The 112,980-nt window shown below is 61.6% G+C and carries 106 protein-coding genes and 1 riboswitch (1 of these 107 only partly in view); of the genes, 52 read left to right on the top strand and 54 right to left on the bottom strand.

All coding sequences use genetic code 11. The features are described from left to right. A protein-coding gene (gene tkt / locus LIS66_RS24990; protein WP_083353740.1) for a transketolase crosses the window boundary here: on the bottom strand, positions 1-818 show its 5' end (the start). 1,180 nt of this gene lie to the left of the window's left edge; 818 of the gene's 1,998 nt are visible here — the first part of the coding sequence; it begins with the start codon at positions 816-818; its stop codon lies off the left edge, out of view. A 259-nt stretch (positions 819-1,077) separates the two neighbouring features. On the opposite strand from tkt, the gene LIS66_RS24995 reads away from it, so the two are divergent. The 4 genes from LIS66_RS24995 (at position 1,078) to LIS66_RS25010 (ending at position 5,672) form a co-directional block, all read left to right on the top strand. After that, on the top strand, positions 1,078-2,073 hold the full coding sequence (locus LIS66_RS24995; RefSeq protein ID WP_042606603.1) for an ArsR/SmtB family transcription factor: 996 nt from the start codon (positions 1,078-1,080) through the stop codon (positions 2,071-2,073). 18 nt (positions 2,074-2,091) lie between these two features. Beyond that, on the top strand, positions 2,092-3,282 hold the full coding sequence (gene metK, locus LIS66_RS25000; protein ID WP_024014624.1) for a methionine adenosyltransferase: 1,191 nt from the start codon (positions 2,092-2,094) through the stop codon (positions 3,280-3,282). Between the two features lie 220 nt (positions 3,283-3,502). Next, positions 3,503-5,179 carry an NAD-dependent DNA ligase LigB gene (gene ligB / locus LIS66_RS25005; RefSeq protein ID WP_227973232.1) on the top strand — a complete coding sequence of 559 codons (1,677 nt, stop codon included), beginning with the start codon at positions 3,503-3,505 and terminating at the stop codon, positions 5,177-5,179. Positions 5,180-5,276: 97 nt separating this feature from the next. Further along, a complete protein-coding gene (locus tag LIS66_RS25010; RefSeq protein ID WP_065616490.1) occupies positions 5,277-5,672 on the top strand; it encodes a DUF1090 domain-containing protein in 396 nt (131 codons plus the stop codon). A gap of 57 nt (positions 5,673-5,729) precedes the next feature. Here the strand turns inward: LIS66_RS25010 and LIS66_RS25015 are convergent, their stop codons facing one another. After that, positions 5,730-6,179: a c-type cytochrome gene (locus LIS66_RS25015; protein WP_083353743.1), complete on the bottom strand. Its 450-nt coding sequence runs from the start codon at positions 6,177-6,179 to the stop codon at positions 5,730-5,732. A 128-nt stretch (positions 6,180-6,307) separates the two neighbouring features. Here LIS66_RS25015 and LIS66_RS25020 point away from each other — a divergent pair, with 128 nt between their 5' ends. Beyond that, positions 6,308-7,492: a murein transglycosylase A gene (locus tag LIS66_RS25020; RefSeq protein ID WP_042606599.1), complete on the top strand. Its 1,185-nt coding sequence runs from the start codon at positions 6,308-6,310 to the stop codon at positions 7,490-7,492. Positions 7,493-7,606: 114 nt separating this feature from the next. Here the strand turns inward: LIS66_RS25020 and LIS66_RS25025 are convergent, their stop codons facing one another. Then, on the bottom strand, positions 7,607-7,990 hold the full coding sequence (locus tag LIS66_RS25025; protein WP_042606598.1) for an MAPEG family protein: 384 nt from the start codon (positions 7,988-7,990) through the stop codon (positions 7,607-7,609). 347 nt (positions 7,991-8,337) lie between these two features. Between LIS66_RS25025 and LIS66_RS25030 the strand changes: the two genes are divergently transcribed. Together LIS66_RS25030 and LIS66_RS25035 are read left to right on the top strand one after the other, a co-directional pair. Next, complete coding sequence (locus LIS66_RS25030) at positions 8,338-9,507, top strand: MFS transporter (protein WP_042606597.1); 1,170 nt, start codon at positions 8,338-8,340, stop codon at positions 9,505-9,507. A 308-nt stretch (positions 9,508-9,815) separates the two neighbouring features. Then, positions 9,816-11,081, top strand: a complete 1,266-nt coding sequence (locus LIS66_RS25035) for a cation:proton antiporter (RefSeq protein WP_116658427.1) — start codon at positions 9,816-9,818, stop codon at positions 11,079-11,081. Here LIS66_RS25035 and LIS66_RS25040 read toward each other — a convergent pair whose 3' ends face one another. Then, positions 11,082-11,969 (bottom strand): formate/nitrite transporter family protein, encoded by an 888-nt coding sequence (locus LIS66_RS25040; RefSeq protein WP_042606595.1) that lies wholly within the window; start codon positions 11,967-11,969, stop codon positions 11,082-11,084. Positions 11,970-12,214: 245 nt separating this feature from the next. Continuing rightward, positions 12,215-12,619, bottom strand: a complete 405-nt coding sequence (locus LIS66_RS25045) for an acyl-CoA thioesterase (protein WP_016772772.1) — start codon at positions 12,617-12,619, stop codon at positions 12,215-12,217. A gap of 197 nt (positions 12,620-12,816) precedes the next feature. Then, positions 12,817-12,915, top strand: a riboswitch (S-adenosyl-L-homocysteine riboswitch). A 23-nt stretch (positions 12,916-12,938) separates the two neighbouring features. On the opposite strand from LIS66_RS25045, the gene ahcY reads away from it, so the two are divergent. The 4 genes from ahcY (at position 12,939) to LIS66_RS25065 (ending at position 18,498) form a co-directional block, all read left to right on the top strand. After that, positions 12,939-14,348, top strand: a complete 1,410-nt coding sequence (gene ahcY, locus LIS66_RS25050) for an adenosylhomocysteinase (RefSeq protein ID WP_039757587.1) — start codon at positions 12,939-12,941, stop codon at positions 14,346-14,348. 189 nt (positions 14,349-14,537) lie between these two features. Continuing rightward, a complete protein-coding gene (gene metF, locus LIS66_RS25055; protein WP_042606692.1) occupies positions 14,538-15,383 on the top strand; it encodes a methylenetetrahydrofolate reductase [NAD(P)H] in 846 nt (281 codons plus the stop codon). Between the two features lie 212 nt (positions 15,384-15,595). Next, positions 15,596-16,408, top strand: coding sequence for a substrate-binding periplasmic protein (locus LIS66_RS25060; protein WP_065616487.1), 813 nt, complete (start codon positions 15,596-15,598; stop codon positions 16,406-16,408). A 221-nt stretch (positions 16,409-16,629) separates the two neighbouring features. Beyond that, on the top strand, positions 16,630-18,498 hold the full coding sequence (locus LIS66_RS25065) for a DEAD/DEAH box helicase (RefSeq protein WP_065616486.1): 1,869 nt from the start codon (positions 16,630-16,632) through the stop codon (positions 18,496-18,498). 238 nt (positions 18,499-18,736) lie between these two features. Here LIS66_RS25065 and LIS66_RS25070 read toward each other — a convergent pair whose 3' ends face one another. The 3 genes from LIS66_RS25070 to LIS66_RS25080 all read right to left on the bottom strand — a co-directional run bounded on the left by LIS66_RS25070 (position 18,737) and on the right by LIS66_RS25080 (position 22,047). Next, positions 18,737-19,315 (bottom strand): YceI family protein, encoded by a 579-nt coding sequence (locus LIS66_RS25070; protein ID WP_042606592.1) that lies wholly within the window; start codon positions 19,313-19,315, stop codon positions 18,737-18,739. Between the two features lie 31 nt (positions 19,316-19,346). Next, entirely contained in the window at positions 19,347-19,898 is a 552-nt protein-coding gene (locus LIS66_RS25075; RefSeq protein WP_110644415.1) for a cytochrome b, read from the bottom strand. Between the two features lie 379 nt (positions 19,899-20,277). Continuing rightward, positions 20,278-22,047 (bottom strand): flavin monoamine oxidase family protein, encoded by a 1,770-nt coding sequence (locus LIS66_RS25080; RefSeq protein WP_042606590.1) that lies wholly within the window; start codon positions 22,045-22,047, stop codon positions 20,278-20,280. 223 nt (positions 22,048-22,270) lie between these two features. Between LIS66_RS25080 and LIS66_RS25085 the strand changes: the two genes are divergently transcribed. Beyond that, positions 22,271-23,677, top strand: a complete 1,407-nt coding sequence (locus LIS66_RS25085) for an adenosylmethionine--8-amino-7-oxononanoate transaminase (RefSeq protein WP_042606589.1) — start codon at positions 22,271-22,273, stop codon at positions 23,675-23,677. A 151-nt stretch (positions 23,678-23,828) separates the two neighbouring features. After that, the gene (locus tag LIS66_RS25090; RefSeq protein WP_042606588.1) at positions 23,829-24,548 is read left to right on the top strand and encodes a 16S rRNA (uracil(1498)-N(3))-methyltransferase; all 720 of its coding nucleotides are present in this window, start codon (positions 23,829-23,831) and stop codon (positions 24,546-24,548) included. Between the two features lie 125 nt (positions 24,549-24,673). On the opposite strand, the gene trhA is transcribed toward LIS66_RS25090, so the two are convergent. Further along, a complete protein-coding gene (gene trhA / locus LIS66_RS25095) occupies positions 24,674-25,291 on the bottom strand; it encodes a PAQR family membrane homeostasis protein TrhA (protein ID WP_042606587.1) in 618 nt (205 codons plus the stop codon). Between the two features lie 161 nt (positions 25,292-25,452). On the opposite strand from trhA, the gene LIS66_RS25100 reads away from it, so the two are divergent. Next, positions 25,453-26,373, top strand: a complete 921-nt coding sequence (locus LIS66_RS25100; protein WP_227973233.1) for a LysR substrate-binding domain-containing protein — start codon at positions 25,453-25,455, stop codon at positions 26,371-26,373. Between the two features lie 201 nt (positions 26,374-26,574). Here the strand turns inward: LIS66_RS25100 and madM are convergent, their stop codons facing one another. From madM to pilG, 16 genes are all read right to left on the bottom strand, one after another. After that, the gene (gene madM / locus LIS66_RS25105) at positions 26,575-27,339 is read right to left on the bottom strand and encodes a malonate transporter subunit MadM (protein ID WP_042606585.1); all 765 of its coding nucleotides are present in this window, start codon (positions 27,337-27,339) and stop codon (positions 26,575-26,577) included. 1 nt (position 27,340) lies between these two features. After that, on the bottom strand, positions 27,341-27,757 hold the full coding sequence (gene madL / locus LIS66_RS25110) for a malonate transporter subunit MadL (protein WP_227973234.1): 417 nt from the start codon (positions 27,755-27,757) through the stop codon (positions 27,341-27,343). Between the two features lie 64 nt (positions 27,758-27,821). Next, positions 27,822-28,742, bottom strand: a complete 921-nt coding sequence (gene mdcH / locus LIS66_RS25115) for a malonate decarboxylase subunit epsilon (protein ID WP_042606583.1) — start codon at positions 28,740-28,742, stop codon at positions 27,822-27,824. Beyond that, positions 28,739-29,359, bottom strand: coding sequence for a malonate decarboxylase holo-ACP synthase (locus LIS66_RS25120; protein ID WP_227973235.1), 621 nt, complete (start codon positions 29,357-29,359; stop codon positions 28,739-28,741). Before LIS66_RS25120 ends, mdcH begins: the two co-directional genes overlap by 4 nt. After that, positions 29,353-30,138, bottom strand: coding sequence for a biotin-independent malonate decarboxylase subunit gamma (gene mdcE / locus LIS66_RS25125; protein ID WP_227973236.1), 786 nt, complete (start codon positions 30,136-30,138; stop codon positions 29,353-29,355). Before mdcE ends, LIS66_RS25120 begins: the two co-directional genes overlap by 7 nt. Further along, positions 30,135-30,986, bottom strand: a complete 852-nt coding sequence (locus LIS66_RS25130) for a biotin-independent malonate decarboxylase subunit beta (protein ID WP_227973237.1) — start codon at positions 30,984-30,986, stop codon at positions 30,135-30,137. Before LIS66_RS25130 ends, mdcE begins: the two co-directional genes overlap by 4 nt. Further along, entirely contained in the window at positions 30,979-31,278 is a 300-nt protein-coding gene (locus LIS66_RS25135; RefSeq protein WP_227973238.1) for a malonate decarboxylase subunit delta, read from the bottom strand. The genes LIS66_RS25130 and LIS66_RS25135 overlap by 8 nt, the downstream gene beginning before the upstream one ends. Then, positions 31,278-32,135 carry a triphosphoribosyl-dephospho-CoA synthase gene (locus tag LIS66_RS25140; RefSeq protein ID WP_227973239.1) on the bottom strand — a complete coding sequence of 286 codons (858 nt, stop codon included), beginning with the start codon at positions 32,133-32,135 and terminating at the stop codon, positions 31,278-31,280. Before LIS66_RS25140 ends, LIS66_RS25135 begins: the two co-directional genes overlap by 1 nt. Continuing rightward, complete coding sequence (gene mdcA / locus LIS66_RS25145) at positions 32,135-33,805, bottom strand: malonate decarboxylase subunit alpha (RefSeq protein WP_065616478.1); 1,671 nt, start codon at positions 33,803-33,805, stop codon at positions 32,135-32,137. Before mdcA ends, LIS66_RS25140 begins: the two co-directional genes overlap by 1 nt. A gap of 613 nt (positions 33,806-34,418) precedes the next feature. Then, complete coding sequence (locus LIS66_RS25150) at positions 34,419-34,784, bottom strand: DUF6124 family protein (RefSeq protein WP_042606576.1); 366 nt, start codon at positions 34,782-34,784, stop codon at positions 34,419-34,421. Between the two features lie 530 nt (positions 34,785-35,314). Continuing rightward, positions 35,315-35,785 (bottom strand): chemotaxis protein CheW, encoded by a 471-nt coding sequence (locus LIS66_RS25155; RefSeq protein ID WP_042606575.1) that lies wholly within the window; start codon positions 35,783-35,785, stop codon positions 35,315-35,317. Further along, entirely contained in the window at positions 35,778-41,693 is a 5,916-nt protein-coding gene (locus tag LIS66_RS25160) for an Hpt domain-containing protein (protein WP_227973240.1), read from the bottom strand. The genes LIS66_RS25155 and LIS66_RS25160 overlap by 8 nt, the downstream gene beginning before the upstream one ends. Positions 41,694-41,704: 11 nt before the next feature. Continuing rightward, a complete protein-coding gene (locus LIS66_RS25165) occupies positions 41,705-43,753 on the bottom strand; it encodes a methyl-accepting chemotaxis protein (protein ID WP_064364165.1) in 2,049 nt (682 codons plus the stop codon). A 144-nt stretch (positions 43,754-43,897) separates the two neighbouring features. After that, positions 43,898-44,437, bottom strand: coding sequence for a chemotaxis protein CheW (locus tag LIS66_RS25170; RefSeq protein WP_042606572.1), 540 nt, complete (start codon positions 44,435-44,437; stop codon positions 43,898-43,900). 10 nt (positions 44,438-44,447) lie between these two features. After that, entirely contained in the window at positions 44,448-44,813 is a 366-nt protein-coding gene (pilH, locus tag LIS66_RS25175; RefSeq protein ID WP_039757553.1) for a twitching motility response regulator PilH, read from the bottom strand. Between the two features lie 60 nt (positions 44,814-44,873). Beyond that, positions 44,874-45,278, bottom strand: coding sequence for a twitching motility response regulator PilG (gene pilG, locus LIS66_RS25180; RefSeq protein WP_016772743.1), 405 nt, complete (start codon positions 45,276-45,278; stop codon positions 44,874-44,876). A gap of 225 nt (positions 45,279-45,503) precedes the next feature. Between pilG and gshB the strand changes: the two genes are divergently transcribed. The 7 genes from gshB (at position 45,504) to LIS66_RS25215 (ending at position 51,598) form a co-directional block, all read left to right on the top strand. Next, positions 45,504-46,475 carry a glutathione synthase gene (gene gshB / locus LIS66_RS25185; protein ID WP_042606571.1) on the top strand — a complete coding sequence of 324 codons (972 nt, stop codon included), beginning with the start codon at positions 45,504-45,506 and terminating at the stop codon, positions 46,473-46,475. Between the two features lie 153 nt (positions 46,476-46,628). Further along, the gene (locus LIS66_RS25190; RefSeq protein WP_227973241.1) at positions 46,629-47,528 is read left to right on the top strand and encodes an energy transducer TonB; all 900 of its coding nucleotides are present in this window, start codon (positions 46,629-46,631) and stop codon (positions 47,526-47,528) included. 172 nt (positions 47,529-47,700) lie between these two features. Then, positions 47,701-48,273, top strand: coding sequence for a YqgE/AlgH family protein (locus tag LIS66_RS25195; RefSeq protein WP_065615068.1), 573 nt, complete (start codon positions 47,701-47,703; stop codon positions 48,271-48,273). Further along, complete coding sequence (ruvX, locus tag LIS66_RS25200) at positions 48,273-48,710, top strand: Holliday junction resolvase RuvX (RefSeq protein ID WP_016772738.1); 438 nt, start codon at positions 48,273-48,275, stop codon at positions 48,708-48,710. Before LIS66_RS25195 ends, ruvX begins: the two co-directional genes overlap by 1 nt. A gap of 81 nt (positions 48,711-48,791) precedes the next feature. Further along, entirely contained in the window at positions 48,792-49,298 is a 507-nt protein-coding gene (gene pyrR / locus LIS66_RS25205; protein ID WP_042606568.1) for a bifunctional pyr operon transcriptional regulator/uracil phosphoribosyltransferase PyrR, read from the top strand. Between the two features lie 27 nt (positions 49,299-49,325). Then, positions 49,326-50,330, top strand: coding sequence for an aspartate carbamoyltransferase catalytic subunit (locus LIS66_RS25210; protein ID WP_016772736.1), 1,005 nt, complete (start codon positions 49,326-49,328; stop codon positions 50,328-50,330). Then, complete coding sequence (locus tag LIS66_RS25215; RefSeq protein WP_227973242.1) at positions 50,327-51,598, top strand: dihydroorotase; 1,272 nt, start codon at positions 50,327-50,329, stop codon at positions 51,596-51,598. The genes LIS66_RS25210 and LIS66_RS25215 overlap by 4 nt, the downstream gene beginning before the upstream one ends. A gap of 83 nt (positions 51,599-51,681) precedes the next feature. On the opposite strand, the gene LIS66_RS25220 is transcribed toward LIS66_RS25215, so the two are convergent. Then, positions 51,682-52,116 carry an NINE protein gene (locus tag LIS66_RS25220; protein WP_039757549.1) on the bottom strand — a complete coding sequence of 145 codons (435 nt, stop codon included), beginning with the start codon at positions 52,114-52,116 and terminating at the stop codon, positions 51,682-51,684. Between the two features lie 248 nt (positions 52,117-52,364). Here LIS66_RS25220 and LIS66_RS25225 point away from each other — a divergent pair, with 248 nt between their 5' ends. Then, on the top strand, positions 52,365-52,982 hold the full coding sequence (locus tag LIS66_RS25225; protein WP_042606566.1) for a C40 family peptidase: 618 nt from the start codon (positions 52,365-52,367) through the stop codon (positions 52,980-52,982). 102 nt (positions 52,983-53,084) lie between these two features. Here LIS66_RS25225 and LIS66_RS25230 read toward each other — a convergent pair whose 3' ends face one another. Next, entirely contained in the window at positions 53,085-54,119 is a 1,035-nt protein-coding gene (locus LIS66_RS25230; protein WP_016772732.1) for a type IV pilus twitching motility protein PilT, read from the bottom strand. A 56-nt stretch (positions 54,120-54,175) separates the two neighbouring features. Between LIS66_RS25230 and LIS66_RS25235 the strand changes: the two genes are divergently transcribed. From LIS66_RS25235 to LIS66_RS25275, 9 genes are all read left to right on the top strand, one after another. Next, the gene (locus tag LIS66_RS25235) at positions 54,176-54,862 is read left to right on the top strand and encodes a YggS family pyridoxal phosphate-dependent enzyme (RefSeq protein ID WP_227973243.1); all 687 of its coding nucleotides are present in this window, start codon (positions 54,176-54,178) and stop codon (positions 54,860-54,862) included. Between the two features lie 23 nt (positions 54,863-54,885). Further along, positions 54,886-55,704 (top strand): pyrroline-5-carboxylate reductase, encoded by an 819-nt coding sequence (gene proC, locus LIS66_RS25240; RefSeq protein WP_227973244.1) that lies wholly within the window; start codon positions 54,886-54,888, stop codon positions 55,702-55,704. A gap of 11 nt (positions 55,705-55,715) precedes the next feature. Beyond that, on the top strand, positions 55,716-56,306 hold the full coding sequence (locus LIS66_RS25245) for a YggT family protein (RefSeq protein WP_039757546.1): 591 nt from the start codon (positions 55,716-55,718) through the stop codon (positions 56,304-56,306). A 253-nt stretch (positions 56,307-56,559) separates the two neighbouring features. Continuing rightward, on the top strand, positions 56,560-57,699 hold the full coding sequence (metX, locus tag LIS66_RS25250) for a homoserine O-succinyltransferase MetX (RefSeq protein WP_083353760.1): 1,140 nt from the start codon (positions 56,560-56,562) through the stop codon (positions 57,697-57,699). Between the two features lie 7 nt (positions 57,700-57,706). Continuing rightward, positions 57,707-58,327 carry a methionine biosynthesis protein MetW gene (gene metW / locus LIS66_RS25255; protein ID WP_024014659.1) on the top strand — a complete coding sequence of 207 codons (621 nt, stop codon included), beginning with the start codon at positions 57,707-57,709 and terminating at the stop codon, positions 58,325-58,327. A gap of 26 nt (positions 58,328-58,353) precedes the next feature. After that, the gene (locus LIS66_RS25260; RefSeq protein WP_227973245.1) at positions 58,354-58,788 is read left to right on the top strand and encodes a DUF4426 domain-containing protein; all 435 of its coding nucleotides are present in this window, start codon (positions 58,354-58,356) and stop codon (positions 58,786-58,788) included. Next, positions 58,785-59,381, top strand: a complete 597-nt coding sequence (rdgB, locus tag LIS66_RS25265; protein ID WP_024014661.1) for an RdgB/HAM1 family non-canonical purine NTP pyrophosphatase — start codon at positions 58,785-58,787, stop codon at positions 59,379-59,381. Before LIS66_RS25260 ends, rdgB begins: the two co-directional genes overlap by 4 nt. After that, positions 59,378-60,583: a radical SAM family heme chaperone HemW gene (gene hemW, locus LIS66_RS25270; RefSeq protein ID WP_227973246.1), complete on the top strand. Its 1,206-nt coding sequence runs from the start codon at positions 59,378-59,380 to the stop codon at positions 60,581-60,583. The genes rdgB and hemW overlap by 4 nt, the downstream gene beginning before the upstream one ends. Before the next feature lie 22 nt (positions 60,584-60,605). Beyond that, positions 60,606-60,929: a DUF3392 domain-containing protein gene (locus tag LIS66_RS25275; RefSeq protein WP_008083808.1), complete on the top strand. Its 324-nt coding sequence runs from the start codon at positions 60,606-60,608 to the stop codon at positions 60,927-60,929. Positions 60,930-61,059: 130 nt separating this feature from the next. Here the strand turns inward: LIS66_RS25275 and trmB are convergent, their stop codons facing one another. The 4 genes from trmB to LIS66_RS25295 all read right to left on the bottom strand — a co-directional run bounded on the left by trmB (position 61,060) and on the right by LIS66_RS25295 (position 63,303). Further along, on the bottom strand, positions 61,060-61,785 hold the full coding sequence (trmB, locus tag LIS66_RS25280) for a tRNA (guanosine(46)-N7)-methyltransferase TrmB (protein WP_042606558.1): 726 nt from the start codon (positions 61,783-61,785) through the stop codon (positions 61,060-61,062). Positions 61,786-61,794: 9 nt separating this feature from the next. Then, entirely contained in the window at positions 61,795-62,589 is a 795-nt protein-coding gene (locus tag LIS66_RS25285; RefSeq protein WP_007964131.1) for a thiazole synthase, read from the bottom strand. 61 nt (positions 62,590-62,650) lie between these two features. After that, positions 62,651-62,851 carry a sulfur carrier protein ThiS gene (gene thiS, locus LIS66_RS25290; RefSeq protein ID WP_042606691.1) on the bottom strand — a complete coding sequence of 67 codons (201 nt, stop codon included), beginning with the start codon at positions 62,849-62,851 and terminating at the stop codon, positions 62,651-62,653. A 71-nt stretch (positions 62,852-62,922) separates the two neighbouring features. Next, a complete protein-coding gene (locus LIS66_RS25295; RefSeq protein ID WP_123417803.1) occupies positions 62,923-63,303 on the bottom strand; it encodes a DUF423 domain-containing protein in 381 nt (126 codons plus the stop codon). A 74-nt stretch (positions 63,304-63,377) separates the two neighbouring features. Between LIS66_RS25295 and mtgA the strand changes: the two genes are divergently transcribed. Next, the gene (gene mtgA / locus LIS66_RS25300; RefSeq protein ID WP_227973247.1) at positions 63,378-64,100 is read left to right on the top strand and encodes a monofunctional biosynthetic peptidoglycan transglycosylase; all 723 of its coding nucleotides are present in this window, start codon (positions 63,378-63,380) and stop codon (positions 64,098-64,100) included. Between the two features lie 180 nt (positions 64,101-64,280). Here mtgA and rpoH read toward each other — a convergent pair whose 3' ends face one another. The 4 genes from rpoH to ftsY form a co-directional block, all read right to left on the bottom strand. Beyond that, positions 64,281-65,135: an RNA polymerase sigma factor RpoH gene (rpoH, locus tag LIS66_RS25305; protein ID WP_016772717.1), complete on the bottom strand. Its 855-nt coding sequence runs from the start codon at positions 65,133-65,135 to the stop codon at positions 64,281-64,283. Between the two features lie 115 nt (positions 65,136-65,250). After that, complete coding sequence (gene ftsX, locus LIS66_RS25310) at positions 65,251-66,276, bottom strand: permease-like cell division protein FtsX (RefSeq protein WP_227973248.1); 1,026 nt, start codon at positions 66,274-66,276, stop codon at positions 65,251-65,253. Continuing rightward, positions 66,273-66,944 (bottom strand): cell division ATP-binding protein FtsE, encoded by a 672-nt coding sequence (gene ftsE, locus LIS66_RS25315; RefSeq protein WP_003229148.1) that lies wholly within the window; start codon positions 66,942-66,944, stop codon positions 66,273-66,275. The genes ftsX and ftsE overlap by 4 nt, the downstream gene beginning before the upstream one ends. Beyond that, positions 66,941-68,425, bottom strand: a complete 1,485-nt coding sequence (gene ftsY, locus LIS66_RS25320) for a signal recognition particle-docking protein FtsY (protein ID WP_227973249.1) — start codon at positions 68,423-68,425, stop codon at positions 66,941-66,943. Before ftsY ends, ftsE begins: the two co-directional genes overlap by 4 nt. 608 nt (positions 68,426-69,033) lie before the next feature. Between ftsY and LIS66_RS25325 the strand changes: the two genes are divergently transcribed. The 4 genes from LIS66_RS25325 (at position 69,034) to LIS66_RS25340 (ending at position 73,547) form a co-directional block, all read left to right on the top strand. Continuing rightward, entirely contained in the window at positions 69,034-70,389 is a 1,356-nt protein-coding gene (locus tag LIS66_RS25325; RefSeq protein ID WP_064364743.1) for a M16 family metallopeptidase, read from the top strand. Further along, positions 70,382-71,872 (top strand): M16 family metallopeptidase, encoded by a 1,491-nt coding sequence (locus LIS66_RS25330; protein WP_227973250.1) that lies wholly within the window; start codon positions 70,382-70,384, stop codon positions 71,870-71,872. Before LIS66_RS25325 ends, LIS66_RS25330 begins: the two co-directional genes overlap by 8 nt. Then, on the top strand, positions 71,872-72,486 hold the full coding sequence (gene rsmD / locus LIS66_RS25335) for a 16S rRNA (guanine(966)-N(2))-methyltransferase RsmD (protein ID WP_101161286.1): 615 nt from the start codon (positions 71,872-71,874) through the stop codon (positions 72,484-72,486). The genes LIS66_RS25330 and rsmD overlap by 1 nt, the downstream gene beginning before the upstream one ends. A gap of 65 nt (positions 72,487-72,551) precedes the next feature. After that, positions 72,552-73,547, top strand: coding sequence for a hydrolase (locus LIS66_RS25340; RefSeq protein ID WP_083353764.1), 996 nt, complete (start codon positions 72,552-72,554; stop codon positions 73,545-73,547). 117 nt (positions 73,548-73,664) lie between these two features. On the opposite strand, the gene LIS66_RS25345 is transcribed toward LIS66_RS25340, so the two are convergent. Both LIS66_RS25345 and LIS66_RS25350 read right to left on the bottom strand, forming a co-directional pair. Further along, a complete protein-coding gene (locus LIS66_RS25345) occupies positions 73,665-74,519 on the bottom strand; it encodes a sulfurtransferase (RefSeq protein ID WP_227973251.1) in 855 nt (284 codons plus the stop codon). 31 nt (positions 74,520-74,550) lie between these two features. Next, positions 74,551-75,222 carry a TetR/AcrR family transcriptional regulator gene (locus tag LIS66_RS25350; protein ID WP_016772708.1) on the bottom strand — a complete coding sequence of 224 codons (672 nt, stop codon included), beginning with the start codon at positions 75,220-75,222 and terminating at the stop codon, positions 74,551-74,553. Between the two features lie 147 nt (positions 75,223-75,369). On the opposite strand from LIS66_RS25350, the gene LIS66_RS25355 reads away from it, so the two are divergent. The 5 genes from LIS66_RS25355 to LIS66_RS25375 all read left to right on the top strand — a co-directional run bounded on the left by LIS66_RS25355 (position 75,370) and on the right by LIS66_RS25375 (position 80,111). Further along, complete coding sequence (locus tag LIS66_RS25355) at positions 75,370-76,800, top strand: coniferyl aldehyde dehydrogenase (RefSeq protein ID WP_227973252.1); 1,431 nt, start codon at positions 75,370-75,372, stop codon at positions 76,798-76,800. 27 nt (positions 76,801-76,827) lie between these two features. Continuing rightward, the gene (locus LIS66_RS25360) at positions 76,828-77,373 is read left to right on the top strand and encodes a hypothetical protein (protein WP_042606547.1); all 546 of its coding nucleotides are present in this window, start codon (positions 76,828-76,830) and stop codon (positions 77,371-77,373) included. A gap of 133 nt (positions 77,374-77,506) precedes the next feature. Then, positions 77,507-79,102 (top strand): GMC family oxidoreductase, encoded by a 1,596-nt coding sequence (locus LIS66_RS25365; protein ID WP_064364737.1) that lies wholly within the window; start codon positions 77,507-77,509, stop codon positions 79,100-79,102. A 115-nt stretch (positions 79,103-79,217) separates the two neighbouring features. Further along, the gene (gene coaD, locus LIS66_RS25370; protein ID WP_042606545.1) at positions 79,218-79,697 is read left to right on the top strand and encodes a pantetheine-phosphate adenylyltransferase; all 480 of its coding nucleotides are present in this window, start codon (positions 79,218-79,220) and stop codon (positions 79,695-79,697) included. A gap of 162 nt (positions 79,698-79,859) precedes the next feature. After that, positions 79,860-80,111 carry a YfhL family 4Fe-4S dicluster ferredoxin gene (locus LIS66_RS25375; RefSeq protein WP_003195146.1) on the top strand — a complete coding sequence of 84 codons (252 nt, stop codon included), beginning with the start codon at positions 79,860-79,862 and terminating at the stop codon, positions 80,109-80,111. A 126-nt stretch (positions 80,112-80,237) separates the two neighbouring features. Here LIS66_RS25375 and LIS66_RS25380 read toward each other — a convergent pair whose 3' ends face one another. From LIS66_RS25380 to LIS66_RS25390, 3 genes are read right to left on the bottom strand one after another with little or no spacing between them, the layout of a single operon-like run. Then, a complete protein-coding gene (locus tag LIS66_RS25380) occupies positions 80,238-80,561 on the bottom strand; it encodes a hypothetical protein (RefSeq protein ID WP_042606544.1) in 324 nt (107 codons plus the stop codon). 55 nt (positions 80,562-80,616) lie between these two features. Further along, positions 80,617-81,429: a bifunctional DNA-formamidopyrimidine glycosylase/DNA-(apurinic or apyrimidinic site) lyase gene (gene mutM, locus LIS66_RS25385; RefSeq protein WP_064364736.1), complete on the bottom strand. Its 813-nt coding sequence runs from the start codon at positions 81,427-81,429 to the stop codon at positions 80,617-80,619. A 12-nt stretch (positions 81,430-81,441) separates the two neighbouring features. Continuing rightward, the gene (locus LIS66_RS25390) at positions 81,442-82,254 is read right to left on the bottom strand and encodes an HDOD domain-containing protein (protein WP_172667857.1); all 813 of its coding nucleotides are present in this window, start codon (positions 82,252-82,254) and stop codon (positions 81,442-81,444) included. A 228-nt stretch (positions 82,255-82,482) separates the two neighbouring features. On the opposite strand from LIS66_RS25390, the gene LIS66_RS25395 reads away from it, so the two are divergent. The 6 genes from LIS66_RS25395 to ilvD all read left to right on the top strand — a co-directional run bounded on the left by LIS66_RS25395 (position 82,483) and on the right by ilvD (position 90,204). Next, complete coding sequence (locus tag LIS66_RS25395) at positions 82,483-83,022, top strand: type 1 glutamine amidotransferase domain-containing protein (RefSeq protein WP_064364734.1); 540 nt, start codon at positions 82,483-82,485, stop codon at positions 83,020-83,022. A 163-nt stretch (positions 83,023-83,185) separates the two neighbouring features. Beyond that, a complete protein-coding gene (locus LIS66_RS25400) occupies positions 83,186-84,382 on the top strand; it encodes a class I SAM-dependent rRNA methyltransferase (protein ID WP_016772700.1) in 1,197 nt (398 codons plus the stop codon). Positions 84,383-84,833: 451 nt separating this feature from the next. Beyond that, positions 84,834-85,907 (top strand): SagB family peptide dehydrogenase, encoded by a 1,074-nt coding sequence (locus tag LIS66_RS25405; RefSeq protein WP_227973254.1) that lies wholly within the window; start codon positions 84,834-84,836, stop codon positions 85,905-85,907. Then, positions 85,904-86,881: a diiron oxygenase gene (locus tag LIS66_RS25410; protein ID WP_227973255.1), complete on the top strand. Its 978-nt coding sequence runs from the start codon at positions 85,904-85,906 to the stop codon at positions 86,879-86,881. The genes LIS66_RS25405 and LIS66_RS25410 overlap by 4 nt, the downstream gene beginning before the upstream one ends. Next, positions 86,874-88,106 carry an MFS transporter gene (locus LIS66_RS25415; protein WP_227973256.1) on the top strand — a complete coding sequence of 411 codons (1,233 nt, stop codon included), beginning with the start codon at positions 86,874-86,876 and terminating at the stop codon, positions 88,104-88,106. Before LIS66_RS25410 ends, LIS66_RS25415 begins: the two co-directional genes overlap by 8 nt. A 256-nt stretch (positions 88,107-88,362) precedes the next feature. Then, positions 88,363-90,204, top strand: a complete 1,842-nt coding sequence (gene ilvD / locus LIS66_RS25420) for a dihydroxy-acid dehydratase (RefSeq protein WP_024014684.1) — start codon at positions 88,363-88,365, stop codon at positions 90,202-90,204. Positions 90,205-90,333: 129 nt separating this feature from the next. On the opposite strand, the gene LIS66_RS25425 is transcribed toward ilvD, so the two are convergent. Further along, entirely contained in the window at positions 90,334-91,389 is a 1,056-nt protein-coding gene (locus LIS66_RS25425; protein WP_227973257.1) for a haloacid dehalogenase-like hydrolase, read from the bottom strand. Positions 91,390-91,628: 239 nt separating this feature from the next. Between LIS66_RS25425 and LIS66_RS25430 the strand changes: the two genes are divergently transcribed. Continuing rightward, positions 91,629-93,020, top strand: coding sequence for an L-cystine transporter (locus LIS66_RS25430; RefSeq protein ID WP_227973258.1), 1,392 nt, complete (start codon positions 91,629-91,631; stop codon positions 93,018-93,020). Between the two features lie 90 nt (positions 93,021-93,110). On the opposite strand, the gene LIS66_RS25435 is transcribed toward LIS66_RS25430, so the two are convergent. Further along, positions 93,111-93,623 (bottom strand): dihydrofolate reductase, encoded by a 513-nt coding sequence (locus LIS66_RS25435; RefSeq protein WP_227973259.1) that lies wholly within the window; start codon positions 93,621-93,623, stop codon positions 93,111-93,113. A gap of 85 nt (positions 93,624-93,708) precedes the next feature. Between LIS66_RS25435 and LIS66_RS25440 the strand changes: the two genes are divergently transcribed. Beyond that, entirely contained in the window at positions 93,709-95,082 is a 1,374-nt protein-coding gene (locus tag LIS66_RS25440) for a DUF2868 domain-containing protein (RefSeq protein ID WP_042606534.1), read from the top strand. Continuing rightward, positions 95,075-96,460, top strand: coding sequence for a GTPase/DUF3482 domain-containing protein (locus LIS66_RS25445; RefSeq protein WP_227973260.1), 1,386 nt, complete (start codon positions 95,075-95,077; stop codon positions 96,458-96,460). The genes LIS66_RS25440 and LIS66_RS25445 overlap by 8 nt, the downstream gene beginning before the upstream one ends. 173 nt (positions 96,461-96,633) lie before the next feature. On the opposite strand, the gene LIS66_RS25450 is transcribed toward LIS66_RS25445, so the two are convergent. The 7 genes from LIS66_RS25450 to LIS66_RS25480 all read right to left on the bottom strand — a co-directional run bounded on the left by LIS66_RS25450 (position 96,634) and on the right by LIS66_RS25480 (position 105,664). Next, positions 96,634-97,191 (bottom strand): phosphonate degradation HD-domain oxygenase, encoded by a 558-nt coding sequence (locus LIS66_RS25450; protein WP_227973261.1) that lies wholly within the window; start codon positions 97,189-97,191, stop codon positions 96,634-96,636. Next, positions 97,188-98,321 (bottom strand): TIGR03364 family FAD-dependent oxidoreductase, encoded by a 1,134-nt coding sequence (locus LIS66_RS25455; RefSeq protein ID WP_227973262.1) that lies wholly within the window; start codon positions 98,319-98,321, stop codon positions 97,188-97,190. The genes LIS66_RS25450 and LIS66_RS25455 overlap by 4 nt, the downstream gene beginning before the upstream one ends. Positions 98,322-98,486: 165 nt before the next feature. Then, a complete protein-coding gene (locus LIS66_RS25460) occupies positions 98,487-99,512 on the bottom strand; it encodes a putative 2-aminoethylphosphonate ABC transporter substrate-binding protein (protein WP_042606530.1) in 1,026 nt (341 codons plus the stop codon). Positions 99,513-99,538: 26 nt separating this feature from the next. Further along, positions 99,539-101,263 (bottom strand): putative 2-aminoethylphosphonate ABC transporter permease subunit, encoded by a 1,725-nt coding sequence (locus LIS66_RS25465; protein ID WP_227973263.1) that lies wholly within the window; start codon positions 101,261-101,263, stop codon positions 99,539-99,541. Beyond that, positions 101,263-102,339 carry a putative 2-aminoethylphosphonate ABC transporter ATP-binding protein gene (locus tag LIS66_RS25470; protein ID WP_227973264.1) on the bottom strand — a complete coding sequence of 359 codons (1,077 nt, stop codon included), beginning with the start codon at positions 102,337-102,339 and terminating at the stop codon, positions 101,263-101,265. The genes LIS66_RS25465 and LIS66_RS25470 overlap by 1 nt, the downstream gene beginning before the upstream one ends. A gap of 193 nt (positions 102,340-102,532) precedes the next feature. Then, positions 102,533-103,396 (bottom strand): LysR family transcriptional regulator, encoded by an 864-nt coding sequence (locus LIS66_RS25475; RefSeq protein ID WP_042606690.1) that lies wholly within the window; start codon positions 103,394-103,396, stop codon positions 102,533-102,535. Between the two features lie 15 nt (positions 103,397-103,411). Next, on the bottom strand, positions 103,412-105,664 hold the full coding sequence (locus LIS66_RS25480; RefSeq protein WP_227973266.1) for a heavy metal translocating P-type ATPase: 2,253 nt from the start codon (positions 105,662-105,664) through the stop codon (positions 103,412-103,414). A gap of 84 nt (positions 105,665-105,748) precedes the next feature. Here LIS66_RS25480 and cadR point away from each other — a divergent pair, with 84 nt between their 5' ends. Then, on the top strand, positions 105,749-106,198 hold the full coding sequence (gene cadR, locus LIS66_RS25485) for a Cd(II)/Pb(II)-responsive transcriptional regulator (RefSeq protein WP_227973267.1): 450 nt from the start codon (positions 105,749-105,751) through the stop codon (positions 106,196-106,198). Between the two features lie 119 nt (positions 106,199-106,317). Here the strand turns inward: cadR and LIS66_RS25490 are convergent, their stop codons facing one another. From LIS66_RS25490 to LIS66_RS25500, 3 genes are all read right to left on the bottom strand, one after another. Further along, positions 106,318-107,289: a thymidylate synthase gene (locus tag LIS66_RS25490; RefSeq protein WP_042606525.1), complete on the bottom strand. Its 972-nt coding sequence runs from the start codon at positions 107,287-107,289 to the stop codon at positions 106,318-106,320. Between the two features lie 50 nt (positions 107,290-107,339). Then, positions 107,340-108,155, bottom strand: coding sequence for a prolipoprotein diacylglyceryl transferase (gene lgt, locus LIS66_RS25495; RefSeq protein ID WP_016772683.1), 816 nt, complete (start codon positions 108,153-108,155; stop codon positions 107,340-107,342). A 79-nt stretch (positions 108,156-108,234) separates the two neighbouring features. After that, positions 108,235-109,017, bottom strand: a complete 783-nt coding sequence (locus LIS66_RS25500; protein WP_042606524.1) for a sulfite exporter TauE/SafE family protein — start codon at positions 109,015-109,017, stop codon at positions 108,235-108,237. Positions 109,018-109,147: 130 nt separating this feature from the next. On the opposite strand from LIS66_RS25500, the gene LIS66_RS25505 reads away from it, so the two are divergent. Next, positions 109,148-109,894, top strand: coding sequence for an NRDE family protein (locus LIS66_RS25505; protein ID WP_227973268.1), 747 nt, complete (start codon positions 109,148-109,150; stop codon positions 109,892-109,894). 230 nt (positions 109,895-110,124) lie between these two features. On the opposite strand, the gene ptsP is transcribed toward LIS66_RS25505, so the two are convergent. Continuing rightward, complete coding sequence (gene ptsP / locus LIS66_RS25510; RefSeq protein WP_227973269.1) at positions 110,125-112,404, bottom strand: phosphoenolpyruvate--protein phosphotransferase; 2,280 nt, start codon at positions 112,402-112,404, stop codon at positions 110,125-110,127. Positions 112,405-112,426: 22 nt separating this feature from the next. Continuing rightward, on the bottom strand, positions 112,427-112,906 hold the full coding sequence (locus LIS66_RS25515) for an RNA pyrophosphohydrolase (RefSeq protein ID WP_003229203.1): 480 nt from the start codon (positions 112,904-112,906) through the stop codon (positions 112,427-112,429). Positions 112,907-112,980 lie beyond the last annotated feature (74 nt).

Here is a 112,980-nt window from a genome sequence, read left to right on the forward strand (position 1 = left end):
CGGGTCAGGGCGATTTCCGCGTCACCCAGTGGGGCGCCGTGGCAATCTTCCTTGCCCTGCTTGTTCGGCGAACCGAAACCGATGGTGGTCTTGCAGCAGATCAGGGTTGGCTGCGCGCTCTTGCGTGCGGTTTCGATGGCGGTCTTGATCTCTTCCGGATCGTGGCCGTCGACGTTGCGGATCACCTGCCAGTTGTAGGCTTCGAAACGCTTCGGCGTGTCATCGGTGAACCAGCCTTCGACTTCGCCGTCGATGGAGATGCCGTTGTCATCGTAGAAGGCGATCAGCTTGCCCAGGCCCAGCGTGCCAGCCAGGGAAGCGACTTCGTGGGAAATGCCTTCCATCATGCAGCCATCACCGAGGAACACGTAGGTGTGGTGGTCAACGATGTTGTGGCCTGGACGGTTGAACTGCGCGCCCATGACTTTCTCAGCCAGGGCGAAACCGACGGCGTTGGCCAGACCCTGACCCAGCGGGCCGGTGGTGGTTTCGACGCCCGGGGTGTAACCGAATTCCGGGTGGCCTGGAGTGCGGCTGTGCAGTTGACGGAATTGCTTGAGGTCGTCGATCGACAGGTCGTAACCGGTCAGGTGCAGCAGCGAGTAGATCAACATCGAGCCGTGGCCGTTGGACAGCACGAAGCGGTCACGGTCGGCGAAAGACGGGTTGCTCGGGTTGTGCTTGAGGTAGTCGCGCCACAGCACTTCGGCAATATCTGCCATACCCATAGGGGCACCGGGATGGCCGCTGTTGGCTTTTTGCACGGCATCCATGCTGAGGGCACGAATGGCGTTGGCACGCTCACGACGGCTAGGCATCGCTGATCTCCTGGGTGTGAATAGACTGAAACGGAAAAAAGGAGGGCATTTTCCCTCACCCATGCGCCTCGGGGCAATGACAGATAGTCATCCGCGGGCGTTTTTCCAATCGATAGCGCGGGTTTCGCTTGGTGAAACCTTTCCGCTATTCGTTTGTAGAGACTGCCGTCCGCTGAGAAGTGCCATTTATCGAGCAATATCAAAACTTTTTGATATTGACCTTGCGATGCTTTGCCCCCGTCTCTAGACTGCCAGCCCTATGAACCTACGCGTGCCTTCCATTCGCCATGACGATTGCGACGAGCTGGCGGCCCTGTGCAAGGCCGGCGGTGATCCGCTGCGGCTGAATGTCTTGCGCGCGCTGGCCAACGATTCGTTCGGCGTGCTGGAGCTGGCGCAGATTTTCGGCATCGGCCAGTCGGGCATGAGCCATCACCTCAAGGTGCTGGCACAAGCCGATCTGGTGGCGACACGCCGTGAAGGGAATGCGATTTTCTATCGTCGCGCCCTGCCCCACAGCGATTTGCTCGGCGGCAAGCTGCACGCGGCGCTGTTAGAAGAAGTCGACAATCTGGATCTGCCTGACGAGGTGCAAGCGCGCATCGAACAGGTTCACGGCCAGCGTGCCGCTGCCAGTCAGGACTTCTTCGCCCGGGTGGCGGAAAAATTCCGTGCCCAGCAAGACTTGATCGCAGGCCTGCCGCAGTACCGTGACAGCGTGCTGGCCCTGCTCGACAAACTGAACTTCGATGGTGCAGCCACGGCCATTGAAGTCGGCCCCGGCGATGGTGCTTTTCTGCCGGAACTGGCCCGTCGCTTCGGCACCGTAACCGCGCTGGACAACAGCCCGGCGATGCTCGAACTGGCGCGTCAGGTGTGCGAACGTGAACAGCTGGCTAACGTCAGCCTGCAATTGGCCGATGCATTGAACGGCACGAGCCTTATGGCCGATTGCGTGGTGTTGAACATGGTCCTGCACCATTTCGCCGCCCCGGCCGATGCGCTCAGGCACATGGCTGACCTGCTGCAACCGGGCGGTAGCCTGCTCGTGACAGAGTTATGTAGCCACAACCAGAGTTGGGCCAGGGAGGCCTGCGGTGATCTCTGGTTGGGGTTTGAACAGGACGATCTGGCCCGTTGGGCCACCGCTGCGGGACTCGTTCCCGGGGAAAGCCTCTATGTAGGCTTACGTAATGGTTTCCAGATCCAGGTCCGCCACTTTCAGCGACCGGCTGGCGACACTCACCATCGGTAAATTCAGGAAAACATCGAGATGAGCGAATACTCCCTCTTCACCTCCGAGTCCGTGTCTGAAGGACATCCGGACAAAATCGCCGACCAGATTTCCGATGCGGTGCTGGACGCCATTATTGCCCAGGACAAACACGCTCGCGTGGCCGTGGAAACCCTGGTCAAGACCGGCGTGGCCATCGTTGCCGGTGAAGTGACCACCAGTGCCTGGGTCGACCTGGAGCAGATCGTTCGTGACGTGATTTGCGACATCGGCTACACCAGCTCCGAAGTCGGCTTCGACGGCGCGACCTGCGGCGTGATGAACATCATCGGCAAGCAGTCCCCCGACATCAACCAGGGTGTTGACCGTGCCAAGCCTGAAGATCAGGGCGCCGGCGACCAGGGCCTGATGTTCGGCTACGCCAGCAACGAAACCGACGTTTTGATGCCAGCGCCGATCACTTTCTCGCACCAGTTGGTGCAGCGTCAGGCCGAAGCACGCAAGTCGGGCCTGCTGCCGTGGCTGCGTCCGGACGCCAAGTCGCAAGTGACCTGCCGTTACGAAGGCGGCAAGGTTGTCGGCATCGACGCCGTTGTCCTGTCGACCCAGCACAACCCGGAAGTGTCGTACAAAGACCTGCGCGAAGGCGTGATGGAGCTGATCGTCAAGCACGTGCTGCCTGCCGAACTGCTGAGCAAGGACACCCAGTTCCACATCAACCCGACCGGCCAGTTCATCATTGGCGGCCCGGTAGGTGACTGCGGTCTGACCGGTCGCAAGATCATCGTCGATAGCTACGGCGGCATGGCCCGTCACGGCGGCGGCGCGTTCTCCGGCAAGGATCCATCGAAGGTTGACCGTTCCGCGGCCTACGCTGGCCGTTACGTGGCCAAGAACATCGTTGCGGCCGGCCTGGCCGAGCGTTGCGAGATCCAGGTGTCCTACGCGATCGGTGTGGCCCAGCCTACGTCGATCTCGCTGAATACCTTCGGCACCGGCAAGATCAGCGATGACAAGATCATCAAACTGGTGCGTGAAGTGTTCGACCTGCGTCCATATGCGATCACCACCATGCTCGACCTGCTGCACCCGATGTACCAGGAAACCGCAGCCTACGGCCACTTCGGTCGTGCTCCGCAGACCAAGACCGTTGGCGAAGACAGCTTCACCACGTTCACCTGGGAAAAAACCGACCGCGCCGACGCCCTGCGTTCTGCCGCTGGCCTGTAAGACCCTGGCTGCATGAAAGCCCCGCACGGTTCGCGCCGTGCGGGGCTTTTTCATGCCTGACGGATTTTTGAGATCTCTGTGGGAGCGAGCCTGCTCGCGAAAGGGCCCTACCCGACGCCACCACGCTCCAGCCCGGAAACAGTTCGCAAAAAAACCGCGCAACGATCTTCAGATCCTCACCTACCCTTCAAGCATCACCCCCGAGCAAGGACGCTCAACGATGCTTTTCACACTGCGCCTGTTGCTGGCCTTCCTGCTGGCACTCATCATCCTCGTCAGCCAAGCCAACTGCCCCGACTGGCCCTTACCCCAAGCCCAACGCGAAATCACTACCCTGCAAAACCGGATCGACCAATGGGACGACGCCTATCACCGCGAAGGCCGTTCATTGATCACCGACGAACTCTATGACCAGTCCCTGCTGCGGCTGAATGAATGGCAAGCCTGCTTCAACCAACCCGCATCACCGCAGCCGTTGCGCACAGCGGCCGGCACGGTCACTCATCCCATCACCCACACCGGCCTGGACAAGCTGCACAAAGCTGCAGACGTCGCCAACTGGCTGCGCGATCGCCAGAGCGTCTGGGTGCAGCCCAAGGTCGATGGAGTGGCCGTCACGCTGATCTACCGTCAGGGGATATTGCAGCAGGCCATCAGCCGAGGTGACGGTGTCAGCGGTCAGGACTGGACAATTTCCGCGCGTAGAATCGCTGCCATTCCGCAACGCCTGAACCAGCCACGGGATCTGCTGGTGCAGGGCGAACTCTACTGGCGGCTGCAGGCGCACGTGCAAGCGCGATCCGGCAGCGTCAACGCCCGCGCCACAGTGGCCGGCCTTATGGGACGCAAATCCCTCGATGCCGAACAGGCCGCCGGGATCGGGCTGTTCGTTTGGGACTGGCCGCAAGGCCCTGTGCGGCTGCCAGAGAGATTGTCCGGACTTCAGGCATTGGGGTTCGCCACAACCGAGCCATACACACAGCCGATCACCCGATTCGAAGACGCGCAAAAATGGCGCGAGCACTGGTATCGCTCGCCGCTGCCCTTTGCCAGCGATGGCGTAGTGCTGCGCCAGAGTCAACGGCCACCCGCCGAACGCTGGCAGGCCAAGGCACCTTACTGGGCGGTGGCCTGGAAATACCCATTCGCCCAGGCATTGGCGGAAGTGCGCAAGGTGAATTTCAAGATCGGCCGCACCGGGCGCATCACCCCAGTGCTGGAACTGCTGCCGGTGAGACTCGATGACCGCGAGATCAAACAGGTCAGCGTCAGCTCGCTCAAGCGCTGGCAAACCCTCGACATTCGCCCCGGCGACCAGGTGGCTCTCAGTCTGGCCGGGCTGACCATTCCACGCCTGGACAGTGTCGTGTTACGTACCAGCGAACGGCCAGACATCGACATCCCCAACGCCAGCGACTACCACGCCCTGAGCTGCTGGCAACCGACGCCCGGCTGTGAAAGCCAGTTTCTCGCGCGTCTGACCTGGCTGAGCGGCAAGCAGGGCCTGGCCATGCAACATGTCGGGCGTGGCACCTGGGAGAAACTTTTGGAAACAGGCCGTCTGAAACACCTGCTGGATTGGCTGACCCTCGATGCCTCAGAGCTTGCTAACATTGCCGGCCTCGGCGAGCGCAGCAGCGCACGTCTGATCGAAAGTTTTCGGGGCGCGCGGCACCAGCCGTTCGCTCATTGGTTGAAAGCCCTGGGCATGCCGCCGGCCGGAAAGGCACAACTGGCTGATTCGTGGCAGGCCCTGGCACAACGCGACACTGAACAATGGCAGGCAGAAGCCGGCATCGGCCCGGGTCGCGCGGCGCAACTGAGCGCATTCTTTCGCGACCCGCAGGTAATGGCTTTGAGCGACACCTTGAAAGCCGCCGGAATCGACGGCTTCTGAACATGCAATCCCCGCCAGGCGGGAACCCAATGGCCGGCCAGACGCTCCAACAGCGCAGTGCCCTCCTACCCCGATTGCCTTTGCACATGGAGCTTTTATGAAATTTCTCGCACCGCTCGCCCTGCTTACTCTTTGCGGCGTCATGGCCGCCCCGGTCATGGCCGAAGAAGACGGCCCGGGCCTGACCGGCTGCGCTGCCAAGAAGCAGGGCATCATCAATCAGATCGAACAGGCCAAATCCCGCGGCAACATGGAGCAGCAGGCAGGTCTGGAAACCGCACTGCGCGAAGTGACCGAACACTGCACCGACGCCGGCCTGAAGAAAGAGCGTGAGAACAAGGTGCTTGAGGCCAAGCATGAAGTCAGCCAGCGTCAGGCAGACCTCGACAAGGCCATGAAAAAAGGCGATCCGGAGAAGATCAACAAGCGCAAGGAGAAGCTCGCCGAATCGCGCAAGGAACTGCAGGAAGCGCTGGACGAGATCGACAAGTAATCTGCCGATTCCCTGTGGCGAGGGAGCTTGCCACAAGGTACTCAGCAGGTTCAGGAATCAATGATCCCGAAACTCTTTATGGCAAGCACTGCAGGCATCCTCGACTTTCTGCACTGCCGGCCCGAGATTGCTGGCCTTGTAGGGCTGAACCTGGCTGGCGGCTACCAGTTCGCCGGTAGCCGCTTCAAGAGCGCGGGCCAGCTCCTGGAAACGTGCCTGTTTCTGCCAGACATCGTCCTTGGCGCTGGTGTGATCTTCTTCGCGCACCTGCGGAAAATGCTTCCAGGGCTCGTGGGACAACTCATCGAGTCTGACCGCACCCTCGGCAAATTTCGGCCCGTCGAACGCAATGCGCCCACGCAACATGCCGCCGAGGTCTTCGCTGGTCTTGAGCATCTGTTTGAAGATGGCCTTGCGCTGGCCCAGCGGCGAATTCGGGTCGACGCCGCCACAGGCGGACAAGCTCAGGCAGGCCAGCAATACAACAGCAATTCGTTTCAGAGTCATGGTGGCTTCAGGTCGCGGAAATCGGCGGCCAGTATCGTCGGCTCACCGCCAAACACCAATAGCCCTATTAAAAATACGGGTTGTTCGAGCGCATGGAGCACTCGGCCAACCGGCACAGGAATCACTCCATGAACAGCCGCTTCACGGCCTGGCGTCACCCGCTTCTCGTCACCCTGCCAATCCTGGCCGCCCTCGCCGGCTGCACCGGCGGTGACAACGCCGAACCGAAAACCCACGCGCTGGCCACCTATTCCAGCGCAACCTGGGAAGCCTTGCCAGCAGTCTCCGACAGCGATCTGGTCGCCGGTTTCGGCTCGTGGCGCAGCGCCTGCACACGACTCAAAGCCGACGCAGTCTGGGGCCCGACCTGCGCTGCAGCGGCGAATGTGCCGCAAAGTGCTGATGCAATTCGCGCATTCCTCAAGCAGAACCTCGATGTCTACGGCCTGCGCGCCGAGCACGACAACCCCAACGGCCTGATCACTGGCTACTACGAACCTGTGTACCCCGGCAGCCTGACCCCAACCGCAACGGCCAACGTGCCGGTGTATGGCGTGCCAGAAGACATGATCATTGTCTCGCTCGACAGCATCTATCCGGAATTGAAAGGCAAGCGCCTGCGCGGCCGCCTCGAAGGTCGCGTGCTCAAGCCTTACGATGACGCAGCAACCATCGAATCCAAAGGCGTTAAAGCTCCGGTAGTCGCCTACCTGACGGATCCGATGAACCTGCAATTTCTGCAGATTCAGGGGTCGGGCCGGATTCAGACCGAAGACGGCAAACAGTTGCGCATTGCCTACGCCGATCAGAACGGCCACCCGTACCGGCCGATCGGTCGCTGGCTGGTCGAGCAAGGCGAGCTGAAGAAAGAAGAGGTGACCATGAGCGCGATCAGCAATTGGGCCAAGGCCAACCCGACGCGCATTCCGGAACTGCTGGCCAGCAACCCGAGCTACGTGTTCTTCACCCGCAACCCGGACAGCAACGAAGGCCCGCGCGGCTCGCTGAACGTGCCGCTGACCGCCGGCTACAGCGCGGCGGTGGATCGCAAGGTGATTCCGTTGGGCAGTCTGTTATGGCTGTCCACCACCAAACCGGATGGCACACCGCTGGTGCGCCCGGTCGCGGCGCAGGATACCGGCGGCGCGATTGCTGGTGAGGTGCGTGCGGATCTGTTCTGGGGCACTGGCGATGCGGCCGGGCAACTGGCCGGGGACATGAAGCAGCAAGGGCAGATCTGGATGCTCTGGCCCAAAGGAAAAGAGTTACCGCAAGTGCCGCAGGTGGCGGATACACCGAAGCAAAAGTCTTAGGTTCTTCGTGGTCTGATCGGTCGCCTTCGCGAGCAGGCTCGCTCCCACATCTGGAATGCATTTCCATGTGGGAGCGAGCCTGCTCGCGAAGAGGCCGGCAGCAACACCCGATAATCAGATGGACACAAAGAAGAACGAAGCAATCAACGCCATCCCGATAAACCACACCACCGAACGCAGTGCGGCCCAGTCGGCCAGATAGCAAATGATGTACAGCAGGCGACTGGTGATAAACAGCACGGCCAGCACATTGACCGTCACCAGCTCCGCAGTGCCGACCAGATGGGCAACGATCACCGCGGCGGCAAAGGCTGGCGTCACTTCAAAGCTGTTCAACTGCGCGGCATGGGCGCGACGGGCGACGCCGTCGACGCTGTCGAGGAAATCCCGTGGATCGTAATTGTCCTTCAAGCGGAAACCGCCGGTTGCCTTCGCCACGACCGTGCACAGGTACGGCAGAAAAATCGCGATCAACACACACCAAAGAGCCACCGTCATAACGTCGTCCTTTTTTCGATTCGAGAATGGGCGAGCGGTCAGAACTTCATCACCCAGCATGCCGATCAGCACCTGCCCAAAGGCTAAGAGCCGTGGCCGGCCGAAAGGTTCTTTCAGGCGGATATTTCACGGCACCGCTTACGGTGAATATGCGATTGCAGAACCGACTGGTCAGAATTGATTCGCCATGTGTCAGCAGCTGTTTATACTGCACCCCACCACGCCGTACTCAGCTGCACACCCAAAAATTCCAATAAAAGCTGCCTGCTCCGCTTTCCTTGCGAAAACGGTCGCTGGCACGCGTATGCCTGATCAAAGCGTCAAGACTACTGACAGAGACCTTGCGCATGCCCCTCGCTTTGCTTGCACTCGCCGTTGCCGCATTCGGCATCGGCACCACCGAATTCGTCATCATGGGCCTGCTGCCCGATGTCGCCCGCGACCTTGCGGTGAGCATTCCTCACGCCGGCCTGCTGATCACCGGTTACGCCCTGGGCGTGGTGTTCGGCGCGCCGATTCTGGCGATCGGCACCGCCAACATGCCGCGCAAAGCGACCCTGTTGGGCATGACGCTGATGTTCATTCTCGGCAACGTGCTCTGCGCGCTCGCGCCGAACTACGCAACACTGATGGCGGCACGCGTGGTCACGGCGCTGTGTCATGGCGCGTTTTTCGGCATTGGCTCGGTGGTCGCCGCCGGACTGGTTGCGCCGAACAAACGCGCGCAGGCCATTGCGATGATGTTCACCGGCCTGACCCTGGCCAATGTCCTCGGCGTGCCCCTGGGCACAGCGCTGGGCCAATACGCTGGCTGGCGCTCGACCTTCTGGGCGGTGTCGGTGATCGGCATTGTCGCCGCGCTGGCGCAATGGTTGTGGTTGCCCAAACACATCGCGATGGACAAGGCCAACCTCGCCAGCGAATTCAAAGTACTGGGCAAGGCCAACGTGCTGCTGGCGCTGGGCATGAGCGTGCTGGCCTCGACCAGCCTGTTCAGCGTATTCACCTATATCGCACCGATTCTGCAAGACATCACTGGCGTCAGCCCCCACGGTGTGACGGTGATGCTGCTGTTGTTTGGCGTCGGTCTGACAGCGGGCAGCATGCTCGGCGGGCGTCTGGCCGACAGCCGTCTGTTGCCGTCACTGGTCGGCGTGGCACTGGCGGTCGTGGTGATTCTCGCGGCGTTCAGCCAGACCAGCCGTTCGGTTATTCCGGCGGCAATCACGCTGGTGCTGTGGGGAATTTTCGCCTTCGCACTGTGCCCGATTCTGCAGCTGTTGATCATCGATCAGGCGCATGAAGCGCCGAATCTCGGTTCGACGCTGAACCAGAGCGCGTTCAACCTCGGCAACGCTGCGGGCGCCTGGATCGGCGGACTGGTGGTCGCCAGCGGCGCGGATCTGGCGGACTTGCCGTGGACCGGGGCGCTGGTCGGCGTGCTGACGGTGCTGACCGCGCTGCTGTTCATTTACCTGCAACGTCGGCGGGCCAGTGCGGTCAATGTGTCTGGCTGATTGTGGTGTGCCAGATGCAGCCCTCACCCTAGCCCTCTCCCAGTGGGAGAGGGGACTGATTGGGGGATGCTTAAGAGCTACGCCGACCTGACCGTGCTTCGCTCATTCCATAATCGACCCGATCGTTCAGATCGATGCACCTCACCAGACACCTCGGTCGGCCCCCTCTCCCTCTGGGAGAGGGCTGGGGTGAGGGCTGTTGAATTTGACTCCGGATTCGGATGTGCCCTCAGCCACACCCGCCCCATCAAACCCCTGCGTCCAACCTCCGGTCGCGCTCCATTCACCCCTCATCCAAAGGACCCCGGATGCTTGAACTTGTCGCCGCTTTCATCTGTTTGACCACCCTCCTGACCTTCGTCAATTTCCGCTTCATCGGCCTGCCGCCGACCATCGGCGTGATGGTTACCGCCCTGCTGTTCTCACTGCTCCTGCAAGGCCTCAGCGTGCTCGGTTTTCCGGGGCTCGAAGACCGTGTGCAGCAACTGATCGGCCAGATCGACTTCGGCGATCTGCTGATGAACTGGATGCTGTCGTTCCTGCTGTTCGCCGGCGCCCTGCACGTCAACCTGAATGACTTGCGCAGCTACCGCTGGCCGATCGGCCTGCTGGCTACCTTCGGCGTATTGATCGCCACAGTGGTGATCGGCAGTCTGGCCTTCTACATCTTTGCCCTGTTCGGCTGGCACGTGAGTTTCCTCTACTGCCTGTTGTTCGGCGCGCTGATCTCACCGACCGACCCGATTGCGGTACTCGGCGTATTGCGTACCGCCAATGCTTCAAAACCGCTGAAAACCACCATCGTTGGCGAATCGCTGTTCAACGACGGCACCGCGGTCGTGGTCTTCACCGTGCTGCTGGGCATCGCGCAACTGGGCGAAACCCCGACCGTCAGCGCCACGGCCATGCTCTTCGTCCATGAGGCGATTGGCGGTGTGTTGTTCGGTGGGCTGATCGGCTATCTGGTCTACCGGATGATCAAAAGCGTCGAGCAGCATCAGATTACCGTGATGCTGACCCTGGCCCTGGTGATCGGCGGTTCGGCGATGTCCACCGAACTGCACGTCTCGGCGCCGATCGCGATGGTGGTCGCCGGGCTGATCATCGGCAACCTGGGGCGCAACCTGGCGATGAACGACATGACCCGGCGCTATCTGGACGGTTTCTGGGAGTTGCTCGATGACATGCTCAACGCGCTGCTGTTTGCGCTGATCGGCATGGAGTTGTTGCTGCTGCCGTTCAACTGGCTGCACATGGCCGCCGCAGGTTTGCTGGCGGTGGCGATTCTGCTGTCGCGCCTGCTCACCGTGGCGCCGGCGATTCTACTGTTGCGCCGCTGGCGCTCAGTGCCCGCCGGCACCATCCGCATCCTGACCTGGGGCGGTTTGCGCGGCGGTGTTTCGGTGGCACTGGCGCTGGCCCTGCCGCTGGGCCCGGAGCGCGATCTGCTGCTGAGCATCACCTACATCGTCGTGCTGTCGTCGATCCTGTTGCAGGGCCTGACCATCGGCAAACTGGTCAAGCACGCGACGCGCAACGAGCCGGCCAGCATGCCTGAGCCAGCCCACCATTGATCATTTCTTGATCGACTGCGGATCCGGCTCTACAGCCTGGTCCGCAGACTCCTTCGGCGCACCACTTTCGCTGCGAATCTGCGCATGACTGATCAGCGCGAAGATGAAACTGCCGCCAATGATATTTCCCGCCAGCGTCGGCGCGGCGAACACCGCCCAGAAATCGCTCCACGGCAATTCGCCGGCAAACACCAGATACGATACTTCAGCGGATCCGACGACGATGTGAGTGAAGTCGCCCAGCGCCATGAAGTAGGTGATGAGGATGATGATCCACATCTTGGCGCTCTCCATGGACGGAATCATCCAGACCATGGTGGCGATCATCCAGCCGGAGACGATGCCCTTGGCGAACATCTGGCTGGCGCTGTGTTCCATGACCTTGCGGCCGATCTCGAGGAAGGCGACGTCGGTCTTGCTGTCGAAGATCGGCAGTTCCAGCATCACGTACGCAACCAGAATCGTCCCGCAGAGGTTGCCGACCAACACCACGCTCCACAGGCGGATCAGCCGGGCGAAATTCAGCAGCGTCGGCTTGGTCATCACTGGCAGCACGGCGGTCAGGGTGTTTTCGGTGAACAGCTGCTGCCGCGCAAGGATGACTGCGAGGAAACCGGCGCAGTAACCGAAGCTGGCGATCACCTTGAATTCATCGCCCTCGGGCAGACGCGAATTGAGCAAGCCCATGCCCATCAGCGACAGGCCCATGGTCAGGCCGGCGGCCAGCGCCGACCACCAGAGCGCGGCAATGCTGCGTTCCAGTTCCTGGTCGCCCTGGGTGCGGATGATTTCATGCAGAACGGCCGCGCGCGGCGGCTGGCTCTTCTCGACTTCGTGCTGCTCCTTGGCCGAGAGGTCGGGGGTCTTGTCGCTGGTGGGGGTGGTCATGGCGTGGCAACCGGTGGGGGGCGATGTAGCTACGACCGTTGCGCTTGGGAATACGTTCTGTAGGCGCGGCGCAAATCTCTGGATGCACGCAAATCCAGGGTAGGAGCTGCCGAAGGCTGCGATCTTTTGATCTTGATTTTTGAAGATCAAGATCAAGATCAAAAGATCGCAGCCTTCGGCAGCTCCTACAGGCACAGGTGATTCCTGTGGGAGCGAGCCTGCTCGCGAAGGATGCGCCGCCGATCTTATTGAACGGCTTCGTCATCCTTGAACTGGTCTTTCACATATTTGATCTCGGTGCGCCCGTGCGGCGCCGGCAGGCCGTCTTCGCCGAGGTTGACGAACACCATCTTCTCGACGGTCAGAATGCTCTTGCGGGTGATCTTGTTGCGCACTTCGCAGGTCAGGGTGATCGAGGTGCGGCCGAATTCGGTGGCGGTGATGCCCAGTTCGATGATGTCGCCCTGGCGCGAGGCGCTGACGAAGTTGATTTCCGAGATGTACTTGGTCACCACACGCTGATTGCCCAATTGCACGATGGCGTAGATCGCCGCTTCTTCATCGATCCAGCGCAGGAGGCTGCCGCCGAACAACGTGCCGTTGGGGTTGAGGTCTTCGGGTTTAACCCATTTGCGGGTGTGGAAATTCATGTTCACTCCTGAGCGCGTGCCGAAAGATGCGCACATCTTGGCAGACTGATCGGTCAGGCTCCAGGCAGCTGCGACTATGGTCGCCATTGGCGATCTTCATCTGGCCGACAGAAACCCTTTGGAAGATCAGCCCGGACGGCTATAATCGCCCCGTTTCAAAAAACGGTAACGTTCACTGACTACCGTTTTCCCGCCACCTGTCCGAGGGGCGCTGCAGCAGGTTCGACCTGTCAGGCTCGGATGGGGCGTTGACCGGCTCTCGCCGGACACTAAACGCACAACGGCGCCCATTCGCATACATTACGAATGGAGGCTCTTCATGAGCGCTGTCAACACGCCTGCCGATTTTACCGATTACAAAGTTGCCGATATGTCCCTGGCTGCCTGGGGCCGTCGCGAAACCATCATCGCAGAATCGGAAATGCCTGCCCTGATGGGTCTGCGCCGCAAGTACGCCTCGGAGCAGCCGCTCAAGGGCGCGAAAATCCTCGGCTGCATCCACATGACCATCCAGACTGCCGTGCTGATCGAAACCCTGGTTGCCCTGGGTGCCGAAGTACGCTGGTCGTCCTGCAACATTTTCTCCACTCAGGATCAGGCCGCTGCCGCTATCGCTGCCGCCGGTATCCCGGTGTTCGCCTGGAAAGGCGAGACTGAAGAAGAGTACGAGTGGTGCCTGGAGCAGACCATCCTGAAGGATGGCCAGCCATGGGACGCCAACATGATCCTCGACGACGGCGGCGACCTGACCGAGCTGCTGCACAAGAAATATCCGCAAGTGCTCGATCGCGTTCACGGCGTGACCGAAGAAACCACCACTGGCGTGCACCGTCTGCTGGACATGCTGGCCAAGGGCGAGCTGAAGATCCCGGCCATCAACGTCAACGACTCGGTGACCAAGTCCAAGAACGACAACAAGTACGGCTGCCGTCACAGCCTGAACGATGCGATCAAGCGCGGCACCGACCACCTGCTGTCCGGCAAGCAAGCGCTGGTCATCGGTTACGGTGACGTGGGCAAGGGCTCGGCTCAGTCCCTGCGTCAGGAAGGCATGATCGTCAAGGTGTCGGAAGTCGACCCGATCTGCGCGATGCAAGCCTGCATGGACGGTTTCGAACTGGTGTCGCCGTTCATCGACGGTATCAACGACGGTTCCGAAGCGAGCATCGACAAAGCGCTGCTGGGCAAGATCGACCTGATCGTGACCACCACCGGTAACGTCAATGTCTGCGACGCGAACATGCTCAAAGCCCTGAAAAAGCGCGCCGTGGTCTGCAACATCGGTCACTTCGACAATGAAATCGACACCGCTTTCATGCGCAAGAACTGGGCATGGGAAGAAGTGAAGCCACAGGTGCACAAGGTTCACCGCACCGGTGCCGGCAGCTTCGACCCACAGAACGACGACTACCTGATCCTGCTGGCCGAAGGCCGTCTGGTGAACCTGGGTAACGCCACCGGTCACCCGAGCCGCATCATGGACGGTTCGTTCGCCAACCAGGTCCTGGCACAGATCTTCCTGTTCGGCCAGAAATACGCCGACCTGTCGCCAGCGCAGAAAGCCGAGCGTCTGACCGTTGAAGTCCTGCCGAAGAAACTCGACGAAGAAGTGGCCCTGGAAATGGTTCGCGGCTTCGGCGGCGTGGTCACCCAACTGACCAAGCAACAGGCTGACTACATCGGCGTCACCGTCGAAGGCCCGTTCAAGCCGCACGCTTACCGCTACTAAGTAACCGGCTGCTTTATTTGTCGGAATGGCTTGTTGTGGCGAGGGAGCTTGCTCCCGCTGGGCTGCGCAGCGGCCCCAGGATTTTGGGAGCGCTGCGCACTCCAGCGGGAGCAAGCTCCCTCGCCACATACAGGTTTGCTTCTGCAGATGAAACATACCGAAGGCTTTCGTGTTTCCAAGGGTATGACCATGTCCCAAGACCGTCGCTACAGCTTCGAGTTTTTCCCGACCAAGACCGACGCCGGGCAAGAAAAGCTCCTCGCCACTGCCCGTCAGTTGGCCACTTACAATCCTGATTTCTTTTCCTGCACCTACGGCGCTGGCGGTTCGACCCGTGATCGCACGCTCAACACCGTGTTGCAGCTGGAAAGCGAAGTCAAAATACCCGCCGCACCGCACCTGTCGTGCGTCGGCGACAGCAAGGACGACCTGCGCGGCCTGCTCAACGAATACAAGGCCGCCGGCATCAAGCGCATCGTCGCCCTGCGTGGTGACCTGCCGTCCGGCATGGGCATGACCAGCGGTGAGCTGCGTCACGCCAATGAACTGGTGGAATTCATTCGTGAAGAAACCGCTGATCATTTCCACATCGAAGTTGCCGCTTACCCGGAGATGCATCCGCAAGCGCGCAACTACGAAGACGATCTCGCCAACTTCGTGCGCAAGGCCAAGGCCGGTGCCGATAGCGCGATCACCCAGTACTTCTTCAACGCCGACAGCTACTTCTACTTTGTCGACCGTTTGCAGGCGCTGGGCGTGGATCTGCCGATCGTGCCGGGAATCATGCCGATCACCAACTACAGCAAACTCGCGCGTTTCTCCGATGCCTGCGGTGCGGAAATCCCGCGCTGGATCCGCAAGCAACTGGAAGCCTACGGCGACGACACACGAAGCATCCAGAGCTTTGGCGAGCAAGTCGTCAGCGAAATGTGCGAACGCCTGCTGCAGGGCGGCGCACCTGGGTTGCATTTTTATTCCATGAACCAGGCCGAGCCTAGCCTGGCGATCTGGAATAACCTGAAGTTGCCGCGGTGAAGCAGCCGCAAGCTTCAAGCTGAAAGCTACAAGCTACAAGCTACAAGCTACAAGCAAGAGCAAGAGATCGCAGCCTTCGGCAGCTCCTACATTGGAATTTCGTATCCCGCAGGAGCTGCCGAAGGCTGCGATCTTTTGCTTTTGAGCCCGCGAAACAGAGCTTGTGCAGGCACTTTCTGGCTCTTTCGGGTTTCTCGTCGTAATCTCCAGCCATGCCTTTGATCACGCAGTTACTCGCCGTGCTGGTTTTTGCTTGCCTGAGCTTCGCCGCTCGGGGCGAGAAGTTGCGTATTGTCACCGAGCCATGGGCGCCCTACGTGTACGAACAGGGCGGGCAGAATCTCGGGCTGGACTACGAAACCACCGCCATCGTGTTCAAACGCCTGGGCATTGAAGTCGAGTGGCAGTTCCTGCCGTGGAAGCGCTGCCTGTCGATGCTCGAAACCGGTCAGGCCGACGGTGCGCTGGACATTTTTCACAGCGCCGAGCGCGACGCCACCCTGCTCTACCCCAGCGAACCGTTGTCCGACGTTGAATTCGTAATGTTCTACGCCAACGATCGACCGCACCCGTTCAGCACCCTGGATCAACTCAAGGGCCTGACCATCGGCACCTCGCCGGGCTATCTGTACAGCCCGGATTTCAGCCAGTCACAGCTGTTCAGCCGGGAGCCGGCGCCGACTCATGAAGCCAATTTCGGCAAACTGGTACGCGGGCGTATCGACCTGCTGATTACTGATCGCCGCGTCGGCCAGCATTTGCTCGATGAACTGAATATTCGCGATCTGATCACGGAAAACCCGACGGTTATCAGCCGCCAGAGCCAGTTCCTGGCGGTTCGGCGCAATGCCGGCATGGATCTGCTGGTGCAGCGTTTTGGCGCCGAGCTCAAGCGTTTCAAGCGCGAACCGGCCTACGCCGAGCTCAGCGCGCGTTACGGTGCTGCTCCCGTCGACAGCGCTTCTCTGCGCTCGGCCACGGCCAGCGGCAAAACCGTTGAGCAGCAGGAAAGCAGCGCGCAGTGATTGCTCTGTTATACTCCGGCGTTCCCGCCAGGCTCACGCCCGGACGCCCGGAACCGTAACAGGCCTCACGACCCGCTACAGCGCAGCTTTCAGCCCGCGCGAGCGCTCCTGACGAGCCTTCGGAACCGCCGCTGGACCGGACGGGATTGCGTCCTCTTAAACGTGATTCGCGCCAGGCAAGACTCCCATTGGGCCAAGCCCTAACTAAAACAGGATTACTCATGTCCTTTGCTTCCCTCGGTCTCTCCGAGGCTTTAGTCCGTGCCATCGAAGATGCGGGCTATACCGAGCCTACTCCGGTGCAACAGCGGGCCATTCCCGCCGTGTTGCAAGGTCGCGACCTGATGGTTGCGGCTCAGACAGGTACCGGTAAAACCGGCGGTTTCGCCCTCCCGATTCTGGAGCGGTTGTTCCCCAACGGTCACCCGGACAAATCCCAGCGTCATGGCCCGCGCCAACCGCGCGTACTGGTCCTGACCCCGACCCGCGAACTCGCGGCCCAGGTGCACGAGAGCTTCAAGATCTATGCCCGTGACCTGAAATTCGTCAGCGCCTGCATCTTCGGCGGCGTCGGCATGAACCCACAGGTCCAGGCCATGTCCCGTGGCGTCGACGTCCTCGTTGCCTGCCCGGGCCGTCTGCTTGACCTCGCCGGCCAGGGCAGCGTCGATCTGTCCCACGTGGAAATCCTCGTCCTCGACGAAGCCGACCGCATGCTCGACATGGGCTTCGTGCACGACGTGAAGAAAGTCCTCGCGCGCCTGCCGGCCAAGCGTCAGAACCTGCTGTTCTCGGCAACGTTCTCGAAAGACATCACCGACCTCGCCGGCAAGTTGCTGCACAACCCGGAACGCATCGAAGTCACGCCGCCGAACACTACGGTCGAGCGCATCGAACAACGCGTATTCCGCCTGCCGGCCAGCCACAAGCGTGCCTTGCTGGCGCACCTGATCACCGCCGGCGCGTGGGAACAGGTACTGGTCTTCACCCGCACCAAGCACGGCGCCAACCGTCTCGCTGAATACCTGGACAAACACGGCCTGCCGGCGGTGGCGATCCACGGTAACAAGAGCCAGAACGCCCGCACCAAAGCCCTGGCCGACTTCAAGGCCGGTGAAGTGCGCATTCTGGTTGCCACCGACATCGCCGCCCGTGGTCTGGACATCGACCAGTTGCCGCATGTGGTCAACTTCGAGCTGCCGAACGTCGATGAAGACTATGTGCACCGTATCGGTCGTACCGGCCGCGCCGGTCGTTCGGGCGAGGCGATCTCGCTGGTCGCGCCGGACGAAGAGAAGCTGCTGAAAAGCATCGAGCGCATGACCAAGCAGAAGATTGCCGACGGCGATCTGATGGGCTTCGACTCCAGCACCATCGAAGCCGAGAAGCCGGAAGCCCGCGAGCGTCCGGACATCCGCAACCCGCGCAATTCCCGTGGCCCACGCGGCGACGGCCCTAATGGCGGCGGCGGTGGCGGTGGTCGCAAGGACAAAGGCAAAGACAAGGGCAAGGAAAAACCGGCCGGTGATCGTGGCGAGCGCCCTGCCCGCCAGCAGAAGCCGCGTGAAGGCACGCCGGGTCGCGAACAGCGTCCGAGCCAGCCACCGCGTGCAGCGGCTGACCGTGCCCCGGACGAGTTCCTCGACGACGATATCGATAACTTCGGTAACCGCGTTGATTACGTGCCGAAAGCCGCTCCTGCCGGCGGCCGTGGCCGTCGTCCGGGCGCCCCGGCGCAAGGCGCAGGCACTGGCGCACCACGCGGCGGTCAGCCACAGGGTCGCCAGAACGGTCCGCGCAACAGCAACGGTTCGAGCACCGGCACACCACCGGCCAAACGCAGCGGCCCGCGCAATGGCGCACCGCGTGACGGTCAGGGTCGTCGTGACGAATCCGCGCCACGCAACCGCCGCCCGGCCCGTGACGATCAGCCACGTAGCGAACCGGCCGTGCAGAACCCGCGCAGCAACGGCCCGAAGATCATGCACAAGGAATCGAAAGCCGACCGCTTCCCGACGCCTGAGCAGCTCGATCAACTGCCAAGCCGCCCGCGTGGCGAGAAACCGGCACTGCTGACCCGCAATCGCTGAGTTCAAGCCGCAATGAAAAATGCCCCGGTTCGAAAGAGCCGGGGCATTTTTATAAGCGCTGCAAATCGCTTTGCGTAGGAGCTGCCGCAGGCTGCGATCTTTTGATCTTGATCTTGATCTTCAAAAATCAAGATCAAAAGATCGCAACCTTCGGCAGCTCCTACAGGGGATCTGTGTTGTGGCAAAAAAAACGCCCCCGGCCTTGCGACCGGGGGCGTTTTTCATGTGGCGGCGAAATTTATTTCGCTTTCACACCTTCGAACGAAACGTACAGCTCGACCGCATCGGACTTCGGACCGAGGTCTTTCTGCTTGCCGAAATCGGAACGCTTGATGGTGGTGGTGCCTTCGAAACCGGCACGGTAGCCGCCCCAAGGATCCTTGCCTTCGCCCAGGAAGGTCGCCTTGACGACAACTGGCTTGGTCACGCCCAGCAGGGTCAGGTCGCCGGTCACGTCAGCCGTGTTGGCACCAGTGGATTTGACGCTGGTGGATACGAAAGTGGCCTTGCCGAATTTGCTGGCGTTGAGGAAGTCCGCGCTGGCGATGTGCTTGTCGCGCTCGGCGTGGTTGGTGAACACGCTGGCAGTGTTGACGTTGAACTCGATCTTGCTGTCTTCAGGCTTGGCAGCGTCGAAGCTGAACTTGCCGTCGATGTCCTTGAAGGTACCGGTGATGAAGCTGTAGCCCAGGTGGCTGATCTTGAAGTCGACGAAGGCGTGCTGGCCTTCCTTGTCTACTACGTAGTCAGCAGCCATTACGTTGGCGGACAGCACGGCAGAACCGATTGCCAGAGCGGCCAGAGTCTTTTTCAACATGCTTTCTTTTCCTTTGAGTCGAGGTTGAATTTCAGGCTTTGCGACCAAGCATTCGGGTGAGGGTCGCATCACGATCGATAAAGTGGTGCTTCAATGCTGCCAACGCATGGAGACCGGAAAAAATTACCAGTGCCCACGCCAGCCAGAGATGAATCACCCCAGCGGTATCTGCCTGATCCGGTAGTCCGGAGAGCAGAGCAGGAACTTCAAACAGGCCAAACACCGGGATCCCGACACCGTCTGCGGTGGAAATCAGGTAACCGGCAATCATCACAGCGAACAGCGCCAGATACAGAAACCCATGGCCGAATTTAGCGCCGATGCGGGTCATGCGGCTGTAGCTTTGCAGGGTTGGCGGCGGTGGGCTGATGAAGCGCCACAGCACCCGCAACACCATCACAGCGAGCAGCACCAGGCCGATGCTCTTGTGCAGGTCCGGCGCGTCTTTGCGCCAGGTGCTGTAGTAATCCAGCCCGACCATCCACAGACCCAGCGCAAACAGCCCAAAGACCGCCAGCGCCACGCCCCAGTGCATGAAGATGCTGACCCAACCATAGCGCGAAGAAGAGTTACGTAGCTGCATTGCCCAAATCCTGTGAGAACTGCGAACCAAGACTAGCGAGTTATCTATCGAATTAAAGCGGAAAATTTTGCTTTGAAATATCGAGAAATACGATCAAGAGTCTGTAAGTGGCTTGTTAAGGAAAGATTAAAGGGAAAAGTATGGCGGGATGTCAGGGGACGCTGCTGGTCTAGCTGCTTTTTTGTGGCGAGGGAGCTTGCTCCCGCTGGAGGCCGAAGGACTCCTTCACACGGCTAGCGCGATGCATAGGAAATACCGGGCAATCCGAGGCTACGACTGCTTCGCAGCCGAGCGGGAGCAAGCTCCCTCGCCATAGGGGTTGTGCTCAGACAAAAAAAAGCGCGGCATAAAAGCCGCGCTTCTTCATTCACCGCAAGGCTTACTGCGCCTTGCTCTCGGTCGTCGCTGCAGGCTTGGCTGCTGGCTTCTTCGCCGGCTCAGCCTTCTTCGCTGCAGGTTTGGCGGCCGGCTTTTTCGTTTCGGTTTTGGCCGCAGGCTTCTTCGCCGCTGGCTTGGCCGCTGCTTTCTTCGCCGGTTCAGCTTTCACTGGGGCCGCTGGTTTCGGTGCTTCCACCGGAGCTGGCGCAGGGGCCGGGGTCGGTGCAGGCGCTGGAGCGACCGGAGCAGGTGCTGGCTCTGGCGCTTTCGCTGGCTCAGGCTTCTTCTCGTCATCCGAACCGCCAAACAGGTTAGTGAAGAAGTTGCCCTTCTTCGCCGCCACGGCACCCGCCGCGCCTGCCGCTGCTGCAGCCGGCACCACTTTGACCGGTTCGAACGATTTGCCTGCCGCCAGATCTTCCACCTGACTGGCCGCGCGCTGGCCGGTGCGCAGTGCGCCTTCCAGGGTGCCCGGGTACAAGGTGTCGGTGTGTTCGCCAGCGAACGCTACGCGTTGCAGCGGACGTTCCCACAGACGCCAGAATTTGCTGATCTGCCCCGGGCCGTAAGCCAGGTAGGCGCCGCCCATCGACGGGTCGGTGCTGTAGCGACGGATTTCATAACCGGTGAACGAGCCACGGGCCTGTGGATAAAACGCGTGCAGACGGATCAGCACCTGGTCGACCATCTGCTTGTCGCCGAACGCTTGCATCACCCGAGCGTTGTCGCCTGACAGGTTGATCACCACGTTGGCGCCACCCTTGAGCGCCGGCTCGATCCAGAGCATGCCCAGGCCGGTATTGCTGTAGATCTCGCCAGACATGCGCGACTTGCTTTCCCACACCGGCGTCTTGAACTTCAGCATGATCTGGTCGCGCCAGCCGTAGTTGGTGCCTTTGATCGCCGCCAGGTGCTGGGCATCCAGCGCCGGGGTCAGGGCGATCTTGTTCAGTGCGCGCAACGGCACCGCCAATACCACGTAGTCAGCCTGATAGCCGACGCTGCCGACTTTGACGGTCACGCCGTCCTTGTCCTGGGTAATGGCCGAGACCGGCGAACTGGTCTTGATGGTCTTGATCTGTTTGACGAAGGCCTGGGCCAGCACCTGGCTGCCGCCGACCAGACGCGAGGCGCGCAGGTCACGGTCGGAGACGCCGCGATAGACGCGGTTCTGCTGAGCGAAATACAACAGCGACAGACGCGAAGGTTCGTCGTAGTGGGTGCGGATGTCCTGGTTGATCAGCTGACGTGCGGTGGCCGGCAGGTTCTGCTTGTCGAGCCAGCTCGATACAGTGATCTGATCCAGCGCATGCAAAGTGGCGGTCGCCGCCGGGTTCTGCGGATCGTCGATCGAGCGTGCCAGATCGTCGAGGGTTTTCTGGTATCGCTTGAGCGCGTCGGCAGTGGCGGGCTGCTTGGTGGCCAGATCGGCAGCGGAGAAATAATCACCGTCGATCAGATAGCTCGGGGTACGGACGAATTCCGGCGCCGGCGTGGTGCCGAGCTTGAACGTCGACACGTATTTGTTGAGCACCGGCTGGGTCTTGTCGTTGCCGATCCACTCGCTGGTGGCCATGCCCGAGCGACCGCCCAGACTCGGTTTGGCTTCCAGCAGGGTGACCTGCCAGCCCTTGCTCTGCAGCTCGTAAGCGGCAGTCAGGCCCGACAGGCCGCCGCCGATCACGATTGCGGTTTTATCCTTGGCCAGCGCCGTAACGCTGAACAGCCCCAACATCACCAGCGCACAGGCGCGCAGCCAACCGACAGACATTCAGCGAACTCCGGAAAAACATGTGGGAAAAAGCAGTTTTGCGAGTCAGACGACTCAAAGAACCGCGAAGAATACGTTAGCCATCAAAACGCCGCCAGCGACGTCTATCGGCTCAGACAAAGTAGCTCAATCGACACAATGGGTTGTTCCCGCGCGATGCATTGCATAGGCTTGCGCGATTGTTCGCCCGCGCCTGACGCGAGCCGCCTCGAGGAGACTGTAAATGGGCCTGAATAACCAGTGGATGCAACGCGATCTCGCGGTGTTGTGGCATCCCTGCACCCAGATGAAAGACCACGAACAGCTGCCGCTGATCCCGATCAAGCGTGGCGAAGGCGTCTGGCTCGAAGACTTCGAAGGCAAGCGCTACCTCGACGCGGTCAGCTCCTGGTGGGTCAATGTGTTCGGCCACGCCAACCCGCGCATCAACCAGCGCATCAAGGATCAGGTCGATCAACTCGAACACGTGATTCTTGCCGGTTTCAGTCATCAGCCGGTGATCGAGCTGTCCGAGCGCCTGGTGAAGATGACCCCGCAAGGCCTGAATCGGGTGTTCTACGCCGATAATGGCTCGTCGTGCATCGAAGTCGCGCTGAAGATGAGCTTTCACTACTGGCTCAATCGCGGCCAGCCGAATAAAAAGCGCTTCGTCACCCTGACCAACAGCTACCACGGTGAAACCATGGCGGCGATGGCGGTCGGCGATGTGCCGCTGTTCACCGAGACCTACAAAGCCCTGCTGATGGACACCATCAAGGTGCCGAGCCCGGATTGCTACGGACGTCCCGACGGCATGAGCTGGGAAGAACATTCGCGCAACATGTTTGCCGCCATGGAACAGACCCTGGCGGAAAACCATGACAGCGTCGCGGCAGTGATCGTCGAGCCGCTGATCCAGGGCGCGGGCGGCATGCGCATGTATCACCCGGTCTACCTCAAGCTGCTGCGCGAGGCCTGCGACCGTTACGGCGTGCACCTGATCCACGACGAAATCGCCGTCGGTTTCGGCCGCACCGGCACGATGTTCGCCTGCGAGCAGGCCGGCATCCGCCCGGACTTCCTCTGTCTGTCCAAAGCCCTCACCGGCGGCTACCTGCCGCTGGCCGCGTGCCTGACCACCGACGAGGTCTACAGCGCGTTCTACGACGACTACCCGACCCTGCGCGCCTTTCTCCATTCGCACAGCTACACCGGCAATCCGCTGGCGTGCGCGGCGGCACTGGCGACGCTGGATATCTTCGAGCAGGACAACGTCATCGAGAACAACCGGGCGCTGGCCCAGCGCATGGCCTCGGCGACGGCGCATCTGGTCGATCACCCGAACGTGTCCGAAGTGCGCCAGACCGGCATGGTCCTGGCCATCGAGATGGTCAAGGATAAAGCCACGAAAGAGGCCTACCCTTGGCAGGAGCGCCGTGGTCTGAAGGTGTTCCAGCATGCGCTGGAGCGTGGCGCGCTGTTGCGGCCGCTGGGCAGCGTGGTGTATTTCCTGCCGCCCTATGTGATCACCCCGGAGCAGATCGACTTTCTGGCCGAAGTGGCCAGTGAAGGCATCGACATTGCGACGCGTGACAGCGTCAGCGTCGCGGTACCGAAAGATTTCCATCCCGGTTTCCGTGATCCCGGCTGACTCGGCTACTTGAGATTTGCGGTGTTTGAACTACCGCTTTCGCGAGCAGGCTCGCTCCCACAGGGGGATGCATTCCAAATGTGGGAGCGAGCCTGCTCGCGAATGAAGTCAACACCGATCCAACTGATTCACATCTTTCCAGAGACCCGAAATGAGACTGTCCCGCTTCTTTATCGACGCCCCGCTGAGCACCGGCGAACACGAACTGCCGGAGGCCCAGGCGCATTACATCAGCCGCGTGCTGCGCATGGCCGAGGGCGATGCCGTGCAGTTGTTCGACGGTTCCGGCCATGAGTTTCGCGGATCGCTGGTAGAAGTCGGCAAGAAGCGCGTCATCGTGCAGATCGACGAGCAATTCCCCGGGCAGGTCGAATCGTCGCTGCAGATCCACCTGGGCCAGGGCCTTTCCCGTGGCGAGCGGATGGACTGGGCGATTCAGAAAGCCACTGAACTGGGGGTGAGCGAAATCACCCCGATTTTCAGCGAACGCTGCGAAGTGCGCCTCAAGGACGAACGCGCCGACAAACGCCTGCTGCACTGGCGCCAGGTAGCGATCAGCGCATGCGAGCAATGTGGGCGCTCGCGGGTGCCGGTAATTCATCCGCCGGTGTTGTTGGCGGACTGGATCAAGCAGACTGAAGCGGAGTTGAAGCTGGTGTTGCATCCGGTGGCAGAGCCGCTGGTCAGCCATGCCAGACCGGCGACGCTGGCGTTCCTGATCGGGCCGGAAGGTGGCTTGTCAGATGGCGAAGTCGAGCAGGCCAAGGCCAACGGCTTCCACGCCGCCCGCCTCGGCCCACGCGTGCTGCGCACCGAGACCGCGCCGGTGGTGGCATTGGCTGTTGCACAACAGCTTTGGGGTGACTTTTAGAGTCTCGATTGGAATACGTCCCTGTAGGAGTGAGCCTGCTCGCGATAGCGGTGTATCAGCCACCACTCATTGACTGAACTGACGCAATCGCGAGCAGGCTCACTCCTACAAGGGAATGGCGGTGTTTAGAGGACGTAGAACAGAATCGCGACAAAATGCAGCAAGCTCCCGGCGATCACGAACAGGTGCCAGATGCCATGGGCATGCCGCAAGCGGTGATCCAGGGCAAAAAAGATAATCCCCACCGTATACAGCACGCCGCCCGACGCCAGCCAGGCAAACCCCACCGTGCCCAGTGCGGCAATCAGCGGCTTGACCGCGACCAGGACGATCCAGCCCATCACCGCGTAAATCACGATCGACAGAATCCGCGCTTCGGAGCGCGGTTTGATCTCTTGCAGAATGCCGATCAGCGCCAGCCCCCAGACAATCCCGAACAGCGTCCAGCCCCACGGCCCGCGTAACGTCACCAGGCAGAACGGCGTGTAGCTGCCGGCGATCAACAGGTAGATCGAAAAATGATCGACCTTCTTCATGATCGCTTTCTTGCGCCCGCGCACGCTGTGGTAAACGGTCGAGGCGCTGTAGAGCACCAGCAAGGTAAACGCATAAATCGCCACGCTGACAATCTTCCATGGACTGCCGTCGAGGCTGGCGATTACCAGCATCCACACGCCGCCGATAAACGCCGCAATAGCTCCGACCAAATGGGTCCAGGCGTTGAGTTTTTCCCCGTGATACATGTATTGCTCACCTCACATTCGTTACCGCAGCGCGCAAGGCTCGGGCCTTGAGCGTAAAAGCGCAAGTTTGCGTTCAACACGATCCCCTGTAGCAGCTGCCGAAGGCTGCGATCTTTTGATCTTCCGTGCACAATCGGCCGATACCAAAAAGAGTCCGCGCCATGCTGATCGACGAAGAATTGACCCTGAAAAAACTCGAGGTGTTCCTCGCCTTCATGCGCACCGGCAACCTCGCCCGCGCCGCCGCCGAATTGCAGACCAGCAACGTCAGCGTGCACCGCGCCATCCACTCACTGGAAAGCGCCTTGCGTTGTCCGCTGTTCAAACACGAGGGACGCAACCTGACGCCGCTGGAAAGCGCTTACGTGCTGGAAGAGCGTGCGCAGAAGCTGATCAACGACGTGGTCGAAAGCGTGCGCCTGACCCGCGAAGCTGCCGGATTCTCCGCCGAGCGCTTCAAGCTCGGCTCGCTGTATTCGCTCACGGTGAAGACCGTGCCGCAACTGATCATGGGCCTGAAAATCCGTCGCAGCGAACTCAACATCGACCTGATCCTCGGCTCGAACATCGACCTGCTCTACAAGCTGAAAAACATGGAAGTCGACGCGATTCTGGTGTCGCTGGACGACAGCATCAACGACCCCGATTGCGAGCAGATTGCACTGTTTTCCGACGACATCTTCCTCGCCACCCCGGCGGACTCCAAGTTTGCCCAGCGCAGTGAAGTGGACCTGGCGCAAGTGCGCGATGAAACCTTCATCACCCTGACCCAGGGCTTCGCCACCCATCAGGACGGTGTGCGGGTATTCAAACAGGCGGGGTTCGAGCCGAAGGTGGCGATGCAGGTCAACGACATCTTCACCCTGCTGAGCATGGTCAGCTCGGGCGTGGGTTATGCGTTGCTGCCAGGAAGGATTGCGGCGGTGTACGAGAATCGGGTGAAGCTGATCCCGTTGCAGGAAAAGTACCGCTTGCAGCAACACATTGGCGTGGTGTTTCTCAAGGCCAAGGAGCGCGATCCGAATCTGCTGGCGTTGCTGGCGGAGTGTCGGATGTATGCGAATCGGCAGGGTGGGGTTTAGATCAAGATCAGATCAAGATCAAGAGCTACCCCCTCACCCCAGCCCTCTCCCCCAAGGGGGCGAGGGGGAAAGGGAGCAGATCTCCATGGGTTTCAAAGCCTGAGTTCGACTCAGGATTTTCAGGTCGATGTATAACGCCAAAACAACGCGGTCAGTCCCCTCTCCCCCCGGGAGAGGGCTAGGGTGAGGGGCTCTTGATCTTCAGCCGACAATCGCGCGAACAATGAAGAACAACAGCGACGGCCCCAGCAAACACCCAAGACCGGTGTGAAAGGTAGCCGTCAACGCCCCGTACGGCACCAGGCGCCGATCCGTCGCCGCCAGCCCCGCCGTCACGCCACTCACCGTCCCGGCCAGCCCGCCAAAGACCATCGCCGAGCGGGGATTGTCCAGGCCCATCCAGCGCGCCGCGACCGGGGTGCCGACCATCACCAGAATCGCCTTGATCAACCCGGTGGCAATCGACAGCGCCATCACATCCGAGGTCGCGCCGATCGCCGCACCGGTCACCGGCCCGACGATGTAAGTCACCGCACCCGCGCCGATGGTGGTCATGCTCACCGCGTCGCGATAACCGAAGGTCCAGGCCATGCACGCGCCGACAATGAACGGTAGGATCGTGCCCAGCAGCAGGGCGATCACGCCGATCATGCCGGCCTTCTTCGCTTCGGTGGCCTGCACTTCAAAAGCAGTGGCGACGATGGCGAAGTCGCGCAACATCGCCCCGCCCATCAGGCCGATGCCGGAGAACAGCGTCAGATCGGCCAGGCCTTTCTGCCCGCCGGTCATGGTGCCGCCAACCCAGGCCAGCACCAGGCCGATGACGATGGCGATCGCCGAGCCGTGGATGCGCCCGAAGGTCAAGCGCCTGGAGAGAATCACCGACACCCACATGATCACGCCGACGAAGGCGAAGGCGGTGATCAGCCCATTGTGTTCCAGACCTTTTTCGATGAGATCCCACATGTCAGCGACCTCCTACCGGGGTGCCGACCGGGGAGATTTCCGCCGGATCGTCGGGCAACGGTTCGCCCTTGTGGGTGCGGCTGATCAGGGCAATCGTGCAACCACAAACCGCCACGGAGCCGATTGCCGCCAGCACCGCCACCGGGCCGCCGTGCAGGGCGGTGACGACGTTCTGCTGCGCGGCCATCGCCACCACCACCGGAATGTACATCGCGCCCCAGAAGCCGACGCCCATCTCGCAATCCTTGGTCATGCCGCCGCGCTTTTGCATCCACAAGCGTGCGCAGATCAGCAGGATCATCGCAATGCCGACCCCGCCGACGTTGGATTTGACGCCCAGCAACACGCCAAGCATGTCACCCATGATCACCCCTGCCAGCGTACAGATCGCCAGCAGCGCCACACCGTAAATAATCATTGTTGTAGTCCTCAAAGTGCATCGTCGAATGTTGTTTTTGTTGTTCGAAGCTTGAGTCGGCGGTTTAGAGTTGGCGGCCACCCTCCTCTCGCAACAGCGCTTGCAGGGTGTCGAGGCGGGCACTGTCGAAGGCAGTGACGGTGCCCTGCTCGAACACCCGGCGCGCCAGCCCGGTGAGCACCGCACCGGGCGGCAGTTCGATCTGTAGACGCACGCCGCGCTCGTAGGCGCTTTGCACGGTGCCGCGCCAATCCACCACGCGGCACATGTTGAAGGCGAGGTCGTCGCGCAACGCTTCCACTTGGGTAACAGGCCGCGCGCGGCTGCCGCTCAGGTAAGCGATTTTCGGATTTTTCAGTTCAACTCTGGCGAAGGCTTCGGCGAGCGCCTGCGCCGGTTTTTCCAGCAATGGGCAATGCGACGGCACGCTCACCGCCAGCCGTTTCGCCACTCCGGCGCCGCGACCGCGCGCCAGTTCGGCCACCGCTTGCATGGCCTTGTCGCTGCCGGCAATCACCACTTGGTTATCGGCGTTGATGTTGGCCAGATACACCGGCGAATCTTCGCTGTGCACCTGGACCAGCAGCGTTTCCACTGTGGACAACTGCAAGCCGATGATCGCGGTCATGCCGTAGCCCTGCGGATAAGCCTGCTGCATCAGCTCACCGCGCAGGCTGACCAGATGCAGCGCATCGCTGAAACTCAAGGCCCCCGCCACCACTGCCGCCGGATAAGCGCCGATGGACAGCCCGGCGACGTAATCTGCTCTCAGGCCATCCTGCAATAACTGCCGTGAAGCAGCGACCCCGGCGATCAGCAGACAGAGTTGGACCGCCCTTGTCGTGCGCAATGCCTCGGTGGAATCCAGCAGCGAGACATCTTCGCCAAGAACATCACTGGCCTCGACCAGGGTGTCGCCGGGCAAACGCTGAAGCATGCCCGCCTGCTGCGCGCCCTGACCGGGAAACACCAGCAGACTGCTCACGCTGCCTGCTCCTGCGGATTCCACGGATCCATAACCAGACACGCCTGATGGGCATTTTTCAGCAGCACCCGCGCCGAATCACTGGCCCATTCGCGCAAGGCCACCGCACCGAACGGCGTCTGCAATTGCGCGTCGACCCGGCACACGGTTTGATCAAAAAGCATGACCAGTTCGCGGGCCTGATCACGACGGATCATCTGCGGCGTACGCAGGATCAAATCGAGATCGCTGGCAGCGTGCATCGCCGCAAAGCCACTGGCCAATTCAAACCCTACGCTGCCGCTGACACCCCAGACCCAACCGCAATCGTCGAGCAGCGGTCGCAGCTGCTGCAGCGCCTGCATCACCGGCAAATCACGCGGGCTGTCGACATGACACAGCGCTTCAGGACTGACCTGCAGGGCAATCGAATCAACCGGCATGAACGCCGCCAGGCGCTGCTCGCGCAAAGCCCCGCGCACACCCACCGCGACAAACCCGGCAGCACTCAACGCCCGCCGCACCACCACCGGTTGCCCGGCCGCCAGCACCTCGACCGCCCACGCCGGCGCATCTGCCGGCAACTGCGCCGGTGTCATACCCCAGAGCAGATCGTGGGCCAAAGTCAGGTTCACCACTGCGCCCTCAGCAGTTCGCGGACGCGGCTGGAGGCGGCGCGATTACTCGCACCGAGGCGGCCCTTCAAATCACTGCTGGTCACATCGCTGATCGCTTGCTTCAGGCACTCGCTCACCCGCGCCAGATCTTCCGCCGTCGGCTGTTCGATCTGCTGCACCGAGAGAGTTTCCCAAAGCAGACCGAGGCTGGCGTAGCTGTCGATGTCGTAGGCCATGGGCGGCACGCTGGCGGCCAGCGCTTCCAGTTCTTCAACACTGCGCAAGGTCACCCGCGCCGCCGAGGCCTTGCCCATCGCGTGCACCATCACACCGGGATCACGCAAAGCAATCAGCCGATTGGCCTGATAACCATGCGCCAGAAACGCCCCGGACATGGCCTTTCCCACCAACAACGCAATCACCGGATGCCCGGCCAATCGCGCACGGGCATAACTGTCCGCCGCGCCGGCCAGGGCCTGATGAATGCCGAGGGCTTCTTCGCGCCGGCCATACGCCTGACTCGGCACATCGACGATGGCGATGATCGGGCGCTTCTGCGCTTGGTCGCGGTCGGCGCTGATCGCGTCATCCACAGCCTTGGCCAGACCCCAGCCTTCGAGCAAGCCGACTTCGCCGTTTCGAGCGCGAGGGAAACGATTGTCCGGGTCGGCGACCACGGCGATAAAACGTCCAAGCTCAGCGTCGGCCACTTTCAATGACGGCGGCAAACCTTCGACGCTTTCAGCGCCCGTGCTCAAGGCGTTGAACCAGTGCAAACCGCGCAATGAATAACTGCTCATGAGCGCTCTCCTTGATACAGATCGCGAACCACCGACGGTTCGATTTGCTGGTCAGTGTTCAGCTTGCCGAGGCGTTGCAGGAACCACTCGGCGCGCTGGCTGCGCGGCTGCGTCGGCAAACCTTGCTGGAGCAATTCGCCGACCTGCTGACGAATCTGCGCCACGTCATCGGCGACATAACGATCCACCAGACCACTGTTGAAACGCTGCTCGCCGCCGGTCACGCTCCAGATGAAGGGCCGGTCGCGGGAATCGTATTCCTCGATCCCGGCTTCCTGTTCGATCACCTGCGGGCCGTTCAAACCGAGACGTGCTTCTTGGGTCACCAGCAAATAACTGCACAGCGCCGCGGCGATCGACATGCCGCCGAAGCAACCGACGCTGCCGGCGACCACGCCGACCACCGGTTGGTATTGCTGCAAATCGACAATCGCCGCGTGAATATCGGCAATCGCCGCGAGGCCGAGATTGGCCTCCTGCAAGCGCACGCCGCCGGTTTCCAGCAGCAACACCGCGCGGGTGGCGATGCCGTTGCGGTTGTCTTCGGCGGCCAGTTCCAGCGCGCCGGCAATCTTCGCCCCGCCAACTTCGCCAAGGCTGCCGCCCTGGAATGCGCCTTCAATCGCCGCGATCACTACCGGCAGACCGTCAAGACTGCCCTTGGCGATGATCACGCCGTCGTCGGCCTGGGGCACCACACCCTGGCGTTCGAGCCATGGCGACATCACCCGTTGAAACGGGTCGAGCAGTTCGCGAAAGGTCCCGGCGTCGAGCAAGGCTTTCGCCCGCTGCCGCGCACCGAGCTCGACAAAACTGTGCTTGTTCAGCAACGCTGCGCTGTCAGTCATGGCCGATCTCCTCGAAACCCTGTTCCAGACGCAAGCGCACCACGCCCGGCGTCGCGCCGAAATCGTGGATGTCGATGGCCATCGCCGGCGGCGTGGTGCCGTCGAACATCCGTACAAACAGGTGTTGCCAGCGCTGCTGCGCGCCGTTGACCGAGGTCTGCACATTGATCGTCAGCTTGCCGGCCGAACCCGGTTCGATCAGCACTTCCAGATCTCCCGAACCGACACAACCGACCAGCGCCCGCCCGCGTGGCGGCTGCCCGGCGGGAAATTCAAACGATAGGCTTTCCATCAAAACGCTCCCTGAACAATGCCGTCGCGCTCGATGCGATCGAGCAGCAGCGTGGCCGCGAGCAAGTCAGCGGCGCCACCGGGCGAGGCATTCAATGCGATGAGTTGTTGATCGAGTTCGTGCAGGCGCCGGCGACCGCTGAGGCTGGCGCTGCCGCCGGCGTCGAGCACCGCTTGCGCCCCCGACTGCATGGCGTGCAAGCCGGGTTCGCCAGCGCGGTAGAGCACGCAGGTGTCGGCCAGCCCGGTCATGATCGCCAGCAAGGCGTCCAGTCGGGCATTCTGTTCGCCGTGGCCGTTGGCGCGGCTTTTCTGCAGTTGCGGCAGGCCGCGTTGCAGCACGGACGGGAAGCCCAGCTGCGCTTCCTCGCGGGCACCGCGTGCGCCGTAACGCTGGGCCACTTGCGCGCCGTGGCTGAGCGGTTTCGGTGCGTAGCGGTCGTCGAGCAGTGCCAGGCGTGCGGCACACAGGGCGATGGATTTCGGTTGCAGCGCGGCGGCCGTCACCAACAGTCCCAGCGCCCAGATCGCGCCGCGATGGGTGTTGACGCCTTGGGTGGTTGTGAGCATGGCTTGCTCGCCGTCACGGCCGATGCGGCCAATCGCTTCGCGCAACGGCAAACCGACTTCGCCAATGTCCAGCGCTGCCTCGGCCATTTCCTTGAACGCTGGCCACAATGCCAGCGCGGACGCGTGCATCAGGCCCAGGTGCAGATCGGTGTGTGCGCCGTTGCCACGACGATCGACCAGCGCCGGTTTCGGCGACAGATCCGCTTCGTCGATCAGCGCGTCCACCGCCAGATCGGCCAATCGATCAGCCAGTGACAGCGGTTTCGCTTGCAGGTTGAATGCGTGCATTACCAGCTCCTGAATTTGGCGGGCGGGTTATAGAGACCGCCGGACCACTCGACCAGATCGGCCACGCTTTTCGCTGCGAGCAATTCGCGGGTGGCGTCGGTGCGGCGGATGCCGAGGTCTTCGGGCAAGGCGATCAGGCCTTCGCGGCGCATGCGTTCGGTGTCTTTCGGGTTGTGCCGCAGGCCGATGGCGGTAACGCCGGCCACCGCTGCGATCATCGCCTGGCGCTCCTCCAGCGAGCGCGCCTTGTACAGATAGGCAATGCCTTCTTCGGTGAGCAGGTGGGTGACGTCGTCGCCGTAGATCATGATCGGTGCCAGCGGCATGCCGCTTTTCTTCGCCACTTCGACCGCGTCGAGGGTTTCGACGAAGGTCGGTTTGCCGCCCTCCTGGAACGTCTCGACCATTTGCACCACGAGTTTCTTGCCGCGTTCGAGCATCGGTTGCGGTGCATCGTCGTGGCGCATGTCCAGCCACGCCGGGGTACCGTGACGCCGGCCGCGCGGGTCGTGGCCCATGTTCGGCGCGCCACCGAAACCGGCGAGACGGCCACGGGTCACGGTCGAGGAATGGCCGTCGCCATCGACCTGCAATGTCGCGCCGATAAACAGATCCACCGCGTATTGCCCCGCCAGTTGGCAGACCATGCGGTTGGAGCGCAGCGAGCCGTCGCGGCCGGTGAAGAACACATCCGGCCGCGCGGCAATGTAGTTTTCCATGCCCAGTTCGGTGCCGAAGCAATGCACGCTCTCGACCCAGCCGCTTTCAATCGCCGGGATCAGCGTCGGGTGCGGGTTGAGCGTCCAGTTGCGGCAGATCTTGCCTTTAAGGCCGAGGGATTCGCCGTAGGTCGGCAGGATCAATTCGATGGCCGCCGTGTTGAAACCGATGCCGTGGTTGAGCGACTGCACATTGTGTTTTTCGTAGATGCCACGGATCGCCATCATCGCCATCAACACATGCACAGGTTTGATGTGGCGCGGGTCGCGTGTGAACAGCGGTTCGATGTAGAACGGCTTGTCGGCCACCACCACGAAGTCGACCCACGACGCCGGAATGTCCACGCGGGGAAGTTCGCTGACGTCGTCGACCAACTGGTTGACCTGAACGATGACGATGCCGTCGCTGAACGCTGCCGGCTCAATCAACGCCGGGGTGTCTTCGGTGCTGGGGCCGGTGTAGATGTTGCCGGCACGATCAGCCATGAAACCGGCCGAGAGCACGACGTTGGGAATCAGGTCCACGACGAGGCGGGCATAGAGTTCGATGTACGTGTGAATGGCGCCGACTTCGAGCAAGCCATCTTCGAGCAACTGGCTGATGCGCAGGCTCTGGGTGCCGGCGAAGGAGAAATCGAGCTTGCGGGCGATGCCGCGTTCGAACAGGTCGAGGTGCTCGGAACGGCCAACGCTGGGCATGATCATGTGCAGGTCGTGGAGTGTGGCCGGGTCGGCTTTGGCCAGCGAACGCGAGAGGAAATCCGCCTGCTTCTGGTTGTTGCCCTCGAGCACCACGCGATCGCCGGGATGGATCAACGCTTCGAGCGCGGCGACGATTTTGTCACTGGGCAACACCGCGCCATCGGCCAGCCCGCGCACCTTGTCGAGCCGGCGCTGCTTCTCGTCACGCCGCCGCGTCCAGCGCGAGTCAGGGGAAATTGTCGTTGTCATGCTCACTCCACGGGGTTCGCTGTCGTGGAGCCACGGTAGGCGCGTGTGGTGAGGGCATCAATCAAGCTGGGTGGTGAATCATTACGCTGAGCGTAACGTTCAAAAGCTACCCTCACCCTAGCCCTCTCCCAGAGGGAGAGGGGACTGATTGGGGGATGCTTGGGAACGACGCCGACCTGAACCAGCCGTGGTGAATCCCGAAACGAAAAATCAACAGCCCCTCACCCTAGCCCTCTCCCGAGGGAGAGGGAACTGATTGGGGGATGCTTGGGAATGACGCCGGCCTGAAGCAGCCGTGGTGAATCCCGAAACGAACAATCAACAGCCCCTCACCCTAGCCCTCTCCCGAGGGAGAGGGGACCGATTGGGGGATGCTTGGGAATGACGCCGACCTGAAGCAGCCGTGGTGAATCCCGAAACGAAAAATCAACAGCCCCTCACCCTAGCCCTCTCCCGAGGGAGAGGGGACTGATTGGGGGATGCTTGGGAATGATGCTGACCTGAACCAGTTGTAGTGAATCCATAATCGACTCGGTTATTCAGGTCGATGTAGGACGCGAGACACCTCGGTCGGCTCCCTCTCCCTCTGGGAGAGGGCTGGGGTGAGGGGCTTTCAGTCGGTTGGCACCATTTTGTCCAGCACCCGGTTCACCGCCATCTCCGCCACCATGACAATCTGCGCGATGCCTTGCAGGGTCTTGCGCTGTGAGCCTTCAACTGAAGCTGCGTGGTTATGCAGCATCACCGTTGCCGAGCCGAGCGTTTCACAGGCATCGGCCAGCAAGGATTCGGTGTCGGCCTCGGGATTGGCCATGTACAGCGTGTTGGGGATGTAAGGCGGGGCCATGAAGTCAGCGCTGGGCGGGCCGAGGTAATGGTCGAGGGCGCGCTCGGCGGCTTCGTGGAATTTCCTGGAGTCGGGGGATTCGTAGGGCGATGCCGGGTCTTTGGTCGGCGGGTTTGGCGATGGTTTTTTCATTTTCAGGTTCCGGATAAAGCCGCAACCGCTTCTCTGCTAAAAGAAGGGTGGCAGCTGAACGCAGGTTAGCAGACCGGGGAACCTAAGGAAGCCGGCGCGCCGAAGCGCCCTGCGCACAGCCGCCATCGAGTGCAGGCGAGAGGCCTGACTGACGGTGCTCGTGCAACCTTAGATTAACCACGGGCTGCTAAACCCGACCACTGCGAATCAGTGACCCGATCCAAGTTACGCAGCATGCCCTGGGCGCACAAGCCGGCGGATTCTGGCGCAGGCGTAGGCAGGGGCGCAAGGATTTGTAGGCTGGTGGGGCGTAACACTTGGTGTCTTTAAACACCGGAAAGGATTGGTGTTTATTGAGCTACAGGAATTGAGGATCTACCTGTGGGATTGTGGTGATGCGGCTGGCGTTATCGCGAGCAGGCTCACTCCTACAATGGATCTGCGTCCAGCCGCAAAATCTCATGCACCGCAGCCCCCTGTAGGAGTGAGCCTGCTCGCGATGAGGCCAGCAAATCCGCCCAAAATCCGGATCAGCCTACTAGGCCAGCCTCCACCAACAACCGCTCCAGCCCCAACAAATCCGGCACCTTCGCCACCTGCTCGCCGACCTGCACCGCCGCCTGCTCTAGCGCACACAACGGCACATCGACATAACTCAACTGACTGTCGAGCTTGTACGACCGCGGAATCCCCTGCACCAGCAGGGCAATGAATTTCAATTCAGGCAAACCACCCAAGGCATTCAAGATCACAATCCGCGCCCGTTCGCCGATGACGATTTTCTGTCCGCACGCCGATTCGAAACTGATCAGCGGAATCTGCCGCTCACGCCATGTCACCCGGCCCAGGTACCACGGTGGGGTGTCGAGGTCGAAGGCGCTGGCCTGGTAGTCGATCAGCTCGGCGATCGCGACGTTGGGCAGGATCAGATTGCGATCGGCCAGCGGCAGCAGCAGCCCGGTGAGCTGGCCGGTGCGCGGGTTGTGCCGGTGTTCATGCATGTTTCTTGCTCCACTGGGCAATGCTCTCCAGCAACACCGATTCCTGATACGGCTTGCCGAGGTAGTCGTTGACGCCGATGGCCATGGCGCGGTCGCGGTGTTTCTGCCCGGTGCGCGAGGTGATCATGATGATCGGCAGGTGTTGCAGGCGTTCGTCGTTGCGCACCTGGGTGGCGACTTCGAAGCCGTCCATGCGCGGCATTTCGATGTCGAGCAGCATCAGATCGGGCATGTGCTCTTCGAGCAGCAGCATCGCATCGACACCGTCCTTGGCGGTCAGCACGTTCATGCCGTGGCGCTCAAGCAAACGGCTGGTGACCTTGCGCACCGTCACCGAGTCATCGACGACCATGATCAGCAGCGGCTTGTGCGGTTCGCTGTCGATCTCCGTGCGCGCCGGCTCTTGCGAAAGACGCGCCTGCATCGCCCGGATCGGGGCGAGCAGATCCAGAATCAGCACCACGCGGCCATCGCCGAGAATCGTCGCCCCCGACACCCCCTGCACCGCCGCGAACTGCGGGCCGAGGCTCTTGACCACGATCTCGCGGGTGCCGGCCATGGAGTCGACCAGCACCGCGATGTGGCGATCGTTGTAATGCACCAGCAGCACCGGCAACGGCAGGTTCTGCCCGAGCAGTTTCGGCCGTGGCGCAGTCTTCAGCAGCTCGCCGAGGTAGCACAGCTCATAACGCTGACCGCCATATTCATATCGGGGCGGATCGTGACGGAAGTGCCCTTCCAGATCATTCGGCAACACGCGCACGATGCCTTCGATGGTGTTCAGCGGAATCGCGTATTGATCCTCGCCACACTGCACCATCAGTGCGCGGTTGACCGACACGGTGAAGGGCAGGCGAATGCGAAAATGCACGCCCTGCCCCGGCACTGAATCGATGCTCATGCTACCGCCGAGCTGACGCACTTCTTCGTGGACCACGTCCATGCCGACGCCACGCCCGGAAATCTGGGTGATCTTTTCCGCCGTGGAGAAGCCCGGCTGGAGGATGAATTGCAGGACATCGCGGTCGCTGATCTCGGCATCGGCCGCCAGCAGACCGCGCTTGATCGCCTTGCGCCGCACGGCTTCCAGCGGCACCCCGGCGCCGTCGTCGCGGATGTCGAAAACCATGTCGCCGCCCTCGCGAGACAGATCGAGGCTGATCTGTCCCTGCGCCGGTTTGCCCGCCGCCAGCCGCACCTCGGCAGATTCCAGGCCATGGTCGACGGCGTTGCGCAGCATGTGTTCCAGCGGCGCGGCCATGCGTTCGAGGACATTACGATCCATCTCGCCATCGGCATTGCCGACAACAAACGCAACATCCTTGCCCAGCTCTTCAGCGACCTGACGAACGATGCGTTTCAGACGCGGGACCATGCGTTCGAACGGCACCATGCGCGTGCGCATCAGGCCTTCCTGCAGCTCGGTGTTGATCCGTCCCTGCTGCTGCAGCAGGTTCTCCGCATCGTGGTTGCGGCGGTCGAGGGTTTCCTTGAGGTCGAGCAGGTCCGAGGCCGATTCGAACAATGCCCGCGACAGTTGCTGCAACTGCGAATGGCGGTCCATTTCCAGCGGATCGAAATCCTCGTAACCGAGGCGCTCACCGTCGACTTGCTGACGGCTGAGAATGCGCCCCTGGGTTTCCGTGTCGAGGCGGCGCAGTTGATCGCGCATACGTTCGATGGTGGTTTCCATCTCGTTCAGGGCAATCTGCGCATCGTTGACCTGCTGCTCGATCCGCCCGCGAAAGATCGACGTTTCTCCGGCCAGATTGACCAGCTCATCGAGCAGTTCGGAAGACACCTTGACCATGTCCGCGCCAGCATCGGCACTCGGTGGCGCAGCCTCAGGCTTGGCCACAGGCAATGGTGCAGGCGCTGGCGGCGCTTCAACCTGCACCGGGTGACTGAAATTCTGGATCGCGTTGATCAGCCGATCGGCCGGTGGGCACGGCTGCCCAGCGCGCACGCCATCGAGCATTTGCGCCAGTCGGTCGTGCCCGCGCTGCACCAGCGCGAACAGTTCGGCAGAGGGTTGCAGCCCACCGGTAGAGAGGCTTTCGTAGAGAAATTCCAGCTCATGGGCGAGGTCGCCGATCGGGCCGATTTCGACCATTCGCGCGCCGCCCTTGAGGGTGTGCAGATCGCGCAGCAGGGTTTCGACTTCCTGGCGGTTGCCCGGCTCGGCCTGCCAGCGCAGCAGTGCGGCGCCGGAGCTTTCGATGATGTCGAAGCCTTCTTCGAGGAAGATCTCCAGCAACTCCGGGTCGTGCCCGGCGTTGTCGTGCTCGGTTGGCGCTGGGGCAGTTTCGCTGGCGGCCTGGCCCTGACGCAGCTGACGGATGGCGTCGATCAGATCCTGCGCCGGGGTCAGCGCTTGATGCGCTTGCAGTTGCTCGAGCATCCCTGCCAAGCGTGCATGACTCTGCTGCAGCAACCCTTCGAGCGCGGTGCTGTGGTTGTAGCGTCGATCGACCAGGCCTTCGTAAAGGTTTTCCAGTTCCTGAGCGAGGTCGCCCACGGCCTCGACTTCGGCCATGCGCGCACCGCCCTTCAGCGTGTGCAAGTCGCGCTGTAACGACGACAGCGGCGCGGTGTTGTCCGGATCCTTGAGCCAGCGCTGCAAGGCTTGTCCCGCGCTGTCGAGGATGTCCACCGCCTCTTCGAGGAAGATTTCAACGATCTCGTCGTCCGGTTCGAGCGCGGCAGCCGATTGCTGCAATTGGGCGGTGGCGCTGCCCAGTTCGCGAATGTCCAGAGTGCGGCTGCCATCGCTGCGGATCAGGCCCATCGACGCCGGGTCGAGGCCTTCGTCGAGCAGTTCCTGCAAGGCGCGGATCCGCTCCGGTTGCGGGGTGATTTCCTGGCCGGCGGCGAGTTCGTCGAGCATGTTGATCAGCGCTTCGTGGGCCAGTTGCGCTTCGTGGAAAAACCGCTCACTGACCGCCAGACTGCTTTCTTCCACCGCGCCATACAGGTCGAGCAAGGCTTCGCATAAACCGTCGACCGGCAGCAGATCGGCAAGGTGCGCGCCTTCGCCGAGGGTGGTCAGTTCATCGAGCAAGGCACTGAGTTCCTGGCGCTCGCCGGGGTGCTGCTGCCAGCGCTGCAAGAGGTTTTCGGCGTCGAGCAGGATGTCCATGCCCTGGGCGAGGAAGTTGTTGATCAGTTGCGGATCGCGCTTTAGGCGCAGGCCGCTTTCAGCGCCATCGGAGCTGGCTTGCAGGCGTTCGGCGAGCAGCGCGTCGGTGCGTTTGATCAGCGACTGCGCACCGACAATCGGCGCCAGCGGATCGTGCTTGAGCTGACGCAGGCCGACACGGAACAGGCCTTCGGCTTCGAGCAGCAATTCGACCTCGTCCAGGTCCAGCGGCAACTGATGCGCCTTGAACTCGCGGGCCAGTTGATCGAGTGACGCGGCAAGTTCGGCCATCGGCAAGACACCGGCCATCGAGGCACTGCCCTTGAGCGTGTGCAGCGCGCGTTGCAGCTCGTCGCTGGCCGGCAACGGCACGTGCTCGGCGGCTTGATCGAGGAAGCGATTAAGGCTGGCGAGATGGGTTTCGGCCTCCTTGCGGAAGATTTCCAGCAGCAGCGGGTCCAGCGCGGCGACGTCGTCGGTGTCTTCGGCGGCCAGCGGTTCATCGCCCTTGGCCAGCGCGTGGGCGCGGGCGGCGAGCTGGTCGACATCGCTGCGCTGGCGTTGGCGCTGGGTGGCGAATTCGTTGATCAGCTCGGGCAGCAGCAACAGCGTGTCGCCGAGCAATTGGCGCAGCACGGCGCCGGGTTCGACGCTTTGCTCAAGCACGCGGTTGAGCAGGTTTTCCACCGCCCAGGCCAGTTCGCCGAGGACCAACGCGCGAACCATGCGCCCGCTGCCCTTCAAGGTGTGGAACGCCCGGCGCAGTTCAGTCAGCGCGGCGCGGTCCTGCGGATTGGCGGTCCAGCGCGGCAGGTATTCCTGGAGCACTGCGAGGACTTCGTCGGTCTCTTCGAGGAACACTTCGCGCAGCTCATCGTCGACCGGTTCTTCATCGGCCGGCGGCGGCATCAGGCTGTCGGGGGTATTGCGCGCCGGTGGGTTGAGCGTCGACAGCGGACTGGCCAGCACCTCGGCCAGTGACTGCACCACTTGAGGGTCATCGAGGGTTTGCAGGCCTTGCATGACCTGCGCTTCGTCAGGGCTGAGCACTTCATCAAGCACAGGCACCTGGGCTTCGCCGGGCTGCTCGCTGGGAAAGAAGCCGAGGCTGGCGAGGCTGTTCTGCGCGACATCGAGCAGATGTTCGGCGGGTACTTGCGGATCGTCGCTCAGGCGTTCGAGGTAATACTCGAGGCTGCTGATCGCATCGGCCAGATGATCGAGTTGCTCCCAGCCCGGTTCGTGAGCATCGAGCATCAAATGCTCGCGAATGAAGCCGTTGCAGGCCTCGACCAGACTCGCCGCCCGTGGCAGTGGAATCATCGCCAGCGCGCCGCGCACCTGCGTCAGCAGGTCGGGCAGCGGTTGCAAATGCTGGCGGTCCCAATCGGCGTCGATGTAGTCGACGATCATGTCCTTGGCCTGTTGCAGGCAGATGCGCGCTTCCTTGATCACGATCTGGTGGATCTGCGTCAGATCGGTGGTCGGCAGGCGCGCATCGTCGGCGCTTTGCGTCTCCACCGTGCCGACCATGCCGGCCAGCGTCGCTTCGACGTAAAGCAAGGCCCCGGCGACGTCCATGAGGATCGCGTCGTTCGGTTCGCGCTGGCCCTGAGCGAGGCTGAGCACCACCGCCAATTGGTCGATGATGACTTTGCGCGGCTGGCCGAAACCCAGCACCGCGAGGGTATCGGCAATCTGCCGCAGCGGCGCGAGCAGGCTGTCCAGATCCGAGGCGTGCTGGCGGTCGCTGCGCACGAACAGATCGAGGCGTTCCTTGACCCGCACCAGCTCTTCGCACAGCGCCGCCAGCACCGAGCGCATGGCATCGCGGTCGGGGCCGGCGAGGCGTGCGCGTTCTTCATCGACCATCGCGCTGTCGGGCAACGCGTCGTCCAGGGAGTAGCGATCTTTCATGGTCAGCATCTGCCCGGTGGGATGTTCGGCTTTGGCAATATAGAACAACAGGCTTTTCAGCAGCTCGGCCGGCGCCGGTTGATTGAGCCCGACGATGCCCTGCTCGAGCAGGCGCTTGAGCTCTTTGTCGGCGTCCTTGAACAGGCTGCGCAGCGCCGGACTGTTGGCGATGACGCCCTCGCGCATGCCCTCGATCAACGCCGAGGCGACCTGCCACAACGGGCTCAACGGCGCGTCGCCGCTCAACGCTTCCAGGCGAGTAAATACCTTGGCCAGATAATCGAGGTGCGTTTGGTCATCCTGTTCGCGCAGCAGACCGACCAGGGCCATTTGCAGCATCTGCCGCAGTTTGCGCAGCACGTTTGGCAGCTCGGGCGGTTCCAGTGCGGCGAGTGCTTCGTCGCCGAGCGGCGCCAGCTCGGGCAATGGCGGACTGAACAGGCTGGTTTCCGCCAGCAGGCTTTCACCACGGGCGCTGCGCAGGTCGTTGATCAGCGGCAACACCACCAGCGGCAGGTCACGACGGGCGCTTTGCACGCGGTCGAGGTACGCCGGCAATTGCCCCAGCGCTTGCAGCATCAGGTGCAGGGCTTCATCGCGGTGCGGCACGCGCTCATGTTGCAGAGCTTCGACCAACTGCTCCATTTCCTCGGCGAGCAATGCCGCGCCGTAGAACTCGACCATTTGCAGACTGCCGTGGACCTGATGAATGTACGCCAGGCATTCGTCCAGCCCGGGGAAGGCCTGCGGATCGTCGAGCACGGCTTCGATCGCCTGATGCGCGAGCTTCAGCGTTTCGGCAATTTCGCCCTTGACCCACTCCAGGGCCACATAGTCGTGCCGATCACCCATAACCACTCCACTCACGCTTTATCTGTCGCCGCCGGCAAGGTGAAACCGGACACCGAACGGCGCAACTGACTGGCCATTTTCGCCAGGTTGCCGATGCTCTCGGCGGTGGCCGTTGACCCCGACGAAGTCTGCGAAGTGATCTGCTGGATCACGTTCATCGTCAGCGAGATCTGCCCCGCCGAGGACGTCTGCTGCTGCGCCGCGTTGGAAATGCTCTGGATCAGCGCCGCGAGGGTCTTGGAGACGCCTTCGATTTCTTCCAGGGCCACACCGGCATCCTGCGCCAGTCGCGCGCCGCGCACCACTTCGGTGGTGGTCTGTTCCATGGAAATCACCGCTTCGTTGGTGTCGGCCTGAATCGCCCGCACCAGTGTTTCGATCTGCCGGGTCGCGGCGGACGAACGTTCGGCCAGCCGCTGCACTTCGTCGGCAACCACGGCAAAACCGCGCCCGGCATCACCGGCCATCGATGCCTGGATCGCTGCGTTGAGGGCGAGGATGTTGGTCTGGTCGGCGATGTCATCGATCAGGCTGACGATGTCGCCGATCTCCTGAGAGGACTCGCCGAGGCGCTTGATGCGCTTGGCGGTGTCCTGAATCTGCTCGCGGATGTTGTCCATGCCGTGGATGGTGTTGTGCACCACCTCGTTGCCCTTGTTGGCGATTTCCACGGAGCGCTCGGCCACCGCCGACGATTCGGCAGCGTTGGCCGAGACCTGATCGATGGACTCGGCCATGTCGCTGATCGCCGTCGAAGCTTCGGAAATCTGCTGGGCCTGTTGCTCAGACGCTTGGGCCAGATGCATGGCGGTGGCCTGGGTTTCCTGCACGGCAGCGGCAACCTGGCCGGCGGTGAGGTTGATGGTCGCCACCAGATCGCGCAACTGGTCGACGGAATAGTTGATCGAGTCGGCGATGGTGCCGGTGAAGTCTTCGGTCACCGAAGCGGTCACGGTGAGGTCGCCATCGGCAAGGTCTTCGATTTCGTCGAGCAGACGCATGATCGCGTTCTGGTTGCGCTCGTTCTTCTCGGCAGTCTCGCGCAACTGGCGATTGGTTTCGCGCACCATGACCAGACCGATGAGGATGATCGAGGCCAGCGCCAGCAAGCCCAGCACATAGCCGCCAATGGTGTCGGTGTTGCGCCCGCCGGCGAGATTTTCGAAACCGGTGGCCAGGTGCGAGGCTTCATCGAGCAGGGTTTGCGACAGGGTGAAGATGTTGCTCGCCGATTCGCGGACCTTGAACAGCTCCGGCGAGGTTTCGAGGATCTCGTCCACGGAGCCTGAAACGAACTGGAACAGCTCGGAGATTTCGCTCAAACGCGCACGGGCGTCGCGGTCTTCGACCTGGCTGATTTTCAGCGCCGGGTTGCCCTGCAACATGCCGTTGAGCACCAGACCGAAACGCGCCGCATCGCGGCCAAAGGCATCGGCGGCCTGCTGCGAATTTTCGTCACCGGCGAGCACGGTGTTGACCGCGCCAAGGATGCGTTCGGCCAGCAACGATTGACGCTGCGCCATCGCCACCTGCGCCGCCGGGGCGCCGCGCTGGAGCAGGATTTCCACGACTTTTTCGTATTCGATCTGCAACTGCGGCACGGTTTCGGCCAGCGTCGCGGCGACCTGATGCAGCGACAGCACGGTCTGTTCGCTGCTGAGGATCGCATCGGTGTTTTTCAGCAGGCGCTCCCAGTCCATTTGCACCGCGCGCATTTCCGGGCGCACGGCGACGGGTGCCGGCGGCAGGCCGGTGTTCGGGTCACCTTTCTTCAGGTAACCCCAGCGCTGGGCGAAATCGTTGCGCGCATCGCTGAGCAACTTGAACGCCGCCGCTTTGCCCGCCGCCGCTTCAGTGGCGTTCTTGGCGATACGTTGCGAGAGCACGCGCAGCTCACCGGCGTGGCCGATGTACTGCTTGTCGTAGTTCGCCTGGGTGTTGAGGTACGCGAAGTTGGCGAACAGCAGCATGATGAACACGATCAGTGCGATAAACAGCACGATGATCTGTGCGCGACTGCGCGATGCTTCTGCCGACTTGCCTGTTTTTGCTTTTGTCATCGGTCCTCGCCTGTTTGAAGCTCGCCCGTTGAAACTGTAGGAGTGAGCCTGCTCGCGATTGAACGATAACGCGGTGTGCTTGATACACCGCGGCGCCTGAATCGCGAGCAGGCTCACTCCTACAAGGGATCTGTGTTGTGACGGCTATATTGCGACACCCATGAACACCGGGGATTTGGCCAGTGCGAACAGGCTGAACACCCGCCAGTTCTGCTCGCGGCGGAAATAGCCTTTGACGAACTCGGCCTTGGAGCCCTGGCGCTTGCTGATCGACAGCGGCTCGAAACTGCCCTGCTCGAAATGCTGCAAACCGATGACCTCGTCAACCATCACCCCGGCGAACACGTCTTCGTGTTCCACCACCAATACCCGCCGCTGTTTGCGCAGCGGCGACAGCTCGTGGCCGAAGAACCCGCACAGGTCCATGATCGGCAGCAGCCGCCCGCGCAGGTTGGCCACACCCTTGACCCACGGTTTGACCCCGGGCAACTGGGTGAAGCGCGGTTCATGCAGGACTTCGCTGACTTCGCCCATCGGCGCCACATACCAATGCTCGCCGAGGCGAAAGCCGATGCCGCTCCAGCGATCCGGGCGCGCCGCTTGCGAGGGCAGGTCCGCCGCCAGCAGGCGGCAGCGCTGGTCGATCTGCCAGAGCAGTTCGAACGCGGTCAGCGATTCGCTCATGATTGCGCGATCAGCCTTTGAGCACGTTGTTCAGGGTCTTGATCAGGGTGTCTTCGTCGACCGGTTTAGTCAGGTAATCCTTGGCGCCCTGACGGGTGCCCCAGACCTTGTCGGTTTCCTGATCCTTGGTGGTGATGATGATCACCGGGATGTGCGCGGTGTCGGCATCCTTGGTCAGTTGCCGGGTCGCCTGAAAACCATTAAGGCCGGGCATGACGATGTCCATCAGCACGGCGTCGGGTTTTTCCTGACGGGCCAGGGCCACGCCGTCGGCGCCGTTCTCGGCCTTGAGCACTTCATGGCCGTGCTTTTCGAGCATGCCGGTGAGTTTGTACATTTCAGTCGGCGAATCATCGACGATCAGGATACGTGCCATGGTCTTCCCCATTTTTCTGGTCGACTGCCGGCCCGCTGGCCGAGCGTCACTGTGCGTGTCTTACTGCGGCAAAACGGCGGCGAAGCCCGGAACATGGGCCTGGATCGCGTTGAGCAGTTCTTCTTTGCTGAACGGTTTGGTCAGAAATTGATCAGAGCCGACAATCCGCCCCTTGGCCTTGTCGAACAAACCGTCCCTGGACGACAGCATGATCACCGGCGTCGCCTTGAAAGCGCTGTTGTTCTTGATCAGGGCACAGGTCTGATAACCATCCAGACGCGGCATCATGATGTCGACGAAGATGATCCCGGGATGGTGGTCGGCAATCTTCGCCAGCGCATCGAAACCGTCGATGGCGGTGATCACTTCGCAACCGACGTTCTTCAACAAGGTTTCGGCGGTGCGGCGAATCGTTTTCGAGTCGTCGATCACCATGACCTTCAAGGCGCTGGACTGCTGTTCCATAAGAGGGTTCTACCGTCGCCTTTGCGAATCAAATTGTCCGATTTACTGTGAATAATGGCCTGAAACCCTTGATAGCCAAGGGCCGGCGCGATCTGCCAGCCTTTTTAGCACAGTCTCCAGATGCAATCTATCGACGGGTTTTTCCTTGACCCGAAACCCGCCCGGCGCCACTCTGGCGGCACTTTTTCAATACCGATCCGGTAGCCAAATTTCGAGGAAAACCCAATGAGCGTTCGCGTCGGGATTGTCATGGACCCTATCGCCAGCATCTCCTATAAAAAGGATAGCTCGCTGGCCATGCTGCTGGCCGCGCAGAAGCGCGGCTGGGAACTGTTCTACATGGAACAGAAAGACCTGTACCAGGCCGAGGGCCAGGCGCGGGCGCGGATGAGCCCGCTGAAAGTCTTCGCCAACCCGGACAAGTGGTTCGAACTGGACGCCGAGCAGGACAAGCTGCTGAGCGACCTGGACGTGATCCTGATGCGCAAGGATCCGCCGTTCGACATGGAATTCGTTTACTCCACCTACCTGCTGGAACAGGCCGAAGCCGCCGGCGTGCTGGTGGTGAACAAGCCGCAGAGCCTGCGCGACTGCAATGAAAAGCTGTTCGCCACGCTGTTCCCGCAGTGCACGCCGCCAACCATCGTCAGCCGTCGCCCGGATGTACTGCGCCAGTTCGCCGATCATCACGGCGACGTGATCCTCAAGCCGCTGGACGGCATGGGCGGTTCGTCGATCTTCCGCCACACCGCCGGCCACCCGAACCTCTCGGTGATCCTCGAAACCCTGACCCTGCACGGCAAGCAGCAAATCATGATTCAGGGTTACCTGCCGGCGATCGTCGATGGCGACAAGCGCATCCTGATGATCGATGGCGAGCCGGTGGATTACTGCCTGGCGCGAATCCCGGCAATGGGCGAAACCCGTGGCAACCTCGCCGCCGGTGGCCGTGGCGAAGCCCGTCCGCTGACCGAGAAGGATCGCTGGATCGCCGCCCAGGTCGGCCCGACCCTGCGCGAGAAAGGCCTGCTGTTCGTCGGCCTCGATGTGATCGGCGAGCATCTGACCGAAATCAACGTCACCAGCCCGACCTGCATCCGCGAAATCGACAACGCGTTTGGCACTGACATCGGCGGCATGCTCATGGATGCTATTGAAAAGCAGCTGCAAGCTTCGAGCCGCAAGCCTCAAGCTTGAAGCCGAGCGACAAGCTTCTGACTTGCAGCTTGCAGCTCGAAACTTGCAACTGCCTCTATACAGCTTGTCGCTTGAAGCTCGTCGCTTGCAGCTAAAAACCAACATTGCGTTATCATGCCGGGCCCATGAAAACGCGATGTTGGTTTTTCTGTAATGACTCTCCCGTCCGATCTGCCCGCTGAACTCGCCCATCGTGGCGTGCGCCCGGCCGATCGCCTCGGTTTTACCCTGTTTCTCGCGGCGCTGATTCATTTGGCGCTGCTGCTGGGCGTCGGCTTCACGATGGTCGAGCCGCAGCAGATCAGCAAAACCCTGGAAATCACCCTCGCCACGTTCAAGACCGAGAAGAAGCCGGAGAAGGCAGATTTTCTCGCTCAGGAAAACCAGGAAGGCAGTGGCACGCTGGACAAGAAAGCCCTGCCCAAGACCACTGAAGTCGCGCCTTTCCAGGACAATCAGGTCAAAAAGGTCACCCCGCCACCCGCGGCCAAGCCAGAGGTGCAGGAAGCCGCACCGAAAGCAGCGGTGACCACCGTCGCGCCGAAACCGAAGAAAGCGCCGACCAAGAAAGAAGAAAGCAAAACCGAGGTCAAGCCGACCGTCGACGCGCCGGTGTTCGACAGCTCGCAGTTGTCCAGCGACATCGCCAGCCTCGAAGCAGAGCTGGCCAAGGAACAACAGCTGTACGCCAAGCGCCCGCGCATCCACCGCTTGAGCGCGGCCTCGACCATGCGCGACAAGGGCGCCTGGTACAAGGACGACTGGCGCAAGAAGGTCGAGCGCATCGGCAACCTCAACTACCCCGAAGAAGCACGGCGCAAGCAGATCTACGGCAATTTGCGCCTGATGGTCTCGATCAACCGCGACGGCTCGCTGTATGAAGTGCTGGTGCTGGAGTCCTCCGGCCAGCCGCTGCTGGATCAGGCCGCGCAACGCATCGTCCGCCTGGCCGCGCCGTTTGCACCGTTTACCGGCGATCTGTCGGATATCGATCGTCTGGAAATCATCCGCACCTGGAAATTTGCCCGGGGCGACAAGCTCTCAAGCAACTGACACACCACATACCCCCTGTAGGAGTGAGCCTGCTCGCGATAGCGGTATGTCAGAACCTGAACATTTGACTGACACCCCCGCTATCGCGAGCAGGCTCACTCCTACAGTTGATCGGTGTGTTGCTTACATCTCCGGCTTGTCAGTTCGCCCCCCGAACGCCACACTAGCGCTCATGAAAAACGTCAGCCCCACCTACCTCAAGCATCACTTCCTGATCGCCATGCCACACATGGCCGACCCGAACTTTGCCCACACCTTGACCTACATCGTCGAGCACACGGCCAATGGCGCGATGGGGCTGGTGGTCAACAGACCGCAAGAGTTGAACCTGGCCGACATCCTCGAACAGCTGCGCCCGGACATCGAGCCGCCGGCGCGCTGCCAGAATGTGCCGATCTTCATCGGCGGCCCAGTGCAGACCGATCGCGGTTTTGTCCTGCATCCAGCAGGCAAAACCTTCCAGGCCACCGCGCAACTGGACGGCGATCTGGCCCTGTCGACGTCGCAGGACGTGCTGTTCGCCATCGCTGACGGCGTCGGCCCCGCGCAGAGCCTGATCACCCTCGGCTATGCCGGTTGGGAAGCCGGGCAACTGGAAGCCGAACTGGCCGACAATGCCTGGCTGACCTGCCCGTTCAACGCCGACATCCTCTTCAATACCCGCAGCGAATTGCGTCTCGAAGCGGCGGCGCGGCACCTGGGCATCGACCTCAACCTGCTCACCAGCCAGGCAGGTCACGCCTGATGGCCCTGCGCCTGATTCTCGGCTTCGACTACGGCACCAAACAGATCGGCGTCGCGGTCGGCCAGGTCATCACCGGCCAGGCCCGCGAGCTGTGCACCCTGAAGGCGCAAAACGGCGTGCCGAACTGGGATCAGGTCGAAGCGCTGATAAAAGAATGGAAACCCGACGCCGTGGTGGTCGGCCTGCCGTTAAACATGGACGGCACGCCCAGCGAGATGTGCGTGCGCGCCGAGAAGTTCGCCCGCCGCCTCAACGGCCGCTACAACCTGCCCTTCTATACCCACGACGAACGCCTGACCACCTTCGAAGCCAAAGGCGAGCGACTGGTGCGTGGCGGGCAGAAAGGCAGTTACCGCGACAACCCGGTGGACGCCATCGCCGCCGCCCTGCTGCTGCAGGGCTGGCTCGATGAAAACACCGCATTGTTTGAATCCTGACAAGCGCTTCGGCGCTTTTCTTTTGGTTATAAACCGAGCTTCGTCCGGCAGGACGCAGCGCGGATTCACGAAGGAGCAACCATGAGCCTGCCCAATCCCGCCGATCTGATCAGCCAGATGGCGACCCGCCTCAAGGCGCACCTTGCCCAGCGTGACATCAGCGAACCGCGTTACATCGGCATCCGCACCGGCGGCATCTGGGTCGCGCAGGCGCTGCTCAAGGAACTGAACAGCGATGCGCCACTGGGCACGCTGGATGTGTCCTTCTACCGCGACGATTTCAGCCAGAACGGCCTGCACCCGCAAGTGCGCCCGTCCGCCCTGCCCTTCGAGATCGAAGGCCAGCATCTGGTGCTGATCGACGACGTGCTGATGAGCGGTCGCACCATCCGCGCGGCGATGAACGAATTGTTCGATTACGGCCGCCCGGCCAGCGTCACTCTGGTCTGCCTGCTGGATCTGGACGCCGGTGAGCTGCCGATCCGCCCGAACGTGGTCGGCGCCACCCTGGCCCTGGCCGGCAACCAGCGGGTCAAGCTGTCCGGCCCCGAGCCGCTGAGCCTCGAACTGCAAGACGTCACCCTTTAATCCGCCCTATTGAGAGTCCCCCTCGCGATGACGCCTCTAGATACCAAGCGCCCGCTGCAGCTCAATGATCAGGGCCAGCTGCGCCACTTCCTCTCGCTCGACGGCTTGCGCCGCGAGTTGCTGACGGAAATCCTCGACACTGCCGACTCGTTCCTCGAAGTCGGTGCCCGGGCGGTGAAAAAAGTCCCGTTGCTGCGCGGCAAGACCGTGTGCAACGTGTTCTTCGAAAACTCCACGCGCACCCGCACCACTTTCGAGCTGGCGGCCCAACGGCTGTCCGCGGACGTGATCACCCTGAACGTGTCGACATCGTCGGCAAGCAAGGGCGAAACGTTGCTCGATACCCTGCGCAACCTTGAGGCCATGGCCGCCGACATGTTCGTCGTGCGCCACGGTGATTCCGGTGCGGCGCACTTCATCGCCGAGCATGTCTGCCCGCAAGTGGCGATCATCAACGGCGGTGACGGCCGACACGCGCACCCGACGCAAGGCATGCTCGACATGCTCACCATCCGTCGGCACAAGGGCGGTTTCGAAAACCTCTCGGTGGCGATCGTCGGCGACATCCTGCATTCGCGGGTGGCACGCTCGAACATGCTCGCCCTGAAAACCCTCGGCTGCCCGGACATCCGTGTGATCGCGCCGAAAACCCTGCTGCCGATCGGCATCGAGCAATACGGCGTCAAGGTCTACACCGACATGGCCGAAGGCCTGAAAGACGTCGACGTGGTGATCATGCTGCGCCTGCAACGTGAGCGCATGACCGGCGGCCTGCTGCCGAGCGAGGGCGAGTTCTACCGCCTGTTCGGTCTGACCACCGCGCGCCTGGCCGGGGCCAAACCGGATTGCATCGTCATGCACCCGGGGCCGATCAACCGTGGCGTGGAGATCGAGTCTGCGGTGGCCGACGGCCCGCACTCGGTGATCCTCAATCAAGTGACCTACGGCATCGCGATTCGCATGGCCGTGCTGTCCATGGCCATGAGCGGGCAGACTGCCCAGCGCCAATTCGAGCAGGAGAACGCCCAGTGAAGCTCAGCATTCTCGGCGCACGCGTCATCGATCCCAGCAGCGGCCTGGATCAAATCACCGATATCCACGTTGAAGCCTGCAAGATCGTCGCCCTCGGCGCCGCGCCGGCGGGTTTCAGCGCAGTAGAAACCATCGATGCCCAAGGCCTGGTCGCCGCGCCTGGCCTGGTCGATCTCAACGTTGCCCTGCGCGAGCCGGGTTACAGCCGCAAAGGCTCGATCGTCAGCGAAACCCGCGCCGCCGCTGCCGGTGGCGTGACCAGTCTGTGCTGCCCGCCGAAGACCAGACCGGTGCTCGACACTTCTGCCGTGGCCGAACTGATCCTCGACCGTGCCCGCGAAGCCGGCAACACCAAGGTGTTCCCGATCGGCGCACTGAGCAAAGGTCTGGACGGTGAGCAACTGGCCGAACTGGTGGCCCTGCGTGACGCCGGTTGTGTGGCGTTCGGCAACGGTCTGGAGAGTTTCCGCAACAGCCGCACCCTGTGCCGGGCGCTGGAATATGCGGCGACGTTTGACCTGACGGTGATTTTCAACTCCCAGGATCACGATCTGGCCGAGGGCGGTCTGGCCCACGAAGGCGCGGTCGCCAGTTTCCTCGGCCTGCCGGGAATTCCGGAAACCGCCGAAACCGTAGCGCTCGCCCGTGACCTGCTGCTGGTCGAGCAGACCGGTGTGCGTGCGCACTTCAGCCAGTTGACCAGTGCTCGCGGCGTTGCCCTGATCGCCCAGGCCCAGGCCCGTGGCCTGAAGGTAACGGCGGATGTCGCGCTGTATCAGTTGATCCTGACTGACGAAGCGCTGATCGACTTCAACAGCCTCTATCACGTGCAACCGCCGCTGCGCACCCGCGCCGACCGCGATGGTTTGCGTGAAGCGGTCAAGTCCGGGGTGGTTTCGGCCATCTCCAGCCATCACCAGCCCCACGAGCGCGACGCCAAACTGGCGCCGTTCGGCGCCACCGAGCCGGGCATCAGCAGCGTTGAGTTGCTGCTGCCCCTGGCGATGACCCTGGTCGAAGATGGTTTGCTCGACTTGCCGACGCTGCTGGGACGCCTGAGCGCAGGCCCGGCCGAAGCGTTGCGTTTGCCGGCGGGCAAGCTGGCGGTAGGAGGGGCGGCGGATATCGTGCTGTTCGATCCGAAAGCATCGACGGTGGCCGGTGAGCACTGGCTGTCGAAGGGCGAGAACTGCCCGTTCATCGGGCACAGTTTGCCGGGTGTCGTTCGCTATACGCTGGTGGATGGGCGGATTACGCACCAGGCTTGATAGCCAGTTGACCCCTTCGCGAGCAGGCTCGCTCCCACAGGTTTTACGGTGATTCCTGTGGGAGCGAGCCTGCTCGCGAAAGCTTACTGGAAGGCGCCGCGATTCTGCGCGTTACGCACCGACACCTGATCGTTCAGCGTCCAGAAGTCATACAGCACACCAATAAAGAACAACCCGCCGGTCAGCAGATACAGCAAGCCGCTGATCCATTTGCCCTGATACATGCGGTGTACGCCGAACACACCGAGGAAGGTCAGCAGGATCCACGCGACGTTGTACTCGATCGGCCCGGCGGCAAAACGCAGGTCGGCCTCGCGATCCATCGCCGGGATCAGAAACACGTCGATGAGCCAGCCAATCCCCAGCAAACCGAAGGTGAAGAACCAGATCGTCCCGGTCACCGGCTTGCCGTAATAAAAGCGGTGCGCACCCGTGAAGCCGAAAATCCACAGCAGGTAGCCGATGACTTTGCTGTGAGTGTCTTTTTCTTTCACGCGGGGTAGCTGATAGCTGTTCATTAAGACCTCATTGCACTCGATAGATAAATATTCTTCATTTCTTTGTGACTTTTTTACAGGTGGCCGACGTATGGCAAATGTTACCGTTGCTAGCGCGAAACCCTTGTAGAACCTGACTTCTGTCGGACAATTGCGTACTTTTTAAGCGGTTTTGGTTCCCTGGCCGGCGGAATGAATCGATGAACGGCCTCGGAACGGCAAAAAAAGCTGTTATAAAGTTGCGCGCTATCACTTACGAGCCACGCCTAATGCGACCATTTTTCAAGACATGGCTGACTATTTGCCTATTAATGCCACTGGCCGCCCACGCCACCAATCGTGAGCAACGTCTTCCTAACGTTAACGGCTTTACCCCTAAATCCCACGCTTCGGCTCCAGCGAGCAAAAGCAGCAAGAGCAAAACCACCACGCTGAGCAGCAAGAGCCGCAGCAAACTGGTGCCACCGATGGCGAGCAAGGAAAGCAGCAATGTGCTGAGCCGTGCGGTGAACGTCCTCGGTACACCTTATCGTTGGGGCGGCAGCAGCCCAAGTAAAGGCTTCGATTGCAGCGGCCTGGTGAAATACGCGTTCAACGACGCTACGTTCGACCTGCCACGCACCTCCAACGCCATGGCCAGCGGTCACGGCGAGAAAGTCGAGCGCAAGGATCTGAAACCCGGCGACCTGATTTTCTTCAACATCAAGAGCCGTCGGGTCAACCATGTTGCCATCTACCTGGGCAACGACCGCTTCATCCACGCCCCGCGCCGTGGCAAAGCGGTGAGCATCGACACGCTGAACAAGCCGTACTGGGAAAAGCACTACGTCGTGGCCAAGCGCGTGTTGCCCAAAGAGCAACAGCAACTGCGTGTAGTCCAGCGCTAAAGATCGAAAGATCGAAAGATCGCAGCCTTCGGCAGCGCCTGTATTGGGATCAGCGTTTCCCTGTAGGAGCTGCCGAAGGCTGCGATCTTTTGCTTTTGGCTACTAGAAATTATCCGGTGTACGCGCTTTCTCGCGGGCATGCTCGCGGCTGATCAGACCCTTGGTCACCAGATCCTTCAGGCACATATCGAGTGTCTGCATCCCCAACGACCCACCGGTCTGAATCGCTGAATACATCTGCGCCACCTTGTCCTCGCGGATCAGGTTACGGATCGCCGATGTCCCCAGCATGATTTCATGCGCCGCCACCCGCCCGCCGCCGATCTTCTTGATCAACGTCTGCGACACCACCGCCAGCAACGACTCCGACAGCATCGAACGCACCATCGACTTTTCGTCGCCGGGGAACACGTCGACCACGCGGTCGATGGTCTTTGCCGCCGAGGTCGTGTGCAGGGTGCCGAACACCAGATGCCCGGTCTCGGCGGCGGTCAGCGCCAGGCGAATGGTTTCCAGGTCACGCATCTCACCCACCAGAATCACGTCCGGATCCTCACGCAGCGCCGAACGCAGCGCTGTGGCGAAGCTGCGGGTATCGCGATGGACTTCGCGCTGATTGATCAGGCATTTGCGCGATTCGTGGACAAACTCGATGGGGTCCTCAATGGTGAGGATGTGGTGATGGCGATGGGTGTTGAGGTAATCGATCATCGCCGCGAGCGTGGTGGACTTGCCGGAACCGGTCGGCCCGGTGACGAGCACCAGCCCGCGCGGCGCATCGGTGATCTTGCGGAAAACATCGCCCATGGCGAGGTCTTCCATGCTCAGCACTTTCGAGGGAATGGTGCGGAACACTGCGCCGGCGCCTCGGTTCTGGTTGAACGCGTTGACCCGAAACCGCGCCACGCCGGGCACATCAAAGGAAAAATCCGTTTCCAGATTTTTCTCGAATTCGATGCGCTGGGTGTCGTTCATGATGTCGTAGATCAGATCGTGCACTTGCTTGTGATCCAGCGCCGGCAGATTGATCCGTCGCACATCGCCATCGACGCGGATCATCGGCGGCAGGCCCGCCGACAGGTGCAGGTCGGATGCGCCCTGTTTGGCGCTGAAGGCCAGCAGTTCAGTGATATCCATAGCGTCCCTCAATTCCAGTAGAATGCCGCGAACCTACAGACCGCCGGCGCCTCTTGATGTCCACGATAGCAGACAACATCCTTCAGGTTGGTTCGCGCATCCAGGCAGCAGCCAAAGCTGCACACCGCGACGAAAACAGCATCCATTTGCTCGCCGTGAGCAAGACCAAACCCGCCCAGGCCCTGCGCGAAGCCTATGCCGCCGGCTTGCGCGACTTCGGCGAGAACTACCTGCAGGAAGCCTTGGGCAAACAGCTGGAGCTGGCCGATCTGCCCTTGATCTGGCACTTCATCGGCCCCATTCAATCGAACAAGACTCGCGCAATTGCCGAGCATTTCGACTGGGTGCACTCCGTGGATCGTCTGAAAATCGCCCAACGCCTGTCCGAACAACGCCCCGCCGAGCTGCCTCCACTGAACATCTGCATTCAGGTCAATGTCAGCGGCGAGGCGAGTAAATCCGGTTGCACCCCGGGCGATCTGCCGGCGCTGGCCGAGGCCATCAGCGCCCTGCCCCGGCTGAAATTGCGCGGGCTGATGGCGATTCCCGAGCCGACCGAGGCGCGCGCCGAACAGGACGCTGCTTTCGCCGCCGTGCAGACCTTGCAGGCGAGCCTCGAGCTGCCGCTCGACACCTTGTCCATGGGCATGAGCCACGACCTCGAGTCGGCCATCGCCCAAGGCGCCACCTGGGTGCGGATCGGTACCGCGCTGTTTGGCGCCAGAGATTATTCCCAGTCTTGAACGTTTCCAGATAAGGACCACACATGAGCAACACACGTATTGCGTTTATCGGTGCGGGCAACATGGCGGCCAGTCTGATTGGCGGCTTGCGCGCCAAGGGTCTGGAAGCGGCGCAGATCCGCGCCAGCGATCCGGGCGACGACACCCGCGCCAGGGTCAGCGCCGAGCACGGCATCGAAACCTTCGCCGACAACGCCCAGGCTATCGAAGGCGTCGATGTCGTCGTGCTGGCGGTCAAGCCACAGGCGATGAAAGCTGTGTGCGAGGCGATTCGCCCCAGCCTGAAGCCGAATCAACTGGTGGTGTCGATCGCCGCCGGGATCACCTGCGCGAGCATGACTGCGTGGCTCGGCGAACAGCCGATCGTGCGCTGCATGCCGAACACCCCGGCGCTGCTGCGTCAGGGTGTCAGCGGTTTGTACGCGACCAGCGAAGTGACCGCCGAGCAGCGTCAGCAAGCCGAAGAGCTGCTGTCCGCCGTCGGCATCGCCCTGTGGCTGGACGAAGAACAGCAACTGGACGCAGTCACCGCCGTGTCCGGCTCCGGCCCGGCGTACTTTTTCCTGTTGATCGAAGCGATGACCGCCGCTGGCGTCAAACTCGGCCTGCCAAAGGAAATCGCTGAACAACTGACCGTGCAGACCGCCTTGGGCGCCGCGCACATGGCGGTGTCCAGCGACGTTGACGCCGCCGAACTGCGTCGCCGTGTGACCTCGCCAAACGGCACCACGGAAGCAGCGATCAAATCATTCCAGGCTGGCGACTTCGAAGCGCTGGTTGAAACCGCACTCGCCGCCGCCGCGCACCGCTCGGCCGAAATGGCCGAACAACTGGGCAAATAAAGGAGCCTTACATGATCGGATTGAACACCGCAGCGGTTTACGTGCTGCAAACCCTCGGCAGCCTGTACCTGCTGATCGTGCTGCTGCGCTTCGTCCTGCAACTGGTGCGGGCGAACTTCTACAACCCGCTGTGCCAGTTCGTGGTCAAGGCCACCCAGCCGCTGCTCAAGCCTTTGCGCCGGATCATCCCGAGCCTGTTCGGCCTCGACATGTCGTCGCTGGTACTGGCGATTCTGGTGCAGCTACTGTTGATGGCACTCACCCTGCTGTTGACCTACGGCACCACCGGCAACCCGCTGCAACTGTTGATCTGGTCGCTGATCGGCGTTACCGCGCTGTTTCTGAAGATCTTCTTCTTTGCCCTGATCATCAGCGTGATTCTCTCGTGGGTCGCACCGGGCAGCCACAATCCGGGCGCCGAACTGGTCAACCAGATCTGTGAACCGGCGCTGGCACCGTTCCGCCGCTTCCTGCCGAACCTCGGGGGCCTGGATCTGTCGCCGATCTTCGCCTTCCTGGCGCTGAAATTGATCGACATGCTGGTGATCAACAATCTGGCGGCGATGACGATGATGCCGGAGATTCTGCGTTTGCTGATGTGAGGTGAGAGGGAGCGGGCGCTCGACTTGATATGGGGTCGCCTGCTCCCCTCACCCCAGCCCTCTCCCGAGGGAGAGGGAGCCGATCGGGTTGTTTTCAAGGCCTGAGTTCGACTCGATACCTCAGGTCAGCATCACTCTGAAGATCGCCGCGGTCAGTCCCCTCTCCCTCCGGGAGAGGGCTAGGGTGAGGGCCGCTTGCCGCTACCCCCCACGGTCTTTAGACTTACGCCTCATTTCAACGAGAGCAGGGTCGATGCCAACTGCCTTTCCCGCCGATTCTGTTGGTCTGGTGACACCACAAACCGCGCACTTCAGCGAACCGCTGGCGCTGGCTTGTGGGCGTTCGCTGGCCGCCTATGATCTGATCTACGAAACCTACGGCACGCTGAACGCCCAGGCGAGCAACGCCGTGCTGATCTGCCACGCCTTGTCCGGCCACCACCACGCGGCCGGCTATCACAGCGTCGACGACCGCAAGCCCGGTTGGTGGGACAGCTGCATCGGCCCCGGCAAGCCGATCGACACCAACAAGTTCTTCGTGGTCAGCCTGAACAACCTCGGCGGCTGCAACGGCTCCACCGGCCCGAGCAGCATCAACCCGGAGACCGGCAAGCCGTTCGGCGCCGACTTCCCGGTGCTCACCGTCGAAGACTGGGTGCACAGCCAGGCGCGTCTCGCTGATCTGCTCGGCATCGGCCAGTGGGCGGCGGTGATCGGCGGCAGCCTCGGCGGCATGCAGGCGCTGCAATGGACCATCACCTACCCGGATCGCGTGCGTCACTGCCTGGCCATCGCCTCGGCACCGAAGCTGTCGGCGCAGAACATCGCGTTCAACGAAGTCGCACGTCAGGCAATTCTCACCGACCCTGAGTTCCACGGCGGTTCGTTCCAGGAAGCGGGCGTGATCCCCAAGCGCGGGCTGATGCTCGCGCGCATGGTCGGCCACATCACTTACCTGTCCGACGATTCGATGGGCGAGAAATTCGGCCGTGGCCTGAAGAGCGAAAAGCTCAACTACGACTTCCACAGCGTCGAGTTCCAGGTTGAAAGTTACCTGCGTTATCAGGGCGAAGAGTTCTCCGGGCGCTTCGATGCCAACACCTATCTATTGATGACCAAGGCACTGGATTACTTCGATCCGGCGGCGAACTTCGACGATGATCTGGCAAAAACCTTCGAAAACGCCACGGCCAAGTTCTGCGTGATGTCATTCACCACCGACTGGCGCTTCTCCCCGGCGCGCTCGCGGGAACTGGTGGATGCGCTGATGGCCGCGCGCAAGGACGTCAGCTATCTGGAAATCGACGCACCGCAGGGCCACGACGCCTTTCTGATTCCGATCCCGCGTTACTTGCAGGCGTTCGGCAATTACATGAACCGCATTTCGTTGTGAGAAAGCCATGAGAGCTGATCTGGAAATCATCCAGGAATGGATCCCCGCCGGCAGCCGCGTCCTCGACCTCGGTTGCGGTGACGGCGAGCTGCTGACCTGGCTGCGCGACAACAAGAACGTCACCGGTTATGGCCTGGAAAACGACGCCGACAATATTGCCGAGTGCGTGGCCAAGGGCATCAACGTCATCGAGCAGGATCTGGACAAGGGCCTGGGCAACTTCGCCAGCAACAGTTTCGACATCGTCGTCATGACCCAGGCCCTGCAAGCGGTGCATTACCCGGACAAGATCCTCGACGAAATGCTCCGGGTCGGCCGCCAGTGCATCATCACCTTCCCGAATTTCGGCCACTGGCGCTGCCGCTGGTACTTGGCGAGCAAGGGCCGCATGCCGGTCTCCGAGTTCCTGCCCTACACCTGGTACAACACGCCGAACATCCACTTCTGCACCTTCGAGGATTTCGAAGAGCTGTGCCGCGAACGTGATGCCAAGGTCATTGATCGGCTTGCCGTGGATCAACAGCACCGTCACGGGTGGGCCAGTAAGCTATGGCCTAATCTGTTAGGTGAAATCGGTATCTACCGCGTCAGCAGCCCGCAGTTGGCGGACCACCGAGTCGCGGTCTGAGCAAGGCCATTTCGAGGAGCACGAACATGAGTCGTCCAGCGTTGCTGTTACTCACCGCCTGCCTGAGCGCTGGCGCCATGGCGGCAGACGTCATCAAAGGTGAACGCAAGGAAACCTTCGGCGATGTCACGGTGCACTACAACACTTTCAACTCGACGTTTCTGACGCCCGACATCGCCAAGGCGGCGGAACTGATCCGCAGCAAGAACCAGGGCGTGATCAACGTCTCGGTGACCAAGGACGGCAAACCGCTGATCGCCAGCGTCACCGGCACGGTCAAGGACCTGACCAGCAACAGCGTGGCGCTGAAATTCCGCCAGGTCACCGAACAGGGCGCGATCTACTACATCGCCCAGTACCCGGTACCGCAGCAGGAAACCCGCACCTTTGAAATCAAGGTGCAGAACGGCGACAAGATCAACACCATCAACTTCAACCAAGAACTTTTTCCCGGCGAATGATGAACATCAAGCAGCTCGTACTGGCCAGCCATAACGCCGGCAAACTCAAAGAACTCCAGGCCATGCTCGGCGACTCGGTGCAACTGCGCTCGATTGGCGAATGGAGCAAGGTCGAGCCGGAAGAAACCGGCCTGTCGTTCGTCGAGAACGCGATCCTCAAGGCACGCAACGCCGCGCGCATTTCCGGGCTGCCGGCACTGGCCGACGACTCCGGTCTGGCCGTGGATTTCCTTGGCGGTGCGCCGGGCATCTACTCGGCGCGTTATGCCGACGGCCAGGGCGATGCGGCGAACAATGCCAAGCTGCTCGACGCGCTGAAAGATGTGCCGCAAGCCGAGCGCGGCGCGCAGTTCGTTTGCGTGCTGGCGCTGGTGCGCCACGCCGATGATCCGCTGCCGATTCTCTGCGAAGGTCTGTGGCACGGGCGCATCCTCACCGCGGCCAGCGGCGAACACGGCTTCGGTTACGACCCGCTGTTCTGGGTGCCGGAGCGCGACTGCTCCAGCGCCGAGCTGAGCCCGGCCGACAAGAACCAGATCAGCCACCGCGCCCGTGCAATGGATCTGCTGCGCCAGCGTCTGGGCTTGAAATGACCACTGATTCTTCCGCGTCGTCGCTGATCATCGGCGGCGCCGCTTCCTCGCCTCGGGCGCCGCTGCCAACTCTGCCGCCCCTGGCGCTGTACATCCACATCCCGTGGTGTGTGCGCAAATGCCCGTATTGCGATTTCAACTCGCACACCGCCAGCCCGGTGCTGCCGGAGCAGGAGTACGTCGACGCGCTGCTGGCCGATCTCGATCAGGATCTGCATGCGGTGTATGGCCGTGAGCTGACCTCGATTTTCTTCGGTGGTGGTACGCCGAGCCTGTTCAGCCCCGACGCCCTCGGACGTTTGTTGAAGGGCGTCGAGCAGCGCATCCCGTTCGCCGACGACATCGAAATTACCCTCGAGGCCAATCCGGGCACCTTCGAGCAAGAGAAGTTCGTCGCCTATCGCAAGCTGGGGATCAATCGCCTGTCGATCGGCATCCAGAGCTTTCAGCAGGAAAAGCTTGAGGCCCTTGGTCGCATCCACAATGGTGACGAAGCCGTTCGTGCGGCGGGCATGGCGCGACAGGCCGGGTTCGATAATTTCAACCTCGACTTGATGCACGGTTTGCCCGATCAGTCGCTGGACGATGCCTTGAGCGACCTGCGTCAGGCCATCGCGCTGAAGCCGACGCACATTTCCTGGTATCAGCTGACGCTTGAACCCAACACGGTGTTCTGGAATCAGCCGCCGGTGCTGCCGGAAGACGACACGCTGTGGGACATTCAGGAAGCTGGTCAGGCGCTGCTGGCCGAGCACGGTTACGCGCAATACGAAGTGTCGGCATATGCCCAGCCCGATCGCCCGGCGCGGCACAACCTCAATTACTGGAGCTTCGGCGACTTTATCGGCATCGGCGCCGGCGCCCATGGCAAATTGAGTCACCCGGACGGACGCATCGTGCGCACATGGAAAACCCGCCTGCCGAAGGATTATCTGAACCCGGCGAAAAGCTTTCAGGCTGGCGAAAAATCGCTGAGCAATGACGAGATGCCGTTCGAGTTCCTGATGAACGCCCTGCGCCTGACTGCCGGGGTCGAATCGCGCCTGTATCCGGAACGCACCGGACTGTCGCTGGACAGCCTCGCCGAAGGCCGCCGCGAGGCCGAACAAAGCGGCCTGTTGCAGGTCGAACCGTCACGCCTGGCGGCGACCGAACGCGGCCAGCTGTTCCTCAACGACTTGCTGCAACAATTTCTGAACTGACTTCAGCTCAAAGGGAAAACGCATGGATTTGATACTCGACCTGCTGGCCACCGTCTCCCGCTGGAGCCGCAGCAATCTCTCGGAAATCGCTTTGGCGCTGGTCGGTTGCCTGCTGGTGCTGTTCGGCGCCGACTTCAAAGGCTGGGTCGAGCAACGCCTGGGCAGCATCGCCGGCGCCCTGCGCGTGCCCCTGATGGCCCTGCTCTGCCTGATCGGCAGCGGCGCCGCGCTGATCTACGCGACGCCGTGGGTGATCAAGGGCCTGAGCCAGTTCAACAACTACAGCCTGGCGCCGGTGCTTCTGGTTGTGCTGGTGCTGATCGGCGTGGTCGCTGACCGCCGCTGATCTTTCAGCACACCCAAAACAACTGTAGGAGTGAGCCTGCTCGCGATTGCGGTCTGACAGTCACCGAAGAGGTTGAATGTCAGACCGCAATCGCGAGCAGGCTCACTCCTACATTTTTACCGCGTGATGCTCAGGACTGTTTTTCGAACTTCAGATCCCACACGCCATGGCCAAGGCGTTCGCCGCGGCGTTCGAACTTGGTGATCGGGCGTTCGGCCGGGCGCGGGACGCATTTGCCGTCTTCGGCGAGGTTGCGGTAGCCCGGGGCGACGTTCATCACTTCCAGCATGTACTCGGCGTACGGTTCCCAGTCGGTGGCCATGTGCAGAATGCCGCCGACCTTGAGCTTGCTGCGCACCAGTTCGGCGAACGAGGCCTGGACGATGCGGCGCTTGTGGTGACGGCTCTTGTGCCACGGATCCGGGAAGAACAGCATCAGGCGATCGAGGCTGTTGTCGGCGATGCAGCGGTTGAGCACTTCGATCGCGTCGCAATCGTAGACCCGCAGGTTGGTCAGCCCTTGGGTCAGTACGCCATTGAGCAGCGCACCGACACCCGGACGGTGCACTTCAACGCCGATGAAATCCTGCTCCGGCGCCGCCGCGGCCATTTCCAGCAGCGAATGGCCCATGCCGAAACCGATTTCCAGCGAGCGCGGTGCCGAGCGGCCGAACACCTGGTCGTAATCGACCGGCGCATCGGCCAGCGGCAGCACGTACAGCGGCGCGCCCTGATCCAGGCCGCGTTGCTGGCCTTCGGTCATGCGCCCGGCGCGCATCACGAAACTCTTGATGCGGCGGTGTTGGCGCTCGTCGCCTTCGTCCGGCTGGACAGGCGTGTCGTTCGATTCAGTCATCAATGGCTCTTACTTGATCAGACCATCCAGCGGCGAAGAGGCGCTGGCATAAAGTTTTTTCGGCATGCGGCCGGCGAGGTACGCCAGACGGCCGGCGACGATGGCGTGCTGCATGGCTTGCGCCATCATTACCGGTTGCTGGGCGTGAGCGATGGCCGAGTTCATCAGTACGGCGTCGCACCCCAGTTCCATGGCGATGGTCGCGTCGGAAGCAGTACCGACACCGGCATCCACCAGCACCGGAATCTTCGCTTCTTCGAGGATGATCTGCAGGTTGTACGGATTGCAGATACCCAGACCGGAGCCGATCAGACCGGCCAGCGGCATCACCGCGATGCAGCCGATTTCCGCCAGTTGGCGGGCGATGATCGGGTCATCGCTGGTGTACACCATCACGTCGAAGCCTTCCTTGACCAGGGTTTCGGCGGCCTTGAGGGTTTCGATCACGTTGGGGAACAGGGTCTTCTGGTCAGCCAGCACTTCCAGCTTCACCAGGTTGTGGCCGTCGAGCAATTCACGTGCGAGGCGGCAGGTGCGCACGGCTTCGATAGCGTCGTAGCAACCAGCGGTGTTCGGCAGGAAGGTGTAGCGATCCGGCGACAGCACTTCGAGCAGGTTCGGCTCGCCTTCGATCTGGCCCAGGTTGGTGCGGCGCACGGCGAAGGTGACAATCTCGGCGCCCGAGGCTTCGATGGCCTGGCGGGTTTCTTCCATGTCACGGTACTTGCCGGTACCGACCAGCAAACGCGACTGGTAAGTACGACCGGCCAGCACAAAAGGCTTGTCGCTACGAACGATGCTCATGGGGAATCCTCTTGAGGGGTGAGGGTCTTGCAGAATTCTTTGCCCTTGCGGGCCGGGACAATCAGCCGCCGCCGATGGCGTGGACCACTTCGACGCTGTCGCCGTCATTGAGCGTGGTATCGGCATGCTGGCTGCGCGGAACGATGTCCAGATTGAGCTCGACCGCCACCCGGCGTCCGGTCAGCTCCAGACGGGTGATCAGGCCCGCAACGGTTTCACCGTCGGGCAATTCAAAGGACTCACCGTTCAACTGAATGCGCATGCACAACGCCGCCATCATTTTTAGGGGCTGGCATTCTAGCCCGATCATGACCTAAAGGTCAGTACCAAGCGTCAAGCGGTTAGCTGCAAGCGCCAGGCAGCTAGCCCCAAACATAACCAACCGACCAGAAATGCGAGACCACCAAACGGGGTAATGATGCCTAGCTTGCTGATGCCGGTGGTGGTCAGCAGATACAGGCTGCCGGAGAACAACAGAATGCCGACGCTGAAGGACACGCCGGCCCAAGTGATCAGGCGCCCTTGAATTTGCGTGGCCAGCAGCGCCACCCCGAACAGCGCAAGAGTGTGCACCAATTGATAGGTGACGCCGGTATGGAAAATCGCCAGGTATTCCGGGGTAAGGCGGTTTTTCAGGCCATGGGCGGCGAACGCGCCCAGCGCAACACCGGTGAATCCGAAAAAAGCGGCCAGCATCAAAAAGCCACGCAGCATGGGGAACTCCAGTCAGACGCGATCGGCAGGGTCTGTATAATGGCCCGCTCCACGGGTTCGGCCAAGCCATCTCTATGCTGCGTTCAATTTTCCGTCGTCTCACGAAGGCCCTGCTCTGGTTCGCCGGCGGCAGTGTCTTGCTGGTGCTGGTGTTTCGCTTCGTGCCACCGCCGGTCACGGCGCTGATGGTCGAGCGCAAGGTCGAATCCTGGATCGACGGTGAGCCGATCGACCTGCAGCGCACCTGGAAACCGTGGAATGAGATCTCCGATGACTTGAAGGTGGCGGTGATTGCCGGCGAGGATCAGAAATTCCCCGAGCACTGGGGCTTCGATCTGCGCGCGATCCAGGCTGCGCTGGCCCACAACGAGCTGGGCGGCTCGATTCGCGGCGCCAGCACCTTGAGCCAGCAAGTGTCGAAAAATCTGTTTTTGTGGTCCGGCCGCAGCTATCTGCGCAAGGGCCTGGAAGCGTGGTTTACCGCGTTGATCGAAGTGTTCTGGCCCAAACAGCGGATTCTTGAGGTGTACCTGAACAGCGTCGAATGGGATGACGGCGTGTTTGGCGCCGAAGCGGCGGCCCGCCATCACTTTGGCGTGGGTGCGAAATCGTTGTCGCGCCAGCAGGCGAGTTATCTGGCTGCCGTCTTGCCCAATCCGCGGGTATGGAGCGCGAGTCACCCGACCGGTTATGTGTCGCGTCGGGCTGGCTGGATTCGGCAGCAGATGAGTCAGTTGGGTGGGGACAGTTATTTGCTGGGGCTGAACGCTTCGCGGCGGGCGCCTTGGGCTGAATAACACCGAAGATCTAATGTAGGAGTGAGCCTGCTCGCGATAGCATGTTGTCAGTCAACATCTGCGTTACTGACAAACCGCTATCGCGAGCAGGCTCACTCCTACAGGGGTTTTGTGTGGCAGTCGAAATGAAAACGCCCCGATCATCGCTGATCGGGGCGTTTTTTATTGCTGATGCGCCGGTTACGCGGCGATCGACAACTTGAGCTTGTTCATCGCGCTCTTCTCGAGCTGACGGATTCGCTCGGCCGACACGTTGTACTTCTGCGCCAGGTCGTGCAGCGTGGCCTTCTCTTCCGCCAGCCAGCGCTGGTAGAGGATGTCACGGCTGCGCTCGTCCAGCACTTCCAGTGCTTCGTGCAGGTTGGTGTTGGAGTTGTCGCTCCAGTCGGCATCTTCCAGCTGACGCGCCGGGTCGTACCGGTGGTCTTCCAGGTAGTTGGCCGGCGACTGGAAAGCGCTGTCATCGTCGGCTTCCGCAGCCGGGTCGAAGGCCATGTCATGGCCGGTCAGGCGACTTTCCATCTCGCGCACTTCACGTGGTTCGACGCCGAGGCTTTCCGCCACACGGTGGACTTCCTCGTTGTTCAGCCACGCCAGACGTTTCTTCTGGCTGCGCAGGTTGAAGAACAGCTTGCGCTGGGCCTTGGTGGTCGCGACTTTCACAATGCGCCAGTTGCGCAGGATGAATTCGTGAATTTCCGCCTTGATCCAGTGCACGGCGAACGATACCAGACGCACACCCATTTCCGGGTTGAAGCGCTTGACGGCCTTCATCAGGCCGACGTTACCTTCCTGGATCAGGTCAGCCTGAGCCAGACCGTAGCCGGAGTAGCTACGGGCAATGTGTACGACAAAACGCAGGTGGGCGAGCACCATCTGCCGAGCCGCCCCCAAATCCTGCTCATAGTAGAGACTCTCGGCCAGTTCACGCTCCTGCTCCGGCGTCAGCAATGGAATGCTGTTGACGGTGTGCACGTAGGCTTCCAGGTTCGCACCCGGAACCAACGCATACGCAGGTTGCAAAGAATTGGTCATACGAAAAAACCTCCCACTCACATACTCGTGCCTCTCGGCACTGCGAAAAATTGACCGGGAACTCAAGTACAAGTTCCCATAAAAACCGCAAGGTCAATCACGCGCAAAAAAGATTCTACTTCGGCGCCAGCTCCCTGAGATGACGTGCGACTGCAATCCATGCACCGATATAACCCAACAGCACCGCGCCAAGCAAGAGCGACAGACCGTCGGCCACTGGCACGCCGGCCAGGGCGAAATCACTGCCGTACAAGCCGGCCAGTCCAACCACCGCATCGTTCAGCCAGTTCAGGCCGAACGCCAATACGCCCCAGGACAACAGCCCTGCACCGAAGCCATACAACGCGCCCATATAAAGGAAAGGGCGGCGCACATAACTGTCAGTGCCGCCGACGAGTTTAATCACTTCTATCTCGGTGCGGCGGTTTTCAATATGAAGACGAATGGTATTGCCTATCACCAAAAGTAATGCAGACACCAACAACACCGTCAGACCGAAGACAAAGCGGTCGCCAAGCTTGAGGATGGCGGCCAGACGCTCGACCCAGACTAGATCAAGTTGTGCCTGTTGTACCTTGGGCAGCTCGGAAAGTTTTTGTCTTAATGCTTCGAGTGTCGGCTTGTCGACTTCGTTCGGTGTCACCAGCACCACACCCGGCAACGGGTTCTCCGGCAACTCACGCAGGGCTTCGCCCAGGCCGGACTGCTGCTGGAACTCCTCAAGCGCCTGATCGCGGCCGACATATTCGGCATCCGCGACGCCGGGCATGCCTTTGATCTGCTCGCGCAGCGCTTCGCCCTGTTCCGCGCTGGCATCGAGTTGCAGGTACAGGGAAATCTGCGCCGCGCGCTGCCAGGAACCGCCGAGACGCTCGACGTTGTTGAGCAACAGCGAAAGCCCCATCGGCAGACTCAGCGCAACGGCCATCACCATGCAGGTGAAGAAACTGCCGATCGGCTGCTTGCCAAGGCGGCGCAGGCTGTCGAGCAGGCTGGCGCGGTGGCTTTCGATCCAGGCGCGGAACAACGTGGCGAAGTCCGGGCCGTCGTCATCGTCGTGCTTTTGCTTCTTCTGCGGTTGCGGATCAGCGGCTTTCGGGGCCACGCGCTCGGAAACCTTCGGACTGCGTGTCGCACTCATACCCCGGCCTCCCCGTCGCCGATCAAGCGGCCGCGTTGCAGGGTCAGCATGCGGTGACGCATGCGCGCGATCAGCGCCAGGTCGTGACTGGCGATCAGCACGCTGGTGCCCAGACGGTTGATGTCTTCGAACACGCCCATGATTTCCGCCGCCAGTCGCGGGTCGAGGTTACCGGTCGGTTCGTCCGCCAGCAGCAAGGCCGGGCGATGGACGATGGCGCGGGCAATGCCGACGCGCTGCTGTTGACCAGTGGACAGGTCGCCCGGGTAAAGATCGGTTTTGTCCGACAGCGCCACGCGTTCCAGCGCCGAATCGACGCGCTTGGCGATCTCAGCCTTGGACAGGCCAAGAATCTGCAGCGGCAACGCGACGTTGTTAAACACCGTGCGATCGAACAGCAATTGATGGTTCTGGAAAACTACGCCGATCTGCCGGCGCAGAAATGGAATCTGCGCGTTGCTGATGGTGCTCAGGTCCTGCCCGGCGAGCAGCAATTTGCCGCTGGTCGGCCGTTCCATTGCCAACAACAGGCGCAACAGCGTGGATTTACCGGCACCTGAGTGACCGGTGACAAACAAGAACTCGCCACGACGGACTCGAAAGCTCAGCTCATGCAAGCCGACGTGACCGTTCGGGTAGCGTTTACCGACCTGTTCGAAACGAATCATGAACGCTCCCGCTCGGCAAACAGTGCCTGGACAAAGGGTTCGGCTTCAAAGGTGCGCAAATCGTCGATGCCTTCACCGACGCCGATATAGCGGATCGGCAAACCGAACTGCTTGGCCAGGGCGAAAATCACCCCGCCCTTGGCGGTGCCATCGAGCTTGGTCAGCGCCAGACCGGTCAGTTCGACGGTCTGGTTGAACTGCTTGGCCTGGTTGATGGCGTTCTGGCCAGTGCCGGCGTCGAGGACCAGCAGCACTTCGTGCGGCGCGTCGGCGTCGAGCTTGCCGATCACCCGGCGAACCTTTTTCAGTTCTTCCATCAGGTTGTCTTTGGTGTGCAGACGACCGGCGGTGTCGGCGATCAGCACATCAATGCCACGGGCCTTGGCCGCTTGCACGGCATCGAAGATCACCGAAGCCGAATCGGCGCCGGTGTGCTGGGCGATCACCGGAATCTTGTTGCGCTCGCCCCACACCTGCAATTGCTCAACAGCTGCGGCACGGAAAGTATCGCCTGCCGCCAGCATGACTTTCTTGCCTTCAAGCTGCAGCTTCTTCGCCAGTTTGCCGATGGTGGTGGTCTTGCCGGCGCCGTTGACGCCAACCACCAGAATCACGAAAGGCTTGTTCTGCGAGGCGATTTTCAGCGGCTGTTCAACCGGCTTGAGCATCGCCGCCAGTTCAGCCTGCAGGGATTTGTACAGGGCGTCGGCATCGGCCAGTTCCTTGCGCGCAACCTTCTGGGTCAGGCGCTGGATGATTTGCGTGGTGGCCTCGACGCCGACGTCGGCGGTGAGCAGACGGGTTTCGAGGTCGTCGAGCAGATCATCGTCGATGGTCTTGCGGCCGAGGAACAGGCTGGCCATGCCCTCGCCGATGCTGGCGCTGGTCTTCGACAGGCCTTGCTTGAGGCGGGCGAAGAAACCGGCTTTGGTTTCTTCGCTGCGCGACGCTTCGACCGGCGTTTCTACAGGGGCTTCGACCGGCACGATCGGAGCGACAACTGGTGCCGCGGCAAGCGGTGCAGGCGCAGGCTCGGACGGCTGGACAACCGGCGCCACTGGCTCGGCAACGACCGGCGCTGGCTCGACAACCGGTTCAGGCACAGGCTGCGCAGCCACCTCGGCAACCGGCGCAGGAATCACTGGCGTCACATGGGGCGCCGCTTCTTCGACCAGGGCCACCGGCTCTTCTGCCACCGGCAGGGTCAACCACGGCTGAACGGCGGGCGACAGCGGCAACTCGGCAGCGGTCGGCGTTTCAGGCTCGGCTTCAGCTTCCGGTTGCAGCACCGGTTCGGCGAGCGGCAGCACAATCGGCGCCGGCTCTTCTTCTATTGCGGGTGCTGGCGCGGGGGCCGGCTCAGGAATCGCGGGCGGCTGTTCGACGACGGGTTCCTGCGGTTTTTTCCGCAGCCATCCGAACAGGCTTTTCTTCTCGCCAGCCGCAGCTGGGCTCTTCTTGTCGTCGTTGGAACCAAACATGGAGGACGGCTATCTCACGGTAGCGACGCGCCAACAGGGCGCCCCGGCAAATAAATATTCGATGCAGAACAGACTGTGTTTCATCCAGCTTGTTCACGCGCAACATTTTGTCGAGGCGCCGCAGGCACCTCAAGGATCGTTTTTACGATGATCTAAACCGGCAAAAATCGGCGAAAACGCAGGGTCTGGTTGCCAAACCGCTGCCTTGTGCCGCAAACCCATTCAGCCTTATCAGGTTGCAGAACCTCATAGACGTGGTCGCCAGTAAAACGGATCAGTATCCTAGGGCGTGTCATTGATCATTACCAGTACCGCGTGGCCGCCTGAAAACGGGCCAGACAAGGCGCAGGCCGCAGGGAATGTGCTTTCCTTGCCAAGGACTGCAACGCAGTATGGCCCGTTTTCAGGCGCCACCCGGAGGGCCGGGCCTGATAGTGTGCAGGGCTGCGTTGCTCGGAGTTTATTTGGAACAACCAATCCACACTCCTCGCGCCTTGCCCTGCACACTATCAGGCGCCGGCGCGGTACTGGTAATGATCAATGACACGCCCTACCTCTCGCCCGCCGACGCTAAGACCAAGCGGGCAGCCCAACAGGTTGAAAAACGAATGAATGCTCTAGCCCGCCGCGCTGCTGGCCTGCTGCTCAGCGCAGTCTGCCTGCCCCTTTCGGCCCTGGCGGCCGACCCGCAACCGACCCATGAATTCACCCTCGATAACGGCCTCAAGGTCGTCGTGCGCGAAGACCATCGTGCGCCTGTCGTCGTTTCGCAGATCTGGTACAAGGTCGGCTCCAGCTACGAAACTCCGGGCCAGACCGGCCTGTCCCACGCGCTCGAGCACATGATGTTCAAGGGCAGCGAAAAAGTCGGCCCCGGCGAAGCTTCGCTGATCCTGCGCGACCTCGGCGCCGAAGAGAACGCGTTCACCAGCGACGACTTCACCGCCTACTATCAAGTGCTGGCCCGCGATCGCCTCGGCGTGGCTTTTGAGCTGGAAGCCGACCGCATGGCTAACCTGCGTCTGCCGGCCGACGAGTTCGCCAAGGAAATCGAAGTCATCAAGGAAGAGCGCCGCCTGCGCACCGATGACAAGCCGATGTCCAAAGCCTACGAGCGCTACAAAGCCATGGCCTACCCGGCCAGCGGCTACCACACGCCGACCATCGGCTGGATGGCGGATCTGGAACGCATGAAAGTCGAAGAACTGCGCCACTGGTACCAATCCTGGTACGCGCCGAACAACGCCACGCTGGTGGTGGTCGGTGACGTTACTCCGGACGAGGTGAAAACCCTCGCCCAGCGCTACTTCGGCCCCGTCGCCAAACGCGAGGTACCACCGGCGAAAAAACCGCTGGAACTGGCCGAGCCCGGCGAACGCCAGATCACCCTGCGCGTGCAGACCCAGTTGCCCAGCCTGATGCTCGGCTTCAACGTGCCAAGCATTGCCACGGCTGAAGACAAACGTTCGGTCAACGCCCTGCGCCTGATCTCCGCGCTGCTCGACGGCGGCTACAGCGGACGCATTCCGACGCAACTGGAACGCGGTGAAGAATTGGTCTCCGGCGGTTCGTCGGACTACGACGCCTACACCCGTGGCGACAGCCTGTTCACCCTGTCGGCGACGCCGAACACGCAGAAGAAAAAGACCATCGCTCAGGCTGAAGCCGGTTTGTGGAAACTGCTCGAGCAGCTGAAGACCACCGCACCGTCTGCCGAAGAGCTGGAACGCGTGCGCGCACAGGTCATCGCCGGGCTGGTCTATGAGCGTGATTCGATCACCAGCCAGGCCACCGCCATCGGTCAACTGGAAACAGTCGGGCTGTCGTGGAAGCTGATGGACACCGAACTGGCCGATCTGGAAAGCGTGACTCCGCAAGACATCCAGAACGCCGCGAAAAAGTATTTCACCCGCGAACGTCTCAGCGTCGCCCACGTCCTGCCAATGGAGACGACTCATGAGTGAGCGCAAAACCCCACGCATGATGCTGCTCGGCCTGATTGCTGTCGCGGTGATCGGTTCGGCGGCGGTCTATCTGTCACCTGGCGCCGACAGCCACGCCAGCGAAGCACTGGATAACGCCAAGTCCAGCCAGAAACTGCAATCGCTGGCCGAACTCGACGGCAAGGCCCCGGCCAGCCGCAAGCTCGATGTGCAGACCTGGAACACCGCCGAAGGCGCGAAAGTGCTGTTTGTCGAAGCCCATGAGCTGCCGATGTTCGACATGCGCCTGATCTTCGCCGCCGGCAGCAGTCAGGACGGCAACGTGCCCGGCCTCGCGGTGCTGACCAACGCCATGCTCAACGAAGGCATCGCTGGCAAAGACGTCGGCGCTATTGCCCAGGGATTTGAAGGGCTCGGTGCCGACTTCGGCAACGGTGCGTTCAAGGACATGGCGCTGGCCTCGTTGCGCAGCCTGAGCGCACCCGAGCAGCGTGAGCCGGCGCTGAAGCTGTTCGCCGAAGTGGTCGGCAAACCGACCTTTCCCGCCGACTCCTTCGCGCGCATCAAGAACCAGTTGCTCGCCGGTTTCGAATACCAGAAACAGAACCCCGGCAAACTCGCCAGTCTGGAGCTGATGAAGCGTCTGTACGGCGAGCATCCATACGCGCATTCCAGCGATGGCAATCCGCAAAGCGTGCCGAAGATCACCGTCGCGCAATTGCGCGAGTTTCACGCCAAGGCCTATGCCGCCGGCAATGCGGTGATTGCGCTGGTCGGCGATTTGTCGCGAGCCGACGCCGAGGCAATCGCCACTCAGGTCTCCTCTGCCCTGCCCAAAGGCCCGGCACTGGCGAAGATCGCTGCGCCGCAGGAACCAAAGGCCAGCGTCAACCACATCGAGTTTCCGTCGAAACAGACCAACCTGATGCTCGCGCAACTGGGCATCGATCGCGACGATCCGGATTACGCCGCGCTGTCGCTGGGCAATCAGATCCTCGGCGGCGGTGGTTTCGGTACGCGCCTGATGAGCGAAGTGCGCGAGAAGCGTGGCCTGACCTACGGCGTGTATTCGGCGTTCAGCCCGATGCAGGCCCGTGGCCCGTTCATGATCAACCTGCAGACCCGCGCCGAGATGAGCGAAGGCACCCTGAAACTGGTGCAGGACGTACTCGCCGACTACCTGAAAACCGGGCCGACACAAAAAGAACTCGACGATGCCAAGCGCGAACTGGCCGGCAGCTTCCCGCTGTCCACCGCGAGCAACGCCGACATCGTTGGCCAGCTCGGCGCCATGGGCTTCTATAATCTGCCGCTGAGCTATCTGGACGACTTCATGCGTCAATCGCAGAGCCTGACTGTGGAGCAGGTCCGTGATGCGCTGAACAAACACCTGAGCACGGAGAAAATGGTCATCGTCACCGCTGGCCCGACCGTGCCGCAAAAGCCGTTACCGGCCCCATCTGATAAACCTGCCGAGCAACCGCTCGGGGTTCCGGAGCATTAATGGCGACTCGAGCACCGAAAAAACCTGTGCAAAACGTGCACAACGGCGTGAACCAACTGCGCATCATTGGTGGCCAGTGGCGTAGCCGCAAACTAAGCTTTCCTGACGCGCCGGGCCTGCGCCCGACCCCGGATCGTGTGCGCGAAACCCTGTTCAACTGGCTCGCGCCGTACGTCGAAGGGGCGAAAGTGCTCGACCCGTTCGCCGGCAGCGGCGCGTTGTTTCTCGAAGCGCTGTCCCGCGGCGCGGCCACGGCCCAGGCGCTGGACGCCAGCAACGTTGCGGTATCGAGCCTGAAAGAACACCTCGGCACCCTGCGCTGCAGCAACGGTCAGGTACAAACCGCCGATGCGCTGCGCTACCTGGAAACCCAGACCGCAACGCCGTTCGATCTGGTATTCCTCGACCCGCCGTTCAATCAAAACCTGCTGCCAGCGGTTTGTACTTTGCTGGAAGAGCGCCAATGGCTGGCGGCCGACTCGTGGATCTACACTGAAAGCGAAACCGCGCCGTCGACGTTGGGCCTGCCGGGCAACTGGCGCCTGCATCGCGAACAGAAATCCGGTCGCGTGTACTACGCGTTATGGCAGCGCACGGCGGACATCGCCGGCTGACAAGGTCGCAAGCAACCTGCGGCGAGGGGGCGTGCTTCCTCGCCACAAGCCCATCGAGAATCATTGTGCCCCCTTCGCCAGAACGCTTCATCCCCGCCTTCGGCCTCGGCAATCCTCATCTGCAAACCTTGTGGGGTCCGCTGTGGCGCAAAACCGTGCACATCGAGCGCGAGCGCGAACGCCTGTGGCTCGAGGACGGCGACTTCCTCGATCTCGACTGGCACGGCCCGCACAGCGCCGAGGCGCCGCTGGTGCTGGTGCTGCACGGGCTGACGGGTTCTTCCAATTCACCCTATGTGGCGGGCATCCAAAAGGCTTTGGCCGACCAGGGCTGGGCCAGCGTCGCACTGAACTGGCGTGGTTGTTCCGGCGAGCCGAATCTGCTGCCGCGCAGCTACCACTCCGGCGCCAGCGAAGACCTTGCCGAAGCCATCCAGCACCTGCGCGCGAAACGTCCGTTGGCACCGTTGTATGCGGTCGGCTATTCCCTGGGCGGCAACGTGCTGCTCAAACACCTCGGCGAAACCGGCAGCCAGAGCGGCGTGCTCGGCGCAGTGGCAGTGTCGGTACCGTTCAGGCTGGATCAGTGCGCGGACCGCATCGGCCAGGGATTCTCGCGGGTCTATCAGGCGCACTTCATGCGCGAGATGGTCGCCTACATCAAGAACAAGCAGCGCCAGTTCCAGCATGACGGGCGCGAAGACGGCCTGGCGAAACTGGCCGCACTCGGCTCGTTGGAGAACATGCGCACGTTCTGGGATTTCGATGGCCGGGTCACCGCGCCACTGCATGGTTTCAATGATGCCGAGGATTACTACCGCCGCGCTTCCAGCCGCTACTACCTTGGCGAGATCCGCACGCCGACGCTGATCATTCAGGCAGCGGACGATCCGTTCGTATTTCCCCACAGCCTGCCGCAAGCCGATGAGTTGTCAGCCTGCACCCAGTTCGAATTGCAGACGCGGGGCGGTCATGTCGGCTTCGTCGACGGCTCGCTGCGCCGGCCCGGGTATTACCTGGAGCGGCGCATACCGCAATGGCTCGCTGCAACCAGTCAGTGAACGCCGTATATCCCTTGTAGGAGCGAGCCTGCTCGCGATGGCGGTGTGTCAGTCGACGCGATGCTGAACGTGCCGACGCCATCGCGAGCAGGCTCACTCCTACAGGGGACTCGGTGATTATTCGCCGGTGGCAATGCCGCGCGAAGGCTGATTGATCCATTCGCTCCACGATCCGGCATACAGTGCGCCCAGCGGATAGCCGGCCAGACACAGTGCAAACAGGTTGTGACACGCCGTCACGCCGGATCCGCAGTACGCGACCAGCTCCGACGGCGAGCGATCGCCCAGTTTCGCAGCGAAACGCTGCTTGAGCTGCTCCGCCGGCAGGAATCGTCCGTCGCTGCCGAGGTTATCGGTGAACGCCGCACATTGCGCCCCGGGAATGTGCCCGGCGACCGGATCGATCGGTTCCACTTCGCCCTTGAAGCGCGGCAAGGCGCGGGCGTCGAGCAGGGTCAGCGTTGGCTGGGTGAGGCGTTGCTGCAATTGCTCGGCGCTGAGCAGCAGGCTCATGTCCGGCTGACCGCTGAAGTTACCCGGCGTCACGCTCGGCGGATCCAGGCTCAGGGGCAGACCGGCGGCGTGCCAGGCCTTGAGCCCGCCATCGAGAATGAATACGCCGTCGCGCTTGCCCAACCATGCAAGCAACCACCACGCCCGTGCCGCGTAGGCACCCGGGCCGTCATCGTACAAAACCACATCGCTGTCGTTGCTGATGCCCCAGGCTTGCAGGCGTTCGATCAGCGCCGCCGGCTCGGGCAACGGATGACGTCCGGTCACGCCCCTCTCGACCTTACCGCTCAGATCACGCTCCAGATCGGCGAAACTTGCCCCGGCAATGTGCCCTTCGGCGTAGCTGCGCTGGCCGTAGTCCGGATCTTCAAGGGCGAAACGACAATCGAGAATCACCAGCCCCGGCTGCTCTTTGCGAGCGTCCAGAGCTTGTGGGCTGATCAACTGCGCAATCGACATATCGGGCTCCTGTGGCATTCGGCTGAACGGTTTATTTCACGTCTTCAAGGGCCTGCGCCAGCGGCACATAGAACTCGTCGAACAAAGCATTGACCTCATCACGCGCCTGATCGGTGACAAACCCCGCTTCCAGCACCAGTACCTGATACACGCCGCGCTTCACGGCCTGTTCGCTGAGGTGGTTGGAGTTTTCCCGTGTGGTGCACAGAAAGCGTACCCACGAGGTCAGGATGATCCAGGCGTTGAGGGTCAGCGATTCGATCTGTACGCGGTCCATTTTCAGGATGCCGGCGGCGACAAAGCCTTCGTAGATGGCTGCGCCCTGGATCACGCAACGCTGGGAAAAGCGCCGATAACGCGCAGCCAGTTCCGCATCGCTGTCGAGCAGATGCTCGAGGTCGCGATGCAGAAAGCGGTAGCGCCACATGGCCGAAAGCAGTTCCTTCAAATAGAAACGCTTGTCCTCGACCGTTGCGGGGCGGCCCTGGGGCGGACGCAGGAAGCTGTCCACCAGGGCTTCGTACTCACTGAACAACACGGCGATGATCGCCTGCTTGTTGGGGAAGTGGTAGTACAGGTTGCCCGGAGAAATCTCCATGTGCGCGGCGATGTGGTTGGTGCTGACGCTGCGCTCGCCCTGCTGATTGAACAGCTCCAGGCTGTTCTGAACGATGCGCTCGCTGGTTTTTATTCGTGGGGCCATGGCTTGAGCTTTAATTCAGAGTGCGTAGACGGCGCATCTTACGACCTAACCGGAAATGGATAAAACACTGACGTGCGCGGAAGTCGTTTGACTTTCTAGAGCATCGACTCTAAAAAGTGCTCATTACAACAAAATCCGGAGCCTGTGATGACTGCCGACATTGCCTACCTGCAAACCCTGCAACAGCCTGCTGAAACCCTCGACCGGCAGTTCCAGGCGCAACGGGCGGCGTATGCCGCCAACCCGATGCCGCCGGCCGCGCAACGTCAGCAGTGGCTCAAGGCTTTGCGCGATCTGCTCAACGCCGAGCGCCAGGCATTGATCGAGGCGATCAGCGCCGATTTCAGTCACCGCAGCGCCGACGAAACCCTGCTCGCCGAACTGATGCCGAGCCTGCACGGCATTCACTACGCCAGCCGTCATTTGAAGAAATGGATGAAGCCCTCGCGGCGCAAGGTCGGCATGGCGTTCCAGCCGGCTTCGGCGAAAGTGGTCTATCAGCCGCTGGGCGTGGTCGGTGTGATCGTGCCGTGGAACTACCCGCTGTATCTGGCCGTAGGGCCGATGGTCGGCGCGCTGGCGGCGGGCAATCGGGTGATGCTCAAGCTCAGCGAGTCGACCCCGGCGACCGGGCTGCTGCTCAAGCAATTGCTCGCGCGGATCTTCCCTGAAGACCTGGTCTGCGTGGTGCTGGGCGAAGCGGATGTCGGCATGGCGTTCTCGCGTCTGCCTTTCGATCATCTGCTGTTCACCGGTTCCACCAGCGTCGGCAAACACGTCATGCGTGCGGCGGCGGAGAACCTGACGCCAGTGACGCTGGAACTGGGCGGCAAGTCGCCGGCCATCGTCTCCAGAGACGTGCCATTGAAGGACGCCGCCGAACGCATCGCCTTCGGTAAAACCCTCAACGCCGGGCAGACCTGTGTCGCCCCCGACTATGTGCTGGTGCCGGAAGACCGCGTCGGCGCTTTTGTCGAGGCCTATCGTCAGGCCGTAAAAGGCTTTTACCCGACCCTGGCGGACAACGCCGACTACACGGCAATCATCAACGAACGCCAGTTGGCGAGGCTCAATGCTTACATCAGCGACGCGACCAGCAAGGGCGCGCTGCTGATCCCGTTGTTCGAACAAGGCCAGGGCCGGCGCATGTCGCACAGCGTCCTGCTGAATGTCAGCGACGAGATGAGCGTGATGCAGGACGAAATCTTCGGCCCGCTGCTGCCGATCGTGCCTTATCGCGATCTGGAGCAGGCATTCGCTTACATCAATCAGCGCCCTCGTCCTCTGGCTCTTTACTACTTTGGCTACGACAAGCGCGAACAGCATCGCGTGCTGCACGAGACCCATTCCGGCGGTGTGTGCCTGAACGACACCCTGCTGCACGTCGCCCAGGACGATATGCCCTTCGGTGGCATCGGTCCGTCAGGCATGGGCCATTACCACGGCCATGAAGGTTTCCTGACCTTCAGCAAGGCCAAAGGCGTGTTGATCAAACAGCGGTTCAACGCGGCCCGGCTGATCTACCCGCCATATGGCACATCGATTCAGAAACTGATTCAGAAACTGTTCATCCGCTAAACGCTGTCGACCCGGGTAATAACAACAATGCACCCAAGCCTGACTGAAACACCCGCCCTGTCGCGCCGTGGCCTGCTGAAATTCAGCCTCGGCGCCACGGCGTTTCTCGCCACCGCCGGCCTTGGCGCCAGCCTGACTGGCTGCTCGTCGAGCGTCAGCGCCAACGGCTTTGTCAGTTTGCGCGACGGCGATCTGCTGTTTCTGCGCGCGCTGATCCCGGTGATGCTCGACGGTGCTGTGGCGGCGGAGAAAATGCCCGCAGCGGTCGACGGCACACTGAAGTCGCTGGACTACAGCCTCGATCACCTGTCGCCGGAAATGCTCAAGCTCACTCGACAACTGTTCGATGTGCTCGGCATGGCCGTGACCCGTGGGCCGCTGACCGGAATCTGGGGCAGCTGGGAAAACGCCAGTCCCGACGCGATGCGGCAGTTCCTTGAACGCTGGGAGAACAGTTCCCTGAGCCTGCTGCGCATGGGCCACAGCTCGTTGCAGCAGATGGTAATGATGGCCTGGTACACCCGCGCCGAATCTTGGGCGCATTGCGGTTATCCCGGGCCGCCTAAAGTTTGAGATCGGCGTCGCGCTCTTCGCGAGCAGGCTCGCTCCCACAGGAAAATGCATTTCAAATGTGGGAGCGAGCCTGCTCGCGAAGAGGTCGGCCGCCACACCGCCGCATCCAAAAATAATAAAGAGAACCTGATCGATGCCCGTACCCGACCCCTTCCGCGAAGGCCTTGCCCGAGGCTGGAAAACCTACAACGGCGCGCAACTGAGCGACGACCTCACCCTCCAAGCCGATGTGGCGATCATCGGCAGCGGCGCCGGCGGCGGCACCACAGCGGAAATCCTCAGCGCAGCCGGCTACAAAGTCCTGCTGATCGAAGAAGGCCCGCTGAAAACCAGTTCGGACTTCAAACTGCTTGAGGACGAGGCCTACAGCAGCCTGTATCAGGAAGGCATCGGGCGGATGAGCAAGGACGGCGCAATCACTATCCTGCAGGGCCGCGCAGTCGGCGGCACGACGCTGATCAACTGGACCTCAAGCTTTCGCACACCCGAACCGACCCTCGAACACTGGGCCAGGGAACACAACGTCAAAGGCCATAGCCCGGCAGAGATGGCGCCGTGGTTCGAAAAAATGGAGCAGCGCCTCGGCGTCGCCCCATGGATGGTGCCGCCTAACGCCAACAACGACGTGATCCGCAAAGGCTGCGAGCAACTCGGCTACAGCTGGCACGTGATCCCGCGCAACGTGCGTGGCTGCTGGAATCTCGGCTATTGCGGCATGGGCTGCCCGAGCAACGCCAAGCAATCGATGATGGTCACGACCATCCCGGCGACGCTGGAAAAGGGCGGCGAGCTGCTGTATCTGGCGCGGGTGGAGAAGCTGCTGATCAGCGGCGACAAGGTTACCGGGCTGCATTGCGTGGCAATGGACGAACGCTGCGTCGAGCCGACCGGGCGCAGCATTACGGTCAAGGCGCGGCATTACGTGCTGGCCGGCGGCGGCATCAACAGCCCGGCGTTGCTGCTGCGCTCGGACGCGCCAGATCCGCATGCGTGCCTGGGCAAGCGTACCTTCCTGCATCCGGTGAACATGTCCGCCGCGCGTTTCGCCGAGGTGGTCAATCCGTTTTACGGCGCGCCGCAGTCCATCTATTCCGACCATTTCCAGTGGAAGGACGGCACCACCGGCCCGATGGCTTTCAAGCTCGAAGTACCACCGCTGCACCCGGCGCTGGCGGCGACGCTGCTCGGCGGTTTCGGCCGCGAGAACGCGCAACACATGGCCGACCTGCCGCACACCCACGCCATGCTGGCGCTGCTGCGCGACGGCTTTCACCCGGACAGCAGCGGTGGCTCGGTGGAACTGCGCGGCGACGGCTCGCCAGTGCTCGACTATCAGGTCTCGCAGTACGCCTGGGACGGTTTGCGCCGGGCCTTTCACGTCATGGCAGAGATTCAGTTCGCCGGCGGCGCGCAAGCGGTGATGCCGATGCATGCCGACGGTCGCTATGTGAAGACACTGTCTGAGGCGCGCTCGCTGATCGATGGGTTGAGCCTGGAGTTGTACCGCACGCGACTGGGCAGTGCCCATGTGATGGGCGGTTGCGCCATGGGTGAAGATCCGAACAGTGCGGTCGCCGACAGCCTCGGTCGCCATCACCAGCTCAGTAATCTGTCGATCCACGACGGCTCGCTGTTCCCCACCAGCATCGGTGCCAACCCGCAGCTGTCGGTGTACGGCCTGACCGCGCAACTGGCAACGGCCCTGGCGGATCGACTGAAAAATCCATGAAAAAGCAGCCTGTTCCTATCGCCTATAGTGCTTTCTTACCGAACAGGCGACTTGGCCGACCGGGAAGGCTGCGATACCATCCGACTCCTCAACTGACTCCCGCCAGGACGACGCGATGAACCGAGTGTTGTACCCAGGTACCTTCGACCCTATTACCAAGGGCCATGGCGATCTGGTCGAACGCGCCTCGCGCCTGTTCGATCACGTGATCATTGCGGTCGCCGCCAGCCCGAAAAAGAACCCGCTGTTCCCGCTGGAACAACGGGTCGAACTGGCTCGCGAGGTCACCAGACACCTGCCCAACGTGGAAGTGGTCGGTTTCTCGACGCTGCTTGCGCATTTCGCCAAAGAGCAGAACGCCAATGTGTTCCTGCGTGGTCTGCGCGCGGTGTCGGACTTCGAATACGAATTCCAGCTGGCCAACATGAACCGTCAACTGGCGCCGGATGTGGAGAGCCTGTTTCTCACACCGTCCGAGCGTTATTCGTTCATTTCCTCGACGCTGGTGCGGGAGATTGCCGCGCTGGGCGGCGATATCAGCAAGTTCGTTCACCCGGCCGTGGCCGACGCACTGACCCTGCGCTTCAAAAAGTAGGAGCTGTCGAAGGCTGGAATCTTTGTTTGTAGGAGCTGCCGAAGGCTGCGATCTCTGTTTTGCAGCCCTTGATCGCCCCCGCGTGCACTGCGCTCGCCAATGCGGCACAATTGCGCGCATTGATTTATAGCGCCCGGGCCTGCTGCCCCGGCTGGAGTTAGCATGTCCCTGATCATCACCGACGATTGCATCAACTGCGACGTCTGCGAACCCGAGTGCCCGAACGCCGCCATTTCCCAAGGCGAAGAGATCTACGTGATCGACCCGAACCTGTGCACCCAGTGCGTCGGCCACTATGACGAACCGCAGTGCCAGCAGGTCTGCCCGGTGGATTGCATTCCACTGGACGAAGCCCATCCGGAGACTGAAGAGCAGTTGATGGAGAAATACCGCAAGATCACCGGCAAGGCCTGATCTCTTCAGTGCCCGTCTGGCCCTCTTCGCGAGCAGGCTCGCTCCCGGATTTTGCAATGCATTCCCCTGTGGGAGCGAGCCTGCTCGCGAATGGGCCATCAGCCACACCGCTGAAATCCGATCAGCTCACTCGCGCTGTTCGAACCCCTCCCCCGTACACCCCAGACACCGCACAAACGCTGCTTTCGCCGGGTCGACCACCAGCGCCTGTCCGGCATCGCCAACACCGCCACCCAGCGCGGTAAACGGCAACGACACCACAAACGCTCCCGCACCGATCACCGTCGCCACCACCAGCAAGGGTCGAGCAATCAGCAGGTCGCCGAGCATGGCGTATGCCGGGGGATTCTGGATGGTGTAACGGGGGTCACCGCTGCCGCTTTCCGAGGCCTGAACGAGCAGGCTGGAACACAGCAGCAGCGTGACGAAGAAGACTTGCAGGACTTTCATGGCACGATCCTTCGGGCTGAACAGTGAGACTTCTCACTATAGACCCAAGGATTTTTCAGGTCTGGCAGCGCGGGCAAAACACGCTGGCGCGCTGGCCAAGCTTCACTTCGCGCAGGCCGGTGCCGCAGACCTTGCAGTGCTGACCGCCGCGGCCGTAGACAAACAGCTCCTGCTGGAAATAGCCCGGCTGACCGTCACCGCCAATAAAGTCGCGCAACGTTGTGCCGCCCCGCTCGATTGCAGCGGCAAGGATGCGTTTGATCTCGATCGCCAGTTTCAGATAACGTCCGCGGGAAATGCCCCCGGCTTCGCGGCGCGGATCGATTCCGGCGGCGAACAGCGCTTCGGTCGCGTAAATATTGCCGACTCCGACTACCACCGCGTTGTCCATGATGAACGGCTTGACCGCCATCGCGCGGCCGCGTGACAGCTGGAACAAGCGCTCGCCATCGAACAGATCGGTCAGCGGCTCCGGACCGAGGCGAATCAGCAGCTCGTGATTGAGCGGGTCGGTGCTCCACAGCATCGCGCCGAACCGTCGCGGATCGGTGTAACGCAGGGCCAGTCCCGATTCCAGTTCGATGTCGACGTGTTCGTGCTTCAACGCCGGCAACCCCGCCTCGACCAGGCGCAGATTGCCCGACATGCCCAAGTGACTGATCAGCGTGCCGATCTCGGCGTTGATCAACAGGTACTTGGCCCGCCGCTCGACCAGCACGATGCGCTGCCCGGACAGGCGCACATCGAGGTCTTCCGGGATCGGCCAGCGCAGGCGCCGATCGCGGACGATGACCCGGCTGACCCGTTGGCCCTCAAGGTGCGGGGCAATTCCGCGACGGGTTGTTTCGACTTCCGGCAGTTCAGGCATGGTGTCCTCGGATCAATGCGCGCCGAGGTCGCGAATCGTTTGTTTGAGCGTTTCGAAGTCGTAGTCCGACAGACCGACGTAATCCAGCACCAGCGGGCCAACGGCATTCCACTCGAAATCTTCGCTCTGGTTGCCGAGCACCCGATACGAGGCGCAGATGTGCTCGGCCATTTTCAGGATCGCCAGGAGATTTTTCAGTTGGCTGTTCTTCGACGATTCATCGTTGAAAATCGCCAGCGCGTTGTGGTGGTTGGCGATGGCGGCGCTGACATGTTCCGGCAGGCGCCAGGACTTGGCGGTGTAGTAACCGACCACGGCGTGGTTGGTGTTGAACACGCGGTTTTCCGTATCCACCACACGGCAGTCCGGGCTGGCGCTGGCGTAAGCCTCTTCCAGCACGGTCATGTAATTGGGGAAGCGCTGCAGCATCAACGGCACGCCGCAATCGTGGAACAGGCCCAACGCATAGGCTTCATCACCGGCCTGGGTGCCGATGCGCTTGGCCAGGGTCAGGCAGGTCATCGCCACATCCTGCGCGGTGTCCCAGAAACGGTTAAGGGTGACGATGGTGTCGTCGTTCATCTCGCCCTTGATCGACTGCGCGTTGATCAGGTTGATGATCGAACGGCTGCCCAACAGGTTCACCGCCCGCTGGATCGAGGTGATCTTGTTGCTCAGGCCGTAATACGGCGAGTTGACGATTTTCAGCAGCGCGCCGGACAGGCCGGGATCCTGGGAGATCAGTTTGGCGATCACCTCCAGGTCCGGGTCGGGCATGTACTGCTCCATTTGCAGATCCACCATGATCTGCGGTTGCGCCGGCACACTGATGCCTTGCAGCGATTGTTGAATCTGTTCGGTGGTCAGCTCTTGGGACATAAGTACACACTCCGGGGCAGGCGGCGATTCTAACCGCTGAAACGGCAGGGCGACACACCGATGGGCACATAGCCGGAACTTTCATCCGCGCTCAGGCTTCGGACTCTGTAGGGCGCATCGGACCTCGACGGTTCGCTGCGAAGGCAAAATCTCCACAGACTCAGGAGCTTACCGATGGCAACTTCCCTCAATGGCAAACGCGTCGCTATTTTGGTTACCGATGGTTTTGAACAAGTCGAGTTGACCGGTCCCAAGGATGCCCTGGAACAGGCCGGCGTGCAGGTCGATATCCTTTCCGCCGAGGCCGGCACGGTCAAAGGCTGGAACCATGACAAACCGGCGGACGACTTCCCCGTCGCCAACACCTTCCAGGCGGTGAGCATCGATCAATACGATGCCGTGCTGCTGCCGGGCGGTGTGCAGAATTCCGACACCATTCGAATCGACCAGGATGCTCAGCATCTGGTCAAGACCGCCGCATCGGCGGGCAAGCCGATTGCCGTGATCTGTCATGGCAGCTGGCTGCTGATCTCGGCGGGGCTGGTCAATGGCAAGACCATGACCAGCTACAAGACCGTCAAGGACGATCTGGTCAATGCCGGCGTCAACTGGGTCGATCAGGAAGTGGTCAAGGACGGCAACCTGATCAGCAGTCGCCAGCCGGATGATGTGCCGGCGTTCAGCCAGGCCCTGATTGACGCACTGGCTGCGTAATCTTCGCGGTCCCGTTCGCGAGCAGGCTCGCTCCCACACTTGAAATGCATTCCCCTGTGGGAGCGAGCCTGCTCGCGAAGGCATCATCAGCGTTTCATCGCATCCTCAGCCCGGCGCAAACCGCAACACGCTATACTCCCGCTCTTTTTTCCGGAGCGACGTCATGTCCCTGCCTAGCCTGCGCCTCAAAGCCAACGCCGACCGTCGCCTGCGCAACGGCCACTTGTGGGTCTACAGCAACGAAATCGACGTGGCCGCCACGCCTCTGCACGGCTTCAAGGCCGGCGATCAGGCGGTGCTCGAAGCCGCCGGTGGCAAGCCGCTGGGCATCGTAGCGATGAGCCCGAACAACCTGATCTGCGCGCGCCTGCTCTCGCGCGACATCAAACTGGCACTGGACAAGTCGCTGCTGGTGCATCGCCTGAACGTCGCGCTGTCGTTGCGCGAGCGTCTGTTCGACAAGCCGTTCTACCGTCTGGTCTACGGCGATTCCGACCTGCTGCCGGGTCTGGTGGTCGATCGTTTCGGCGACATCCTCGTGGTGCAAATCGCCTCGGCGACCATGGAAGCGCACAAGGACGACGTGATCGCAGCGCTGACCCAAGTGCTCAAGCCAAGTGGCATTCTGTTCAAGAATGACTCCGCCGCCCGCGACGCCGAAGGTCTCAACCGCTACGTCGAGACCGTATTCGGTCTGGTACCGGAGTGGGTAGCGCTGGAAGAAAACGGCGTGAAGTTCGAGGCACCGGTCATTCAAGGTCAGAAAACCGGCTGGTTCTACGATCACCGTATGAACCGCGCGCGTCTGGCGCCCTACGCCAAAGGCAAACGCGTGCTGGACCTGTACAGCTACATCGGTGGCTGGGGCGTGCAGGCCGCGGCGTTCGGCGCCAGCGAAGTGTTCTGCGTCGACGCCTCCGCATTCGCCCTCGACGGTGTAGAGCGCAACGCTGCGCTGAACGGTTTCGCTGACAAGATGACCTGCATCGAAGGCGATGTCTTTGAAGCGCTGAAGGAACTGAAAGCCAGCGAAGAGCGTTTCGACGTGATCGTTGCCGATCCGCCAGCGTTCATCAAACGCAAGAAAGACATGAAGAATGGCGAAGGCGCCTACCGTCGTCTGAACGAGCAAGCCATGCGCCTGTTGACCAAGGACGGCATTCTGGTCAGTGCTTCGTGCTCCATGCACCTGCCGGAAGATGATCTGCAGAACATCCTGCTGACCAGCGCCCGTCACCTGGACCGCAATATCCAGATGCTCGAGCGTGGCGGCCAGGGCCCGGATCATCCGGTGCATCCGGCCATCGCCGAAACCCGCTACATCAAGAGCATCACCTGCCGTCTGCTGCCCAATAGCTGAATGCGGTTGAACACGGGGAGCCACTGAGCTCCCCGTTTTTTTTGCGTCACCTTCCCGCCTTTCTTCACACTCGCCATGAGTGTCTTATCGTGTTCCTACAATTATCTTCCAACTTTCTTGCAGGACGTTTCGCCACGCCTGTTAGTTATGGAAAATTAACCTACACGATAGATATCCAACACTAGATCACTCCGACAGAATTACTGGAATATTCCTACTTAATAACCCCTTGCCAATATTCGATTACAAACTATTATGAAGTTGTCGCCATGAGGCGACTTCAACTACTTATGAACAAGGAGTTCACATCATGAAAACCATTTATCTGGAAACAAACAAACTCGCCAACCTGGCCTTCCTGGTTGCAGCCAAAACCCGCTAAGCAAGTCTGGACGCCGGAGAGTGCCGGCACTCCGGCGTCCTTCAGACTTCCCTTGAGTGAATTGAATAAATGTATATCAGTCCTTTTCTATTTATATTGCCGCGCCCACCCGGACAGGTTGTATGGAACTATAAGACACATACTCAACACGAGCTTGATCTTGACTACTCCACTCGCCTCGCCCAACTTATAAACAATCCGAATCTGTATGACCCGCAAAACATAATAGACATACAACTTCTGCACGCGGGCATTCTAACCATTGCAAAAATAGACAGTCCGAATTGGGGCTGGGATGAGCTGTCGAAGATCTTTCACATCGGCACACAAAACATCCCTTGCGAACATGTGCCGCAAAACATTCATGAGTGGTCAAGACAATACCTGGCGCACTGCCGCGAAGTATTGGCAACCCCGGAACCCGCCAATCCCAGAACCCGGCAATCAGCAGCAGCGCTTATCGCCCTGCCTGCACCGTGTGATGTGAATGCAGACAGCCTGACTCAGGCATTGCTGCAGCGGAAGACCTGCCGATCCTATACCGGTGCTGCGGTGACCCTGGACGAGGTCGGCACGCTTCTGTATTTCACCCTCGGCTATCTCCCCGCGCGGGAAAACGCGCACGACGACCCCGTCGCGCCAGGCCTCGGCGAACGTCGGAGCAGTCCGTCAGGCGGCGGCCTGAACGCCTGTGAGGGCTTTCTTCTCGCTCAGAATGTCTCCGGGCTCGAACCCGGCATCTATGCCTATCACCCTGCGGAGCACGCCTTGAGCCCGGTAAATCCGCTGCCCGACCCAGAGCTGGGGCAATTGCTCGGCGGCCAGCATTTCATCAATAACCTGCCGCTGGGCCTGTTCATCACCGCGCGCTTCGATCGACTCTGGTGGAAGTACGAACATTCGCGCGCCTACCGCATGGCGTTCATTGATGCGGGTCATCTCTCGCAAACCTTTCAACTGGTGGCGACAACACTGGGGCTGAGTACCTGGCTGACGGGCGCGTTTGCCGACGCCCGGGTCGAAACCCTGCTCGGTCTCGAAGGCAGCGCCGAGCAGCCTTTGTTCTTCGTCGGGTGCGGAGAAAGCGATGGTCAGGCCATGTGCCAGGAAATGCGCGATCTGCTGTGCGGGGTACCGTCATGATTTCAACAGCGCTGGATGAGGGCGAAGCCCCGGTGTCATGGTCGCTTAAATTTACCCTTCCCGATTGGGAAAGCCGCGCGTCGGTTCGCAGCAGCACTCATGACTACCGGCTGCCGGCGAATGTCGAGCAGCAATTGCAAACGCGCTACTGGTTTCCCCCGGCCTTCCTGCCCTATCTGGCGCATCCCGCCATCCAGGCCAAGGGTCGCGAAACGCTGCATCGCCTGACCGCCAATCACCTTGTGTATTTCCTCGATTACACCACGCTGCTTGAACATCGCATCGTCAACCGTGCGGTGGAAGTCATCGTGCACCGGGAGCTGCCCATCTACATACCACTGCCGATGAAGCACGCGGCGCTGCAGCTATATACCGACGAGGGCTATCACGCACTGTTCTCAAACCAGATTGCCGAACAGATCGCCGCGCTCTACAACATCACCCGACGCCCTGTCATCCCCAGGCGCATCACCCGCATGAACGCCCTGATCGCGCGCGCACCGGAGAGGAACCGCGCATTGGCCTGGTTTCTTCTTGGATTCGTCTCGGAAACCATCATTGCCCGGGAGCTGCTGGAGGTGTGTCGCGACACGCTGGTTTCCAGCGTGAACGACATGCTGCGCGATCACCTCGCCGACGAGGCCCGGCACAGTCGTTATTTTGCTGAAGCCTTCCATTACTTCTGGATCGCCATGAACAGTCGGCAGCGCCTGTTCGTCAGCAAGACGCTGGTGGAGATCATTTCGATTTTCTTCGAAGCCGACGAAAGCTGGCTGCAACAAAGCCTGCGTTCAGTCGGTATCGCTGACAGCGACGTGATGGAAATCGTCGGCGGCATGGCGACGGTGCCGGCCAACCGCGCCCGTGCCCGCGCCGGCTGCAAACCGACACTGGAGGCACTGCACAAGGCCGGTTTCTTTGCACTGCCCCACAACCAGACACTGTTCGCCAAGGCAGGATTGATCGATGGATAAACACAGCCGGGTAGTTACCCGCCGCCAACAGCGCCGCGCCGTCAGCCTGTTGCTGGCAATGATCCTGCTCGGCGTGTTCCCGCTGGATGTGCTCTTGCCGTCCTTCCCGGCGCTGGCGGCACACTTTGATCGATCCCCGAGCGACATTGCACTCTCGATCAGTCTGTTCGCCGTGGGCATTGCGTTTGCCCAGCTGCTGATCGGTCCGCTGTCCGACGTGATCGGCCGCAAGGGTCTGCTGCTCGCCGGCATGACTGTGTCGCTGCTCGGCGCCCTTGGCTGTGTGCTGAGCAATGACTACACGCTGTTTCTGATTTTTCGGGTGATGCAGGCACTGGGATGCGGGTGCTTCGTGCTGTCCCAGGCTCTGGTGCAGGATCTGTTTGCAGGGAACGAGCGTGACCGCCTGCGAATCCTGATGGTCACCGCGACGGGGATCTTCATTTCGGTATCGCCGCTGGCGGGCACGTTTCTGCAAGCCACGTTCGGCTGGCGCGGCAGCTTCTGGTTGTTCATCGCCTTGGCCGCCGTGGTTCTGCTCAAGACCTGGCGACTGCTCGATAACAGCCGTCCTCCTCATGATGCCAACCGCCTGGGCTTCATCCAGTCCTACCAATGCGTCCTGGGCAATTTCGAATTTGTCAGCTGTTGGCTGATTTCCGCGTTCGCTTTCGCTTGCCACTTTTCCTTCATCGTCACTTCGCCGCTGATCTTCATGGAGCAGCTGCAAATGGCCCCCTACGATTTCGCCTTGATCCTGCTGATTTACGGCGCCTCCTATGTCTTCGGCGGCTTGCTCGCCAGCGTGTTGAACCGGCTTATCAATGCGCAACAGCAGATTTTCACCGGACAGAGTCTGATCCTGATTTCGGGTCTGGTGATGCTCTACCTGGCCGCCAACCATGAGCTGTCAGCTGCGACGGTGCTTGTTCCGATGCTGATCTGCACGGCGGGCACCACCATTTCCCGGCCACCGGCCACCTCCCGGGCCATGAGCCTGTTCACCGAAAACGCCGGCGCGTCGGCGTCTGCCGGCAGCACCATCATCTTTATCTGTGGCGGGCTGGTCAGCGCCCTGATCAGCCTTGGCCCGACCAACCTGCAAGCGACGCTGGGCTACGGATTTGTGGCGCTGAGCGGCATATCCCTGCTGCTCAACAGCGTGATTGGCCGTCGCACCCGCAACCTGCGCAGTGATCCGGTAATGCCGGGGGGCGACCATTGACCGTGCCAGTCGTCACTGAGCGAGCGCCTTGGGCACGGGAACAACGCTTTGCGGCATTCCCTCACGACGCCAGCGGTGTAGAATCGCCTCATTCATCGCCATTCATCCCCGGCGGGTTTATGAGCTCAGGCTGAGACCAGCGGCGATCCCGCAACGTCATCGGCAGCTTCCGGACACACGGCCATTTTTCGGGTGTTTCAGAGGTCAACAGAAGCTCACTCCCCTTTAGTACGTGATTAGCCGCCCGGAGTGCTCCATGCCAGATTACCGCTCGAAAACATCCACCCACGGCCGCAACATGGCCGGCGCCCGCGCACTGTGGCGCGCCACCGGGATGAAGGATGACGACTTCAAAAAGCCGATCATCGCCATCGCCAACTCGTTCACCCAGTTCGTCCCGGGCCACGTGCACCTGAAGGACCTGGGTCAACTGGTCGCCCGCGAGATCGAACGCGCCGGTGGCGTGGCCAAGGAATTCAACACCATCGCCGTCGATGACGGCATCGCCATGGGCCACGATGGCATGCTGTATTCGTTGCCGAGCCGCGAGATCATCGCCGACTCCGTCGAGTACATGGTCAACGCCCACTGCGCTGACGCCATCGTGTGCATTTCCAACTGCGACAAGATCACCCCGGGCATGCTGATGGCTGCACTGCGCCTGAACATCCCGGTGATCTTCGTTTCCGGCGGTCCGATGGAAGCCGGCAAGACCAAACTCGCCTCCCACGGTCTCGACCTCGTCGACGCCATGGTGATCGCCGCCGACTCCAGCGCTTCTGACGAGAAAGTCGCCGAGTACGAGCGCAGCGCCTGCCCGACCTGCGGTTCGTGCTCCGGCATGTTCACCGCCAACTCGATGAACTGCCTGACCGAAGCACTGGGCCTGGCCTTGCCGGGCAACGGTTCCACCCTGGCCACCCACAGCGACCGCGAACAACTGTTCCTGCAGGCCGGGCGCACCATCGTCGAGCTGTGCAAGCGTTACTACGGCGAGAACGACGACTCTGTGCTGCCGCGCAACATCGCCAACTTCAAGGCGTTCGAGAACGCAATGATGCTCGACATCGCCATGGGCGGTTCGACCAACACCATCCTGCACTTGCTCGCTGCTGCCCAGGAGGCCGAGATCGATTTTGACCTGCGCGACATCGACCGTCTCTCGCGCAGCGTGCCGCAGCTGTGCAAAGTCGCGCCGAACATCCAGAAATACCACATGGAAGACGTGCACCGTGCCGGCGGCATTTTCAGCATCCTCGGTTCGCTGGCCCGTGGCGGGCTGCTGCACACCGACCTGCCGACCGTGCACAGTCGCAGCATGGAAGAAGCCATTGCCAAGTGGGACATCACCCAGACCAGCGACGAAGCGGTGCACCACTTCTTCAAGGCAGGTCCTGCGGGCATTCCGACCCAGACCGCATTCAGCCAGTCGACCCGCTGGGAAACCCTGGATGACGACCGTGAAAACGGCTGCATCCGCAGCTTCGAGCACGCTTATTCGAAAGAAGGCGGCCTCGCCGTGCTCTACGGCAACATCGCGCAGGATGGTTGCGTGGTGAAAACCGCCGGTGTCGATGAGTCGATCCACGTTTTCGAAGGCAACGCGAAGATCTTCGAAAGCCAGGACAGCGCCGTGCGCGGCATTCTTGCCGACGAAGTGAAGGAAGGCGACATCGTCATCATTCGCTACGAAGGCCCGAAAGGCGGCCCGGGCATGCAGGAAATGCTCTACCCGACTTCGTACCTGAAATCCAAAGGCCTGGGCAAAGCCTGTGCGCTGCTCACCGACGGCCGTTTCTCCGGCGGTACGTCCGGCCTGTCCATTGGTCACGCTTCGCCAGAAGCTGCGGCCGGTGGCGCGATCGGTCTGGTGCAGGATGGCGACAAAGTGCTGATCGACATTCCGAACCGCTCGATCAACCTGTTGGTCAGCGACGAAGAACTGGCGGCACGCCGCGCCGAGCAGGACAAGAAAGGCTGGAAACCGGTAGAGGTGCGTCCACGCAAAGTGACCACCGCCCTCAAGGCCTACGCCCTGTTGGCGACCAGTGCCGACAAGGGTGCTGTGCGTAACAAAGCGATGCTGGATGGGCTGTAAGCCTTAACCGTCGTACAAAAAAATGCCCCGCCAAGTGCGGGGCTGATCGTTCCCACGCTCTGCGTGGGAACGATCAAAAACAAGATCAAAAGATCGCAGCCTTCGGCAGCTCCTACATGTGATCGTGGCTTACTGGATTTCTTCAGGTTTGACGACCACCCAGTTCTTGTCCGCCGTCACCGGCAATCCTTCCTTGGCCTGCGCCGCTGCGTGTTTGGCCATCATGCCGTTGATCTGCGCCATGTACTTGTCCTTGCGGTTGATCCACAAGTGGATGCCGCCCTTGGCCACGTCGACATCATGGAACAGCATGTAACCGTCGCTGGTCGGGGTATCGCCGCCAACCAGTACCGGTTTTTTCCATTCGTCGATGTAGGTGAGGATCGCTGCGTGCTTGCCGGCCATCCAGGTTGCCGGAGTCCACAGGTACGGAGTCAGTTCGAGGCCGAGGTTGGCCTTCTCGTCATATTTGCCGGCGGTGATCTGCTTGCGCGCGGTGGTCAGCTCGCCAGTCTTCTGATCCTTGAGCAGCAGTGAAACGCCAATGACGTTCTGCGGTTTGACGTTGTAGCCGTACTTGGGATCCGCCGCGACCATGCGCACCAGTTCCTCGGAGGCGGCGGTCATCACGTAGACCTCGATGCCATTCTCCATCAGCTTGTTGTACAGCTCCTGCTGACCGGTGAAGATCTTCGGCGGATTGACGTCCAGCTGCTTCACCACATCGCCTTCGTAATACGTCGCAGGCACCGGTTTGCCCGACGCCATCAACTCGTCGACATAGCCCTTGAGTTCCTTGAGGGTGAAGCCAGAAAACACCTGCGCCACCCACGGGTAGCAGACCATGTCGTCGACTTCACAGAGCCGGTAGTAATAACTGAACAGACTCTCCTTGTGCTCGGCGGTGTCCTTGAACGGCATCAGTTTCAGGGAGGGGTCGAGCTTGTCGCGGGTGATCAGGCCCTTGTTTTCCATGAACGGCAACAAAGACTCTTCGAGGTCGTAGCGGTAACTGGTGTTGTCCATGTCGAACACCGCGTAGTTACCCTTGTTGGCGTTGGCGGCGATCATCGCGTCGAGCGCCTTGGCCTGATCTGCCGGCCAATGCTTGAGCTCCGTGGCGTAAGCCTGACCAGTCAGGCCCGCCGCCAATGCCACAGCCAACAACGTGCGTGCAATTCTCATAGCGCTACTCCCCGATCCAAAGAGTTCGACGCTAACAAATAAGTGTGACAACCCTGGCCTGTCAGCGACCGCGTACGTCCCCTGCGCGTCAGCTGCATTGCCGACAGCGACACGCGCTTATTCCAAAAACGACGGACACCCTGCCATTTCGGTATTAAATCATTGCAAATCAAGCTGTTAGGCTTGCCGGTTCGCAGCAGCCCCGGATGGCTGTTGGCACAGTCTTTTCTGGAGTCCTCATGAATCTACCGCTGATTCTCAACCTGCTGGTGTTCCTCGCCCTGCTCTTCGGTCTGGCGCAAACCCGCCACACGACCTGGAGCCTGGCGAAAAAAGTCCTGCTTGCACTGGTCCTCGGCGTGGCGTTCGGCGTCGCCCTGCACACGATCTACGGTGCCGGCAACCCGGTACTGAAAGCCTCGATCGGCTGGTTCGATCTGGTCGGCAACGGCTACGTGCAGCTGCTGCAGATGATCGTGATCCCGCTGGTGTTCGCTTCGATCCTCAGCGCCGTGGCCCGTCTGCACAACGCTTCGTCGCTGGGCAAGATCAGTTTCCTGACCATCGGCACGCTGCTGTTCACCACCGCCATCGCGGCGCTGATCGGCATCGGCCTGACCAACCTGTTCGGCCTCACCGCTGAAGGTCTGGTCGCCGGCACTCAGGAAATGGCGCGCCTGCAAACCATTCAGAACGACTACGCCGGCAAGGTCGCCGACCTGAATGTGCCGCAGTTGCTGCTGTCGTTCATCCCGCAGAACCCGTTCGCCGACCTGGCCCGGGCCAAGCCGACCTCGATCATCAGTGTGGTGATTTTTGCCGCGTTCCTCGGGGTGGCTGCGCTGCAACTGCTCAAGGACGACGTCGAGAAAGGTCAGAGAGTGATCAACGCCATCGACACCCTGCAAGCCTGGGTGATGCGTCTGGTGCGTCTGGTGATGAAGCTGACCCCGTACGGTGTGCTGGCGCTGATGACCAAAGTGGTCGCCGGTTCCAACCTGCAGGACATCATCAAACTCGGCAGTTTCGTGGTGGTCTCGTATATCGGCCTGGGTCTGATGTTCGTGGTGCACGGCGTGCTGGTTTCGGCCGCCGGGATCAACCCGTTGCGCTTCTTCCGCAAGATCTGGCCGGTGCTGACGTTCGCCTTCACCAGCCGCTCCAGCGCTGCGACCATTCCGCTGAGCATCGAAGCGCAGACCCGTCGTCTGGGCATTCCGTCGTCGGTCGCCAGTTTCGCCGCATCGTTCGGCGCAACCATCGGCCAGAACGGTTGCGCCGGCCTCTATCCGGCGATGCTGGCGGTGATGGTCGCGCCAACGGTCGGCATCAACCCGCTGGATCCGCTGTGGATCGCGACGCTGGTGGCGATTGTCACGTTGAGTTCGGCCGGTGTCGCTGGGGTTGGTGGCGGTGCGACGTTCGCCGCCCTGATCGTGCTGCCGGCGATGGGCCTGCCGGTGTCGCTGGTGGCATTGCTGATTTCGGTCGAGCCGTTGATCGACATGGGCCGCACGGCGTTGAACGTGAGTGGTTCGATCACCGCTGGGGCGATTACCAGCCAAGTCATGCAGCAGACGGATAAAGCGCTGCTGGATGCGGATGAGCACGCAGAGTTGGCCCAGGCTTAAGTAGCGCCTGACAGACCGCTATCGCGAGCAGGCTCACTCCTACATTTGGAATGCGTTCCCCTGTAGGAGTGAGCCTGCTCGCGATGCTTTTTAGGCTTTCTCCCAGACTTCGAAGCTGTACGCGGGTTTATCACCCTCTGCCGGATTCGGCACATCCGACACCAGCTTCCACTCGTTCAGATCAAACTCCGGAAACCACGCATCCCCTTGCGGGCTCAGCGCCACGCGGGTCAGGTACAGACGATCGGCCTGCGCCAGCCCTTGCGCGTACAACTGCGCGCCGCCAATCAGCATCAGTTCATCAACGCCCTGGGCTTTCGCCCATTCCTCGGCGCGCGCCACGGCGGCTTCCAGCGACGGGTAGACCTCGGCGCCTTCGAGCTGCAGATCCGGCTGACGGCTGACCACGATATTCAAGCGACCAGGCAACGGCCGACCGAGCGAATCCCAGGTCTTGCGGCCCATGATGATCGGCTTGCCGAGCGTGGTCGCCTTGAAGTATTTGAAGTCCCCCGGCAGGTGCCAGGGCATGCTGTTGTCGACGCCGATCACACGGTTTTCACCGAGGGCTGCGATCAGGCTGAGGGGGAGTGATTTAGTCATGGCGGCGAGGATACCAGAGCCGCGCTTACCCCGATAAGCGCCACAGCGGTTATGCTCAGCGCTCGATTTAGCGACGGGACGCCGCGTGACTGAACTGACTCCACTGCAAAACCTCTGGCTCACCGAAACCATCCGCCTGCGCGAAGAACACGCGGGGCCGCTGGATGATCTGGAAGCCAATCGTCTGGCCCGCGCCGCTGGCGGCGACCTGCCGAGCCGCATTCAGCGCCGGGCGTTATGGCTGGCCGAGCGTGACGGACTGACTGCCGCCCTCAAGCATTGGCTGCAAGGCGCGCGCCTGGCGCTAGTGCTGTTGATGATTTTCGCCGTGCTCAGCGGCGCCGGTCTGGCTTTCGCCGCGCTCGGGCAGACGCCAGTGAATGTGTTCTGGGCGCTGGGCAGTCTGCTCGGGATCAATCTGCTTCTGCTGTTGAGCTGGGCGCTGGGCTTGATCTTCGCTGGCGAACACGGCGCCAGCCTTGGGCGCTTGTGGCTGTGGCTGAGTGAAAAATTCGCTCGCGACGCCAAAGCCGCGCAACTGGCGCCCGCCCTGCTGTTGCTGCTGCAACGCAAGAAACTCAATCGCTGGGCACTCGGCGCGCTGGTCAATGGCCTGTGGCTGCTGGCGATGCTCAGCGCGCTGATTTTGCTGCTGACACTGATGGCCACCCGGCGTTACGGCTTTGTCTGGGAAACCACCCTCCTCGGCGCCGACACCTTTATCCACGTGACCCAGGCCCTCGGCTATCTGCCGTCGCTGCTGGGCTTTAACGTGCCCACGGAGGAGATGATTCGCGCCAGCGGCGATGGCGCACTGGATATTGAAAGCGCTCGACAGGCCTGGGCGACGTGGCTGGTCGGTGTGCTGGTGGTCTACGGCGTGCTGCCGCGCCTGCTGCTCGCGCTGTTCTGCCTGTGGCGGTGGAACAGCGGCAAAGCCGCGCTGCGCCTGGATTTGAACCTGCCCGGCTACGCGCATTTGCGCGAACGGCTGATGCCGACCAGCGAGCGCCTCGGCGTCAACGACCGGGAGCCGGCGCAACTGCATCGCGTCGAAAGCAACGTCGGCGAGCTCGTCAGTGAAGGCGCGCTGCTGGTAGCGATCGAGTTGGACGAACAGCGCCCATGGCCACCGGCGCTGCCGAAAAATGTCAGCAATGCCGGCGTCCTCGACAGTCGCGAATCGCGGCACAAACTGCTCGAGCAACTCAGTCGCTTCCCACCGGCGCGGCTGGCGATCGCCTGCGATCCGCGACGCTCGCCGGATCGCGGCAGCCTCGCGCTGATCGCCGAACTGGCACGCAATGCCGGCGCCACCCGCATCTGGCTGCTGCAAGCGCCGCCCGGCGAAGCGCTGGATGGCCAACGTCTGGGCGACTGGCACGCTGCGCTGCAACAGCTGGAACTGCCGTTCGCCGATTGCGCGCCGATGAACTGGCTGGAGAGCGGACATGACTGATGCACGCAAAGCCCCGTTGAAACTCGCGGTGGTCGGCCACACCAACGTCGGCAAGACCTCGCTGCTGCGCACACTGACCCGCGATGTCGGCTTCGGCGAAGTCTCGCACCGGCCGAGCACCACCCGGCACGTCGAAGGCGCGCGCTTGTCGGTGGACGGCGAGCCGTTGCTCGATCTGTACGATACGCCAGGGCTGGAAGATGCCATCGCCCTGCTGGATTTTCTCGAACGTCTGGAACGTCCCGGCGAACGCCTCGACGGCCCGGCGCGGCTGGCGCGGTTTCTCGACGGCAGCGAGGCGCGCCAGCGTTTTGAACAGGAAGCCAAGGTGCTGCGGCAATTGCTCGCCTCGGACGCCGGTCTGTATGTGATCGATGCCCGCGAACCGGTGCTGGCGAAATATCGCGACGAGCTGGAAGTGCTCGCCAGTTGCGGCAAACCGCTGCTGCCGGTGCTGAATTTCGTCAGCAGCGCCAACCATCGCGAGCCTGATTGGCGCGAAGCACTGGCGCGGCTGGGACTGCACGCGCTGGTACGGTTCGACAGCGTCGCACCGCCCGAGGATGGTGAACGCCGACTGTATGAAAGCCTCGCCCTGCTGCTGGAAAATGCACGGCCGCAACTGGAGCGGTTGATCGCCGATCAACAGGCCCAGCGCCGAGCTCGTCAGCACAGTGCCGCGCGCTTGATTGCCGAATTGTTGATCGATTGCGCGGCGTGCCGGCGCAGTGTGGTCAGCGAGCCTGAACAGGAACAGCAGGCCGTCAGCGAATTGCGCAAAACCGTGCGCCAGCGCGAGCAGAAGTGCGTTGAGGCGCTGCTCAAGCTCTACGCGTTTCGCCCGCAGGACGCGGCGGCCAGTGACTTGCCGTTGCTCGACGGGCGCTGGGGTGATGACCTGTTCAACCCGGAAACCCTGAAGCAGCTCGGCGTGCGCGTCGGCGGCGGCATTGCTGCCGGTGCAGCGGCCGGGGCTGGCGTGGATTTGTTGGTCGGCGGCATTACCCTCGGCGCAGCAGCACTGGCCGGGGCGATTGCCGGTGGCGCACTGCAAACCGCGCGCAGTTACGGCAGTCGTTTGCTCGGCAGGCTCAAAGGCCAGCGGGAATTGACGGTGGATGACGCCGTGCTGCGCTTGTTGGCGTTGCGTCAGCGGCAATTGGTGTTGGCGCTGGATCAGCGCGGGCATGCGGCGATGGACAGCATTCAGGTGGCCACGCCTGTGGATAAGACCTGGCGCGAGGGCAAGCTGCCCGAAGCCTTGAGCAAGGCCCGGGCGCATCCGCAGTGGTCATCGTTGAACCCGCATGCGAAGTTGAATCAGGGGGAAAGGCAGGAGCAGGTTGAGGCGTTGGTTGATCGGGTGCTTGAGCTTTAGATCGCTACCCCCTCACCCCAGCCCTCTCCCCCAAGGGGGCGAGGGGGAAAGGGAGCCGATCTGCATGCTTTTCAAACCTGAGTTCGACTGGATATCTCAGGTCGACGCATGACCAGAGAACGACTCGGTCAGCTCCCTGTCCCTCCGGGAGAGGGCTGGGGTGAGGGCGACAATCACTCAGCCGACAACAAAACCTCAGCCTTGCGCTTGAGTATCGCCAGATCCATCACCGGCACCGCCCTCTCCTTCGCCAACTCATCCCAGCGCCGTATGCGCAGACTCAGCGCACACAACGGATCAGCCGCAAACGCATCTGCCTCAGCCTCGCTCATCACCCCGCCCTGATATTCCAGCGTGCGCCGACTCGCCTCACTCAACTGCGCGTAATACCCCGGCTCACGCAACGTCAGATAACGCTTGGCCTGCACGTGATACTCCACCAGCCGCGCCAGCCGCTCGCTGAAACCCGCCTCACGCAGATAATCCGCACCGAGCCGTTCATGGCTGACCACGCCATAACCGCCCATGTTGTCCGCGCCCTCGGCACATAGATGGCCGATGTCATGGAAAAACGCCGCGAGCACCACTTCATCATCACAGCCCTCGGCCATCGCCAACTCGGCGGCCTGGGACATGTGCTCGAGCTGCGACACCGGCTCGCCGATGTAATCGCTGGCACCGAAGCGTTCATACAGGCCAAACACCCGGGCGATCACCTGCTCGTGATTCATGCCTCCTCCAGCAACTGCGCGATGTTGCGCTCGGCCAGCGCCGGGCCGACGCTCATGCCGACGCCGGTGTGCATCAGCGCCACGCTCAAACCCGGCGCCGGGCGCAGGAACGAGAACGGGCCGGGGCCGCGAGCGCCATAGACGCCCTGCCAGCGTTCGACCACTTGCAGCCGGCAGCCCAGGGTCTGCTCGGCGAGTTCCAGCATCCAGTCGTCAATCTGCTCGGCATTGAACGGTGAAGCGTCGCTGCCGTAGTGATGTGAGTCGCCGATGATCAGTTCGCCATAGGGTGTCGGGCTGATCAGCAGGTGGATGCCGTTGGCGTGCAGGTGCGGTTGTTCACGGAGGATCTGTGCCTGCACCGCCGCGGCTTCCGGCAAATCGGCGAAGGCGCCGTAGTGCACGCAGCTCAGACCGGTGAGCACGGCGTGTTGCAGATTGAAATCGATCTGCGGTTTGGCCCGGAGCATTTGCAAGCGGCAGACTTGCGGCTCAAGCGCGGCAATCGGCTCGGCGAGCAGGGTCTGATAATCATGGCCGGAGCAGACGATGATCTGCTTCGCGGTAAAACTGCCGGCGGTGCTGTGCAGATGTCCCGGCTCAACATCGCGCACCAGGGTGGAAAAGTGAAACTCGACGCCGAGGTCGCGGCGCAGGTAGTCGATCAGTGCCGGGATGGCTTCGCGCGAGTACAGCTGTTGATCGTCAATGCCGTGCAGTGCAGCGCGGTGATGGCTGAACTGGCCGCCATAAAGATCACCCAACGCGGTTGCGCGAAGCAGTTCGACGTTGTAGCCGTGCTCGATCGCGCGCCCGGCGCAGAACGCTTCGAGCAGGTGTTCTTCGGCTTCGCTGCGGGCGAACAGATAGGAGCCGTTGCGCTTGATCTGCAGTCCGGCGAGTTGCGCCCAGTCGCCCCAGATTTCGCGGCTGGCCTTGGCCAGTGCGAGCATGGTGCCGGGTGGCTGACCGGTGACCAGTGCCTGGCCGAAATTGCGCACCGAAGCGCCGAGGGGCGTAGCGGTGCGTTCGAATACCGCGACCTCGAGACCGCGTTTGGCAGCGGCGTAAGCGTGGGACAGGCCGAGGATGCCGGCGCCGACGATGAGCAGGTCTTTGGGTTGTGTCATAGAGTCAATCCCGCTTTTGTGGCGAGGGAGCTTGCTCCCGCTCGGCTGCGCAGCAGTCGCAACTTCCGCAGATGTGGAGTGCCTGACACTACTCATTTGCAGAATTTGGCACCGCTTCGCGCTCCAGCGGGAGCAAGCTCCCTCGCCACAGGATGTGTGGGTCAGTTATTTCGCGACAACCTTCTCGGACTTGCCGTCATACCGCTTGCGCCATTCAGCCAGGATCTCGTCGCGATTCTTCGAGGCCCAGGCAAAGTCGTTCTTGATCAGGCGCTGCTCATAATCGGCTGGCAATTCGGTCTGCGGCTTGGCAATCCCCGGCTGTGCAAGAACAGCGAAGTTCTCTTTGTACAAGTCCATCGCCTCGGCGCTGGCGGAGAAGTCGGCGAGTTTCTTCGCCGCTTCTTCATGCGGGGTGCCTTTGATCACCGCTGTCGCCTCGATCTCCCAGCCCAGACCCTCCTTCGGCAGGATGATGTCCAGCGGCGCGCCCTGGCGTTTCAACTGCACGGCAGGGTATTCAAAGGAAATCCCGATCGGGAACTCCCCCGCCGCTGCCAGTTTGCAAGGCTTGGAACCGGAGTGAACGTACTGGCCGATGTTCTGGTGCAAGCCATCCATGTAGGCCCAGCCCTGCTTTTCGCCGAAGGTTTGCAGCCAGGCGCTGACGTCGAGGAAACCGGTGCCGGACGACGCCGGATTGGGCATGACGATCTTGCCCTTGTACTCAGGCTTGGTCAGGTCCTGCCAACTCACGGGTTTGCTCAGCCCCTGCTTTTCGGCTTCGACGGTGTTGAAGCAAATGGTCGCCGCCCACACGTCCATACCGACCCAGGCCGGCGGGTTGGCGGCGTCGCGGTAGTTCGCGCCGATCTTGCCGAGATCCTTCGGCGCATAGCTTTGCAGCATGCCTTGCTGATCGAGGATCGCCAGGCTCGACGCCGCCAGCCCCCACACCGCATCCGCCTGCGGCCGGGCTTTTTCGGCGAGCAGTTTGGCGGTGATGATCCCGGTGGAATCGCGCACCCATTTGATCTCGACGTCCGGGTTAGCCTTTTCGAAGGCTTCCTTGTAGGACTTCAACTGTTCGGCTTCGAGGGCGGTGTACACCGTCAACTCGGTTTTCGCCGCGAAGGCATTCAGGCTGAAAGTCGCGAGCACAGCAGCGGCCAGGGCCATAGGCTTGAACATGAGCGTTTTCCTGTAGGTGAGTTGAATCAGTGACCGGGGGCGGTTTGCCGCCAGGCCTGGGAACGGCGCAACAGGCCGCGCGAAGCCCACGCCAGCAGCAAGGACACGCCCGCCGAGGTGAACAGAATCAGGGTCGACATCGCTGCAGCGCCGCCGACGTTGCCGGCGTCGTCCATGTTCAGCACTGCGACCGCCGCGAGGATGGTGTCGGGGCTGTAGAGGAAGATCGCAGCGGAAACCGTGGTCATCGCCGAGACGAACAGGTAGCGCACGATGTCCAGCAGCGCCGGCAGGCAGATCGGCACGGTCACGCGCAGGTAATGCCGGTACAGCGGCGCCTTGAGCGACAGCGCCGCCGCTTCGAACTCGGCGTCGAGCTGGCGCAGCGCGGTGGTCGCGGTCATTTGTGCGGTGGTCAGATAGTGCGCAATGGTGCAGACGATCAGCAGCGTCATCGTCCCGTAGAGCACGTGCAGCGGATTGCCGCTGAGGTTGAAGAAGAAGACATAACCCAGGCCAAGCACCAGCCCAGGCACGGCCATCGGCACGAAACTGAGCAGGCGCAACGTCAGGTTGAGGCCGCGCTGGGTGCGGGTTTTCTCCATCAGGTAAGCGCCAGTGAAGATCAGCACGCTGCCAATCACCGCCGTGCCCAACGCCATCTTCAAGCTGTTGCTGTAGGCGAGCCAGCCACCGCCGGCGGTCTCGTTGAACTGATAGTGGTTGAGCGACAGCGACAGGTTGTATGGCCAGAACTTCACCAGCGACGAAAACACCGCCATGCCGAACACCAGCAGCAGCGCGGCGCAGATCAGCACGACAATCGCCAGATAGCAGCCATCGCGCAGCTTGGACGGCAGCGGCTTGAACACCTGCGCCCGTCCGCTCATCGAGTCGCCTTGGCGGCGACGCAGCCAGGCATCGACGCCGAAACTGAACAGCGCCGGCAGCAACAGCACCATGCCGATCAACGCGCCGCGACCGAATTGCTGCTGGCCGACCACCGCTTTGTAGGCCTCCAGCGCCAGCACTTGATAGTCGCCACCGACCACCACCGGCACACCGAAATCGGTGATGGTCAGGGTGAACACCAGACAGAACGCCGCAAACACCGCCTGCCGGGTCGCCGGCCAGGTGATGCTGCGAAACGCCTTGGCCGGACTGGCGCCCATACTCGACGCGGCATCGAAAAGGCGCGCATCGGCCAGCGACAATGCCGAGAGCAGAATCATCAGCGCATGGGGGAAGGTATAAATCACCTCACCCAGCACAATGCCCCAGAACCCGTAGATGTTGTCCGAGAGCAGCCCACGCAGCATGCCCTGGTTGCCGAACAGATAGACCAGCGCAATCCCCGGCAGCATCGACGGCGCCATCAGCGGCAGCAGGGAAATCCCGCGCCAGATGCCTTTGCCAGGAATCAGCGTGCGTTGCAGCGCGTAGGCAAACAGGTAGGCCAGCGGTACCACGATGGCGGCGACGCTGAGGGAAACTTTCAGGCTGTTGCCGAGCAGCCAGTGGAAATTCTCGCTGGTCACCAACTCCTTAGCCGCGAGCCAGCCACCGCCCTGCCCGGCGTCATTGCTGAAACCGCGCCAGAAGATCGCCAGCAAGGGCAGCAGCACTGCAAAGCCGAGCAACATCAGCAGGAGGATTTTCCCGCCGACCACGAACAGGCGATCACCGATTTCGGCTTTCGAGGACTGTCGCACCTGCTTGTGCGGTAGCGGCAGCGCGAGATTGCTGTTCATCAGGCAAACACCTGAAGGCTACGCGGCGGCAAGGCAACCATGATCTGCTGCGCGCCGAGACGCGGCATCGCTTCCGGGGCAATTTCGGCGAGCAGTGGGTGGCCCGGAAGCTGATCAAGTTCAAAGCTCATCCGGCAGCGATTGCCGAGGAAAGTGATCTCGCGAACCTTGGCCGGGAACAGGTTTTCTTCATGCACCAGCGGATTGACATTGATCGCCTCCGGGCGGCAGAACAGTCGACCCGAGGCGCTGTGCACGCTGCCATCGGCCAAGCGCAGATTCATCCCCCCGACCTTGGCGTGGCTGTCGCTGCTTCGCTGGAACGGCAACCAGTTGCCCTGGCCGACAAACTCGGCCACGAACGGCGTGGCCGGGCGGTCGTAGATTTCCTGCGGGGTGGCGTACTGCTCGACGCGACCGTTGTTCATCACCGCGATGCGGTCGGCCATCAACATCGCTTCGTCCTGATTGTGCGTGACCATCAGGGTGGTAATGCCGAGGTTGCGTTGCAACTGGCGCAGCTCGGTGCACAGATGCTCGCGAACCCGAGCGTCGAGGGCCGACATCGGTTCATCGAGCAATAATAGCGACGGGGCCGGCGCCAGGGCCCGAGCCAGCGCTACTCGCTGTTGCTGACCGCCGGACAATTGGCCGGGGTACTTTTTCTCACTTCCGGTGAGGCCGACCAGTTCCAGCATCTGACCGACGCGACGGCGCACTTCATCGCGCCCGCTGCCGGCGAGGCCGTAGGCAATGTTCGCCTCGACGGTCAGATTGGGGAACAGTGCGTAGGACTGGAACAGAATGCCGTAGTCGCGAGCTTGCGGGGCGAGGTGCGAGACGTCGCGCTCACCCAGATACAGCTCGCCGCTGTCCTGCTTCTCCAGCCCGGCGATGCAGCGCAGCAGCGTGGTCTTGCCACAGCCCGACGGGCCGAGCAGACACACCAGTTCACCGGCGGCGACATCGAGGGAAACGTTATCCAGCGCAGTGAACGCGCCGAAACGCTTGTGCACGCCGCGCACTTTCATCGGCGCACCGGGGTGGGTCAGGGCAGTTGCGATGGCAGGATTCATGGACAGACCTCATCAAGCAGATGGGGCCAATCCTAGAGTTGTAATGCGTCCGTCATGTGGCAGCGAGGCAAAAACGGCTGATAGTGGTATTCGGGGATTTTGGTTGGAAGTCAAAAGATCGCAGCCTTCGGCAGCTCCTACATTGGAATGCGTCCACCTGTAGGAGCTGCCGAAGGCTGCGATCTTTTGATCTTCAGGCCGGGGACATTTCCTGTGCGAGTCCCAAAAAAGCCGCCGGCAACCGCGCGCCCTTCCTCTCTTTGAGGCAGTACAGATATTCCGGGATCTGCGGTGCATTCTCGATGGTCAGCACGCGCAGCTGCGGATCATGCGGCACTTCCTGACGCGCAATGATGCTGATGCCGATATTGCGCAGCACGGCTTCACGAATCGACTCGCGGCTGCCGATCTCCAGCAGCGGCCCGAAGCTGACCCCGGCGCTGGCGAGCAACTCTTCGGTCAAGCGCCGCGTGGTTGAACCCGACTCCCGCATCAACAGCGTATGTCCGGCCAGTGCACTCAACGTCACATGCGCTTGCGCCGCCAACGGATGATTGCGATGCACCGCCAGCACCAACGGATCGGTGCCGAGCACCCGGCGAATCAATCGCGCATCGTCGAGCAACTGTGACGACGCCGCGACATCCACGCGGTAATCCTCCAGTGCTTCCAGCACTTGCTGCGAGTTGCCGATTTCCACCGACACTTCCACCTGTGGCAAACGCTCGCGGAAGGTCTTTACCAGATCGAGAATGTAATACGGCGCAGTCGCCGCGATGCGCAAGGTGCCCTGCACCTGGCCGCTGTTACGCAAAAAGAACTCGATGTCGGCCTCTTGCTGCAACAGGGTTTTGACCATTGGCAGCAAGCGCGCGCCTTCGTCGCTGACGCTCAGGCGTCGACCGCCGCGATAAAACAGCTCCACCGAATACTGACTTTCCAGGTTACGGATCTGCGTGGTCACGGTCGGTTGACTGAGGCCGAGTTTTTTCGCCGCCAGCGTGATACTGCCCAGGCGGGCGACCATGTAGAACGCTTTCAGCTCGGCACTCAGCACAACCATTCCTCATCGTTATTTACGCAACAGGCGCAACCCGTTGAACACCACCAGCAGGCTCACGCCCATATCGGCGAACACCGCCATCCACATGGTGGCGAGCCCGGCGAAGGTTACCGCAAGAAAGATCGCCTTGATCACCAGCGCCAGCGCGATGTTCTGTTTCAGGATGCTCGCGGTATTGCGAGACAGGTTGATGAACGCGGGGATCTTGCGCAGATCGTCGTCCATCAGGGCGACATCGGCAGTTTCGATCGCCGTGTCGGTGCCGGCGGCCATGGCGAAACCGATCTCGGCGCGGGCCAGTGCCGGCGCGTCATTGATGCCGTCGCCGACCATGCCGACGCGATGGCCCTGCTTGTACAGGTCTTCGATGGCCTGCAGTTTGTCGATCGGCAGCAAGTCGCCTCTGGCTTCATCGATGCCGACTTGTGCAGCAATCGCTTGGGCGGTGTGGACGTTGTCGCCAGTGAGCATCAGGGTTTTCACACCGAGTTCATGCAACTGACGAATCGCTTCGCGGCTGGTTTCCTTGACCGTGTCGGCCACGGCAAACAACGCCAGCGGGCCAGAACTGTCGAGCAGCAGCACCACGGATTTGCCCTGTTTCTCCAGCGCGAAGAGTTTTTCCTCCAATTGCGGCGAGCACAGACCGAGTTCCTCGACCAGACGATGGTTGCCCAGGTGATAGGTCTGGCCATTGATATCGCCTTTGACGCCACGCCCAGCCAGCGCTTCGAAGTTATCCACAGCGGGCGCCGCGGAATCTTTATCCACAGCAGCGTTGGCAATGGCCAGCGATACCGGATGATCGGAGCGTCCGGCCAACGCTGCGGCGATGGCGGGTGCAGTTTGCTCGGCGGTTGACTCCAGGCACAAGTAATCGGTCTGCACCGGTTTGCCATGGGTGATCGTGCCGGTTTTATCCAGCGCCAGATAATCGAGCTTGAAGCCGCCCTCCAGATACACGCCGCCCTTGACCAGAATGCCTTTGCGCGCCGCCGCTGCGAGGCCGCTGACGATGGTCACCGGGGTGGAAATAACCAGTGCGCACGGGCAGGCCACCACCAGCAGCACCAGCGCACGGTAGATCCAGTCGAACCACGCCGCACCCATGAACAGCGGCGGAATCACCGCCACGGCCAAAGCGAAGACGAACACTGCCGGGGTGTAGATTTTCGAGAATTGATCAACGAAACGCTGGGTCGGCGCCCGTGCGCCTTGCGCCTGTTCGACAGCGTGGATGATCCGTGCGAGTGTCGAGTTGTTCGCCGCAGCGGTCACCGTATATTCCAGCGAACCGGCCTGGTTGATGGTGCCAGCGAAGACTTTGTCACCGACGGTTTTTTCCACCGGCAGGCTTTCCCCGGTGATCGGCGCCTGATCTATGGTCGAGCTGCCGCTGACCACCGCGCCGTCCAACGCGATGCGTTCGCCCGGTTTTACCCGCACGCGGGCGCCGAGTTCGACGCTTTTTACCTCTTGTTCGAGCCAATTGCCGTCGGCCTGCAATACCGTGGCTTGCTCAGGGGTCATCTGCATCAAGCCGCTGATCGCATTGCGCGCGCGATCCAGCGAGCGTGCTTCAATCAGCTCGGCGACGGTGAAGAGGAACATCACCATCGCCGCTTCCGGCCACTGGCCGATGAGGATGGCACCGGTTACGGCGATGCTCATCAGCGCATTGATGTTGAGGTTGAGGTTCTTCAGGGCGATCCAGCCCTTTTTGTAGGTGCCGAGGCCGCCACTGAGAATCGACACCAGCGCAACGATCGCCACCACCCAATCGGGTGCGGCGCTGGTGAAGTGAATGACTTCGGCGCCCAGTGCGGTAAGGCCGGACAGCGCCAGCGGCCACCAGAGTTTTTTCACGGGTGCCGGAGCCTGTGCGTCGACGCCCGCCTCCAGCGGCTCGGCGTGCATGCCGAGGGATTTGATCGCTTCGGTGATGGGCTCGGTGCCCGGCAGATTGTGGGTCACGCCAAGTACGCGGTTGATCAGGTTGAATTGCAGCTGCTGCACCCCGGCCAGTTTGCCCAGCTTGTTCTGGATCAGCGTCTGCTCGGTCGGGCAATCCATCGCCTCGATGCGGAAACTGCTCAGGCGCGCATCGGCGCTGGTCTTTTCGCTCAGTTGCACCAACACAGGCGCTGCGGCTTTCGACCCGCAGCAGGAATCGCCACCGTGGTCATGTTTGTGCACGGGCTGCAATTTATGACTGTGATCGTGGCTGTCGCCGGGCTTGTGGGTGTGCAGGGAATCGCTCATTGGTCGCGTCCATGAAGGTGCCTGTTGCCAAGTAAAGACCCTGTAGCCACTATAGGGTCAAGCACCCATTTGGAGATGGCCGTCATGAAGATCGGCGAACTGGCGAAACTCACCGACTGCGCCGTGGAAACCATCCGCTACTACGAGCGCGAAAATCTCCTGCCGGAACCGGCGCGCAGCGACGGCAATTACCGTGTCTACACCCAGGCCCACGCCGAGCGCCTGACGTTCATCCGCAACTGCCGCATCCTCGACATGACCCTCGAAGAAATCCGCAGCCTGCTCGCCCTGCGCGACAGCCCGCAGGATCAGTGCGAGAGCGTCAATGCGCTGATCGACGAACACATCCAGCATGTGAAGGCGCGGATTGACGGATTGCTGGCCTTGCAGGCACAACTGCTCGACCTGCGCCAACGCTGTGGCGAAGGCCCGGAGGCAGATCAATGCGGGATCTTGCAGCGGCTGGAAGTGAGTGGCGGGGTTGTTGCAACGGAGGTTGAGCATTCCCACGTAGGCCGTAGCCACGGCCATTGAGCACACCACAAAAGCAAATGTAGGAGCTGCCGAAGGCTGCGATCTTTTGATCTTGTAAACAGCCAGATCAAAAGATCGCAGCCTTCGGCAGCTCCTACAGAGGGGTCCTGCGTTGTGGTTCAGACCGCCATCGGCGCGGTCATTGGCGGATGGTGCTCGTAGCCTTCCAGCGAGAAGTCGCTCGGCTCGACCAGTTCCAGCCACTCCGGTTGATACACACCGGTCTTGGCAAACTCCGGCACGCGGTCGGAGATCTTCAGTTTCGGCATGGCAAACGGCTCGCGCTTGAGCTGTTCGTTGAGCATGTCCAAGTGGTTTTCGTAGACGTGGGCATCACCGATGAAATAGGTGAACCAGCGCGGCGTGTAACCGGTCAGGCGGCCGATCAGGCTCAGCAGTGCGGCGCCTTCGGTGAGGTTGAACGGCGTACCCAGACCCAGATCGTTGGAGCGGATGTACAGGGTCAGCGAGATCTCTTTGGTCTCGACGTTCGGGTGGAACTGGTACAGCAGATGGCACGGCGGCAGGGCCATTTCATCGAGCTGGGCGACGTTCCAGCCGTGGAACAGGATGCGCCGGCTGCCCGGATCCTTGATGATCGTGTCGACGCACTGGCGCACCTGATCGATCGCCTTGTACAGCACGACGTAAGCCTGGCCGTCTTCTTCGCCCTGAGCGATCTGCTTGTAGCCGTTGCTCAAGGTTTGCTCGATGGCGGCGGTGTTGCTCAGCGGGATCTGCTTGTAAGCCGGCCACTTGCGCCATTGCACGCCATAGATTTCGCCGAGGTCGTCGTCGCCCTGACGGAACGGGTTGGCCAGCCACTGCGCGTTTTCGTTGGCGTTCTGGTCCCAGACCTTGCAGCCCAGCGCGCGGAATTCAGCGGCGTTGTTCACGCCACGCAGAAAACCGCACATCTCGCCGATGGCCGATTTGAAGGCCATTTTGCGCGTGGTGATCGCCGGAAAACCTTCCTGCAGATCGAAACGCAGCATCGCCCCCGGAAAACTGATGGTGTTGATGCCGGTGCGGTTGGCCTGTTTGCTGCCGTTCTGGATGACGTGCGAGACCAGTTCGAGATATTGCTTCATGAGTTACCTGTGTCCTTTGAGCCCCGGCGTCGCGCGCCGGGGTTCGTAGTTTAAGCCGTCGGCGCGAGCGGCGCTGCCGGGGCGCGACGATAGGCCAGCCAGATCAGCAACAGCCCGCCGACAATCATCGGCACGCAGAGCACCTGGCCCATGGTCAGCCAGTTCCACGCCAGATAGCCCAGCTGTGCATCCGGCACGCGGACGAACTCGACGATGAAACGGAAGATGCCATAGAACAGCGCGAACATGCCGGAGACGGCCATGGTCGGGCGCGGTTTGCGCGAGAAAATCCACAGGATCAGGAACAGCGCCACGCCTTCGAGGGCGAACTGATACAGCTGCGATGGATGGCGCGGCAACTGCGCCGGATCGCTGAACGGCGGGAACACCATGGCCCATGGCACGTCGGTGGCCTTGCCCCACAGCTCGGCATTGATGAAGTTGCCGATGCGCCCGGCGCCCAGACCGATCGGCACCATCGGCGCGACGAAGTCCATCAACTGGAAGAACGACTTGCCATTGCGCTTGCCGAACCACAAGGCCGCGAGCATCACGCCGATGAATCCGCCGTGGAACGACATGCCGCCCTTCCACACTTCGAAAATCAGCGTCGGATTGGCCAGGTACGCGCTCAGGTCGTAGAACAGCACGTAACCCAGACGGCCGCCGACGATCACGCCCATCGATAGCCAGAACACCAGATCGGAGAGTTTCTCCTTGGTCCAGGTCGGGTCGAAGCGGTTGAGCCGGCGCGACGCCAACAGCCACGCGCCGCCGATGCCGATCAGGTACATCAGACCGTACCAGTGGATTTTCAGCGGACCGATGGCCAGGGCCACCGGGTCGATCTGCGGGTAAGGCAGCATTGCGACTCCTTGTTAGAGTTGAAAGCGAAATTCCCGGGTGACGCTGTCACCTCAGGATTAAGCCAGGATTGCCACGCGGTCAGAGCAGAAAGCTCAAACCCACGCAGAACAGCAAAGCGGCGAACAGCCTTTTCAGCAAGCGCGGCGACAACCTGTGCGCCAGACGCGCGCCGAGCCGGGCGAATACCATGCTGGTCAGGGCGATGCCCAACAATGCCGGCAAATACACAAAACCGAGACTATGGGCCGGCAGCAACGGATCGTGCCACCCCAGAATCATGAAACTTGACGCACTCGCCAAAGCGATCGGCAGGCCACAGGCCGACGAGGTCGCCACGGCCTGCTGCATCGGCACGCTGCGCCAGGTCAGAAACGGCACGGTCAGCGAGCCGCCGCCAATACCGAAAATCGCCGAGGCCCAGCCAATCACCGTACCGGCCGCAGTCAGACCGAGCTTGCCCGGCACCGTTCGGCTGGCCTTGGGTTTGACGTCGAGCGCCAATTGCACGGCGATCACCAGAGCAAACACGCCGATGATCTTTTGCAGGTTCGGCCCCGAGATCGCTTCCGCGGTCAGCGCACCGAAACCGGCACCGAGCAGAATGCCCACGGTCATCCAGCGGAAAATCGCCCAACGTACCGCGCCACGGCGGTGATGTTCACGCACGGCGTTGATCGAGGTGAAGATGATCGTCGCCAGCGACGTACCCACCGCCAGATGCGTGAGAATCGACTGATCGAAGCCTTGCAGGGTAAAGCTGAACACCAGCACCGGGACGATGATGATCCCGCCGCCGACGCCAAACAGCCCGGCGAGCACGCCCGCGCAGGCGCCGAGCGCCAGGTAGAGCAGAAATTCCATGACCGTCTCCAGCACGCGTCGGCAAAACAGGACCGGCATGGTAACGGATGCGCAGCCTTCTGCTCCACTGGCGATGGATGCACGGACGCCGGATGCGTAGAGTGGGCAAAAAACACACAAGGACCACCTTATGTGCCTGATTGTTTTCGCCTGGCGCCCGGGCCATGCCCAGCCGCTGATCGTCGCGGCCAACCGCGACGAGTTCTACGCCCGCCCCAGCCTGCCATTGGCGCCATGGCCGGAGGCGCCGCAGGTGCATGCCGGGCGCGATCTTGAGGCCGGCGGCACCTGGCTGGGGATCGGCGCCAACGGACGCTTCGCCGCACTGACCAATATTCGCGACCCGCAGCAGCCGCCCGCGACCAAATCCCGGGGCGAGCTGGTGGCATGCTTTCTCACGGGTGATCTTTCTATTGATGATTATTTGAGCGATGTAGTGGACCGTGCGGCGGAGTACGCCGGGTTCAACCTGCTGCTGGGCAATACCCATGAGCTTTGGCATTTCAATGCACGGGCGTCCGAGCCGGTGATGCTCCAGCCCGGGGTTTATGGGCTATCCAATGCCGGGCTGGACACGCCGTGGCCAAAACTGCTCAAGGCCAGGGCGGCGTTGAGCGCAGTGCTGGACGATCCGCAGCCTGAACGATTGCTGGCGTTGTTGAGCGATGCGCAGCCCGCACCAGAGGCCGAGTTGCCGGATACCGGGGTGGGCATGGCGACGGAGTCATTGTTGTCGAGCGTGTTTATTGCCAGCCAGAGTTACGGCACGCGGGCGAGTACGGCGTTGGTTGTGCAGGCGGACGGGACGCGGCGAATGGTGGAGCGCAGTTTTGGGCCGTATGGCGGGCATCTAGGGGAAGTTGAGGTTTGTGTCTAACAGCAGCCCCTCACCCCAGCCCTCTCCCGGAGGGAGAGGGGGCTGACCGAGGTGTCTTGCGGTATACATCGACCTGAAAGAACAAGTCGATTATGGATTCAGCAAAGCACTTTCAGGTCGAGTCGATTGTGGATTCAGCAAAGCTCTTTCAGGTCGACGGAGTTCTGCAGCATCCCCCGATCAGTCCCCTCTCCCTCCGGAAGAGGGCTAGGGTGAGGGGCCTTTGATCTTTAGAGAGCCTTGTTCACCACAGGCGAATTCATTTTCGCCAATCCGAGATTCTTCAGCGCCAATTGCAGCGAGCTGTGGATAACTTGCGGGTTATCGATCTTCATCAGCTCCGCCAGCATCTCCTGTGCCTTGCTCAGGTTCACCTGGCGCAACATCCACTTCACCTTCGGCAGGTTGGTGGCGTTCATCGACAGGCTGTCGAAGCCCATCGCCATCAACAGCACTGCTGCCGCCGGATCACCGGCCATCTCGCCGCAGATGCTCACCGGTTTGCCTTCGGCGTGCGCATCGGTGACCACGGTTTGCAGGGCTTGCAGCACTGCCGGGTGCAGGTAGTCGTAGAGGTCGGCGACGCGCGGGTTGTTGCGATCGACCGCCAGCAGATACTGGGTCAAATCGTTGGAGCCGACCGAGAGGAAGTCGACCATCCGCGCCAGTTCCTTGGTCTGGTACACCGCTGCCGGGATTTCGATCATCACGCCGATCGGCGGCATCGGCACGTCGGTGCCTTCGTCGCGCACCTCGCCCCAGGCACGGTGGATCAGGTGCAGGGCTTCTTCGAGTTCGTGGGTGCCGGAGATCATCGGCAGCAGAATCCGCAGGTTGTTCAGGCCTTCACTGGCCTTGAGCATCGCGCGGGTCTGCACCAGGAAGATTTCCGGGTGGTCAAGGGTGACGCGAATACCGCGCCAGCCGAGGAACGGGTTGTCTTCCTTGATCGGGAAGTACGACAGCGACTTGTCACCGCCGATGTCGAGGCTGCGCATGGTCACCGGTTGCGGGTGGAACGCGGCGAGCTGTTCGCGGTAGATCGCCAGCTGTTCCTTCTCGCTCGGGAAGCGCTGGTTGATCATGAACGGCACTTCGGTGCGGTACAGACCGACTCCCTCGGCGCCGCGCTTCTGCGCCCGCGCCACATCGGCGAGCAGGCCGGTGTTGACCCACAGCGGCATGCGGTGACCATCGAGGGTCACGCACGGCAGGTCGCGCAGGGTGTCGAGGCCCAGCGCCAGTTGTTTCTCTTCTTCGACGACTTCGGCGAACTGCTTGCGCAGCACTTCGCTGGGGTTGGTGTAGACCTCGCCTCGGGTGCCGTCGACGATCATTTCGATGCCGTCGACCTTGGCGTACGGCAGGTCGACCAGACCCATGACGGTCGGAATGCCCATGGCCCGGGCCAGAATCGCAACGTGGGAGTTACCCGAACCGAGTACCGACACCAGGCCGACCAGCGTGCCTTCCGGCACCTCGCCGAGCATCGCCGGCGTCAGTTCTTCGCTGACCAGGATGGTTTTTTCCGGGTAGACCAGGTTCTGCTGGCGCTCTTCCTGCAGATAGGCGAGCAGACGGCGACCAAGGTCTTTGACGTCCGACGCACGCTCACGCAGGTAAGCGTCGTCCATCAATTCGAAGCGGTTGACGTGTTCCGTGACCACCTGACGCAGCGCGCCCTGGGCCCATTGGCCAGTCTTGATCACGGTGGTGATTTCGCTGCCCAGCGAGGCATCGTCGAGCATCATCAGGTAGACGTCGAACAGCGCGCGCTCTTCCGGGCGCAGCTGGGTCGCCAGTTTGGCGGACAACGCGCGCATGTCGGCGCGCACGCCTTCGATGGCGGTCTTGAACAGCGCCAGCTCAGCGTTGATGTCGGTGATGGCCTTGTCCGGCACCACGTCCAGGTCGGCCGGCGGCAGCATGACCACTGCGGTACCGACAGCAGCACCCGGCGAGCCCGGCACGCCGACGAACTTGGCTTCCTGAATGCCCTTGCCCTGACGGCCCAGGCCACGGATCGAACCGGTGGCCTCGGCATGGGCGATAACGCCGGCGAGCTGCGCGCTCATGGTCACGAGGAAGGCTTCTTCACCTTCGTCGAATTGGCGGCGCTCTTTCTGCTGGATGACCAACACGCCGACGACGCGGCGGTGGTGAATGATCGGTGCGCCGAGGAACGAGGCATAACGCTCTTCACCGGTCTCGGCGAAGTAGCGATAGCGCGGGTGAACCGAGGCGTTTTCGAGGTTCAGGGGTTCTTCACGCGTGCCGACCAGACCGACCAGACCCTCGTTGGGGGCCATGCTGACCTTGCCGATCGAGCGCTTGTTCAAGCCCTCGGTGGCCATCAGGACGAAGCGATTGGTTTCCGGGTCAAGCAGGTAGACCGAGCAGACCTGGCTGCCCATGGCCTCTTTGACGCGCAACACAATAATCCCCAACGCCGCCTTGAGATCCTTGGCGGAGTTAACTTCCTGGACGATCTTGCGCAGCGTATTGAGCATGGCTCGGGGTCGAACTCCGTCGTCAGTCGCGCGCTAAAAGGCGCGGGGCAAGCTCTTTGAGAGCGCGTCGATACACCTCGCGCTTGAATGTCACCACCTGGCCCAACGGATACCAATAGCTGACCCAGCGCCAGCCATCGAACTCCGGTTTACCGGTCAGATCCATCCGCACCCGCTGCTCGTTGGAGATCAGGCGCAGGAGGAACCATTTCTGTTTCTGGCCGATGCACAGCGGTTGGCTGTGGGTACGCACCAGGCGTTGCGGCAAACGATAGCGCAACCAGCCTCGGGTACAGGCCAGTATTTCAACATCTTCACGTTCCAGGCCAACTTCTTCGTTCAGCTCGCGGTACAAGGCGTCTTCCGGCGTCTCCTCGGGGTTGATCCCCCCTTGCGGAAACTGCCAGGCGTCCTGATTGATACGGCGAGCCCATAGCACCTGGCCGGCGTCATTCGTCAGAATGATCCCGACATTGGGGCGGAAACCATCGGGGTCGATCACGGCAACAACCTCGCAAACGCATGTCGCCGCATTGTTCCACAAAGCTTGATCAGGCGGCAACGAAGGTTCCTACC

Origin of the sequence: Pseudomonas sp. HN2 (assembly GCF_020736465.1) — a bacterium.
Classification (GTDB): domain Bacteria; phylum Pseudomonadota; class Gammaproteobacteria; order Pseudomonadales; family Pseudomonadaceae; genus Aquipseudomonas; species Aquipseudomonas moraviensis_A.

Excerpts from the sequence above, each read along its gene's own strand:
- LIS66_RS25225 (WP_042606566.1), top strand. The coding sequence starts at position 52,365 with ATGCGACCATTTTTCAAGACATGGCTGACTATTTGCCTATTAATGCCA.
- LIS66_RS25085 (WP_042606589.1), top strand. The coding sequence starts at position 22,271 with ATGGGCCTGAATAACCAGTGGATGCAACGCGATCTCGCGGTGTTGTGG.
- LIS66_RS25035 (WP_116658427.1), top strand. The coding sequence starts at position 9,816 with ATGCTTGAACTTGTCGCCGCTTTCATCTGTTTGACCACCCTCCTGACC.
- LIS66_RS25405 (WP_227973254.1), top strand. The coding sequence starts at position 84,834 with ATGTATATCAGTCCTTTTCTATTTATATTGCCGCGCCCACCCGGACAG.
- LIS66_RS25400 (WP_016772700.1), top strand. The coding sequence starts at position 83,186 with ATGTCCCTGCCTAGCCTGCGCCTCAAAGCCAACGCCGACCGTCGCCTG.
- rsmD (WP_101161286.1), top strand. The coding sequence starts at position 71,872 with ATGGCGACTCGAGCACCGAAAAAACCTGTGCAAAACGTGCACAACGGC.
- LIS66_RS25040 (WP_042606595.1), bottom strand. The coding sequence starts at position 11,969 with ATGACCACCCCCACCAGCGACAAGACCCCCGACCTCTCGGCCAAGGAG.
- LIS66_RS25195 (WP_065615068.1), top strand. The coding sequence starts at position 47,701 with ATGAAAAACGTCAGCCCCACCTACCTCAAGCATCACTTCCTGATCGCC.
- trhA (WP_042606587.1), bottom strand. The coding sequence starts at position 25,291 with ATGTATCACGGGGAAAAACTCAACGCCTGGACCCATTTGGTCGGAGCT.
- LIS66_RS25375 (WP_003195146.1), top strand. The coding sequence starts at position 79,860 with ATGTCCCTGATCATCACCGACGATTGCATCAACTGCGACGTCTGCGAA.
- LIS66_RS25480 (WP_227973266.1), bottom strand. The coding sequence starts at position 105,664 with ATGAGCGATTCCCTGCACACCCACAAGCCCGGCGACAGCCACGATCAC.
- mtgA (WP_227973247.1), top strand. The coding sequence starts at position 63,378 with ATGCTGCGTTCAATTTTCCGTCGTCTCACGAAGGCCCTGCTCTGGTTC.
- LIS66_RS25130 (WP_227973237.1), bottom strand. The coding sequence starts at position 30,986 with ATGACTGACAGCGCAGCGTTGCTGAACAAGCACAGTTTTGTCGAGCTC.
- LIS66_RS25025 (WP_042606598.1), bottom strand. The coding sequence starts at position 7,990 with ATGACGGTGGCTCTTTGGTGTGTGTTGATCGCGATTTTTCTGCCGTAC.
- LIS66_RS25190 (WP_227973241.1), top strand. The coding sequence starts at position 46,629 with ATGACTCTCCCGTCCGATCTGCCCGCTGAACTCGCCCATCGTGGCGTG.
- ftsX (WP_227973248.1), bottom strand. The coding sequence starts at position 66,276 with ATGAGTGCGACACGCAGTCCGAAGGTTTCCGAGCGCGTGGCCCCGAAA.
- LIS66_RS25010 (WP_065616490.1), top strand. The coding sequence starts at position 5,277 with ATGAAATTTCTCGCACCGCTCGCCCTGCTTACTCTTTGCGGCGTCATG.
- ftsE (WP_003229148.1), bottom strand. The coding sequence starts at position 66,944 with ATGATTCGTTTCGAACAGGTCGGTAAACGCTACCCGAACGGTCACGTC.
- metF (WP_042606692.1), top strand. The coding sequence starts at position 14,538 with ATGTCCCAAGACCGTCGCTACAGCTTCGAGTTTTTCCCGACCAAGACC.
- metK (WP_024014624.1), top strand. The coding sequence starts at position 2,092 with ATGAGCGAATACTCCCTCTTCACCTCCGAGTCCGTGTCTGAAGGACAT.
- madL (WP_227973234.1), bottom strand. The coding sequence starts at position 27,757 with ATGATTATTTACGGTGTGGCGCTGCTGGCGATCTGTACGCTGGCAGGG.
- LIS66_RS25460 (WP_042606530.1), bottom strand. The coding sequence starts at position 99,512 with ATGTTCAAGCCTATGGCCCTGGCCGCTGCTGTGCTCGCGACTTTCAGC.
- ftsY (WP_227973249.1), bottom strand. The coding sequence starts at position 68,425 with ATGTTTGGTTCCAACGACGACAAGAAGAGCCCAGCTGCGGCTGGCGAG.
- LIS66_RS25065 (WP_065616486.1), top strand. The coding sequence starts at position 16,630 with ATGTCCTTTGCTTCCCTCGGTCTCTCCGAGGCTTTAGTCCGTGCCATC.
- mutM (WP_064364736.1), bottom strand. The coding sequence starts at position 81,429 with ATGCCTGAACTGCCGGAAGTCGAAACAACCCGTCGCGGAATTGCCCCG.
- LIS66_RS25395 (WP_064364734.1), top strand. The coding sequence starts at position 82,483 with ATGGCAACTTCCCTCAATGGCAAACGCGTCGCTATTTTGGTTACCGAT.
- rpoH (WP_016772717.1), bottom strand. The coding sequence starts at position 65,135 with ATGACCAATTCTTTGCAACCTGCGTATGCGTTGGTTCCGGGTGCGAAC.
- ptsP (WP_227973269.1), bottom strand. The coding sequence starts at position 112,404 with ATGCTCAATACGCTGCGCAAGATCGTCCAGGAAGTTAACTCCGCCAAG.
- LIS66_RS25170 (WP_042606572.1), bottom strand. The coding sequence starts at position 44,437 with ATGAGCGAATCGCTGACCGCGTTCGAACTGCTCTGGCAGATCGACCAG.
- LIS66_RS25235 (WP_227973243.1), top strand. The coding sequence starts at position 54,176 with ATGTCCACGATAGCAGACAACATCCTTCAGGTTGGTTCGCGCATCCAG.
- thiS (WP_042606691.1), bottom strand. The coding sequence starts at position 62,851 with ATGCGCATTCAGTTGAACGGTGAGTCCTTTGAATTGCCCGACGGTGAA.
- LIS66_RS24995 (WP_042606603.1), top strand. The coding sequence starts at position 1,078 with ATGAACCTACGCGTGCCTTCCATTCGCCATGACGATTGCGACGAGCTG.
- LIS66_RS25155 (WP_042606575.1), bottom strand. The coding sequence starts at position 35,785 with ATGCATGAACACCGGCACAACCCGCGCACCGGCCAGCTCACCGGGCTG.
- LIS66_RS25245 (WP_039757546.1), top strand. The coding sequence starts at position 55,716 with ATGATCGGATTGAACACCGCAGCGGTTTACGTGCTGCAAACCCTCGGC.
- ilvD (WP_024014684.1), top strand. The coding sequence starts at position 88,363 with ATGCCAGATTACCGCTCGAAAACATCCACCCACGGCCGCAACATGGCC.
- LIS66_RS25435 (WP_227973259.1), bottom strand. The coding sequence starts at position 93,623 with ATGACTAAATCACTCCCCCTCAGCCTGATCGCAGCCCTCGGTGAAAAC.
- LIS66_RS25295 (WP_123417803.1), bottom strand. The coding sequence starts at position 63,303 with ATGCTGCGTGGCTTTTTGATGCTGGCCGCTTTTTTCGGATTCACCGGT.
- LIS66_RS25100 (WP_227973233.1), top strand. The coding sequence starts at position 25,453 with ATGCTGATCGACGAAGAATTGACCCTGAAAAAACTCGAGGTGTTCCTC.
- LIS66_RS25365 (WP_064364737.1), top strand. The coding sequence starts at position 77,507 with ATGCCCGTACCCGACCCCTTCCGCGAAGGCCTTGCCCGAGGCTGGAAA.
- ahcY (WP_039757587.1), top strand. The coding sequence starts at position 12,939 with ATGAGCGCTGTCAACACGCCTGCCGATTTTACCGATTACAAAGTTGCC.
- LIS66_RS25490 (WP_042606525.1), bottom strand. The coding sequence starts at position 107,289 with ATGAAGCAATATCTCGAACTGGTCTCGCACGTCATCCAGAACGGCAGC.
- LIS66_RS25075 (WP_110644415.1), bottom strand. The coding sequence starts at position 19,898 with ATGCAGCTACGTAACTCTTCTTCGCGCTATGGTTGGGTCAGCATCTTC.
- LIS66_RS25060 (WP_065616487.1), top strand. The coding sequence starts at position 15,596 with ATGCCTTTGATCACGCAGTTACTCGCCGTGCTGGTTTTTGCTTGCCTG.
- LIS66_RS25210 (WP_016772736.1), top strand. The coding sequence starts at position 49,326 with ATGACGCCTCTAGATACCAAGCGCCCGCTGCAGCTCAATGATCAGGGC.
- LIS66_RS25410 (WP_227973255.1), top strand. The coding sequence starts at position 85,904 with ATGATTTCAACAGCGCTGGATGAGGGCGAAGCCCCGGTGTCATGGTCG.
- LIS66_RS25450 (WP_227973261.1), bottom strand. The coding sequence starts at position 97,191 with ATGAATCACGAGCAGGTGATCGCCCGGGTGTTTGGCCTGTATGAACGC.
- LIS66_RS25140 (WP_227973239.1), bottom strand. The coding sequence starts at position 32,135 with ATGCACGCATTCAACCTGCAAGCGAAACCGCTGTCACTGGCTGATCGA.
- LIS66_RS25020 (WP_042606599.1), top strand. The coding sequence starts at position 6,308 with ATGAACAGCCGCTTCACGGCCTGGCGTCACCCGCTTCTCGTCACCCTG.
- LIS66_RS25430 (WP_227973258.1), top strand. The coding sequence starts at position 91,629 with ATGAATCTACCGCTGATTCTCAACCTGCTGGTGTTCCTCGCCCTGCTC.
- LIS66_RS25260 (WP_227973245.1), top strand. The coding sequence starts at position 58,354 with ATGAGTCGTCCAGCGTTGCTGTTACTCACCGCCTGCCTGAGCGCTGGC.
- LIS66_RS25345 (WP_227973251.1), bottom strand. The coding sequence starts at position 74,519 with ATGTCGATTGCGCAGTTGATCAGCCCACAAGCTCTGGACGCTCGCAAA.
- LIS66_RS25045 (WP_016772772.1), bottom strand. The coding sequence starts at position 12,619 with ATGAATTTCCACACCCGCAAATGGGTTAAACCCGAAGACCTCAACCCC.
- ligB (WP_227973232.1), top strand. The coding sequence starts at position 3,503 with ATGCTTTTCACACTGCGCCTGTTGCTGGCCTTCCTGCTGGCACTCATC.
- metX (WP_083353760.1), top strand. The coding sequence starts at position 56,560 with ATGCCAACTGCCTTTCCCGCCGATTCTGTTGGTCTGGTGACACCACAA.
- LIS66_RS25165 (WP_064364165.1), bottom strand. The coding sequence starts at position 43,753 with ATGACAAAAGCAAAAACAGGCAAGTCGGCAGAAGCATCGCGCAGTCGC.
- LIS66_RS25445 (WP_227973260.1), top strand. The coding sequence starts at position 95,075 with ATGACTGATGCACGCAAAGCCCCGTTGAAACTCGCGGTGGTCGGCCAC.
- metW (WP_024014659.1), top strand. The coding sequence starts at position 57,707 with ATGAGAGCTGATCTGGAAATCATCCAGGAATGGATCCCCGCCGGCAGC.
- LIS66_RS25380 (WP_042606544.1), bottom strand. The coding sequence starts at position 80,561 with ATGAAAGTCCTGCAAGTCTTCTTCGTCACGCTGCTGCTGTGTTCCAGC.
- LIS66_RS25500 (WP_042606524.1), bottom strand. The coding sequence starts at position 109,017 with ATGGAATTTCTGCTCTACCTGGCGCTCGGCGCCTGCGCGGGCGTGCTC.
- LIS66_RS25415 (WP_227973256.1), top strand. The coding sequence starts at position 86,874 with ATGGATAAACACAGCCGGGTAGTTACCCGCCGCCAACAGCGCCGCGCC.
- LIS66_RS25285 (WP_007964131.1), bottom strand. The coding sequence starts at position 62,589 with ATGAGCATCGTTCGTAGCGACAAGCCTTTTGTGCTGGCCGGTCGTACT.
- mdcE (WP_227973236.1), bottom strand. The coding sequence starts at position 30,138 with ATGAGCAGTTATTCATTGCGCGGTTTGCACTGGTTCAACGCCTTGAGC.
- LIS66_RS25505 (WP_227973268.1), top strand. The coding sequence starts at position 109,148 with ATGTGCCTGATTGTTTTCGCCTGGCGCCCGGGCCATGCCCAGCCGCTG.
- LIS66_RS25325 (WP_064364743.1), top strand. The coding sequence starts at position 69,034 with ATGAATGCTCTAGCCCGCCGCGCTGCTGGCCTGCTGCTCAGCGCAGTC.
- LIS66_RS25455 (WP_227973262.1), bottom strand. The coding sequence starts at position 98,321 with ATGACACAACCCAAAGACCTGCTCATCGTCGGCGCCGGCATCCTCGGC.
- LIS66_RS25425 (WP_227973257.1), bottom strand. The coding sequence starts at position 91,389 with ATGAGAATTGCACGCACGTTGTTGGCTGTGGCATTGGCGGCGGGCCTG.
- pyrR (WP_042606568.1), top strand. The coding sequence starts at position 48,792 with ATGAGCCTGCCCAATCCCGCCGATCTGATCAGCCAGATGGCGACCCGC.
- pilH (WP_039757553.1), bottom strand. The coding sequence starts at position 44,813 with ATGGCACGTATCCTGATCGTCGATGATTCGCCGACTGAAATGTACAAA.
- LIS66_RS25330 (WP_227973250.1), top strand. The coding sequence starts at position 70,382 with ATGAGTGAGCGCAAAACCCCACGCATGATGCTGCTCGGCCTGATTGCT.
- trmB (WP_042606558.1), bottom strand. The coding sequence starts at position 61,785 with ATGACTGAATCGAACGACACGCCTGTCCAGCCGGACGAAGGCGACGAG.
- LIS66_RS25350 (WP_016772708.1), bottom strand. The coding sequence starts at position 75,222 with ATGGCCCCACGAATAAAAACCAGCGAGCGCATCGTTCAGAACAGCCTG.
- LIS66_RS25360 (WP_042606547.1), top strand. The coding sequence starts at position 76,828 with ATGCACCCAAGCCTGACTGAAACACCCGCCCTGTCGCGCCGTGGCCTG.
- mdcA (WP_065616478.1), bottom strand. The coding sequence starts at position 33,805 with ATGACAACGACAATTTCCCCTGACTCGCGCTGGACGCGGCGGCGTGAC.
- LIS66_RS25090 (WP_042606588.1), top strand. The coding sequence starts at position 23,829 with ATGAGACTGTCCCGCTTCTTTATCGACGCCCCGCTGAGCACCGGCGAA.
- rdgB (WP_024014661.1), top strand. The coding sequence starts at position 58,785 with ATGATGAACATCAAGCAGCTCGTACTGGCCAGCCATAACGCCGGCAAA.
- ruvX (WP_016772738.1), top strand. The coding sequence starts at position 48,273 with ATGGCCCTGCGCCTGATTCTCGGCTTCGACTACGGCACCAAACAGATC.
- pilG (WP_016772743.1), bottom strand. The coding sequence starts at position 45,278 with ATGGAACAGCAGTCCAGCGCCTTGAAGGTCATGGTGATCGACGACTCG.
- hemW (WP_227973246.1), top strand. The coding sequence starts at position 59,378 with ATGACCACTGATTCTTCCGCGTCGTCGCTGATCATCGGCGGCGCCGCT.
- LIS66_RS25015 (WP_083353743.1), bottom strand. The coding sequence starts at position 6,179 with ATGACTCTGAAACGAATTGCTGTTGTATTGCTGGCCTGCCTGAGCTTG.
- LIS66_RS25465 (WP_227973263.1), bottom strand. The coding sequence starts at position 101,263 with ATGAACAGCAATCTCGCGCTGCCGCTACCGCACAAGCAGGTGCGACAG.
- lgt (WP_016772683.1), bottom strand. The coding sequence starts at position 108,155 with ATGCTGCCTTACCCGCAGATCGACCCGGTGGCCCTGGCCATCGGTCCG.
- LIS66_RS25150 (WP_042606576.1), bottom strand. The coding sequence starts at position 34,784 with ATGAAAAAACCATCGCCAAACCCGCCGACCAAAGACCCGGCATCGCCC.
- LIS66_RS25030 (WP_042606597.1), top strand. The coding sequence starts at position 8,338 with ATGCCCCTCGCTTTGCTTGCACTCGCCGTTGCCGCATTCGGCATCGGC.
- LIS66_RS25470 (WP_227973264.1), bottom strand. The coding sequence starts at position 102,339 with ATGAATCCTGCCATCGCAACTGCCCTGACCCACCCCGGTGCGCCGATG.
- LIS66_RS25355 (WP_227973252.1), top strand. The coding sequence starts at position 75,370 with ATGACTGCCGACATTGCCTACCTGCAAACCCTGCAACAGCCTGCTGAA.
- madM (WP_042606585.1), bottom strand. The coding sequence starts at position 27,339 with ATGTGGGATCTCATCGAAAAAGGTCTGGAACACAATGGGCTGATCACC.
- coaD (WP_042606545.1), top strand. The coding sequence starts at position 79,218 with ATGAACCGAGTGTTGTACCCAGGTACCTTCGACCCTATTACCAAGGGC.
- gshB (WP_042606571.1), top strand. The coding sequence starts at position 45,504 with ATGAGCGTTCGCGTCGGGATTGTCATGGACCCTATCGCCAGCATCTCC.
- LIS66_RS25275 (WP_008083808.1), top strand. The coding sequence starts at position 60,606 with ATGGATTTGATACTCGACCTGCTGGCCACCGTCTCCCGCTGGAGCCGC.
- LIS66_RS25080 (WP_042606590.1), bottom strand. The coding sequence starts at position 22,047 with ATGTCTGTCGGTTGGCTGCGCGCCTGTGCGCTGGTGATGTTGGGGCTG.
- LIS66_RS25160 (WP_227973240.1), bottom strand. The coding sequence starts at position 41,693 with ATGGGTGATCGGCACGACTATGTGGCCCTGGAGTGGGTCAAGGGCGAA.
- cadR (WP_227973267.1), top strand. The coding sequence starts at position 105,749 with ATGAAGATCGGCGAACTGGCGAAACTCACCGACTGCGCCGTGGAAACC.
- LIS66_RS25230 (WP_016772732.1), bottom strand. The coding sequence starts at position 54,119 with ATGGATATCACTGAACTGCTGGCCTTCAGCGCCAAACAGGGCGCATCC.
- LIS66_RS25070 (WP_042606592.1), bottom strand. The coding sequence starts at position 19,315 with ATGTTGAAAAAGACTCTGGCCGCTCTGGCAATCGGTTCTGCCGTGCTG.
- proC (WP_227973244.1), top strand. The coding sequence starts at position 54,886 with ATGAGCAACACACGTATTGCGTTTATCGGTGCGGGCAACATGGCGGCC.
- LIS66_RS25220 (WP_039757549.1), bottom strand. The coding sequence starts at position 52,116 with ATGAACAGCTATCAGCTACCCCGCGTGAAAGAAAAAGACACTCACAGC.
- LIS66_RS25135 (WP_227973238.1), bottom strand. The coding sequence starts at position 31,278 with ATGGAAAGCCTATCGTTTGAATTTCCCGCCGGGCAGCCGCCACGCGGG.